At 30.4% G+C, this 115,343-nt stretch carries 87 protein-coding genes (1 of these 87 running past the window's edge); 74 read left to right on the top strand and 13 right to left on the bottom strand.

Annotated elements, in window-relative coordinates; all coding sequences use genetic code 11:
• The 21 genes from ACX6CF_RS04895 to ACX6CF_RS04795 all read left to right on the top strand — a co-directional run.
• On the top strand, window positions 1-527 hold the 3' portion of the coding sequence (locus ACX6CF_RS04895; protein WP_458784183.1) for an ABC transporter ATP-binding protein. Its footprint begins 268 nt before the window's first position; the window shows 527 of its 795 coding nt (coding positions 269-795); its start codon lies off the left edge, out of view; its stop codon occupies window positions 525-527.
• Window positions 521-1,324, top strand: a complete 804-nt coding sequence (locus tag ACX6CF_RS04890) for an ABC transporter ATP-binding protein (RefSeq protein WP_458784182.1) — start codon at window positions 521-523, stop codon at window positions 1,322-1,324. Before ACX6CF_RS04895 ends, ACX6CF_RS04890 begins: the two co-directional genes overlap by 7 nt.
• Before the next feature lie 68 nt (window positions 1,325-1,392).
• Window positions 1,393-2,355, top strand: a complete 963-nt coding sequence (locus ACX6CF_RS04885; RefSeq protein WP_458784181.1) for a helix-turn-helix domain-containing protein — start codon at window positions 1,393-1,395, stop codon at window positions 2,353-2,355.
• Window positions 2,356-2,594: 239 nt separating this feature from the next.
• The gene (locus tag ACX6CF_RS04880) at window positions 2,595-4,205 is read left to right on the top strand and encodes an ABC transporter substrate-binding protein (protein ID WP_458784180.1); all 1,611 of its coding nucleotides are present in this window, start codon (window positions 2,595-2,597) and stop codon (window positions 4,203-4,205) included.
• Window positions 4,206-4,271: 66 nt separating this feature from the next.
• Window positions 4,272-6,020: an ABC transporter ATP-binding protein gene (locus tag ACX6CF_RS04875; RefSeq protein ID WP_458784179.1), complete on the top strand. Its 1,749-nt coding sequence runs from the start codon at window positions 4,272-4,274 to the stop codon at window positions 6,018-6,020.
• A gap of 2 nt (window positions 6,021-6,022) precedes the next feature.
• Window positions 6,023-7,768, top strand: a complete 1,746-nt coding sequence (locus ACX6CF_RS04870) for an ABC transporter ATP-binding protein (RefSeq protein WP_458784178.1) — start codon at window positions 6,023-6,025, stop codon at window positions 7,766-7,768.
• Window positions 7,769-8,032: 264 nt separating this feature from the next.
• On the top strand, window positions 8,033-9,403 hold the full coding sequence (locus tag ACX6CF_RS04865; RefSeq protein ID WP_458784177.1) for an MATE family efflux transporter: 1,371 nt from the start codon (window positions 8,033-8,035) through the stop codon (window positions 9,401-9,403).
• A 47-nt stretch (window positions 9,404-9,450) separates the two neighbouring features.
• Window positions 9,451-10,467 carry a methyltransferase gene (locus ACX6CF_RS04860; RefSeq protein WP_458784176.1) on the top strand — a complete coding sequence of 339 codons (1,017 nt, stop codon included), beginning with the start codon at window positions 9,451-9,453 and terminating at the stop codon, window positions 10,465-10,467.
• A gap of 38 nt (window positions 10,468-10,505) precedes the next feature.
• The gene (gene nikA / locus ACX6CF_RS04855; RefSeq protein WP_458784175.1) at window positions 10,506-12,173 is read left to right on the top strand and encodes a nickel ABC transporter substrate-binding protein; all 1,668 of its coding nucleotides are present in this window, start codon (window positions 10,506-10,508) and stop codon (window positions 12,171-12,173) included.
• Window positions 12,174-12,454: 281 nt separating this feature from the next.
• A complete protein-coding gene (locus ACX6CF_RS04850; RefSeq protein ID WP_458784174.1) occupies window positions 12,455-13,435 on the top strand; it encodes a helix-turn-helix domain-containing protein in 981 nt (326 codons plus the stop codon).
• A gap of 169 nt (window positions 13,436-13,604) precedes the next feature.
• On the top strand, window positions 13,605-14,618 hold the full coding sequence (locus ACX6CF_RS04845) for a methyltransferase (protein ID WP_458784173.1): 1,014 nt from the start codon (window positions 13,605-13,607) through the stop codon (window positions 14,616-14,618).
• A 427-nt stretch (window positions 14,619-15,045) separates the two neighbouring features.
• Window positions 15,046-15,993, top strand: a complete 948-nt coding sequence (locus tag ACX6CF_RS04840; RefSeq protein ID WP_458784172.1) for an ABC transporter permease — start codon at window positions 15,046-15,048, stop codon at window positions 15,991-15,993.
• Window positions 15,994-16,009: 16 nt separating this feature from the next.
• Window positions 16,010-16,909 carry a carbohydrate ABC transporter permease gene (locus tag ACX6CF_RS04835; protein WP_458784171.1) on the top strand — a complete coding sequence of 300 codons (900 nt, stop codon included), beginning with the start codon at window positions 16,010-16,012 and terminating at the stop codon, window positions 16,907-16,909.
• A 76-nt stretch (window positions 16,910-16,985) separates the two neighbouring features.
• Window positions 16,986-18,608: a type 2 periplasmic-binding domain-containing protein gene (locus ACX6CF_RS04830; protein WP_458784170.1), complete on the top strand. Its 1,623-nt coding sequence runs from the start codon at window positions 16,986-16,988 to the stop codon at window positions 18,606-18,608.
• 73 nt (window positions 18,609-18,681) lie between these two features.
• A complete protein-coding gene (locus tag ACX6CF_RS04825) occupies window positions 18,682-20,064 on the top strand; it encodes an alpha-L-fucosidase (RefSeq protein WP_458784169.1) in 1,383 nt (460 codons plus the stop codon).
• Window positions 20,065-20,080: 16 nt separating this feature from the next.
• Window positions 20,081-21,130: a glycoside hydrolase family 18 protein gene (locus ACX6CF_RS04820; RefSeq protein WP_458784168.1), complete on the top strand. Its 1,050-nt coding sequence runs from the start codon at window positions 20,081-20,083 to the stop codon at window positions 21,128-21,130.
• Window positions 21,130-22,416, top strand: a complete 1,287-nt coding sequence (locus ACX6CF_RS04815) for an alpha-L-fucosidase (protein WP_458784167.1) — start codon at window positions 21,130-21,132, stop codon at window positions 22,414-22,416. The genes ACX6CF_RS04820 and ACX6CF_RS04815 overlap by 1 nt, the downstream gene beginning before the upstream one ends.
• Before the next feature lie 8 nt (window positions 22,417-22,424).
• Window positions 22,425-25,907, top strand: coding sequence for a transglutaminase domain-containing protein (locus ACX6CF_RS04810; protein WP_458784166.1), 3,483 nt, complete (start codon window positions 22,425-22,427; stop codon window positions 25,905-25,907).
• 101 nt (window positions 25,908-26,008) lie between these two features.
• The gene (locus tag ACX6CF_RS04805) at window positions 26,009-27,013 is read left to right on the top strand and encodes a LacI family DNA-binding transcriptional regulator (RefSeq protein ID WP_458784165.1); all 1,005 of its coding nucleotides are present in this window, start codon (window positions 26,009-26,011) and stop codon (window positions 27,011-27,013) included.
• 21 nt (window positions 27,014-27,034) lie between these two features.
• Window positions 27,035-28,021 (top strand): glycoside hydrolase family 130 protein, encoded by a 987-nt coding sequence (locus tag ACX6CF_RS04800; RefSeq protein ID WP_458784164.1) that lies wholly within the window; start codon window positions 27,035-27,037, stop codon window positions 28,019-28,021.
• A gap of 700 nt (window positions 28,022-28,721) precedes the next feature.
• Window positions 28,722-29,288: a hypothetical protein gene (locus ACX6CF_RS04795; protein WP_458784163.1), complete on the top strand. Its 567-nt coding sequence runs from the start codon at window positions 28,722-28,724 to the stop codon at window positions 29,286-29,288.
• A gap of 174 nt (window positions 29,289-29,462) precedes the next feature.
• Here the strand turns inward: ACX6CF_RS04795 and ACX6CF_RS04790 are convergent, their stop codons facing one another.
• Entirely contained in the window at window positions 29,463-30,086 is a 624-nt protein-coding gene (locus tag ACX6CF_RS04790; RefSeq protein ID WP_458784162.1) for a hypothetical protein, read from the bottom strand.
• A 400-nt stretch (window positions 30,087-30,486) separates the two neighbouring features.
• On the opposite strand from ACX6CF_RS04790, the gene ACX6CF_RS04785 reads away from it, so the two are divergent.
• From ACX6CF_RS04785 to ACX6CF_RS04750, 8 genes are all read left to right on the top strand, one after another.
• Window positions 30,487-31,284 carry a MerR family transcriptional regulator gene (locus ACX6CF_RS04785; protein ID WP_458784161.1) on the top strand — a complete coding sequence of 266 codons (798 nt, stop codon included), beginning with the start codon at window positions 30,487-30,489 and terminating at the stop codon, window positions 31,282-31,284.
• Between the two features lie 116 nt (window positions 31,285-31,400).
• Complete coding sequence (locus tag ACX6CF_RS04780) at window positions 31,401-33,398, top strand: oxidoreductase (protein ID WP_458784160.1); 1,998 nt, start codon at window positions 31,401-31,403, stop codon at window positions 33,396-33,398.
• Between the two features lie 284 nt (window positions 33,399-33,682).
• Window positions 33,683-34,162 (top strand): helix-turn-helix domain-containing protein, encoded by a 480-nt coding sequence (locus ACX6CF_RS04775; RefSeq protein ID WP_458784159.1) that lies wholly within the window; start codon window positions 33,683-33,685, stop codon window positions 34,160-34,162.
• Window positions 34,163-34,178: 16 nt separating this feature from the next.
• Window positions 34,179-35,021 carry an alpha/beta fold hydrolase gene (locus tag ACX6CF_RS04770; protein ID WP_458784158.1) on the top strand — a complete coding sequence of 281 codons (843 nt, stop codon included), beginning with the start codon at window positions 34,179-34,181 and terminating at the stop codon, window positions 35,019-35,021.
• Between the two features lie 515 nt (window positions 35,022-35,536).
• A complete protein-coding gene (locus ACX6CF_RS04765; RefSeq protein ID WP_458784207.1) occupies window positions 35,537-36,577 on the top strand; it encodes a S8 family serine peptidase in 1,041 nt (346 codons plus the stop codon).
• Window positions 36,501-38,297, top strand: coding sequence for a prenyltransferase/squalene oxidase repeat-containing protein (locus tag ACX6CF_RS04760; protein ID WP_458784157.1), 1,797 nt, complete (start codon window positions 36,501-36,503; stop codon window positions 38,295-38,297). The genes ACX6CF_RS04765 and ACX6CF_RS04760 overlap by 77 nt, the downstream gene beginning before the upstream one ends.
• 33 nt (window positions 38,298-38,330) lie before the next feature.
• Window positions 38,331-39,059, top strand: coding sequence for a hypothetical protein (locus ACX6CF_RS04755; protein WP_458784156.1), 729 nt, complete (start codon window positions 38,331-38,333; stop codon window positions 39,057-39,059).
• Window positions 39,060-39,180: 121 nt separating this feature from the next.
• Window positions 39,181-39,705, top strand: a complete 525-nt coding sequence (locus ACX6CF_RS04750; RefSeq protein WP_458784155.1) for a hypothetical protein — start codon at window positions 39,181-39,183, stop codon at window positions 39,703-39,705.
• Window positions 39,706-40,679: 974 nt separating this feature from the next.
• On the opposite strand, the gene ACX6CF_RS04745 is transcribed toward ACX6CF_RS04750, so the two are convergent.
• Window positions 40,680-40,850, bottom strand: coding sequence for a transposase (locus ACX6CF_RS04745; RefSeq protein ID WP_458784154.1), 171 nt, complete (start codon window positions 40,848-40,850; stop codon window positions 40,680-40,682).
• Window positions 40,851-41,997: 1,147 nt separating this feature from the next.
• On the opposite strand from ACX6CF_RS04745, the gene ACX6CF_RS04740 reads away from it, so the two are divergent.
• A complete protein-coding gene (locus tag ACX6CF_RS04740; protein ID WP_458784153.1) occupies window positions 41,998-42,456 on the top strand; it encodes a hypothetical protein in 459 nt (152 codons plus the stop codon).
• 64 nt (window positions 42,457-42,520) lie between these two features.
• Here the strand turns inward: ACX6CF_RS04740 and ACX6CF_RS04735 are convergent, their stop codons facing one another.
• Together ACX6CF_RS04735 and ACX6CF_RS04730 are read right to left on the bottom strand one after the other, a co-directional pair.
• The gene (locus tag ACX6CF_RS04735) at window positions 42,521-43,240 is read right to left on the bottom strand and encodes a hypothetical protein (RefSeq protein ID WP_458784152.1); all 720 of its coding nucleotides are present in this window, start codon (window positions 43,238-43,240) and stop codon (window positions 42,521-42,523) included.
• Between the two features lie 449 nt (window positions 43,241-43,689).
• Window positions 43,690-45,105, bottom strand: a complete 1,416-nt coding sequence (locus ACX6CF_RS04730; RefSeq protein ID WP_458784151.1) for an S-layer homology domain-containing protein — start codon at window positions 45,103-45,105, stop codon at window positions 43,690-43,692.
• Between the two features lie 402 nt (window positions 45,106-45,507).
• Here ACX6CF_RS04730 and ACX6CF_RS04725 point away from each other — a divergent pair, with 402 nt between their 5' ends.
• The 15 genes from ACX6CF_RS04725 to ACX6CF_RS04655 all read left to right on the top strand — a co-directional run bounded on the left by ACX6CF_RS04725 (window position 45,508) and on the right by ACX6CF_RS04655 (window position 64,012).
• Window positions 45,508-46,458: an ABC transporter permease gene (locus ACX6CF_RS04725; protein ID WP_458784150.1), complete on the top strand. Its 951-nt coding sequence runs from the start codon at window positions 45,508-45,510 to the stop codon at window positions 46,456-46,458.
• A gap of 13 nt (window positions 46,459-46,471) precedes the next feature.
• Window positions 46,472-47,368, top strand: a complete 897-nt coding sequence (locus ACX6CF_RS04720) for a carbohydrate ABC transporter permease (RefSeq protein WP_458784149.1) — start codon at window positions 46,472-46,474, stop codon at window positions 47,366-47,368.
• Between the two features lie 73 nt (window positions 47,369-47,441).
• Window positions 47,442-49,277 carry a type 2 periplasmic-binding domain-containing protein gene (locus tag ACX6CF_RS04715; protein WP_458784148.1) on the top strand — a complete coding sequence of 612 codons (1,836 nt, stop codon included), beginning with the start codon at window positions 47,442-47,444 and terminating at the stop codon, window positions 49,275-49,277.
• A 143-nt stretch (window positions 49,278-49,420) separates the two neighbouring features.
• The gene (locus ACX6CF_RS04710) at window positions 49,421-51,037 is read left to right on the top strand and encodes a response regulator transcription factor (RefSeq protein WP_458784147.1); all 1,617 of its coding nucleotides are present in this window, start codon (window positions 49,421-49,423) and stop codon (window positions 51,035-51,037) included.
• Between the two features lie 15 nt (window positions 51,038-51,052).
• A complete protein-coding gene (locus tag ACX6CF_RS04705; RefSeq protein WP_458784146.1) occupies window positions 51,053-52,801 on the top strand; it encodes a sensor histidine kinase in 1,749 nt (582 codons plus the stop codon).
• Between the two features lie 158 nt (window positions 52,802-52,959).
• Complete coding sequence (locus ACX6CF_RS04700) at window positions 52,960-54,027, top strand: helix-turn-helix domain-containing protein (protein ID WP_458784145.1); 1,068 nt, start codon at window positions 52,960-52,962, stop codon at window positions 54,025-54,027.
• Window positions 54,005-55,267: an FAD-dependent oxidoreductase gene (locus ACX6CF_RS04695; RefSeq protein WP_458784144.1), complete on the top strand. Its 1,263-nt coding sequence runs from the start codon at window positions 54,005-54,007 to the stop codon at window positions 55,265-55,267. The genes ACX6CF_RS04700 and ACX6CF_RS04695 overlap by 23 nt, the downstream gene beginning before the upstream one ends.
• A gap of 400 nt (window positions 55,268-55,667) precedes the next feature.
• Window positions 55,668-56,336, top strand: a complete 669-nt coding sequence (gene hypB, locus ACX6CF_RS04690) for a hydrogenase nickel incorporation protein HypB (protein ID WP_458784143.1) — start codon at window positions 55,668-55,670, stop codon at window positions 56,334-56,336.
• Window positions 56,337-56,370: 34 nt separating this feature from the next.
• The gene (locus tag ACX6CF_RS04685; protein ID WP_458784142.1) at window positions 56,371-59,049 is read left to right on the top strand and encodes an FAD-dependent oxidoreductase; all 2,679 of its coding nucleotides are present in this window, start codon (window positions 56,371-56,373) and stop codon (window positions 59,047-59,049) included.
• An 80-nt stretch (window positions 59,050-59,129) separates the two neighbouring features.
• Entirely contained in the window at window positions 59,130-59,471 is a 342-nt protein-coding gene (locus tag ACX6CF_RS04680; RefSeq protein WP_458784141.1) for a hydrogenase maturation nickel metallochaperone HypA/HybF, read from the top strand.
• Window positions 59,472-59,520: 49 nt separating this feature from the next.
• Complete coding sequence (locus tag ACX6CF_RS04675; protein ID WP_458784140.1) at window positions 59,521-60,111, top strand: class I SAM-dependent methyltransferase; 591 nt, start codon at window positions 59,521-59,523, stop codon at window positions 60,109-60,111.
• Window positions 60,112-60,292: 181 nt separating this feature from the next.
• Window positions 60,293-60,742 carry a pyridoxamine 5'-phosphate oxidase family protein gene (locus ACX6CF_RS04670; RefSeq protein WP_458784139.1) on the top strand — a complete coding sequence of 150 codons (450 nt, stop codon included), beginning with the start codon at window positions 60,293-60,295 and terminating at the stop codon, window positions 60,740-60,742.
• Between the two features lie 77 nt (window positions 60,743-60,819).
• Window positions 60,820-61,359, top strand: a complete 540-nt coding sequence (locus ACX6CF_RS04665) for a TetR/AcrR family transcriptional regulator (protein ID WP_458784138.1) — start codon at window positions 60,820-60,822, stop codon at window positions 61,357-61,359.
• A 197-nt stretch (window positions 61,360-61,556) separates the two neighbouring features.
• Entirely contained in the window at window positions 61,557-62,933 is a 1,377-nt protein-coding gene (locus ACX6CF_RS04660; RefSeq protein WP_458784137.1) for a sulfatase-like hydrolase/transferase, read from the top strand.
• Window positions 62,934-63,196: 263 nt separating this feature from the next.
• A complete protein-coding gene (locus ACX6CF_RS04655) occupies window positions 63,197-64,012 on the top strand; it encodes a MerR family transcriptional regulator (protein ID WP_458784136.1) in 816 nt (271 codons plus the stop codon).
• Window positions 64,013-64,102: 90 nt separating this feature from the next.
• Here ACX6CF_RS04655 and ACX6CF_RS04650 read toward each other — a convergent pair whose 3' ends face one another.
• On the bottom strand, window positions 64,103-66,100 hold the full coding sequence (locus tag ACX6CF_RS04650; RefSeq protein WP_458784135.1) for a methyl-accepting chemotaxis protein: 1,998 nt from the start codon (window positions 66,098-66,100) through the stop codon (window positions 64,103-64,105).
• 341 nt (window positions 66,101-66,441) lie between these two features.
• Here ACX6CF_RS04650 and ACX6CF_RS04645 point away from each other — a divergent pair, with 341 nt between their 5' ends.
• The gene (locus ACX6CF_RS04645) at window positions 66,442-67,161 is read left to right on the top strand and encodes a DUF554 domain-containing protein (protein ID WP_458784134.1); all 720 of its coding nucleotides are present in this window, start codon (window positions 66,442-66,444) and stop codon (window positions 67,159-67,161) included.
• A 162-nt stretch (window positions 67,162-67,323) separates the two neighbouring features.
• Entirely contained in the window at window positions 67,324-69,105 is a 1,782-nt protein-coding gene (locus ACX6CF_RS04640; protein WP_458784133.1) for an S-layer homology domain-containing protein, read from the top strand.
• Between the two features lie 76 nt (window positions 69,106-69,181).
• On the opposite strand, the gene ACX6CF_RS04635 is transcribed toward ACX6CF_RS04640, so the two are convergent.
• Both ACX6CF_RS04635 and ACX6CF_RS04630 read right to left on the bottom strand, forming a co-directional pair.
• Complete coding sequence (locus ACX6CF_RS04635) at window positions 69,182-72,625, bottom strand: GLUG motif-containing protein (RefSeq protein WP_458784132.1); 3,444 nt, start codon at window positions 72,623-72,625, stop codon at window positions 69,182-69,184.
• Window positions 72,622-75,072, bottom strand: coding sequence for an efflux RND transporter permease subunit (locus tag ACX6CF_RS04630; protein WP_458784131.1), 2,451 nt, complete (start codon window positions 75,070-75,072; stop codon window positions 72,622-72,624). The genes ACX6CF_RS04635 and ACX6CF_RS04630 overlap by 4 nt, the downstream gene beginning before the upstream one ends.
• Before the next feature lie 230 nt (window positions 75,073-75,302).
• On the opposite strand from ACX6CF_RS04630, the gene ACX6CF_RS04625 reads away from it, so the two are divergent.
• The gene (locus tag ACX6CF_RS04625; protein ID WP_458784130.1) at window positions 75,303-76,196 is read left to right on the top strand and encodes a radical SAM protein; all 894 of its coding nucleotides are present in this window, start codon (window positions 75,303-75,305) and stop codon (window positions 76,194-76,196) included.
• 84 nt (window positions 76,197-76,280) lie between these two features.
• Here ACX6CF_RS04625 and ACX6CF_RS04620 read toward each other — a convergent pair whose 3' ends face one another.
• From ACX6CF_RS04620 to ACX6CF_RS04610, 3 genes are all read right to left on the bottom strand, one after another.
• Complete coding sequence (locus ACX6CF_RS04620; RefSeq protein ID WP_458784129.1) at window positions 76,281-78,032, bottom strand: ABC transporter ATP-binding protein; 1,752 nt, start codon at window positions 78,030-78,032, stop codon at window positions 76,281-76,283.
• Window positions 78,025-79,812 (bottom strand): ABC transporter ATP-binding protein, encoded by a 1,788-nt coding sequence (locus ACX6CF_RS04615; protein ID WP_458784128.1) that lies wholly within the window; start codon window positions 79,810-79,812, stop codon window positions 78,025-78,027. Before ACX6CF_RS04615 ends, ACX6CF_RS04620 begins: the two co-directional genes overlap by 8 nt.
• A gap of 133 nt (window positions 79,813-79,945) precedes the next feature.
• Complete coding sequence (locus ACX6CF_RS04610; RefSeq protein ID WP_458784127.1) at window positions 79,946-81,133, bottom strand: helix-turn-helix domain-containing protein; 1,188 nt, start codon at window positions 81,131-81,133, stop codon at window positions 79,946-79,948.
• A gap of 171 nt (window positions 81,134-81,304) precedes the next feature.
• Between ACX6CF_RS04610 and ACX6CF_RS04605 the strand changes: the two genes are divergently transcribed.
• From ACX6CF_RS04605 to ACX6CF_RS04550, 12 genes are all read left to right on the top strand, one after another.
• The gene (locus ACX6CF_RS04605; RefSeq protein ID WP_458784126.1) at window positions 81,305-82,291 is read left to right on the top strand and encodes a helix-turn-helix transcriptional regulator; all 987 of its coding nucleotides are present in this window, start codon (window positions 81,305-81,307) and stop codon (window positions 82,289-82,291) included.
• 106 nt (window positions 82,292-82,397) lie between these two features.
• Entirely contained in the window at window positions 82,398-84,161 is a 1,764-nt protein-coding gene (locus tag ACX6CF_RS04600) for an ABC transporter ATP-binding protein (RefSeq protein ID WP_458784125.1), read from the top strand.
• A complete protein-coding gene (locus tag ACX6CF_RS04595) occupies window positions 84,161-85,900 on the top strand; it encodes an ABC transporter ATP-binding protein (RefSeq protein WP_458784124.1) in 1,740 nt (579 codons plus the stop codon). The genes ACX6CF_RS04600 and ACX6CF_RS04595 overlap by 1 nt, the downstream gene beginning before the upstream one ends.
• Window positions 85,900-86,829, top strand: a complete 930-nt coding sequence (locus ACX6CF_RS04590; protein WP_458784123.1) for an ABC transporter permease — start codon at window positions 85,900-85,902, stop codon at window positions 86,827-86,829. Before ACX6CF_RS04595 ends, ACX6CF_RS04590 begins: the two co-directional genes overlap by 1 nt.
• The gene (locus ACX6CF_RS04585) at window positions 86,822-87,598 is read left to right on the top strand and encodes an ABC transporter permease (RefSeq protein ID WP_458784122.1); all 777 of its coding nucleotides are present in this window, start codon (window positions 86,822-86,824) and stop codon (window positions 87,596-87,598) included. The genes ACX6CF_RS04590 and ACX6CF_RS04585 overlap by 8 nt, the downstream gene beginning before the upstream one ends.
• A gap of 10 nt (window positions 87,599-87,608) precedes the next feature.
• Complete coding sequence (locus ACX6CF_RS04580; RefSeq protein ID WP_458784121.1) at window positions 87,609-88,391, top strand: ATP-binding cassette domain-containing protein; 783 nt, start codon at window positions 87,609-87,611, stop codon at window positions 88,389-88,391.
• A complete protein-coding gene (locus ACX6CF_RS04575; RefSeq protein ID WP_458784120.1) occupies window positions 88,373-89,077 on the top strand; it encodes an ATP-binding cassette domain-containing protein in 705 nt (234 codons plus the stop codon). The genes ACX6CF_RS04580 and ACX6CF_RS04575 overlap by 19 nt, the downstream gene beginning before the upstream one ends.
• 3 nt (window positions 89,078-89,080) lie before the next feature.
• The gene (gene nikA / locus ACX6CF_RS04570) at window positions 89,081-90,718 is read left to right on the top strand and encodes a nickel ABC transporter substrate-binding protein (RefSeq protein ID WP_458784119.1); all 1,638 of its coding nucleotides are present in this window, start codon (window positions 89,081-89,083) and stop codon (window positions 90,716-90,718) included.
• Window positions 90,719-90,861: 143 nt separating this feature from the next.
• Complete coding sequence (locus tag ACX6CF_RS04565; protein ID WP_458784118.1) at window positions 90,862-91,710, top strand: GNAT family N-acetyltransferase; 849 nt, start codon at window positions 90,862-90,864, stop codon at window positions 91,708-91,710.
• Window positions 91,711-91,964: 254 nt separating this feature from the next.
• Window positions 91,965-92,663 (top strand): GGDEF domain-containing protein, encoded by a 699-nt coding sequence (locus tag ACX6CF_RS04560; protein WP_458784206.1) that lies wholly within the window; start codon window positions 91,965-91,967, stop codon window positions 92,661-92,663.
• 188 nt (window positions 92,664-92,851) lie between these two features.
• Window positions 92,852-93,709 (top strand): DMT family transporter, encoded by an 858-nt coding sequence (locus tag ACX6CF_RS04555; RefSeq protein ID WP_458784117.1) that lies wholly within the window; start codon window positions 92,852-92,854, stop codon window positions 93,707-93,709.
• A 119-nt stretch (window positions 93,710-93,828) separates the two neighbouring features.
• On the top strand, window positions 93,829-94,770 hold the full coding sequence (locus ACX6CF_RS04550; RefSeq protein ID WP_458784116.1) for a flavodoxin domain-containing protein: 942 nt from the start codon (window positions 93,829-93,831) through the stop codon (window positions 94,768-94,770).
• A gap of 16 nt (window positions 94,771-94,786) precedes the next feature.
• Here the strand turns inward: ACX6CF_RS04550 and ACX6CF_RS04545 are convergent, their stop codons facing one another.
• Window positions 94,787-96,271 carry a phytoene desaturase family protein gene (locus tag ACX6CF_RS04545; RefSeq protein WP_458784115.1) on the bottom strand — a complete coding sequence of 495 codons (1,485 nt, stop codon included), beginning with the start codon at window positions 96,269-96,271 and terminating at the stop codon, window positions 94,787-94,789.
• Between the two features lie 191 nt (window positions 96,272-96,462).
• Between ACX6CF_RS04545 and ACX6CF_RS04540 the strand changes: the two genes are divergently transcribed.
• The 6 genes from ACX6CF_RS04540 (at window position 96,463) to ACX6CF_RS04515 (ending at window position 103,907) form a co-directional block, all read left to right on the top strand.
• A complete protein-coding gene (locus ACX6CF_RS04540) occupies window positions 96,463-97,341 on the top strand; it encodes an AraC family transcriptional regulator (protein ID WP_458784114.1) in 879 nt (292 codons plus the stop codon).
• Window positions 97,331-97,804: a GyrI-like domain-containing protein gene (locus tag ACX6CF_RS04535; protein WP_458784113.1), complete on the top strand. Its 474-nt coding sequence runs from the start codon at window positions 97,331-97,333 to the stop codon at window positions 97,802-97,804. Before ACX6CF_RS04540 ends, ACX6CF_RS04535 begins: the two co-directional genes overlap by 11 nt.
• Window positions 97,791-98,753: an ABC transporter ATP-binding protein gene (locus tag ACX6CF_RS04530; protein ID WP_458784112.1), complete on the top strand. Its 963-nt coding sequence runs from the start codon at window positions 97,791-97,793 to the stop codon at window positions 98,751-98,753. Before ACX6CF_RS04535 ends, ACX6CF_RS04530 begins: the two co-directional genes overlap by 14 nt.
• Window positions 98,747-99,493, top strand: coding sequence for an ABC transporter permease (locus ACX6CF_RS04525; RefSeq protein WP_458784111.1), 747 nt, complete (start codon window positions 98,747-98,749; stop codon window positions 99,491-99,493). Before ACX6CF_RS04530 ends, ACX6CF_RS04525 begins: the two co-directional genes overlap by 7 nt.
• A gap of 114 nt (window positions 99,494-99,607) precedes the next feature.
• The gene (locus tag ACX6CF_RS04520; protein WP_458784110.1) at window positions 99,608-100,537 is read left to right on the top strand and encodes an AraC family transcriptional regulator; all 930 of its coding nucleotides are present in this window, start codon (window positions 99,608-99,610) and stop codon (window positions 100,535-100,537) included.
• Between the two features lie 13 nt (window positions 100,538-100,550).
• Entirely contained in the window at window positions 100,551-103,907 is a 3,357-nt protein-coding gene (locus ACX6CF_RS04515; protein WP_458784109.1) for a TrmO family methyltransferase domain-containing protein, read from the top strand.
• Between the two features lie 108 nt (window positions 103,908-104,015).
• Here ACX6CF_RS04515 and ACX6CF_RS04510 read toward each other — a convergent pair whose 3' ends face one another.
• Window positions 104,016-104,393: a metal-dependent transcriptional regulator gene (locus ACX6CF_RS04510; RefSeq protein WP_458784108.1), complete on the bottom strand. Its 378-nt coding sequence runs from the start codon at window positions 104,391-104,393 to the stop codon at window positions 104,016-104,018.
• A 420-nt stretch (window positions 104,394-104,813) separates the two neighbouring features.
• Here ACX6CF_RS04510 and ACX6CF_RS04505 point away from each other — a divergent pair, with 420 nt between their 5' ends.
• From ACX6CF_RS04505 to ACX6CF_RS04485, 5 genes are all read left to right on the top strand, one after another.
• Complete coding sequence (locus ACX6CF_RS04505) at window positions 104,814-105,977, top strand: iron-containing alcohol dehydrogenase (protein ID WP_458784107.1); 1,164 nt, start codon at window positions 104,814-104,816, stop codon at window positions 105,975-105,977.
• 127 nt (window positions 105,978-106,104) lie between these two features.
• Entirely contained in the window at window positions 106,105-106,761 is a 657-nt protein-coding gene (locus ACX6CF_RS04500; protein WP_458784106.1) for a phage head-tail adapter protein, read from the top strand.
• Between the two features lie 89 nt (window positions 106,762-106,850).
• On the top strand, window positions 106,851-107,429 hold the full coding sequence (locus ACX6CF_RS04495) for a TetR/AcrR family transcriptional regulator (RefSeq protein WP_458784105.1): 579 nt from the start codon (window positions 106,851-106,853) through the stop codon (window positions 107,427-107,429).
• Window positions 107,430-107,471: 42 nt separating this feature from the next.
• A complete protein-coding gene (locus ACX6CF_RS04490; RefSeq protein ID WP_458784104.1) occupies window positions 107,472-108,194 on the top strand; it encodes a putative ABC transporter permease in 723 nt (240 codons plus the stop codon).
• Window positions 108,145-108,618, top strand: coding sequence for an HD domain-containing protein (locus tag ACX6CF_RS04485; RefSeq protein ID WP_458784103.1), 474 nt, complete (start codon window positions 108,145-108,147; stop codon window positions 108,616-108,618). The genes ACX6CF_RS04490 and ACX6CF_RS04485 overlap by 50 nt, the downstream gene beginning before the upstream one ends.
• Before the next feature lie 110 nt (window positions 108,619-108,728).
• On the opposite strand, the gene ACX6CF_RS04480 is transcribed toward ACX6CF_RS04485, so the two are convergent.
• Entirely contained in the window at window positions 108,729-109,805 is a 1,077-nt protein-coding gene (locus ACX6CF_RS04480) for a glycosyltransferase (protein WP_458784102.1), read from the bottom strand.
• Window positions 109,806-110,018: 213 nt separating this feature from the next.
• Here ACX6CF_RS04480 and ACX6CF_RS04475 point away from each other — a divergent pair, with 213 nt between their 5' ends.
• The 3 genes from ACX6CF_RS04475 to ACX6CF_RS04465 all read left to right on the top strand — a co-directional run.
• Window positions 110,019-113,153, top strand: a complete 3,135-nt coding sequence (locus tag ACX6CF_RS04475; RefSeq protein ID WP_458784101.1) for a hypothetical protein — start codon at window positions 110,019-110,021, stop codon at window positions 113,151-113,153.
• Window positions 113,154-113,234: 81 nt separating this feature from the next.
• Window positions 113,235-114,311, top strand: a complete 1,077-nt coding sequence (locus ACX6CF_RS04470; RefSeq protein WP_458784100.1) for a clostripain-related cysteine peptidase — start codon at window positions 113,235-113,237, stop codon at window positions 114,309-114,311.
• Window positions 114,312-114,386: 75 nt separating this feature from the next.
• On the top strand, window positions 114,387-115,343 hold a 957-nt coding region (locus ACX6CF_RS04465), incomplete at its 3' end, for a hypothetical protein (RefSeq protein WP_458784099.1).

Genomic DNA, 115,343 nt, shown 5'->3' with positions numbered 1-115,343 from the left:
TTTCCATGATTATGCAAAATCCTATGACTGCATTTAATCCTGTGATTAAGATAGGAAATCAGATAATTGAAACTTTGAGATCGCATTTAACAATCACTAAGAAAGAAGCATATGAGATGGGAATCAAAGAACTAAAAAAGATGAATCTAAAAAGAGTTGAGGAAATCATGAATAGCTATCCATATACTTTAAGCGGAGGAATGTTACAAAGAATAATGATTGCAATATCTTTGATGCTGAAACCTTCTGTAATTATTGCGGATGAAGCAACGACAGCAATAGATGTAAAAACACAATCTATTATATTATCAGAATTTGAGAAAATGAGGGATAATAATATTGGATTGATTATAGTATCTCATGATTTTGGAGTAATAGCGCAGATTGCAGATGAAGTCGTCGTGATGAAAGATGGAGAGATCATTGAAAGCGGAATAGTGTGTGATATATTCGATAATCCAAGAAGAGAGTATACTAAGGAACTGTTATCAGCAAGATTTTTAAGAGAAGAGGTGGAATTGTGCTAAGAATAACGGAGTTGTACAGAGATTATTACGCAAAAGACAAAAGTGGAAAGAAGATGAAAGTAGAAGCTGTAAAAGATGTATCTATAACCTTTAAAGAGAATAGTAGTTATTGTTTGGTGGGAGAAAGTGGTTCGGGAAAGAGTACTTTAGCAAAACTTATTATGGGAATAGAAAAGCCAACTTGCGGGGAAATATTCTATAAAAATAAATGTATAACTAATATGAGTAGAAGACAGTTAAGAACAATTAGAAATGAAATACAGATAGTATTCCAAGATAGCTACAGTGCACTTGATCCTAGAATGAATATATACGATAATATTGCAGAACCTATAAGAAATTTTGAAAAACTTAGCGGTAAAGAAGAGAGAGAAAAAATAGAGATACTTATTAATGAAGTTGAACTTAATGTTGATTCTTTAAAGAAGTTACCGAGTCAGCTTAGTGGAGGACAGCAAAAGAGAGTTTGCATAGCAAGGGCAATTGCGGCTAAGCCAAAATTTATAGTATTTGATGAATCTGTAAGTGGGTTAGATGTAACAGTACGGAAAAAAATATTAGATTTAATTAAAAAGTTGAGAAAAGATACAAAAAGTACATACATCTTTATAACACATGATATAGATGTAGCTTTTTATATGTCTGAAAATATTGCAGTAATGAAAGACGGAGAAATTGTTGAATATGCAAAAAAAATAAAATCATTAAGTGATTTTAAACATGATTATTCAAAGATGTTGATTGATTCATTGCCTCCACGTTATCCAAAACAGCGAGATTATCGAGAGGCTATATAGGAACTTGACTTGCTATGCCAATGGGATGATATAATAGAATATGAGTTTTGTTAAGGGATGAAATAAATATGAATGATATAAGAAAAGAATTTACTATAAAAAATCTTGTAGAAGTAAAGGAAGAAAGTAAGAATAAAACTATATATAATATTTTTTCCAAATATGGAAGCGGAAAAATTAAAATGTATGAAATAATAAAGGGTTTATATTTAATATATAGCAATGCAAAATATATTAAAAAGATAGAAAACATGACACATGAAGATTTTTTGAGTCCAGTTATTAACATCAATTATATTTTAGAAGGATCTTTTAGCATATATCCCAAAAATGGTAGAAGAGTTATTGCAAATAGAGGATGCAGCATGTATTACGCAGGAATAGATGAAAGTTTTGACGGGGAGTGCAGTAAAGATAAAGAATGCCAAAGTATAACAATTTTTTGTTATATTGATGAAATACAAGAATCTATGGAAAAAATATTAGGGATTTCAAAAGAGAATTTAAAAGAATATTACAATAAAATTTCCAAAAGAAAAGAGATTTTGGTAATAAAAACTGATGCACTTATCACGAGTCATGTAAACGAAATACATAGACTTATAACAACTGACAACATAGAATTAATTAAATTACGAACGATAGAACTTTTACTAGAAGAAATGAATTATTATGATTCTTTTTTAATAAGAAAGAAAAAATACTATGCCAGAAATTTGATTGAAAAAATTGAAAGGATAAAAATTTTGATAGATGAAGAATATAATCAAGATTTTACAATTAAATATTTATCTGAAAGAGAAAATATAAGTATCACATCTTTAAAAACATGTTTTAAAGAGATATATGGAAGTTCAATTTATGCTTATAAAAAACAATGTAGGATGGAAAAATCGAAGCAGTTGCTTTTAAAAACAGATTTGAGGGTTTATCAAATTGCGCATCAAGTTGGGTATCTAGGTACTGAGAAGTATACACAGGCATTCAAGAAAACATATGGGCTAACTCCTACTGATTATAGAAAAAAATAAAACTCTAATAAGAATATATTATATCTTCTGTGCACATAGTTCAGAAGATATAATATATTTTTTTGCTTTCTTATAGGAAGTAGGAAGTACTTTTAAGCATATGAAATAGAAGGCATAGCCTTTTTTCTTGATTGTCTTTTTGGGCAGAATTTAGGCTTTTTGGCGATGGTTTTTATAAAATCATAATGATAAACTCTTATAAGTTAGGCGACGTTAATAATGAAAGGAGAATATAAAAAATGATAAAAAAATTATCTGTATTATTGTTAGTTGTAGGGATAATGTTACCTTCCATAGTTGGCTGTACAACTACAGATGTTTCAACTGAAACATCAAAAGAAATTGAGGAAATAATCATGTGTGAAAATTCTGACTTCACTACTGGGTTTTCAGCTGCTTCATTTCATGAAAGTAAAGGATTTTTTCATTATCTTACAAATATATACGAAACTTTAGTTAATTATGAAAATGGAGAGATTATTCCTGGACTTGCTGAGACTTGGAAAATTGAGGGTAATGAAATTACATTCAATTTAAGAAAAAATGTGGAATTTTCTGATGGTACAGTTTTTGATGCAGAAGTTGTAAAAAAGAATTTTGAAATGATTCCAATCATATTAGGTTATGGTGCAGCAACTTTTCCTTCATTAAATAAATTAGAGAATATAGAAGTGATTGATGAATATACTGTGAAATTAACAATGGAGCAAATTTATGTGGGAACGTTACAAGAATTCACAACAGTTCATACACATGGAATAATGTCACCAAAGGCATTAACAGATGAGGGTTTGTCTGAAGAAGTGAATTCAAAAACTTTTGGAACAGGACCATATATATTAGATAGCTTTGTTAAAGGACAAAAATATACATTTATTCGCAATGATGATTATTGGGGGGAAGAACCCGCTGTGAAACAATTCACAGTAAAAATAATACCTAGTATGGAAGCAAGAATAATGGCACTTAGAGCTGGAGAAATAGATATTATTGTAGGTGCGGATAAGATTACTTATGATTCTTTTATTACTCTTAAAGAGGATAGTAAATTTAGTGCAAAAGTATCTGATGGAGATGTTTGTGGTAGAACCTTAATACTCAATACTACAAAAAAACCTTTTGATGATAAAAATGTAAGGCTTGCCTTAGCTTATACAATTAATAATCAAATAGTATGTGATAATATATTCTACGGAATTGAAAGCAAAGCAAAAACTCATCTGAGTTCTCAATTACCATATTGTGATGTTGATTTTAAACCATATACGTATAATATTGAAAAAGCAAAACGATTATTGGATGAAGCAGGTTATATTGATTCAGATGGGGATGGGATAAGAGAAAAGAATGGACAGAAGTTAGAAGCTGAATTATTATACAAAGTTGGGTTAAGTATCAATGAAGATTTATCACTAGCTATTGCTGGACAATTAAAAGAAGTTGGTTTTGCTATCAATCCAAATGGTCTAGATGTAATGGCTTGGTATACCAAAGGTTGTGAAGGTGAGGCGTCGATGCTTGTATATGAGACAATGGGAATGCCCTTTGATCCATTTATAGGCATACAAACTATGTCTGAACTTACACCGAATCCAGATAATGCATACCTTGCAGGTTTGTTGCAATATCCTACAATTAACTCAAAGCTAATAGAGTTGACAACTACAGTGGATGAAAGCTATGCACAAGAAATATTTGATTATGTACTGAAGACTGTACATGAGGAAGCAGTATATGTACCTATTTCATATATGAAAGAGCTGGTAGTATTTAATAGTGATATTATAAAAGATTATAAATTCAAGGGACAAGATAGACAGATTAATGTAACAGGTATTATACCAAATTAAAGTTTCAATAAAATGGGAAGTAGTTATATATTAACTACTTTTTTATCTTAAAAGAAGGAGAAGAATATGAGAGAAATAAAACAAGTTTTTTCTTATGCAAAGGAATATAAAAACAAAGTATATTTATCAATTATAACTGCAACAATTAGCGTTTTAGTTGGTGTTATGCCTTATTATTTTGTTCATAAAATAATTATGAGTTTATTAGATGATATTCCCCCAACAATTAATTATATCTTATTAATGTCAGCATTTGTTTTGCTTTGTTTAGTTATGAAAGCATTGTTGTTTTATATGGCTACATCTGCTGCTCATGAGGCAGCTTATGATACTCTAATGGGTATGCAGCACAAACTTGCAGATAAGATCATAAAAATACCAATGGGCGAAATTAATAAAAAGAGTTCGGGAGAATTTAAAAATATACTTGTTGATTTAATAGCAGACATGGAAACGATCCTAGCTCATATCATACCTGAAGGAATATCAAATGTGGTAGGAGTGTTAGTTGTCATTTTATATGTGTTTATACTTGATTGGAGAATGGGTTTGTTGATTTTGGCAGTAATACCTATTGCAATGATTCCATTTTCACGTATGATGAATGGTGGCAACGAAAAGATGGCGAATTATTTAAAAGCATCAGGAGAAATGAACAGAAATATTGTTGAGTATATTAATGGTATGGAAGTCATAAAGATATTTAATCAAACAACATCGTCATTTAAAAAGTATACTAGGTCTGTTGAAAACTACAAACAATTTACACTTGCATGGATGAGAAAAATATGGGCACCTACTGCTGCATTTCATGTGATACTGCTTTGCACAGTTGTTTTTATTTTACCAATAGGAGCTTTATTTTATATTCAAGATACACTTTCACTAAGTACATATATTTTATGTTTACTACTTTCAATTGGTCTTGGTAACCCTCTTTGCATGATTGTAGAGCATGGTTCGAAAATGAGATTGGTAACAGAAAAAAGCAAGTTGATTGAAGGTGTCTTTAAAATAGAAGAACTTAAAGTTAACAATAAAAATTTGAAGCCACAAAACTACAATATTGCTTTTAATAATGTTACTTTTGCATATGAAAAAAAAGATGTCCTACAAGACGTTTCATTTAAAGCAGCAGAAAACACGGTTACAGCTCTTGTTGGAGCATCTGGTTCAGGAAAATCGACTATAGCAAAACTAATAGTAAGATTTTGGGATATTAAATGTGGAGAAATAAAGATTGGAGATATTAATATACAAGACATATCCTATGAAAACTTAATGGATACTATCAGTTATGTATCTCAAGACATATATCTTTTTAACACTTCTATTATGGAAAATATACGTATGGGCAGACTTGAAGCAACTGACGATGAGGTCATAGAAACAGCAAAGATCGCTCAGTGTCATGAGTTTATCATGAAAACTGAAAATGGCTATAATACAAATATTGGAGATAGAGGAGATAAACTGTCAGGTGGACAAAAACAGAGATTGTCTATAGCAAGAGCGATACTAAAACATGCTCCTATAATAGTTCTTGACGAAGCAACTGCTTTTACAGATCCGGAAAACGAAGACAAGATACAAGAAGCATTAAATGGTTTAATTAGAGGAAAAACTCTTATTGTAATAGCCCATAGACTATCTACGATTATAGATGCTGATAATATAATCTTAATTGATGATGGCAAAATCTCAGCACAAGGCACGCATAACAATCTGCTTGAAGAATCAGGTATCTATAAGTCTATGTGGGAAGCTCATACCCAATCAACGAAGTGGGACATTACAATAAAGGAGAGAAATTAATTATGTTTGGAATTATTAAAAGGGTTTTAAGCATTGCTGAAGAATTTGCAATTGATTTAAAGTTAGCTTTTGTTTTTGGCTTTTTTGAGGGCGTCTTTGGGAGTATTCCTATTTTGGCAATATTGTATATATTAAACAAAATGATTGATGAATCTATTTCAATGATAAATATAGGGGTAAGTATTGGTATTGTTTTGATTGGAATGATTGGTAGATATATTTTTAAACGACTTATTTATTCTCATCAAAATAATGTTTCTTATAAAATATTTGCAAGAGAAAGATTAAGAATAGGTGAAAGACTAAAAAGATTTCCTATGGGCTATTTCAATGAAGGTAATTCAGGAAACGTATCAGCAGTAATAACATCAGATTTAACCTTTATTGAGATGATGTCAATGAGTGCTTTGGAAAAAGTCGTTAATGGGTATGTAAGCGTTATTATTGGTTGTATTTTACTTTTATTCATAGATTATCGAATTGCTTTGATTTCTATTGGAGTTATTATATTAGCATTATTGATATTGAATAAAATTCAAAAGGTAGGTAAAAAGCAATCCTATATCAGACAAAACACACAATCTGAATTAGTAGCTGTTATTCTAGCATACATACAAGGAATATCAGTAATAAAAGCATTTAATTTGACAGGAAATAAATCGAAAGCTACTAAAAGTGCATTTAAGAATTCTAGAGATAATAATATTGAATACGAGAAAAAATTTTTACCTCCTAACGTAGTGTATGAAATTATATTTTATATTGGAATTACCTTAACTATATTTTGTGCATCATATTTTTATTTAAAAGGAAGTTTATCATTGGCAATTGCATTGATGATGATAATATATGTTTTTCAATTTTATATACCATTAAAGTTATTAGGTGGAATAACAGGGCAAATTAGGGTTATGGAAGCCGGTCTTGATAGATATGATGCTTTAAAAAATACAGAAATAATTGATAAAGACGGTAAAGATATTAAACTTGATAGATTTGATATAGAGTTCAAAAATGTAACTTTTGCATATGAGGAAAAAGAAATTTTAAAGGATATAAGTTTTAAGATTCCTGAAAATAGTATGACAGCACTTGTTGGGTCGTCAGGCTGTGGTAAAACCACAATTGCGAACCTTATTGCGAGATTTTGGGATGTACAAAAAGGAGAAGTATTAGTCGGTGGAGTTAATGTTAAAGAAATGAATTGTGATGGTCTTCTGAAAAATATGAGTATGGTATTTCAAAAGGTATACTTATTTAATGATACAATTTACAATAATGTGAAATTTGGAAAAGCAGATGCAACAAAAGAAGAAATAATAGCGGCTTGTAAGAAGGCACGGTGCCATGAGTTTGTTATGGAACTTGAAAATGATTATGACACAATGGTTGGAGAAGGAGGATGTACCTTATCAGGTGGTGAAAAGCAGAGAATTTCTATTGCTAGAGCTATCTTAAAAGATGCACCAATAATATTACTTGATGAAGCAACTGCAAGTGTTGATCCTGATAATGAAAAGTATATACAAATGGCAATTAATGAACTTGTAAAAGATAAAACTCTTGTTGTTATTGCCCATAGATTGGCTACTATACGTAGCGCTGATCAAATACTTGTAATTGATGAAGGCAAACTTCTTCAAAAAGGAACTCATGATGATCTTATAGAAGAAAAAGGTCAATATAATGATTTTTGGGAAAGACGAATGAATGCAAGAAGTTGGAAAATCAATACGGTTCTAGATTAATAAAATTGTATAATTAAATATATAAATTTGAAGATGAAATCAAAAAAACATACAACAAGTTCTATGAAAATATAGAGCTTGTTTTTTTCTTATAGAAAAGTATTACTTTTATAACGGACAAATCCGCTTTGCGGAACGAGGCATAGCCTCTTTTGTTTTTTCTGATTGGATAAAGTTTTTTCTTTTTGGGATTGAAGAGAGTCTTATCAAAGTTTAGTATAGGGATAAGTATTTTATGTTTTCAGCACACTGAAAGGAATGTATATGAAAATGAATAATCAGAGAGAAAAATTGTTAACATCGGATATGAAAAGTTTGTTTTATAAGTTATCAATTCCGGGAATGATTGGAATGATTGTTGTAGGACTGTATAATTTAGTCGATGCTATTTTTGTAGGACAATTAGTTGGCAAGGCAGGAGTTGGTGCGATAGCATTAGTGTATTCTGTTGTGTTGGTTAATCAATCCATTTTGACACTTATCGGAAGTGGAACCATGTCGGTGTTATCAATATCGATGGGACAAAAGAATGAAAAAACAATTGATAAATTATTAGGAAATTTAATTATAAGTATATTAATTGGTTCTGGACTTCTTACAATAGTTGTTTTTTTTAATATTGATAGCATAGTGAGCTTCATAGGTGGACAGAATGAGGTTCATAAATATGCAGTAAAATATCTAAGAATACTATCACTGGGATTTATTCCAGCGGCTATGGGTCCAGCAATGAACTTTTTAGTTAGAGCAGAAGGAAAAATGAAAACTGCCATGGTAATTGTCGGAGGGGCAGGAATATTAAACATAATATTAGATCCAATATTTATAAGTGTTTTAAAAATGGGTATAGAAGGTGCGGCTATAGCAACAGTAATATCACAAGTATGCTGTATGATAGCACAATTAATTTACTTTGGAAAAGGTAAAAGCGTAATTAAATTAAACAAAATGAAATTAAAATTATCAAAAGATATTATGCCACAGGTGATGAAAATAGGAGTTTCACAAATGATGATGTTGCTTGTGGGTATGCTTCAACAGATAGCATTATATAGAACACTTCAGGCTAATGGAGGAAACAATCAAGTTGCTCTCATGGGAGCAAGCTATAAAGTATTTCAATTTTCATATATTGCTATATGGGGATTAGGACAGGGAATGCAATCTGTTATAGGTGTAAACTATGGAGCAAAAAATTATGGAAGAATAAAAGAAGCTTTTAAAATATTTACACGTAAAGGACTTGTGTTTTCAAGTGTTTTCTGGCTTATCTTTATGATATTTCCAAATCAAATCCTTAGTTGTTTTATTAAGGATGTTAATTTAGTACAATCAAATGTTAATTTATTTAGAATAATGAATTCTATATTCTTTGGCTACATATACTTTCCAACAGTCATTAATTTATTTGTTGGATTGGGAAAAGCAAAAGAAGTAAGTACATTAGTGATATTTAGACAGGTAATATTCTTTTTGCCATTAGTATATATATTACCTAAACTATTAGGAACAACAGGTATTTGGATTTCGTTACCACTTTCAAATGTTTTTGCATTACTATTAGGACTATATTATAAATCTAAAATATTTAATGGCGAACTATCTGTAGTAGCAAGTAATAATTGTAAGAATTAAAGTGAATATATAAATATTCAATAGTATATTATGAAAGGACGATTAATATGAAAAAATTTCCACAAGTAGATGTTAGCTCAAAAAAACTTCATGATATGATTTTAACACCTATTTATTCAAAAATATTATTAGCAGGGATTGAACTAAATCTTTTTTCACACCTCATTGAACCTATTAATTCTGAGACTATTGCAGAAATGCTTGATTTACATAGGGATAATACTAAACATTTATTAGATAGTTTAGTTTCTGTTGATCTACTAGAAAAGAAAGATGGTATGTATAGAAATACTGATATTACTAATACTTTTTTAGTTAAAGGTAGTGAATTATATTTGGGAAAATTCTTTAGAGACTGTAGTGAAATATGCAGATATGAGGAATTAGATATAGTAAGACTTGTGAAAGAAGGTCCTGAAAAGTCTTCACAAAAGGATACAAACTCAGGCGTACAGCAGGGAGATTATTCTTCCATGATGGTTAATTATCAACGTGCAGGTAGTGCTCAGCAAACGGCAACATATGTTTCGAAGCTTCCTGAATTTAAGAATTTTAATAAGATGCTAGATTTAGGAGGGGGACCAGGTCTTTTGGCAATGGCTATTATTAATGAACATCCAGATATGAAGGGTATAATATTTGATACACCTTCAACAATAAAGGTTGCTTCCGAGCTTATTAAAGAATATGAACTTGAAGATAGAATTGAAGTCTTAGGTGGCGATTATATGAAAGATTCTATTGGTAAAGACTATGATTTTATTTTAGCATCAGGGACATTGAATTTTGCAAAGAATTCATTAGATTCAATTATTATAAAAGTCTATAATGCTCTGAGTCCAGGAGGCGTATTTATGTGCATCTCAGATGGATTAACGGATGAATCGACTAAACCTGAAGAAATTGCTTTAAGGCAGCTGCCAACTAGACTTATGGGATGTAATATGAGTTTTGAACAAGGAGTTATAAGTGATTCGATGCTTCGTAGTGGTTTTAAATCTGTGTTTAAACAAACCATTCAAAAAGATATTGGAACAATGGATGTGGATATCGCAAGAAAATAGAATTTGTGAAATATTTTAAAACGAAAGGAGAAACCTAAATGATAAAAAAAATAGTTTCGATTTTTATTGCTGTATTAATGATTGCGTTACTAGCTGTGGGCTGCAAAACTAACGGGGACACTCTAAAAACTCAGGTGAATGTAAATGACACGGCAGGGACAACTAGCCAGCAAAGTAAAAATGATGATTTGAAAAAGGAAATAAAAGAAATAGTAATGTGTGAAAGTTCTGATTTCAGTGGCGGATTCTCGACCTTTTTAACAACTAAGGGAGTGGGGTTCATGTATTATTTTGGTAATTTTTATGAAACGTTGATTAACTATGATAATGGAAAGATTGAACCTGGTCTTGCAGAGTCATGGGAAGTTAATAATAATGAAATTACATTTTATCTAAGAGAGGGAGTAAAATTCTCGGATGGGTCAGACTTTAATGCGGAGGTTGTAAAGGTTACTTTTGAAATGATCCCAAAAGTACTCGGAGAACAGTATGCTAATAATTTTGGAGTACTATCTAAATTAGAAGAAGTGGAAGTAATTGATAATTACACGGTGAAACTCAAGCTATCAGAACCTTATTATGCTGCATTACAAGAATTGACAATGGTTAGACCAATGGCTATGATATCCCTTAATGCTTTTACAGAAGAAGGTTTGTCTGATGAAACATATTCTAAAACATTTGGAACGGGTCCATACATGTTAGAAAGTTTTGTAGAAGGACAAGAGTATACATTTGTCAGAAATGATAATTATTGGGGTGAGCAACCAGCGGTTGAACAATTCGTTGTAAAAGTGATACCTGATATGGAGTCAAGAATAATGGCACTTAGATCAGGAGAAATAGATATTGTTGTAGGTTCTAATAAAATTACTTATGATGCGTTTTCAGAATTTAAGAATGGTGACAAATTCACTGCAAAAGTATCTGAAAGCATAGTTAAAACTAGAGATGTATTACTCAATACTACAAAAGAGCCTTTTGATAATAAAAAAGTAAGGCTTGCTGTTCAATATGCTGTTGACAAGCAGTCAATATGTGACAATGTACTTTATGGGATTGAAGAGAAAGCAGATTATTTTTTGAATTTTAGATTACCCTATTGTGAAGTAAATATTGAGCCATATGTTTATAACAAGAGGGAAGCCGAAGAATTGTTAGAAGCTGCTGGATGGTTGAAAGTAGAAGGAAGTGACATTAGAAAAAAGGACGGACAAAATTTAGAGGCTGAGATATTATTTAGAACTGGAAAGGGTGTTGAAGAAGATATAGCCTTAACTCTTGCCGCACAACTAAGAGAAGTTGGATTTGATATTAAAGCTACTGGATTAGAACTATTGAATTGGTGTGGGAAAGCAGCTCAAGGTAAGTTTGTAATGAGCATAAGTGAAACATATGGGATACCATATGATCCATATACAATTATGAGGTATATGAGTGGTTGTAGTCCTGATAATGCGGCTCAGCAAGGATTATCTAATAAAACAGAAATAGACTTACAGATAAGTAAATTATCAAATATAATTGATGAAGTTAAAATTCAGGAAATATATGACTACATTTTGATAACATTACATGAGGAAGGAGTAACTGTTCCCATTTCATATATGAAGGAACTTGTAATATACAACAACGAAAAAATCAAAGAATATAAGTTTAATGGGCAACCTACAAATATCCATGTATCGGGTATTGTACCTAATTAAATGATTTTGACACTATAACCATAGTTAATAGAATTACTATGATTTATATTATCAGCGTTATACATAGCTTTAAAAAATGACTGAAAACTTTCGGAGGAAAGTTTTCAGTCATTTTTTAGTGTGTATAATTATTGATAAATAATTTATAATCTATTTTTAAATTATTTTCTAGTATTACTTGAAAATAATTATCATTATCAATATAATATATATATATGGATAATGATAATATAAATGATATTAGTATTTTAATAATACATTAATGATAGAAGGTGAAAATTATGCGTAAGCTTGAGGAAAAAAAATTAGTAGTAGGTAAAATCATTAATTCGCCTCAGAAATATGGTGATAAAATGGTAGCTACTGTATCACCAAAGTATGGTGAAGGATCTTTTATTAGCTATAAAGTTATGAATGGAGTAGATATAACATATAATGATTTCAAAACATATAAATCTTTTGGAGAAGAGATGAACGTAGATTATAAGAAAAATGTTATAATAATGAACTACTGCGTAGAAGGAAAATTCAAGTATGAATTCACAGATAACAGATCTGCTTATATACGTAATGGAGATTTATCTTTTTGGGGATGTGAAAATACAGTTAAATCTGCAGATTTCAGCCTGAAAAGATATAAAGGCATAACGATTGTATTTACCCTAGATGAGTTTGAAGTTTCACTGGTACAAATGTTAGGTACATCTCAAATAAATATACATATGTTTGCTAGTAAAATATTTGATACAAAAACTTGTCTTGTAGGTACGCCAAATCATGAAATAGCAAATGTTCTAGGCAAACTATATTCTTTACCAAAGCAATATACTATAGATTACCTTAAAGTTAAAATCATAGAACTACTAATATTGATGTCTATAAATAATAATAACTTTAGATATGAAGAAAAAAATTATTTAACTAAAAGATTTATTGGAAAAATAGAAAAAATAAAAAATGTAATTGAAGAACGATATGATGAACATATTACTATAGAAGTGTTTGCAAAAATGACAAATACTAATACAACGTATCTAAAAGAAGGATTTAAATACGTTTATGGAGATACAATTAATTCATACAGAAAAAAATATAGAATGCACATAGCAGAGGAATTACTTAAAAATACGGATTATAAAATAATTGATATAGCTACAGAGATAGGGTATTCTAGCCCTAGTAAATTTACAAATACTTTTAAAGAAGCTTTTAACATGACACCTACAGTATATAGAAAAATATACAACAAGTTCAGAGAATAATTACAGAACGTATTATTTAATTTCTGATTGGGTAAGGGCTTTTCTTTTTGGGATTGAAGATAATTTTATTAAAGTTTAATATAGTGATAAGTTATTGTGAAATGATATAACTTGGAGAAAAAACAAGTGTTCAATTGCGATAAAATATATTATATAAGGAGTAATAATGATGCAATATTATAATTATGAGAAAAAAAATTGTAAAAAAATATTTGATATTACTGTAGGACCCTTAAAGGAAAAACTTCTTATGGCAGCAATACAACTAAAAATATTTGATTATTTGATTCAACCTAAAACTGTTCATGAAATAACTGATATTCTTGGGTCTAATAGGATTAATACGGAGCTCTTTCTTAATGCATTGGTCTCACTAGATTTAATTGAAAAGAGCGATGGAGTGTATAGTAATACTGCAATAAGTAAAGAAATATTTTTAAATGGGAATGAATATTATTTAGGCGAACATTTTCTATCAACACGTCACTGGTATAACATTGATTTACAAGAGCTTACAACATTAATCATAAATGGTCCTTCAAAAACGATGGATATCAGTTCAGAAAAAGTTTGGGGAAAGCAGGCAAAACTTTCAGCTAATTATCAGAAATTTGAAGCTGTTCAACAAGCTTCTAAACTTGTTTCTTCACTACCTGAATATCCAAGTTTCAAAAAAATGTTAGATCTTGGAGCTGGATCTGGAATAGTGGGAATTAATATAATAGAAAATCATCCAACTATGAAAGGGGTTCTTTTCGATAAACCTATTGTGGCTAATGTAGCTAATGAGTTTGTTTCTAAATATCACTTGGAAGAACGGATAGAGGTTCGTAGTGGTGATTATATAGAAGATGACATTGGTAGTGGATATGATTTGGTATGGGCTAGACTCACTTTCAATTTTCACCAACAACAATTAGAAACAATCATTCGTAAAGTATATGATTCATTGAATACAGATGGAGTATTCATTTATTATGGTGATGGAATAAAGAATGAAATGACTTATCCACAGGAATCAGTTATGCATATGCTGATAGGGAGTTTAAAATCTGCTTATCCCCTTAATCTAGCTGAAGGAAAGGTGGCAGAAGTTATGTTGAATTGCGGCTTTAGATCTGTTAGAAGCAAAACTATTATGACTAATTCTGGAGAGATGGATATAGACATTGCAAGAAAATAATATAAAAAGGTAAAAAGCAAAATTTCTTAAGATAAAGAGATTTTGCTTTTTTAGTTTACAAATATTTAATTTGTTCTAGTCACAATAAATAAAAAATTTAGAACTTGATGGTAATTTTTATATATCTAAAAACAGAAGTAAAATATATACTTGATAAATTAATTAAAATTAATTTTAGTTAGCTAATTTAATATTGGCATAATAAAAGTACTTCGCCAAATAATTTATAAATAATACACTAAAACATAAAAAAATACGCCCAAATATAGTGGAATTAACATAAAATAAAATGATAAATTTGAAAATGTTATTGACAAAACTACCTAATAATGGTAAATTAATAAACATAAGTTAACGAATGTTAAGTAACATTATTTGCGTGTTTGCTAACATGAGAAGTATTATAAAAAGGATTGGGTGAAAATTTATGAGTATAAGGGTTATGAAACGATCAAGAGAAAAAAAGAAAAACAAGAATTTTTTGAAACAGTTCAAGAAAGATTATCCATTATGGCTATTTGTTCTTCCGGGGATTATTATTACCTTTATTTTTAGTTATGTACCTTTATATGGGGTACAAATCGCATTTCGGAATTTCAATCCTAAGTTAGGTTTCTTTGGAAGTCCTTGGGTAGGATTACAGCACTTTCAAAGATTTTTTGATTCACCTTATTTTTTTACCACAATCAAGAATACGTTTTCACTTAGTCTGTATTCATTAATAGCAGGATTTCCTATACCAATTCTCTTAGCGTTGATATTAAATTCTTTTCGACATAAAAAATATCGAAAAGTAATTCAAACAGTAACCTATGCACCAAATTTTATTTCCACAGTAGTTATGTGTGGTATGCTGTTGCTTTTCTTATCTCCCAGTGTAGGTATCATCAATAATGTTATCGAATTCTTTGGTCGAGATAGTATCAACTTTATGGCGGAAAAAGATTACTGGAGGCATATTTACGTTTGGTCAGGTGTTTGGCAAGGTATGGGTTGGAGTTCTGTTATTTATTTTGCGGCATTGTCGTCAGTAAGTCCAGAGTTACATGAGGCAGCAATTGTTGATGGGGCAAGTAAGTTTCAGATTGTCAAGTACATTGACTTTCCAAGTATCATTCCAACAGCAACTATTTTATTGATTCTTAGTTGTGGAAGTATTTTATCTGTAGGATTTGAAAAAGTTTTCTTATTACAGAATGACTTGAACTTAAGTGTATCTCAGGTAATCTCTACATATGTGTATAAGGTAGGTCTTATTGATAATAATATCTCCTATTCTTCAGCAATTGGTTTGTTCAATTCAGTAATTAATGCAGTTCTATTGATTGTAGTAAATAAAATATCCAAAAAATTATCTGGAATTAGTTTGTGGTAAGGGGAGATAAAAATTGATGAGAAAAAAACGTTCAAAACAAGACAAAATATATGACGGAATCATCTTTGTAATACTTACAATCATCTTTGCTATTGTAGCTTATCCGTTGTACTTTATAATTATTTCATCTATTAGTAATCCGGAAGCGGTTTCTAGTGGCAAAGTATTTCTAATTCCTGTAGGTTTCACATTGAATGGATATGTTGAAGTTTTTAAAAATTCCCAGGTTGTTACAGGATTTATAAATTCTTTATTCTATACATTTTGTGGTGTCCTATTGAATCTAGCTCTAACATTACCAACTGCTTATGCTTTGTCAAGAAATAGATTCGGTGGGAAAAAATTTGTCACACTATTTTATGTCATTACCATGTTTGTTAGTGGGGGGATGATTCCTACATATTTAGTTGTGAAAAATCTGCACATATTGGATTCTATGTTTGCATTGATTTTACCAGGAGCATTGGGTGTTTATAACATGATTGTGGCAAGAACATTCTTCAAGATGAATATTTCGGAAGAATTATATGATGCTGCCGCTATTGATGGATGTGGAGAAACAAAATTCTTTTTCAAAATAGCTTTACCGTTGTCCAAAGCGATTATTGCAATAATGGTGCTTTATTATGGGGTAGGACATTGGAACTCATATTTTTCAGCACTGTTATATATGAAGACAGAATCAAGATTCCCATTGCAACTTGTGTTGCGATCAATCTTAGTTCAGAATCAAAGCCATTTGTCCCAAACAGTAACCACTGTAGCTCAACAAGAAGCATTAGAACAAAGACGACAGTTAATGGAATTGATGAAGTATTCTTTGATTATAGTGTCTAGTTTACCAGTATTGATTTTATATCCATTAGTACAAAAACACTTTGTCAAAGGGGTAATGATTGGTTCTATAAAAGGGTAGCTAAGAGTATGAACTTAGGTCTTTTGAAATTCTTAAGACTTGGTTATATATGTTAATTAAAAGGAGGATGTTTTTAATGAAAAGAAGAAATGTAATTTCACTTATGATTGTTTTAATGATGAGTCTTACAATCGTTTTATCGGGTTGTGGTAACAAAGAAGGTAAAAGCTCAACAGGGAAAACACAAGAAATTAGTACAACAGTAGATGAAGATGGAAAAATTAACGGAATAATGTACAAAGAGGGATTACCGATTGTGGAACCAGAAGAAGAGTTTTCCTTTTCAATATTTACAGATGGAAACAAAACAACAGAAGAGTTCTATTTAATGCCTGTATTAGAAGAGCAAACAGGAATTAATGTAGATGTACAACTATTTCCTTATGAGGTAGCAAAAGAGAAATACAGTTTATCACTTAATTCAGGGGATTATGCAGATTGTATTGGTGGATGGATCATGTCTGCTACTGATATTTTAAACTTTGGTGTTGGAATGGGAACATTTATTCCTCTCGAAGATTATTTTGAAAAATTTGCACCAAATATCTCAGCAGTACTTGAACTTGAAGGTGTTAGAGAAATAATGACGGCACCAGATGGTCATATTTATTCTGTACCATATGTATTAGCAGCACCAAAGGTAGATTTTAACCCATATATTAACACACGTTGGTTAGATAATCTAGGACTTGAAGTACCAACTACAACAGAAGAATTAAGAGAAGTTTTACGTGCTTTCAAAGAACAAGATGCCAATGGTAATGGCAATAAGAATGATGAGATACCATTCTCTTTCGACCCTGTAAATAAAAAACTTGGTTATTATGCAGGATGGTTTGGAATGCCTGTCAATGATTATGGATTTACTATGGTTGATGGGAAATTAACATTTGGTGCCAACAGTGAAGCATACCAAAACATGATTAAGTACATGAGAGATTTATATAGTGAAGACTTATTGGATCCAGAAATGTTCACTATTGATCAAGCTCAATGGAAAGCAAAAGGAAGTACTGATATTTATGGTGTAGCTATGATGTATGGAAGTGGTGACATCATGCCTTTCGAAGCTGGAGAGATGCCAGATTGGGTGCCACTACCTGTATTAAGTAGTGAGTTTACTGACAAACCACTTTGGTTCCGTGATAGTTATGGAACAACAGTACTAAAAAATCAAGTGGTCGTTACTGATAATGCAAAAAATCCAGAAGTCATTGTAAGATGGTGGGATAATATGTTTGAACTAGAGAATTCTATTCAGACTAACGGAGGTCCTTTGAATAAAGTAGTATTTAAAGATGGGGATGAATATTACACTGATAACAGCAAATTGACAGAAGAAGAAAAAGATACATATAGTTGGGTAAACCTATATCCACAATCTTTACCAAGATACATACCAACTGATTTTGAATTTGTAGAAAAAAATCCTATCTTCAAAGAAAAAGATAATGTGGATAAGTTATATGAAGCTTCTTTAGTTTCACACACTATTCCACCTTATTGGGCAACTGCAGAAGAGAGTTCAAGATTATCTGACCTTCAGACTGCTATTTCTGATTATATAAAAGAAAAGACAGCTCAATGGATTGCTGGTCAAGCAGATATAGATTCAGATTGGGATAGCTATTTAAAACAATTAGAAAAATTACATCTTAGTGAGTACATTGAAATGCGTGAAAATGCAATTAGTCAATAAAATATATTTTTGAAAGATGGCTATGGCGTAAGTCATAACCATCTTTATTAGAATTTATAGTTTGGAGGATAATATGTCAGAATTAGATCAATTAGAAGAAATAGAAGATATGGTTGAAGAAGGCGTTCATAATTATAGTACTGAAGAGCATTATGTAGTTCCAACTGACCCAAAAGTACTTGCTAAACTTGAATGGTTTCAAGATCAGAAATTAGCCTTAATGATGCATTGGGGAGTTTATTCTCAGATAGGGATTGTAGAATCTTGGGCACTTAGCGATGCTGATGCAGAATGGTCAAGGAATTGTGTTGATTGGGAAGTAACAGGAGAAGAGTTCAAGAAGCAATATTTTGATATGAATAAAACCTTCAATCCTATTCGTTTTCAACCTGAAAAATGGGCTGAAATAGCTAAAGAAGCAGGAATGAGATATTTTATATTTACAACAAAACATCACGATGGATTTTGTATGTGGGATACCAGTTATTCTGATTATAAAATAACCAATGAAGATTGCCCTTTCCATACCCATAGATATGCTGATGTTTGTGCTCACCTTTTTGAAGCTTTTCGTAAAAAGGGAATTGGTATAGCTACTTATTTCTCAAAAGCGGATTGGCATATAGATAGTTATTGGAATACCAAGTTCGAAAAAGGAAGCTATCAGAATAGAGGTCCATCTTACAATCCATCTGATTATCCAGAAGAATGGGAAAGATTTGTACAGTTTACCCAAAATCAAATCATGGAACTAGGTACAAAATATGGAAAAATTGATATTATGTGGTTTGATGCTGGTTGGGTTTGTGAGCAAAATAATCAAGATATTCGCTTGGGTGAAGTAATTGAAAAAATCAGGAAGTTCCAACCGGGTATGTTATGTGCTGATAGAACTATAGGTGGAGCTTATGAAAATTATGTGACACCAGAACAATGCGTACCAGATCAGCCACTAAGTATTCCATGGGAAAGTTGTATCACTCTAGGTAACTCATTCGCATATTCTTTTGAAGATCATTATAAGGATCCAAGAGAAGTGGTGAATCTACTCATTGATATAGTTGTAAAAGGTGGAAACTTAGCAATCAATGTAGCACCCCAACCAGATGGACGTTTACCACAAGAAGCTATTTGTTCGTTAAAGGGACTAGGAAAGTGGTTAGAGATTTATGGAGATGCTATTTATGGTACGAGAGTATGTAAACCTTATAAAAAAGATGGTATAGCCTTCACTAAAAAAGATGATACAGTATATGCTATTCAAGGATTCAATAATAAAACAGATATTGTTACAACAGAAGTTTTAATTCCTTATGAGGGAGAAGTAAAGGAAATCAAATGCCTTCAAACGGATGAAGTACTTACATATGATAAAAAGGATAATGGATATATGGTACATGTACCAGAATTCCATGGAGATGAAGCACCATTTGCCAGAGTTTTTAGTTTAATATAGAAAAAAGGAGCCCCTTATGACTCACCTACATTTAATTGGTTACGTATCAATAAAAGACTTAGTAATATTCAAAGAAGAAGATATAAAAAAATCTGAAATAATTAATTTAGCATTTGCAAAAATTTCTGAAGGGAAAGTTGTTTCAGAAGTATTGGATTATCTTCCATATATAGAAAAAGCAAGAGCTATAAATCCTAATATTCGCTTTGTACTATCCATTGGAGGATGGAGCGCAGGAGGATTTTCAATAGCATCAAAAACAGTGGAAAGTAGAAAAAAAATGATTGAATCAGCTATTGATATAATAGAGGAAGCTTCCCTTGATGGAATTGACATTGATTGGGAATATCCATGTATCAGTATTGCTGGAATTGATGCAGCGAAAGAAGATAAAGAAAATTTTACACATTTAATAAAAGAGTTTCGTATGTATTTGGATAAAAGAGGTATGCAGAAAGCCTTATTAACCATTGCCGCCGCAGGTGATGATTACTTTATTAGGTGCACTGAGATGGATAAGATTCATCCTTACCTTGATTATGTTCAATTGATGACTTATGACCTTCGTGGAGGATTCACAGTTGTTACAGGGCATCATACGAATTTGTATAGTTACGAAGAAGATTTATCAAGAGCAAGTGCAGATAAAGCTGTAAAAAAATATATGAAAGCAGGTGTACCAGCAAATAAGTTGGTTCTCGGGGCTGCTTTCTATTCGAGAATGTGGGAAGGGGTTCCTGATGTTCAACATGGCTTCATACAAATGGCTAAGACGACAGGAGGATATGGACCTAGTTTTCATGAATTGTTAGCAAAATATATTAATAAAAATGGATTTATTAGATATTGGGATGCAGAAGCAAAAGCTCCATACTTATTTAATGGAGATTGTTTTATTAGCTATGAAGACCAAGAATCCCTATTTCATAAGATAGATTACAGTCAACAACAAGGACTTTATGGATTGATGTATTGGGAATACGGAACAGATTGTAGTGGAACATTATTAAGTTATATTGCTGGAAAAAGAGAAAAGGTATTATTAGAAAATGGAGGAGAAAGCTAATGGAAAAATGGTTTGAAGAAGCCAAATTAGGAATTTTTATTCATTATGGAATTTATGCGGTAGACGGTATTGCCGAATCCTGGTCATTTTATCATAACCGTGTTCCATATGATAAATATATGAAACAATTGGATGGATTCACTGCTTCAAAATTTGATGCAGATCATTGGGCAGACATTATTGAAAAATCAGGAGCAAAATATGCGGTATTAACAACCAAACATCATGATGGTGTAGCGCTTTTTGATACTAAGTATAGTGACCTGAATGTAATTAAGAAGACTCCAGCCAAAAGAGATATCATTAAAGAATATGCAGAAGCCATTAACAAGAGAGGAATTAGATGTGGTATGTATTATTCTCTAATTGATTGGTCTCATCCCGATTATGCCAGTGTCTTTGAACATGGAGAAGTGCCAAAGGATCTATCAGACATTAATGGATATTCTTATCCAGCAGATGGAAAACAGGATTTTGAAGCATGGGAACGATTTTTAGAATTTAATAATAATCAGTTAAAAGAAGTTCTAAGTAACTATGGTAAGGTAGATCTATTATGGTTTGATGGAGACTGGGAACGTAGTGCCAAGATGTGGAATCTACCTAAGTTTAAAGACTACCTAAAATCATTTAATGATAAGTTGATAATCAATTCCAGATTACAAGGACATGGTGATTATAAGACGCCAGAACAAGGACTACCTATTACAAGACCTGAAGGTCCTTGGGAATTTTGTACAACAATTAATCAGTCATGGGGCTATGTTCCACATGATGACCATTATAAATCTCTGAACCAATTAATTCGTATGTTCTGTGATTGTGTCAGTATGGGTGGAAATATGTTATTGGATATTGGTCCAAAAGAAGATGGAACAATTGTACCAAAAGAAGAAGAACTACTTATAGGAATGGGTAATTGGATTCGTGAACATAAGGAAGCCATATATGGAACAAAAGAAGGTATAATGACTCGTTATTATCTAGGAGGCTCTACAATGTCTCAAGATGAAGAGACTCTTTATCTATTTGTATATGATAATCCAAAAGAAGCCGTATGTTTAAAAGGGTTATGTAATAAGGTGAAAAAAGTTACTGTATTGCACTCAGGAAAAGAATTGGATCATGAAATTCATGGTGGTGTGCCATGGTTCAATATACCGGGAACCTTATGGCTTCATTTAACACCAGAAGATTGCCATGAAAATGTAACTGTCTTAAAAGTAGAAGTTGAAGGAAAAATAGAAATGTATGGTGGCAGTGGTGCCGTCGTAACACATAACTAGGAGGAAAAATGAATTCATTAAGAGTACCTATACCTAAGATTGATTTCAATCCGCCAGTATATTATTGTAAACGAGCAACAAAACCTTTTGTTCTTGATGGCAATTTACATAAAGAATTTTGGGAGGAGGCTCCATTTACTAGTCTTTTTGTAGATATTGAAGGAGATAGTAAACCCAAACCTTACATGGATACCCAAGTCAAAATGTTATGGGATGATGAGAATTTCTATTTTGGTGGAATTCTCTATGGAGAAGAAATATGGGCCACTTTAACAGAAAGAGACTGTGTTATTTTTCAAGATAATGATTTTGAAATATTTATAGATCCAGATTCAGATACCCATGGATATTTTGAATTTGAAATGAATGCTCTAAATACAGTATGGGATCTGTTTTTAACAAAACCTTATCGTGATACAGGAGGAAGACCCCTCAATGGATGGGATATCAAAGGTCTTCAGTCCGCAGTTAAGATTAAAGGAAAAATAAATGAAATCAATCCGGATAATAAATATTGGATGGTGGAAGTAGTAATCCCATTTGATGCTTTGAAAGAAATGGCACCAAAATCACAAAAGCCAGAAGTTGGCGATTATTACAGAGTTAATTTCTCTAGAGTCCAGTGGCATGTAGATATTGTTGACGGAAAATATGTTAAGAAAGATTCTAATGAAGAAAATTGGGTTTGGTCACCAACTGGTTTAGTAAATATCCATTATCCAGAACTATGGGGATTTGTCTTTTTTACTGAAAATGGAGAAAGCTATGATATCCCTGAAGTGGAGCACCTAAAATGGGAATTAAGAAAATATTATTACTATGAACACAGGTATTATGATAGATACGGTAACTTTACTAAAGATATTTCTGCCTTAGATATGGAGATGAAAAGTTCTATTTGTCCAAGGATTGAAATTTCCAGTAGAAGCTTTGAAATTTCTTGTTTAACGAAGGATGGATGTGAGCAAGTGGTAATTTCTCAAGATGGAAAAACAAGTGTATTGGGACAAGAAGAATATGAAAGAAAACTAAGAAAAGTTCCTTATTCATTAATGCAGGAGATGAATGAATCAGAACAAGAGTGTATGAAGTTTCTGTATGAGTTCATGCCTTTATCCGATATTGCTGATTATGATCCAGATTTATTTTTGAAATTTGTTCGTCATAGCTTATGGGTAAAAGAAAATATGCATTGGGATAAAACAATTGATAATAATGATTTTCTGAATTATGTATTACAATTTCGGGTGAATAATGAACACTTGGAATTTTATAGTTCGGTGCTCTATGAAGAATTGGCACCTAGGATTCAAGGAATGACCATGGAAGAAGCAGCTATCGAAGTTAATTATTGGTGCTTTGAAAAAGCCACTTATCAGGCAACTAATTCAAGAACTGGTTCTCCCTTCACAGTGATTAAAAATGCTTTTGGCAGATGTGGAGAAGAATCGACTTTTGTAGTGGCAGCACTTAGAAGCGTAGGTATTCCTGCTAGACAATGTTATACTCCAAGATGGAGTCACTGTGATGATAATCATGCTTGGGTGGAAGTTTTTACAGAAAAAGGATGGCAGTTCTTAGGAGCTTGTGAGCCAGAGATTGGGTTGAATCGTGGCTGGTTTCGTTTACCTGCATCCAAAGCAATGCTTATCCATAGTCGTGTGCTATCCAATCGTTGTTCTGAGGAAGTCATTACAAAACAAACGAGTAGAATGACGGAAATTAATGTGTTGAATCGTTATGCAAAGACTAAGAAAATAATGATTTCCATTAAGGATGAAAATAATTGTCCAGTACAAGGTGCAGTAGTTCGATTTGAGGTAGTCAATTATTGTGAATTTTATCCTATTGCTCAATTAGAAACTGATTCTAAGGGTAATGTGTCTTTTGTTACTGGTCTTGGAGATTTGATGATTTATGCATATAAAGGAAATTCTTTTGTATATGATAAATTGGATGTTACCAATGAAGACCATATGGTATTAACATTAAAAAAAGAAATGGACATGGTTACAGGTGTCGAAGAATGGACATTGATTCCACCAAAAGGTGGCGTGGAAGAAGAACAATCCTTGACAAAGGAAGAGAATTCAGAGCAAAAAAGGAGAAATGAAAAGGCAATAGAACAGAGAAAAGCCTTTGAAGAAACATTTTTCAATGAAACTTCTAGTAAAGAAAGGGCAAAGAAATTTTCGTGTCTTAATGAAGAAATTTCAGATTGTTTAATAAAAGCTCGTGGTAACTATAAAGAGATACTAACCTTTTTAGATGAAAATTCTAAAGAAAAGCTTTATTGGAAAGTGAAATTGTTAAGTGCTTTGCCACAAAAAGATTTGACTGATACATTGGCTGTGGACTTAGAAGAACATTTTATCTATTCCATGAAGTATCAAGAAAATTTAGAAGAAGATATTTTTATAGATCATGTCATGAATCCACGGATTTGGATTGAAAAAATAAGAACGTACAGAAAAGAGATTATTTCATTTTTTACAGAGGAAGAACAAAAATGTTTTAAAGAGGAACCATTAAAATTAAAACAGTGGATGGAATCTAATCTTCATGTAATACAGGATAGGGAATACTCCAATTTGAATACCTCTCCAGAAGGAATTTTGAAGGTAAGAGGTGGAAATAAGATATCTCATAAGATTTTCTTTGTTGCAGTATTACGAACTTTAGGTATTCCAGCAAAAATTGAGAAAACAGATGGAAAATTAGCTTATTATAAAAATAGTCAGTGGCAATATATTTACGAAGAAGAAGTGGATTCAAAAGAATATGGAAAACTTCATTTAACACGTGAAGAAAATAGTAATTTAGAATATCATAAGAATTATACAGTTTCACGTTATGTAAATGGATACTACAAAACATTGGATTTGGAAGAGATTGATTGGGAGAATGATCGAGTAGATTATACTTTAGAAGAAGGATACTACCGAGTAGTAACAGCTAATCGACAACATGATGAATCTAATAGAATACGAGTTTCCTATTGTCAGATTGAAAAGGACAAATCAACAACTGTACCATTAATTCTTGATAAAGGAACTAATGAAAAGAAACAAGTAGCTATTGAAGATTATTCTTTGATCTCTATGAACAAGGAACAATGTAATCTGTACGAATTTATAGACACAAAAAGAATTGTATGCTGGATTCAACCGGGAGCAGAGCCTACTGAGCATTTACTTAACGAAATCATTGAATTGAAAGAAGTATATGGACAGTTATCCAAAGAGGTTATCCTATTAATTCAACAAGAAGAAGAATTCAACGACCCCACTTTAATGAAAGCTTGTAAAGAAGTATCATCACTAAAAGTTTTAATTGAATCAAGTTTTAGTCTGGATAATATTTATGAAGGGTTCAATATGAAAGACTGTCGATTACCTTTAGCCATAATTACAGAAGATAAGCAAGGAATTTTTGGATGGTGTGGTTATCAGGTTGGTATTGGGCAGTTACTTATAGAAAGCATTAACTAATAGATTTGTTAGCTAATTAATAACTTAACTTATTGCCATGAGTTTCCCAAAATGTTATAATGTCTAAGGATAAGGAAAATGTAAAAAAGGGGAGTCTAACAATGAAGAAAATCAAAAAGGTTACTATGCAAGATATAGCGGATGCATTAGGAGTTAGTAAAGTAACAATTTCTAAAGCATTAAACGATAAAGATGGTGTTGGACCTGAATTAAAAGAACAAATTCTACAAAAAGCAGAAGAATTTGGCTATCGTTTATCGAAAACTTCAAAAGATAGAGTTAGAAATATAGCTATATTTTTGGACCATAAATATTTTGGCGAAGGCACTAAAGCATATTTTTATGTGAAAATCTATCAAATGATTGCAAAGCACTTAAGTGAAATTGGTTATATTGGAGTGCTCACAACAGTAAATCCAATGAACCATGGAAAGGAATTGGAACAAATCATTAATAATCAAAACATTGATGGTTTAATCATTCTTGGTAATCTAGAAGAAGAATTTTTGTCAAAAGTTCGAAATATGAGATTACCAAAAGTGTTCGTCGATTATTATGATGAACTTTCCAATACAGATTGTGTTCTTTCTGAGAATATCTATAGTACTTATGAGATTACAAAGCATTTACTGAATTATGCACATCATTACATTGGTTTTGTTGGTTCTGTTTCTGTAACTCAGAGTATATCAGATAGATATCTAGGATATAAGAGAGCTTTGATGGAAAGAAAAATCCCTATTAGACAAGAGTGGATTATTGATGATAGAGATGAACATAATGAAGCAATAGAATTCAAATTGCCTGAAGAAATGCCAACAGCTTTTGTATGTAACTGTGATGAAACAGCACATCGTTTTATTAAAAGTCTGAAAAAACAAGGCTATAGAGTTCCCGAGGACATTTCTATTGTAAGTTTTGATAACGATATATATGCTGATATTTGTGAACCAAAATTAACGACTGTCGCTGTAGATATTGAAGGCATAGCAAAGACTACAGTAAAAATAATTAAACGAAAAGTAGAAAGATCCCCTTATTATACAAAAGGAGTATCCATGGTGAATGGCAAAATCATTTATAGAGATTCAGTGGCAAAAAATTAAGTAGGATTTGGAGGAGTAAAATTGGCAAAAATTATTGGAAATACATTAAAAAATATACCGTGGCAAGAAAGAACTGATGAAGATTCTATGCCAATATGGAGATATTCAAAAAATCCTATTATAAATAGAGATGCAATACCTAGTTCAAATAGTATTTTTAACAGTGCAGTTATTCCATTTGAAGATGGTTTCGCAGGTGTATTCAGATGTGATTCAAAATCTGTAAGCATGGATATCTATGCTGGATTCAGCATAGACGGAATTCATTGGAATATCAATCACACTCCTATTGAGTTTCAAGGAGATAACGAAGAAATACTCCATAAAGAATATCGTTATGACCCAAGGGTATGTTTTATAGAAGATCGTTACTATATTACATGGTGCAATGGTTATCATGGTCCCACAATTGGGATGGGTTATACCTTTGATTTCAAGACTTTCCACCAGATGGAAAACTCATTTTTACCATATAATCGAAATGGAGTTTTGTTTCCACGTAAAATAGGTGAACATTATGCAATGCTTAGTAGACCAAGTGATACAGGACATACACCTTTCGGTGATATCTTCTACAGTCAAAGTAAAGATATGGAATATTGGGGTCATCATCGTCATGTCATGAGTACGTCTAAAGGTAAATCAGCTTGGCAAAGTACGAAAATCGGTCCAGGTCCAGTACCAATTGAAACAGACGAAGGATGGTTACTAATATACCATGGCGTTTTAACTACATGTAATGGTTACGTATATAGGATGGGATGCGCACTTCTTGATTTAGACGAACCATGGAAAGTAAAAATGCGATCATCTGATTACATATTAGCACCTTACGAATTATATGAATGTGTAGGAGACGTACCAAACGTAGTTTTCCCATGTGCTACATTAACCGATTCAGACACAGGAAGAATTGCCATATATTATGGTTGTGCAGACACAGTTACTAGTCTAGCTTTTACGACTGTCGATGAACTAATGAAATACATGAAGGAAAATCCATTATAGATTATATTATATATAAATGAAAAAAAGGGCTGAATTAGCAATGTTATTAAGTTAAGAAAAGTATAAGAGTTTTGTTCTGGAAATAGAACAAGACTCTTTTTTTATGCAACAATTAAAAAAACACTTGACGAATTATCATTACTGAACTATGAAAGTAGCCTAGATATCCTAGGGGTATTTAGCCATCGCTATTCTTTTTTATTACATATTCGATTAATGGGTTTGTACTTATTTTTAATTTCATCATTATCTTAGTAGATGCTGCAATTATAAGTTGCATAATTTCAACAAATAAACTTACACAAAACCTATGAACATAGTTTTTTTAGCTAAATCTTGATAACTTTCCTGATCCCGTAATATCCAAGACATCATCTTGTGGTTTGGAAAACTCTAAAGGGAAAATCCCAATCAGATGAACTAGCCAATACAGGAATAGACACATTCCTCATATTTATTAAATATTATTCTTTAAATAATTATAATGTAGTAACATTTTACTAATTTTAAGAAATAGTATTTTATTTTTTATATTATTACATTATAATTAGAATTATTAATATTTAATTATTTACATAATTAATATAATGATATATAATTAATTAGAGTACTCTAAACAATTTAATATTAATTTCTAGATGAAATAGAGATGTTTAATTATTTGCTATTGAACTAGATACGTTAAAAAAGGTGGATTTTAATGAAAAAGAATTTATCAATATTATTAGGCATTTTATTGATTATATCAATTTCGATAAATACATATTATTTTTTGAAAAGTAATACTACAGTATCCGAACAGAACCAAAAGTATTTTGATAAATACAAAGATAGTATTATTTATGATTTCCAATATAATGACTATAAAGAAGTGACAAAAAGTTATAGCCACTTACTTTCTCTTCCAGTAAACAAACCAGATGAATATTTTATAAATAGACAAAAATTATTTATATATAATGATGATACTTCTAATATAATTATTACTGTAAGTTTAACTGTAAGTGAATGTAATAAAGTTAATAACAATGAATGGGTTCATAGTTATAATATATCACCAAAAATAGTTAATAAATTCTCAAAGCAAAACGATATTTTAATTTCTCAAGTAGCTAATGTTGCCGTAGCAAGTCAATCATTCAATTTAAATGGATGTAATGTAACGGTTATGGCAATATCTGATAGTTCAGGAGTCGAAAATAAAGTAGCACAAGAGTTAATAAATTTTAACAATAACTTGATATCATTTTTAAACCAATTAAAGTAAGAAGATGTTTATTTGAAAAAATTATTTGCACTCAGTTTAATTTGTGTGCAAAAATATTAATCTAATAAGAAAGAGCAACTGAAAGTGTTATTAGTTTCAGTCGCTCTAATTCTTTTTCATTATCAATGCCTTAACTTAATGACATTGGCTGAAAAGCTCTTTTTGTTATCTATTTTATAACGATTTCATATAACATTCTTCACCCTCTAAGGAATCTAATTCAAATCCCATCTTCAATAGATATTTGATATGCTGCTCATTTGAAGAAAAACTTACAAATTTGTAGTAGCCTTTATCAGTAAAATATTCTTTATTCTTGTCAAAAACATATTTTGCTATCTTAAAATCCCTGTATTCAGGAACCACAAAATCTAGGTTTATTTTAAGTGTATCATCATTGAGTTTTGTTGACATAAATATACCTGCTGGAACCATGTTTCTTAGAATGTAGAATGCTACATCTGAATCTTCGATACTGAATTCGGATTCTGAGAATTTATCAATTTCATCTTTATAAAAATCAAGGAAATAGTCATAATAAAGTGAACGTTTTTTTATAGGTAGTATTTTAAAATATTCCTTATAATTATATATCTTGAATAGGAAATAAATATTAATGATGCAAATACCCAGATTCATTAATCCTACAGGTAAAGCACCTATTAAAAAACCATATAATGAAAATAAAATAGAACCTAATAGACTTATCCATCTCAATTTTATTATGGAACTCATAAGTAAAGATATTAATACAATAAGTGAAGCTAAATAACCTAGCCATTCAAGCCAATTTTCCATGATGTGACTCCTCTCTAGTATAAGTGTTGTGATGTTAGGTTATTTCGTTTTCTTCTTGAATTATTATTGCCATTTTCATAAAATATTATTTTTGTGAGTAATTCATATACAAAGACTGTTGAAAAAATTTATATGACACAGAGTAAAGTGTTTGATGATTTGTTTTATTATAACAGATGAACCAAATTAATAAAAAGGACATTTTGGGTTGTTTTAATAAAAAAATATCGGTAGGAGTTCTCATTGATAGATAAATATTTAACAATCTTATGAATGCGTTGTTAAATACCTTTTTTATTTTACTAATACAAGTTATAATATTTTATAAAGGAAAATTACAATCCTAATACTAATATATATGTAAATACCTAAAGTTACTTTAGGTAGGAAGGGGCAGATTATGAGGTATAGTATCACAGATTTAGCAGAAATTCTTGGATGTACCACTAGCGCCATCCATTATTATGAAAAGGAAAACCTGATAAAGGTAGAAAAAGAAAAAAATGGTCATCGTTATTATAATGTAGTAGATGTATTCAGAATGCTGTCTTATGCCAAGTATCGTTCTATGGAAATCCCTATGAAAACTATTATTACACAGTTTGGTGGAGATGAAAATAATTATAAAATAATAGAAGAAAGAGAAACAAGATATCAATTGGAAGCAATTAAAAAGGCTAAGTATTATATGAATCTAGCAGATGCCATCGAAGATCATCTTGTCAGTATAAGAAGAATTGAACAACTCTTGAATAAATATGAGTTCGCTCAATCGCCAGAAGTTACTGTTATGTGTGATGATGAGTGTGGGTGGTTGTCGAAGAAACGTAGCTCACAGAAAATAATCCATGAATGGGTAAAAGCCATGCCAGTGGTTCAGTTAGGCGTAATTGATGAAAGAATGGGTATGAGCAATTTTGGATATTTGGTAAGGACTAAGAAACTAGAAGAATTAGAATTACCAAAGGGATTATATACAAAACAATTAAAAGGCACATCTTGTCTACATACAATAGTAGTAGCTGATGAAGATTTTACTATAAAACCTCAAAAAGTATTTGAAAAGGCATTTGATTATGCAAAGAGCAAAGGTCTTGAAATCGGAGAAACAGCTTGGGGTAAGATACTATTAGTAGAAGTGGAAAAGGAAGCAAAACTCCATCCATATATAGAATTATGGATTTCGATAAAAATATAACAATATCCTCTTGCAAGTAAAGTTCCTTTATGTTCTATACTGAAATTAACATCAAAATTAGATGTAAATAATTGATAGAAAAATACATTTAATGTAATTTCAGGAGGGTGAAAGATATGAAGGAAAAGTATAAGGTGCTTTATGACCCAATTAAAATTGGAGAATTGGAAATTAAGAACAGATATGTCCTTGCTCCAATGGGACCAGGTGGAATGTGTAACGCAGATGGTAGTTTTAATGAAAGAGGAATAGAGTTCTATGTGGAACGTGCAAAAGGTGGAACTGGATTAATTATGACCGGTGTAACAATGGTAGAAAATAACATTGAGAAATGTGCATTACCATCTATGCCATGTCCTACAATCAATCCACTGAATTTTATTACAACAGGTAATGAAATGACAGAAAGAGTTCATGCTTATGGTTCAAAAATCTTTTTACAATTATCAGCAGGATTTGGACGAGTTAGTATTCCGTCTATAGTAGGAAAAGTAGCCGTAGCTCCATCGCCAATACCACATAGATTTTTACCAGGAGTTACTTGCCGTGAATTGACTAACCAGGAAGTGAAAGATTATGTCAAGGCATTTGGTGAATCAGCAGCTATTGCAAAAAAAGCTGGATTTGATGGTGTTGAAATACACGCAGTACATGAAGGATATCTATTAGACCAATTTGCCATATCTTTCTTCAACCATCGTACAGATGAATACGGTGGATCATTGGAAAATCGTTTAAGATTTGCTTGTGAAGTAGTACAAGAAATCAAGAAACGTTGTGGAGAAGATTTTCCAGTATCTCTTAGATACAGTATAAAGAGCTTCATCAAGGATTGGTGCAAAGGCGGATTACCAGAGGAAGAATTCGAGGAAAAAGGAAGAGATATTGAAGAAGGAATGGAAGCGGCGAAATTACTTGTTGCAGCAGGATATGATGCATTAAACGGAGATGTAGGATCTTATGATTCATGGTATTGGAGTCACCCACCAATGTATCAAAAGAAAGGATTATACCTTCCATATAATGAGATACTTAAAAATGCTGTAGATGTACCTATTATAACAGCAGGTAGAATGGATGACCCTGAATTAGCTAGCGAAGCCATAATATCAGGACAAACAGATATGATTGCGTTAGCAAGACCACTTCTTGCAGATGCTGATATACCTAATAAGATATTTGAAGATAAATGTGAAACCATCAGACCATGTTTATCTTGTCAAGAAGGATGTATGGGAAGATTACAGACCTTTGCAACAGTTTCTTGCGCAGTAAATCCTGCATGTGGACGTGAAAAGGATTATGGGTTAGAAAAAGCAGAAAACATCAAAAAAGTTCTTATCGTAGGTGGTGGTGTTGCAGGAATGGAAGCTGCAAGAGTAGCGGCTATTAGAGGACACAAGGTGACATTGCTTGAGAAAAACGGTTATCTTGGTGGAAACATAGTTCCAGGAGGAGTTCCAGATTTTAAAGAAGACGATCATGCACTTATTAAGTGGTATGAAGTTGCCCTAAAAGATTTGGGAGTAGATATTAGATTTAATGTAAATGCTTCAAAAGAGACTATAAAAGATTTTTCCGCTGATGAAGTACTAATAGCAACAGGTTCTAACCCAAGAGAATTAGCTATCAAAGGTGCTGACAATGTTTACGTTGCTGAAGACGTGCTAATGGGAAAAGAAGCTGTTGGAGAAAAAGTTGCAGTTATTGGTGGAGGTCTTGTTGGTTGTGAAACAGCCCTTTGGTTAAAACAACAAAACAAAGAAGTCACTATCATAGAAATGCAAGATGATATTCTTAAGATAGGTGGACCTCTATGCCATGCTAATCACGATATGCTTCATGAGCTAATCAAATACAATAAGATTGATGTTAAGACAAATACTTATATAAGCGAAAAATCAGAACAAGGTTTTGTGCTAAATGCAGATGGACAAAAATCAATTATTGATGTTGATAGTATCATTGTTGCTATTGGATATTCTTCACAAAAAGATTTATTCAATGATATTAGATTTGATATTCCTAATGTAAGATTAATTGGAGATGCTAACAAAGTACAAAATATTATGTATGCTATTTGGAATGCATATGAAGTAGCTAAGAATATCTAAAATGTTTTATGTAGAGAGTGTGTAGAAGATTAATTATTAATATAGTACACATATATGAAGTGAGATAAAAAAAGATAAGCCTCCATTGTGATATATTTCAATGTATATCATACTGGAGGTTTATTGTATATCAGGACTATTTGATTATAAGCTATTAGTTTTTATTTATGAATTTGATGTTCAGAAAGGTATATATAATTACATAAAGGGATATAAAGTTCTGAAAAGGGTTGAAAAAACATTTCGAGTATGATATCATAAAGAAAAAGAAAGGCGATGATACAATGGAAAATAAGTTTTACACAGTAGATCAGGTTGCTGATATGTTGAAGATTCACCCTAAAACAGTCCGAAAGTATGTAAGAGAGGGGAAATTAAGAGGTACAAAGGTTGGAAAGCAATGGAGGGTTACAGGACATGATTTGAGTCTGTTTATGGAAGGTGAAGAGAATATTGTTCCTGAAAACTTCCATGAAGTAACACATGATTACTCTGTTTCAAGTGATAAATCAAGTAATGGTAATGACAAGATTTCTGTTTCTACAGTAATTGATATTGTAGTTAAGAATAAAGATGAAGTAGATAGAATTTCAAATACTCTAGTAGCGGTTATGAATTCAAAAGACCCTGAGTATGGAAACTCAACAATCAATATTCAATATATTGAAAAATCCCATAAATTGAGAGTTATGTTATGGGGAACAATCTATTTTACTGAAACGTTACTAAGCTGTGTATCTGTACTAATAGAGAATAATGATTAAGAGAGAGGGAGATGAAATGAAAACTAAATCAATTTTTAAATCTGATAAAGGAAAAGCTTTGATAATTGATCATTATGATAATCTAATAAAAAAATGGCCAGTGGACAAAGAAATCATTAATGTGAATACAAGCTATGGTAATACATTTATTATTGCAAGTGGAGATATAGCAAGTAAGCCTGTTATTTTACTTCATGGTTCTTCAACTAATTCTGTCATGTGGATGGGAGATGTTGAAAAACTTAGTGAAACCTACAGAGTGTATGCGATAGATATAATTGGAGAATCTGGAAAAAGCGATGAGAATAGACCAGATATGAATGGTGACCATTATGGAAAGTGGTTAGATGAGGTCATAGATGATTTAAATATTGAGAAAGCAATAATTATTGGAAATTCACTTGGAGGCTGGATGGCATTAAAATATGCTACTTATAAGCCTGAAAAAGTTGAAAAGCTTGTTTTGTTAGCTACATCAGGTATCACTAACGCTAAGATATCTTTTATGTTCAAGGTTATGCCATTAATGCTTTTAGGTGAAAAAGGAATCGATAGAATAAATCAAATTGTGTATGGTAATGAAGTCATACCTGAAGAAGCTTTAGAGTTTGGTAAGCTAATAATGAAGTATTATAGACCACGTATGGGATCTTTGCCAGTATTTACAGATCAAGAATTAAGTAAATTAACAATGCCTACGCTATATATGGGAGGAGAAAATGATGCATTATTGCCTACTAAGAAAATAGCAGATAGAATTAGTAAACTTATTCCAAAAGGTAAGATTAAGGTTTTAAAGAATACGGGACATGTGTTGATTAATGTGGTTGAGGAGGTAGTAATTTTTTTGAATGGATAGTTATTGAAGAAGATATTGATGAGATTTTACAAGAGAGCGAAATAGGGAAAAAATCTTTATAACACTAGTATTTATGATTGAGTGTTAATAAAGATTTTTTTGTAGATAATACTAGGTAACTCATATATATTAAGATCACACATTAACTCATAGTTAAAATGTTAATATAATTATGTAATATTTTTATGTTTTTTTATTTTATTACTAGACATAATTGATAATTTTGAAAATACTTAGTTTTTCAGTCTGATTTTACATTCTTTATAAAATTTACTTTGAATATTTTTAAATATCGATATACAATTTTATATAGTAACAAAGATATTTGTTCGATTTTATTATTATTAGTAATACGTTATATTGATAACAAGTATTTTGATGTATATTAAAATAGTCTTATATTATTTAATGATTTATTATAAAAACACAAAAATATTAAATATAAGTTAATTATTGACAAAATATTTAGTTTGGTATATTATGTTAATGATTTTAAAATAAATTAAAAGGATGAGATTATTATATTTTTTAAAAGATTTATATTTGTTATAAAATTATTTTTAATATTTATTGCAATAATCATTTTAACAAATAGATATACAATTAATAATTGCATTAATTTACCGATTAAAGGGTTTTCTTTAGAAGAATATCTTGAAAATTTTGGATTAAAAGATATTAGGGATAGAGGATATCTTGGTGAAGATGTAACTATAGCAGTAATTGATACTGGAATATATGTACATAGTGATTTGAAATATAATATTAAATATTTTGTAGATTTTGTAAATGGAAGAAAAAAACCATATGATGATAATGGACATGGTACTAAAGTTTGTGGAATAATTGCAGGAACGGGATATCAGAACAATGGAAAATTTAAAGGCATTGCTCCAAAATCAAATTTAGTAGTTTTAAAAGCTTTAGATGAAGATGGTTTAGCTAACATAATTGATATACAAAATAGTATAAGATGGATTATTGATAATAAAAAAAAATATGATATTAAAATAATATGTTTATCATTGGGATTTGAAGATTTTAATGAACATTATTCAGTCAATCCTTTATATGATATTATTGTAGAAGCGAAACAAAACGGACTATTAATTGTGACGTCTGCAGGAAATAATAATGATATTATGTATCCTGGTATAATACCTGATGTTCTAACAGTTGGTAGTATTGATTACAATAAAAGATTAGATACTTATAAAATAGCTACATTTTCAAGTCCATTGGTAGATTTTGATGAATATAGTAAGCCTGATATATATACTTTAGGAACAAATTTAATAACAACAAATTATAATAATAATTATTCAACTGTTTCCGGAACTTCATTTTCAGCTGCAATAGTTGCAGGACAAGCTGCTTTATTTTTTAATAAATATAATGAATTAAATAATGAAGAAATCAAGAATAAAATTATTGAATTATCAAAAGAAAAAATTTTATATTTTTCAAAGGAGAAAAGAAATGACAGTGAAAATTGGATGTTGCATAAATCTAAAAATCATATCTATTATTTTAATAATCAGTATAATTTTAATTAATTATATTGATTTATCAACAAAAGAAGAACAATTTATTTCTAATCTTAAATTAGAAGATGGAGATTTGTATAATTTACAAAATATTATTAATAAAACCCGTAATGAAGATGAAGGATATGGTTTTCTAATAGAAGAATTAAGTATGTCGAATAATTATTATACAACTTATTTTGTAAGTGAAACAATAAAAATATTAAATGAGCATAAATATATAAATAACTACATTAATGAATTACCATTATTTAACTCAAATATGGAATTAGATAATTTACCTAATATTTATTATTGTGTTAATGTTAATTATAATAATATTAGTAACAATAAAACTGTAGTTAAAAATATTAGTAAATATATACTATCTTTACAAACTAAAGTTGGAACTTTTGCTTTTGAAGAAATTGAGAAAAAAAGCAATGAAATATGTGAATTATATTTATCAACTTATATGGCAACATCCATAATTTGTCGATTAGAGTTACAGTATAAATTTGATACAACACAAAAATGGTTAAATGATCAATTTGAATTATTAATAGAAAAAAATACCTGTAGTGAAGCTGATATAGGTAATATATTATTATTGATAAAAATTAGTAAGCTTATAGATTATGATTATTATAATTATATTAACAAAATATATAATTTGTTTTGTATATTTGAAAATAATATTATTAATAAACTAGAAAAAACAAATGATATACCATTATATATTATAGATATATATATTGACTTGAAAGGTATTTTATTTGAAAATAATTTAAATACTAAATTAAATAACGATATTATATTACAGTATATACTTTCTACACAAAATTCAAATGGTGGTTTTGGAATGATTCCTAATACAGATACACATATATTACCAACATTTTTAGCAATAAAAGCTTTATCATATTATGATTATAAAATTCCAAATTTAGATAAATTACTAAATTTGTTTAATAGGTTCAAACTGCAGAACAATTTTTACTTACCAATCTCAAAAATAGATAGTGATATAGTTAATACATATTATGCAAATGAAATATGTAAAATGTTAGATTTTAAGCAAAATGATATTAATAACTATTTAATTAATTATAAACAAACATTTTTATCATTAGAACTAAATGAAAAATTTTATTATTATAAGTTAGTTCTTGAATATAAAATATATGATTCTATTGATAATGTAAACTTAAAAAAAGATATTAAAAAAATAGTTGATAATTTATCTGATAATAATATAATGTTATTATATAATTATTTAAAATTATTGAAACAATATAATTTGAATAATACAATATTAGATGAAATTCAAACAAAACAAATTATAGACTATATTTTAGAAAAAGAATGTAAAAAAGAAAAGAATACAGAATTGTGTATATTTTTGAATTGCATACATACATCAATTATGTCATTTGTTGAATATACTGATACTAACTATTATAAAGAAAGAATGAATCTTCTAATAAATTCAACTGAATCAATAATTAATAATGATAATACAAAAAATTTATTTTATTTATATATTATTATTTCTACTTATGATGAATTTGAACTAATAATAGATAAAGAATTATTAGATTATATTAATATACAACTACATAATTGCTATAGAGGTAATGGTTTATTTAATAATTGTGATACTGAACAAACATCTTTTGTTAGTACATATCATGCAATATGGATAGTTAAAAATATCTCTAAATTAACTTTAAGTTCACTAAATAATTAATATATAGTTAAAAAAAATAGGAGGAAATAAAAAATGAAAAAGATTATAGTTTTAATGATGTGTGGAGTACTATTTTTATCATCAACTGTGTGTTATGCAAAAGAAAGTGATGTATCTAAAGTAAAATCTATAAAAAATATAAGACTAGATCAAAAAACTAGAAAAACATCTAAATTAGTAACTATTGATAGTAATGGAAAAGAGGTATATGGATTTAAAGATATTAATAAAAAAGACATAAAGATAGCTCATAATTATATTATTAATTTAACTAAGAAAGCAAAAGCTCAGGATACTAGTGTTCATGCCCCTGATTTAAATGTAGAGTATTATGGAAATGATACTGGATATGATTTAAATAGTAATGATGCTATGGCTTATACTTGGGGAAAGATACTAGTAACAACTTCTGGAATGACTTGTAATTATAAAACATGGGGAGGTACAAGTGGATATTGGACTAGTGACGATTTCCAAAAAATGAAACTACATCAAAAAGTTACGGTTAATAAATTTGGTTTTGGAGTTACAATTAGTTGGCCACCTTCTTTAAAGATAGACCATTCTTCTACGTCAAAAGGTTGGACTTCTGAGCTAATGACAATTAATCCAGCAGCTACTTCTCATGAAGAATTTAATATAACTTCAACTTTAGGAGTTAGTGGAGTTACTAGTGTAATTTATCAAGATAGTGCAGACATTTATTTGAATGGTTCAGGATATATCTATACTCCTGATACATATCTTAAATTTCATTCATAAATGTTATAATAAAAATACTAGACATTATATTATTTAGTGAAAATTCAACAGAATTAAAAAAATATTAATTCTGTTGAAGTCTATTTATCATTATAAAAAAAATTAAAGAGGAGATAGATTAATGAGCAAAAAAGTAAAAATTGTATTATTTTTTGTTGCAATAATAATAATATTTTATTATTATAACTCAAATAAAAATAGAGTAATATATTATGCACCAAATAGTGATCAAGTTAAGCAATTTATTGAAAGAAAAAAAATTTTACCTTTGGATATAGAAAACACAAAGGAATATTCGATAATATTGTTTGAAAATAATAGTTTACAAGGATATTATTTATTGTATACTGATTTAAATGATAGGCTATATGAAAAATACGTAAGTGGTATATATAATGATACCAATAAAAATAAAATATCTATTAGCGGTATGGAATCAGGGTATGCGTTTATTACAATCATTATAACTGATGAAAAGATATATAATAAAGCATCTAAAGTTGTAGTTCAATTAAATAATCAAAAAAATATTGAAGAAAAAATTGAGTCAAAAGGGATAATAATTATGATGGGTGAAGATAACCAGTGGAATGTTATCAATATATATGACCAAGATGGCAACTTATTATATACTCAAAAACGTTAATTTAGTATTGGTTATATTATATAAAAAAATCCGAATAATTGTAAACTAAGTTTAATATATTAGTAATACAGTTTGTTTATTGTTTGCCAATACCACACTTTAAATCACCTATAACAAATATAGTAATAGTTAAGAAATTATTCTAATAATATTATACTTTGGCTTATTTCTATAATACTATTATTGTTACATAATTAACAATTATGTTAGAACCATTAATTCGTATTCTAAACATTATAACTATCGGATACTATAGGTGATATGAAATTTTTATCATATTTTAATAATTCCCACAATCTTATTATCTAACTCAAAGCTCTAGTTTTCTTGTATATTTTCACTAATCACTAGTATAAAATGAAAGGTATTAATAAGCTTACCATTTAAGCTAGCAACAATAGAACGATAATATAAGTCAATAATTGAACAAATGTAACGTTTGCGTCCATCAGCTAGAAATATATATGTAAAATCTGTACACCATTTTTCATTTGGTTTTGTTGCAGTAAAATTTTGTTTTAATATATTAGTATATAGTTTATGTTTTTTACCATGAATATAACTAGGTAGCTTTTTTCTTTCGATAGAATAAAAGCAAGATCTTGATTCATATATTTATGTACCGTTGGATAACTAAGAATAATCTATTCTTTCACCAGCATTCTCTTTATCTGACGATATCCGAAAATATCATTATTGTCTTTGTAAATCAGCTTAATTTTATCATAAACTGCTGATTTTTTTGCATTATAATTTTCTTTGCGTTTTTTCAAAAAGTCATAATAAGTATTAGGATAAATATTAATCTTTTTTAATAACCACCTAACACCGGATTAAAGATTATTTTCTTGAATGAATAGATACTCCTCTAATCTATTTTCTTAGCAAAGAATGTCGCTACTTTTTTTAAGAATTTATTTTCCTTTTCAAGTTCCTCCAATTGTTTGAGTAATTTCTTGTTTACCAGCATATAATCATATACCTTCGGGAGTTGATTGGCATTCTTCACTATATGCTTTACACCAAGTTTTAATAGCTGTTTTTGATATACCGTATTCTTCAGAAATACTTTTTACGGTACGACCATCTTCTAACCGTAATCTCACTATATGTTTTTTTAATCCTTCATAATATTTTTTACACATATTTATGCCCCATTTCTTATAATTAATGTTATATCAAAAAACCATTCATGTTACAATTATATTTTATTACATCAAAGGTATAACCTCTGTAATGATATGAAAATGCCAAATAGATTATATACCAGTCAGTGGCGTGTTGTTTTTCAATGGTTTTATCCCAATTAGATACTACTACTAATACAGTAACATCTGTTATACTAGATTCAATTAAATTACCACAGAAACAACATTAATATATGCTTTTTTCATTTGTATTATCTCCATCCATAATTTTTTGCAAGTCTTTCAAATGTTTTTTGGCTTATATTTTTAATGCTGTTAATACAACGTTTTCGCTCTCAATTATTACATTAAATTTACTATTCCCACTACTCTTTATAAATACACCTGCTCCATCCCCTTGATTCATTATTTTATCTAGAGTTAACTTTAATACTTTACTAATAAAATTATTTGATGCATTATAAACTGTACTGTATTAACATTGTAATTTTTATACTTCGGTTATTATTATTGCTTCAACTATTGGTTGTCTTTGTGAATCTGCAAGGTCATTAGGAATCATGTCAATCATAGGTGTAATATTATTTATAAATTCAGATTCCCATTCTCTAGGGGTATAAGTATACGGTCTGCCTTCTGCACTATCTATAATTTTTTTAGTTAAATCATAGAATTCGTCTTCTCTAAGACGTTTATTACCTGAACCTTTTTCACTACAATAAGTTCTAGGGTTTATTAAGTTTTAGGATTATTCTATAGGCGTATAAATTCAGTATATCGCCTCTGAAACTATTCTCTATTATCAAGCTTTAATACACAGGGAAATTTCAAAATTACTCATCCCCTAAACTATAGTTTGATTAATAACAGTTAATAAATAGCGTAATAACAATATCGATGAATTTATATGCATACTTGTAAAACGTTGATAAAATTTATTGTACATAATGACCTCGCATTAAATTTAGTAACATAAATTTAACATTAACAATAAAATAAACTAAAATAAATGTCATATCTAGATAATAAAATTGTATTTATTTTATTTTTTCGATTTTTTTGTAACCTTTTTGTGTTTTTAGCCCTTATATAATTGAGAGGGTTTTTAATACAAATATAAATTAAAGAAAAGGAAGATTAAAAAATGAGAAAAATTAAATTATTATTATTAACAGTTTTATTGACATCAGTACTATCTATGGGAGTTAATGCTCAAGAAAATCAAATCAAAGTGAAAGATATTAGGGTAGGGCATACATTTCTTAGATCTATGGCCAAACCAAAAGATGATCCATTAGCTTATATTTCAGATTTTATAACTGACTCAGAGTCTTGTTTAAGTATTAGTAGTTCAACTTCTTCTACTATGACCTGTGATAGCTTGAAATTAGAAATTAATGTTCAAGAGAAAAAAGATGGCTCATGGGATACTGTAAAAACGTTTACATATACAGAATATAATACGTGTATGATTAGTAAAATACCTTGTTATCATGAAATAAATGTAGGTTCAGAATATAGACTTAAAACATACCATTATGCAACTGTCGATGGAACTAATTATTTGGATGTAAATACAACAGCTTCCATTACTGTTAAATAAATATAATATATTCAATAAGCTTAGTATTATAAATTTATTAAATAAATACTAAGCTTATTGAATATTAGTAATGTAATGACATAGTTATGTCTAATACTTCTTGTTTACTATTTCCTTGTACTTCAAATTCAATATCACCTATAACAAATAAACTAATGGTCAAAGCGTCATTTTGAATGATATTATACTCTATATCATTATTATTAAAAGTTTCAATGTCAAATAAATCTTGATTATATTTAACTAAACCAGTGGAATCTCTATCAGTAATATATTTTTGGTTTATTTGTATAATTCTATTATCATTACTGCACATATAAATAATTATATTAGTACCAGAATCATTCTTATTTATATTCTGAACACTGAAATTATGTGGTATTATCGGCGATATAAAATTTCTATCACCATTGTCATTAATTTCTACTATCTCATTATCTAACTCATAATCTCTATTTTCTTCAGAATTCTTATATTCTCTAGTATAAAATTCAATTGTGTTATCATTTATATTATAAAATAATCTTTTAAATAAACTAGCATTACTAGACAAATCTAATGAAATTAGCATAATTAATAGTAGACTTGCCGTGACAACAGATTTATATCTTCTCCCAACTATATAGTTTCTTTTTAACTGGTTTTGATGTATTTCTTTAATGGTATCGTTCCATATCTTGTCCTTTATTTCTTCATCAATATATGTACTATCATTACTATTTTTTAGATATATACTCAATTTTTTATTTATTTCTTGATTGGTTTTCTTTTTGTGGTTTTTCATAAGTAAAATCCCTTCTGAAATTTTATAGCAGTTCTCTATTTATTTAGCTAAGAAATATTTATTGAATAATTAAAACATTAACTTGCTATATATTATTATAGGTTATAATAAATTTTAAGATATTTTAATAATAATTATTGTTTCAATAATTATATTATAACAATTATTATAATAATTAACAAGAGAAGCTTGTAATAGTATTTAAATAATTGTACAAATATTAAATTTAAGCTATTAATGATTTAAAAAAACATATTTGGAGATAGATAGAGAATCGTCATTAAAATTCATAAAAGAATCTAATTCCTAAGAAATAGAGATAATTGTTTATTAGAAAGCGGCATATATAACTTTTTAATGGGAATATATGCCGTTTCTATAAAAGATAGTAATGAATCTTTAAGGGTTTTATGTTTTGTTTTATACTATAAAAACCTCATACAATCTTATTATAAATTAGTATAAAAATTATAAATAGCTGTATACGCTTCTTCATAAGTAAATTTGCTCTTTGGTGAAAATACTTTATCTCCACCTATAGCTATAATTTCTTTTGAAGATACGTAATTGATACTTTCTTTAGCCCAGTTACTGATTTTATTACTATCAGCATATTCATAAACAATATAATCTGAATCTTTTCCTAATACAGATGCAGTTTTATATAGTATCGTCGCAACTTGTTCTTTTGTAAGAAGTCCTTCTGGGTCAAATCGCCAATCGCTTACACCATTTATTATACCTAATGAATGTAGGTCATAGATTGATTCATTACTTGTATCACAAAAAGGATTGTTAGTATCAACTTTATATACTCCACCTTGACCAAAACTATCAAGATAGTACCAGTCTTTTTTCAAACCTTTACTTTCAACAAATTCTTCTAGAGTCATCTTGGTTTCCTTTTCTATCAGATTAATAATAAGTTCACAAAAATCTAAACGTGTTATGTTTGAAGTATATAAACCTTCAAATGTGTCTCCCTCAGGAATTAATCCTGATTCAGCAGCATTATTACATGTAACTTTAGCAAAATCGCTTGGGGTTTGGGGTATTGCTCTTCCCCATAGATTATCTAGACTTGTTACACTTTTTGCCTTGGATACTAATACATTATTTAATAAATCAATTTTTTGTTTTAACGGAAGGTCGCCTTCTTCCATAAGCATGGTTCTTAATCGTACAGGTGAATTACCAGCTATGACTTCAAATAGAGTAGCAAAGTCTTCAGAATAATTTTTTGTACTATAATCCCTTACAAAATATTTGTAATGAGAATCAGTCCATTCTTCACAACCTTCATTCTTATAACTTAATCCAGCGTTGATACTAGTCCATTCTTTTTTGAGTTTATTATAACCATAGATATCACTTATGTATTTATGAACGTAATGTCCCATTTCATGAGCAATTGTCCATTCTGCAAAGCTATTACCAATAGGGTTTGGATAGTAATTCAGATAAATATGTTTGCCGCTATCAGAAAAACTTCCACCAAGACTTGTTTGTTTATATATAAATCTTATGTTAGTCTTGATTCCTTTTGACTTATAATAAGAAGTCATTTCTTTAATCAATCCGTCTGGAAATCTAGAATAAATTCTATCCATCATTTGAAGTAATGAATCTTTTGGCCAAAAGCCTTCTTCTACTGATATAGTAACACCATATTTCTTCTCAAGTTGTGGTATATCCATTTTAGGATAAACCATCTTAAATGTTTCTTTAGAATCCTTGGATGTATTGCTAGAAGCAGTTCCCTCATAACTGAGTGATGCAAAATTATTCCAACTAGCAAATGCCTGATTAGGGATAAGAAGAATGATGCCTATAAGCAGACAGGAAATAATTAGTTTGTTTTTCATAATGCTACCTCCGATATTTATTAAGTGTAATATATAGTACATTAAATCAATAGTTTTTTTATCTATGTAATCAGTTATTGAAATTAGTTCTAAAAATTACATATTTCGATATATTATTTAATTTAACATAAATATATTTTATAAGTGTTTAATAGTAATGTCAATTAAAGTTTGAAAAACTAGATGTTTATATAACTGAGAGATTTTTTTGTCTTATCCATACTATCAATTTATGTTATACACAGTCAGTGAGATATTTATATTTTTAATCATTTTGTGTTATTGTATATTAATTAGAAAAAAAGTATACTCATAATAGATTTAAAAAAGCCGCTAAATGGCTTTAATACTAGCTATATATATAGTACAGAATAATACAATGAAAGAAGAAGGTGAATAAATATGAATATAACAAAAGACAAAAATGTTACTGATAGTGGAATTAGTAGCATTCTATTTAATATTAAGAAATACAAATATTTCTATATTCTTATATTACCAGCAATTCTATATACCCTTATATTTAACTATTTGCCATTAGGTGGAGTCATAATGGCTTTTCAAGATTTTGATATCATTAAAGGATTTAGTGGTAGTGAATGGGTAGGGCTTGAGAATTTTATAAAGATATTTACAATGCCAAACTTTATATTAGCAATAAAGAATACTTTCATATATAGTGGTACAATATTGTTCCTAGGATTTCCGTTACCAATAATATTAGCTTTGTTATTCAACGAATTAAGGAATTTACGATTTAAAAAAGTTGTACAGACTATTAGTTACATGCCTTATTTCCTTTCATGGGCATCAGTAGTAGCCTTATTCTATGGTTTCTTTGCAATCAATGGTTCCTTCAATGATATGAGAGTCTGGTTATTTGGAGGAGGTATTGAGAGAATTAATATTTTTATGGATGCAGGTAATTTTCTTAAAATAATATTCTTTTCTCATATCTGGAAAAATGTAGGGTGGAATTCAGTAATATTCTTAGCTTCAATAGCTGCTATCAGTCCTTCGCTATATGAAGCAGCAATAGTAGATGGATGTGGCAGATTCAAGCAGATATGGTACATAACTCTACCTAGTCTATTGCCAACAGCAATTATCATCTTGATCTTAAATACAGGAAGTCTTATAGTTTCCAACTTCGAACAAGTGTATGGGTTGCAGAATCTATTTATACAAGAACAGACAGAGGTTATCAACACTCTAGTATATAGGCAAGGTCTTAATATTGGTAATTATTCATTAGCTACAGCTTTTGGACTTACACAAGGGATAGTATCCTTTCTAATCGTATTTGTAGTAAATAAAATAGCAAAAAAACTTTCTGGTATTTCAATATGGTAAAGGAGAACGTAATATGATAAAGGTTAAAAAGAAGATTAATGGAAGTTCAGTATTTGATATTTTTAATATCGTAATTATGATTTTACTTTGTATTGTTACAGTTTATCCTTTTCTCAACCAACTTGCTCTATCACTGAACACTGGTAGTAATGCGAGCTTTGGAGGAATCACTATATTTCCAAGAGAATTCACAATGGATAATTTTAAGACACTAATCACTAACCCTAGTATTAAAGATGCTATCATAGTTTCTGTTACAAGAGTAATAGCTGGTACAGCTATTGGGTTAATAGTAACAACAAGTGCGGCTTACACTATGACATGTAAGAAGTTACCAGGCAAAAATTTCATTATATGGTTCCTATTATTACCTATGTTCATAAATGCAGGTATAATTCCTAACTTCATACTTTTTAGGAAACTTCATTTGATTAATAATTTCTTGGTCTATATAATACCTGGTTCATTTGTATTTTATAACATGATAATTATACGTACTTTCATGCAGGGTATACCAAAGAGTCTAGAGGAATCTGCATATCTGGATGGTGCTAATGAGATACAAATTCTGTTCAAGGTTATTTTACCTTTATGTAAACCAGTTATGGCTACTATATGCTTATGGGTAGCAGTAGGTCATTGGAATGATTGGATGAGCAATCTATTGTATATAACTAAAAACCATCTTAACACATTACAATATATCCTACTGAAAGTGGTAAAGGAAAGTGAAATGACACAGAGTATCTCAGAGACTGCGGCACTTACAGGCAAAGCTGTTTCAAAACCAACACCAGAAACTGTACGAGCTGCAACAATAGTATTAACAACTTTACCAATCATAATGTTATATCCTTTCTTGCAAAAGTATTTTGTAAAAGGTGTTACTATAGGTGCAATCAAGGAATAAAAAGTATAATATGAGGTTGTAAATAATACAGCTGATTAATTATAATAAATATAAATAAAAGGAGGAAGTACATATGTTTTTGAAAAAGACTAGAATATTGGGGACATTAATTGTATTAACACTTATTGTTAGTTTATTAGGTGGATGTGGCAAGAAAGAATCTGTAGATAGTTCTAATGTAGGAAAAGATGGAAAAGTAGCCACGAAAAGATTGCATTTAACAATGTGGTCAGCACAAGATACAGATTATATAGCATCAGAAGTACCTAAAAAAAATATAGTCAAGAGTTGGTTAACAAAAGAAACAAATGTTGATTTAGATAATATTTTCGGTAATGGAGGAGGTTCACTTGATAGTAAGTTGACACAACTTCTAGCAGCTGATAATTTACCACATATGTTAAGAACAAATGCACTGACACATCTTGCAAAATTGAATGAGGCAGAAAAATTATGGACGTTGACACCAGAAATGATGCAAGAATATGCACCTAACGTGTGGGAAAAGATACCTGATTATATGTGGGAACAAGCAACAGTAAATGGTAAGATAATGGGAATACCATTTAATCTAGGAGTTCAAAAAGGTATTAATGATAATATATCAGAAAAATTGTATGATGCAGCTAGTTTGCCTAATAGTGATGCTATGTTTGCAGCTCACACTTCTGTATGGGTTAGAGATGATATTCTTAAAAAGATATATCCAGAAGCTAAGACTTATGACGAATTAGTAGAATTATTAAATGAGAAGAACGAACCAATCGGTGAAGAAATCATGGATGTACCAATTAAGACTACTGAAGATTACGTAGACTTTTTCTATAAGATTAAAGAGCTTGAACTAAAAGAAGGAGATAAACCAGTTTATGCCTTTGGTTACAATGGTGGAGACAACTGGATGGCGTTATCATTTTTTGGTGCTGACTTAATGGGATATAGAGGTCATTTCTATACAGGTTCATGGGATCCAATCAACGAAAGAGTAAGAATGAACTTATTAGAACCTATATTCAAGGAATCAGCTCTTGTTCAAAACCGTTTAATAAGAGACAGAGTTTTTGAGCCAGAATCATTAGTTCATACACAAGCACAATTTGTTGAAAAAGTAAAAAATGGTTTATATGCATGTGCGATTTTAAGTTATGTAGGACAACCTGACATCATTAACAAAGAGTTAAAGGATGCAGGTAAGGACTTCCAATATCGTCCTCTATATACGCAAATCCCTAACAAAAAAGAATATCCAGACTATAACGAACGACCAACATGGTATGATATGGTAGGTTTATTGAAGACTATCAAAGAAGAAGATTTACCACAAGTATTAAATTGGATAGATGTTCAATTTACAGACGAGTTCGAAGATGTATATTATTGGGGAACAAAAGAAGAGGGATTATATACAGAAGAAAATGGTAAGAGAAAATTCAATGACGAAAAATTCAATAAGTATTTCGTGGATATGGATACAAGCAAAAGTAATCTAAGTGAATTTGAAGGTTTGGCTAATGATCAATGTACAGTATATACAAGATTCATGTTACAAAGTGAATATTATCCAGTAGTATACAATGACAACATAAAATATTTACCAACAAATATGTCAGGATTCAAGTTCAAGATGTCAAGTCCTCATGTTAAAGATTTAAAATATTTCCCACCAGCTCATCCATGGTCACCAGAATTTTCTGAGATACCAGAACTTCAAGAATTCTGGAATGCAAGACAACAGTGGGAAGATCCTTTTAAATTAGTTTTTGTTGCTAAATCAGATGAAGAATTCAACGAAAAATGGCAAAAAGCTACTGATACATTAAAATCTATAACTGATATAGATAAAATGCTTGACCAGATGACAGAAATAGCTAAGAAAGAAGCAGATAAGCTGAAAGAATTAAATAAGTAAGTTAATTTAAAAAAATTATGGGTTAAAGAGAGTAGAGTATAAAAAATGATGATTTCTAGGGATAGGGTCATCATTTTTTGGGTTGAAAATTATAGGGAATCATGTCGCTTTATGATAAAATATAATAAAGGGGGATTGTTTTTATGTATAATGTGTTGATAGTAGATGATAATCTATTAGATATAAAAGGTATGATAAATAATATTGAATGGGAAACTCTGGGGCTTAGAGTTTGTGGGACTGCTTTAGATGGTTTAGAGGGTTACAAGAAATCTATAGAATTAAAGCCCAATATAGTTATAACAGATATTTCAATGCCTAGATTGAACGGTATTGAAATGACTAGAAAAATAAAGGAAGAATTACCAGAAACCAAGTTCATTTTCATTAGCTGTTTTGATGAATTTGAATTTACCAAGAGTGCCATGGAATTGAATATTAATAGATATGTCCTAAAACCTATAGATGTAGATGAGTTGCAAGACGCTCTTATATATATGATTGGTATTTATCAAATGGAACTTGCTAAAAAGCTTGAAAAACAAGAATTAGAGAAAAAAATAAATGAAAGTTTACCTTTGATGATTGAAAACTTTTATTATGATTTAATATATGGAAAGATAAGAAATGATGATGATATCATTAACAGAATGAACTATCTAAATATCTATAGATCATTTAAATGCTACAATGTATTTTATATAGAAATTGATAACTACGAACTTAATTATTCTAATATTTCGGTAGAAGAAAGATATAAACTCATAGAAAGAGTCAAGTTCTGTGTAGAAGAAACGGTACTAAAAGAAAAACAAGGATTTGTCATAAAAAACGATTATAGAAGTGTAATTGTTGTTCTATACTTTGATGAAATAAAAGATGAAAAAGCTACACTTGATGAAAGTATAATATATGCCATCAATTGTAGGGAGTATATCAATAAAGTAGCGGATATGAATATAACGATTGGATTATCAGGAATATCCAATGAATTAAGCCACATTAACAATTTATTGAAAAACGCTCAATATGCTGTTGAATCAAAATTCTATAGTAGAGGAAATGCCATCATCATGGCTAATGAAGTCATGGAAAGAACTAATGAATGCGAATACGATCTAATTGAGATAAAAAATGAATTATCCCATATATTTGAGGAGATGGATAGAGATAAAGTAAACGGGTTTCTCCAAAAATACTATGGACAAGTAGAGAATCTCTCCACCAATCATTTAAAATCGTTGTCTTATTCTATCATCAACATAATTCAAGTATTATTATTAGAAAGAAATCTGAGCTTTAGTGATTTTGTGGATGATGAGTTCATTGTGTGGAAAAAACTATCAAGATTCGAAACTATTGTGGATATAAGACAATGGATCAACAATATCATATTAGGTATCATTGAGTTGATAAAAGAAAGAGAAACAAACAGGTATAGTAAGATTGTAGAAGATATCATAGAGATTATAGAGACGGAATATAGAGAGATTGATAATATAAGAGACATTTTGGATTCACTCTATATCAGCAGTAGTTATGCTAACCAAATATTCAAACAGCAAAAAGGAATAACCATTTTTGAATATCTAATCCAAACTAAGATAGAAATGGCTAAGAAAAGGTTACAAGATCCCTATTGTAGAATTTGTGATATTTCTAATGAATTAGGATATAAGAGCAATGCTTATTTCACATCGGTATTCAAAAGACATACTGGAATAACTCCTAAAGAATATAGAAAAAGATACAGCGTATAAAGGGGTAGATTACTTATGAAGATAAAAAATTTTTTCAACCAGCTGACATTGAAAAGCAAAATAAGGATTAACTTGATTATATTTACTATGATTCCAATAATAATCATAACCATATATATTAACTGGATAATCAAGAAAAATTATATGGAAGAGCAGTTCAATATAATAAATGAGAATCTACAAAAGTGTACATCCCTTATTGATATGGAACTTAAGACATACATAGATAAAGGTACGTATATCATATCTAATACTTATCTTAATAATAATATAGATAATAATTTTGAAGACCGTATAGAAGAAGCAATATTGTTCAATAATCATTTGAAGATGTTGTTTGAAGGAATAAATCCGGAATCTTATTTAAGTAATCCATTTTCAATATATACAGATAATGGATCTGCGCTTTTTAATCCATACATAAATGATATTCAAGCCATCAAGGACGATGTAGAATTGGGTAAACTAAAGTATATGAAGTTGAACAATGTTATATGGACAATAGAACAAGAGATAAACGGAGTAGAAAAAGTCTCCATCAATTATTATAGAAGACTTAATATGAATCACAAAACAGAAGATATCTTAAGGTGTCATATCCCATTAGAGAAGATACAATACTTTTTGGACGAGATTGGAATGCCTAATAATGGTGTAATCACTTATTTTGATGATAAAGAAGAACTTATTTATTATAAAGAATCTACATCTTCAAAACCCATTGATATAGAAAATATTAAGAATAGAGATGAAAAAAAATACTATACATTCAATAGAAGACTACAGAATGGGCATATGGTAACTGTATTTGTACCCATCAGTTTCTTGAAAAAAAATAATGTGAATGTTTTTTTGATTATAGTGAGTATATTGTTGTTATTTTTTATTTTTATGACATATGTATCTAATTTTACTTCGAGAAAAATAACCAGTGGATTGGATCAATTCATTAGAGTGATTCAAAATAACAAAGAAGCCCTTCTTATAGAAGAGATTCAAGATAATAAGGAAGATGAAATATCTTTTATCAAAATGCGATTCATAGAAGCTATTGAAGAAATAAACAGTCTATATAAGAAGACTATGGATTATAACAATCAATTAAGTAAAGTAGAGATGGAATTATTACAAGCTAGAATAAATCCTCATCTATTATACAATTCACTATCAGTCATTAAATGGTCTGCACTAGAAAAAGAAGATTATAAATCAGTTAAGATCATTGACACAATGACAAGTTATTATAGGCTTGCCTTGAACAAAGGAAATAATATCATGTTTGTACGTGACGAAATCAAAATGATTGAACAATATGTAAGGATAAATGAATTTTCAAGGTCATCCAAGTTTACCTTAGATACTAATATAGATGATGATATCCTAGAATTTTTCGTTATAAAACATTTGTTACAGCCAATTGTCGAGAATGCAATTTTACATGCATTTGATATGTATAGTTCAGATGAAAAGGTAATAACTATCAATGGATATGAAAAAGACGATTTCATCATATTTGATGTCATTGATAATGGAGAAGGAATGGACGAACATAAGATTCATGAAATCCTATCATTTAATTATGTATCTAATTATGGAGGATACGGAATAAAAAATCTAATAAAAAGAATAGACCTCTATTATGGAGCAGGAAGTAGATTGGATATAAAAAGTGAAACAGGTAAAGGAACAGAAGTTAAGGTCAGCATCAAGAAAATCAATAGAGAAGAACTAAGAAGAAAAATGAAAGGTATAGATATTAAATAGTAGTATACCATCAATATATATAATAGAACATATTTGCAGAAAGATAGATTATATAGAAAAAAAGATTATGATAATAAATTGATTTTATTAGGTATTTAGAATAGAATGTATATATAACCAAACTCTTATTCATCAATCATGAAAAGTGGGGGATTTTTATGAAAGCGGAAGTTTTTAATTCATACAACAAATATATGATTTTAAAACATGCTTTGAAAGAAAACAATGTTTCCCAGACATGTAATCTGTTTGGAATTTCAAGAACTACATATTACAATTGGAAAAGGGCTTATCTTAAGCAAGGAATGGTCGGACTAGAAATCAAAGAACACAAAAAGCCCAAAATGCCTAATAAAGTTAACAAAACAATTGAAAATGAAATTTTATCATATGTACAAAGATTTCCTGAAGATGGGCCCAACAGAATCTATTATGAGTTAAAAGCTGAGGGTTTTGATATTGGGGTATCGGGGATTTATAATGTCTTGAAGAGAAACAATCTATCAAAAAAAGTTCAAAGAGTAGGATATTCTAAGAACAAAGTACATCATTATAAGGGAAATAGAAGTAATAGAAAATTAATGAGATGTTTTGAGAACCAAAAAAACTCCTATGTAGGTAATTTGGTTATTCAAAGAATTGATTTCATAGGAACATTTGAAGGTATTGGCAAAATATATCAATATACACTTTATGATACTTATTCAAAATGGGGTTCTGTAAAGATATATAATAAAAAACAAGATATAGATATTTGGGATTATTTTGAACTGAAACTGGGTTACTTGATGAATACTTTAAATCTAAACATTGATAATTTATTAACAGAAAAGACAAGAGAGTTTATACCCTATTTCGTTAAAAACAATAAATATAAGAAAATCATAGAAGATTTTAATATTAATCATAAGTTCATTTCACATGAAAATAATTTTTTATTCAGTGATATGGATGAATTCAATAAGCTTTTAGTAAAAGAGTTTTATAGTAAAATTGATAAAGGTAATATAGACTCTTTCAATAAGGTAGAATCAGCTCTTCATATATTTTTGAGATATTATAATTTCGCTAGAAAGATATCAGATGGCTGCAATGCAGGAAAAGTACCGGCTAAAGTTATCCTTGAAAGAGTAGCTCACAATAATGTTGATTTGGATACGTTACCACTTTGGATTCTAACTTTGATTAATTCTCTAAAGCGGGGTGATCAAAATAAAGAAAACTGATAGTAAGGTGGCTATTATAGGCGGTGGCATTTCAGGGCTTGTAATAGCACAAGGTCTACAAGAAAAGGGATATGAAAAGGTTACTGTTTTTGAGAAGGATAATAGGGTAGGTGGTAAATTACATACCATATGGTACAAAGGTAGATCTTATGAACTTGGTGCTCTTTTTGGTTTACCTTCTCAAAATAGTCTTAAGGCATTAATGAAAGCTAATAATATCAAAAGTGATGGACCCAAGTTATCACGTGTCAATTATGATGCAAGTGGAAATAGAATCATGCAGATACCAAAAGAAGATTTGGATGATTTTGTTGAAGAATTAGATAGATTTCCTTATATTTTGAAGGAATATAAATCTCTTAAAAGAGTTAATATAAAAGGCGTAGAAGACTCACTTATATTTCCTTTTTCAAAATGGTGTGATATGAATGATTTTAGGGTTTTGAAGACAGTTTATATCAATTATTTTACAAGCTATGGGTTAGGTGATATTAACGTTATACCAGCACTTTATGTCCTTAGAATATTGGACTATGAGACGTTAATGTCTTTTATGGAACTTCCTGAATTCTGTACATGGGAGAAAGGAGTTTCAACTTTCATTAATTCATTGAAGCATAAAATAAAAGATATCAGGTTGACACAGAATGTTAAAGAAATCACTAAGTCTGATAATGGAAAGATATGTGTTCATACTGATTTTGAACAATTAGAATATGATAGAGTTGTTATTACAGCTCCACTCAATCAATTTTCTAAGCTCTGTAATACTGATTATGGAACGAATCATTACCTTGGTTCCATAAAGTACCAAAAGTTTAATGTTTATGCATTTATAGTTGAAAAGATTCCAAAAAAATGTGGTTTTGTACTAGAAAATCTATCTATAGAGAATAAAGGGCATGTAATCATATGGAATTCTAGATGGGATTCAAGTGATGGTGAAGAACTGGTAAGTGTTTATGCTTATGATAATCCTAAAAGGTCTAAAGAAGAATCTTTAAAGATTATTAAAAATGATTTGTTGAAATTAGGATTTCTGAGTCCAAGACTTTATCAATTTAAGAGCTGGCAGCAGTGTCCATATGTAGATACTAGTACTCTACAAAAAGGATTCTATGATAAAATAGAAGAAATGCAAGGCAAAAATAACATATATATAGCTGGAGAGATTATGAGTACAGTATCAATGGATAACTGTATTCGGTACTCAAACTATATGCTCAAAAGATATTTTTAGGAGTTGCTTACATGATTTTAATCATTTAAGCAACTTTTTTGCTTTCAAGTATAGTTTACACTTAAAGAGATATTATCCTCTCTAATCAGCATTAGGTATAGGATTGAAGGTGCTTTTGATATGTAAACTAAACTTGAAATAGAAAGCCTAGAAACATTGATTTTACAAGGTTTTTGTTTTTTTGACAATACTAGTATTTTAAAATATACTGAGAGTGATAAAATAATAACAATCTTTTAAAAATTAATTTTTAAAAGTTAATTAAATAATTTCTATTATTTAAGCATATGAGGATAAATCACCTTAATATGTGTCAAAAAAAAATTCCAGCCTGAAGAAATTAATGAGACATAATAATTCCTAATTAAAACAAATTTATAAGAAATGGAGATGTATAAAAATGGATACATACAAAGTTCTGGAAATCAAGCAAAGTGTGTTTGAAGACAATAATCATCAAGCTGATTTGCTTAGAGAACAGCTAAAAAAAGAAAAGACTTTTTTATTAAACCTAATGTCATCACCAGGTTCAGGTAAGACAACAACTCTTACAAAAACAATTAATCAGTTGAAAGATGAAATGAAGATAGGGGTAATGGAAGCCGATATTGATTCAGATGTTGATGCTAACACAATCTCTCAGACAGGAGCAAAAGTAATTCAACTCCATACAGGAGGTATGTGCCATCTTGATGCTGACATGACCAAACAAGGATTAATTGGTCTAGGAACAGAAGAAATTGATTTGGCTATTCTAGAAAATGTAGGAAATCTAGTCTGTCCAGCTGAATTTGATACAGGTTCATCAAAAAATGCAATGATTCTAAGTGTACCAGAGGGAGATGACAAACCTCTAAAATATCCTTTGATGTTTAAGATAGCTGATGTTTTATTAATCAACAAAATAGATGTAATACAATATTTTGATTTTGACCTTGAAGCTGTAAAAGAACGTGCTAAAAAATTGAATCCAAATATCAAAATCATTCCAATTTCCGCTAGGACAGGGGAAGGTATTAATGAATGGGCTGATTGGATACGTACTGAAGTGAAAAAATGGAATCAATAGGTATCATATAAACTAAAATTTGGAGGGAATAGGCATGGTTAACGAAAAGGTATTGGATCTTGCTAATAAGATAAGCAGGACAAAACGAGGTTCCAAGATGGAAATAAAACCTGAATATCCAGAATATAAGATTTTGGAACCTGTTGTAACAGAAGAAATGGCAGAAGTAGCACTTTGTCTTGAACTAAGAAAACCACAAAGTGCAGAAGAAATTGCTCCCAAATGTGGTAAGTCAGTAGAAAAAACTGCAAAACTATTATGGGAACTGGCAGTTGCAGGTGTTTCTTTTGTCAATGAGATTGATGGTGTTGATAAATATTGGCATGAAATCTGGGTTCCAGGTCATATGGAGATGATGGTCAACAACAGGGAAAATGTTAAGAAATACCCACAAATCGCCATAGCTTTTGATGATTACGGAAAAAGAAAAGGACCAATGGGTGTGGGTGTTTTTTCACCAGGAACAGGTCCTATGCGTGTAATTCCTATTGAAAGTGCAATTGATGGGGAGACTAGAAAAGCATCTTATGAGGAAGTATCCAAATATCTTAATGAGAACACTATTTTTTCAGTTTCAGATTGTGCTTGTCGTACAACGAGAGAGGTTATGGGAGAAGGTTGCGGTCACTTGAAAGAAGATATGTGTATTCAGATGGGTCATGCTGCTGAATACTATATCCGTACTGGAAGAGGTCGTAAAATTACTCGTGAAGAAGCATATGAAATCATTAAAAAAGCAGAGGAAAATGGATTAGTACATAGTATACCTAATCTAGATGGTTCTGGAAAAACACATGCTATCTGTAACTGTTGTGGTTGTTCATGTTTTTCTATGAGAATAGCAGAAATGTTTGTAAATCCTGATATGGTACGTTCCAATTATGTCTCACATATTGATCCAGATAGGTGCGTTGGTTGTGGTGAATGTGTAGAAGTATGTCCTGTCAATGCATTGAAGTTAGGTCAGAAAATATGTGCAAAGACTCCAATAATAGAAGAGAAGAGAAAAGATTTTCCACATAATTCTGAGTGGGGACCAGATAAATGGAATCCAGATTATCGTATTAATAGGAAAAATGTTGTTGATACAGGTACTAGCCCTTGTAAAACAGAATGTCCAGCTCATATTTCCGTTCAAGGTTATATCAAGTTAGCATCTCAAGGAAGATACAAAGAAGCATTAGAACTCATTAAGCATGAAAATCCATTTCCAGCTGTATGTGGTCGTGTCTGTCCAAGGAAATGTGAATCTGCTTGTACAAGAGGAGATATTGATGATCCAGTTGCTATAGATGAGATTAAAAAATTCATTGCGGAACAAGATTTGACACAAGAAAATAGATATGTACCAAAATTACATCATGAGTATGGAAATAAAATTGCCATTATAGGTGCTGGACCTTCAGGTCTTTCATGCGCTTACTATCTAGCGCTAGATGGTTATAAAGTAACTGTATTCGAAAAACAAAAAGTACTCGGTGGTATGTTAACAATGGGTATACCAGCTTTTAGACTTGAAAAAGAGGTAATTAATGCAGAAATAGATATTCTAAGAGAATTAGGAGTCCAGTTCAAGACAGGTGTCGAGGTTGGAAAAGATATAAGTATCAAAGAACTTAGAACTCAGGGATATGAAGCATTCTATCTAGCTATTGGTGCACAGGCAGGTAGAAGTCTTGGATTAGAAGATGAAAATTCAGAAGGAATTATTACAGGTATTGATTTCTTACGTGACGTAAATTTGAATAATGATATGAAACTTGATGGAAATGTAGTTGTCATCGGTGGCGGTAATGTAGCTATTGATGTTGCAAGAACAGCTACAAGAGTTGGTGCTTCAGAAGTCGAGATGTTCTGCCTTGAAAATCAAGAAGAAATGCCAGCTCTACCAGAAGAAATTGAAGAAGCAGTATCAGAAGACATAGTTATCAACAATTCTTGGGGACCAAAACGAATACTACAGGAAAATGGACGTGTTGTAGGTATTGAATTCAAGAAATGTCTTTCAGTCTTTGATGAGAATAGAAGGTTTAATCCTACTTATGATGAAAATGAAACTAAAACAGTTAAGACAAATCATATTCTGATTTCAGTAGGTCAGAGTATGGAGTGGGGCAAGTTACTAGATAGCAGTAAAATAGAATTGAATAGAAATAAGACAATAAAAGCAGATTCATTTACTTTGCAAACAGGAGAGCCTGATATATTTGCTGGTGGAGATGCAATGACAGGACCTAGGTTCGCTATTGACGCTATTGCTTTAGGTAAACAAGCAGCTATATCAATTCACCGTTTTGTTCAGCCAGGACAGAGTTTAGTTCTTGGTCGTGATAGAAGAGATTTTCATGCACTAGATAAAGAGAATCTAGCTCTTGATGGATATGATCGTATGCCTAGACAAAGACCACTTCATGTAGATGGCAAGGAATCTAAAAAAACTTTTAAAGATTTACGTAATACATTTACAGAAGAGCAGATTAAGAAAGAAACAGAACGTTGTCTTGGTTGTGGAGCTACAACTGTAGATGAATTCATGTGTCTTGGTTGTGGGGGATGTACAACTAAGTGTAAATTCGATGCCATTTCACTTGTAAGGAAATATGATGCTGAAAGTGTGGATTTAGATAAACTTAAACCAGTAGTTGTCAAAAATATGATTAAACGTAAAGGGAAAATTGCAGTCAAAAAGGTAACAAAAGTCTTTAAAGCTTAATCGAAACATGTTGATTTTAACCTTTTGTAAGGTATATACATTGACGATTCATAAGTATAACATAAGGTCAGGTGAACAGAGTGCATGAATTAGGAGTTGTAATTGAAGTTGTCAAGACAGTAAAAAATATTGCTGAAGAAAATCAATTGACAAAAATAGATAAATTAGTCTTGCAGATTGGAGAATTATCTTCAATGATTCCAAGATATATCAAGGAATGTTATCCTGCCGCTGTTGACGGTACGTTATTAGAGGATACAAAATTGGAAATAGAGATTATACCAGGAAATGCTCTTTGCAAAAACTGTAATAAGGTTTTTAATCTCATGGAGAACAAGGGTAAATGCCCTCACTGTGGGATAAAAGACTGGGAGTTGTTAAGTGGAAAAGAGTTCATGATAAAAGAAATCGTTGCTTGTTAGAATGAGACTTTGAGAATGTAGATCAAATAAAAATGTTTGGAGAGTTTTTATGAAATTGAGAGAAGATTTTTTTAATAGAGTAGCAGACTCGTGGGATGAAATGTGTAACCATGATATGAAAAAAGTAGAGTATATTCTGGACTTGGTTGATATACAAGCCGGAAGTAAGATTCTGGACGTAGGTACAGGAACTGGGATTCTCATTCCAAGCTTGTATAAAAGAGTTACCAGTTCAGGTAAAATCAAAGCTATCGATATGGCAGAAAATATGATAGAAGTAGCTAAGAAAAAAAATAATTACGATAATGTAATTTTTGAATGTAATGATATACTTAAAAATAGTGGTGATGAAACCTGTTATGATTACATTATCTGTTATTCTATGTTTCCTCATTTTCAATGTAAAGAAGAAGCAGTAGAAAAGCTCACTCAAAAATTAAAAAAAGGTGGAAAGCTCACCATCTGTCATTCTCAAAGTAGAGAAGCTATCAACAATCTTCATAAAAGAGTTGATGATACTGTAAAAGAAGATAATTTGCCTAAAATGGAAATATTGACAGAATATCTTTTGGAATCAGGATTGAAAGTTGTGAAAGAAGTAGATAATGAAGATATGTTTGTAGTCATAGGAAGTAGATAGTATAGAGAGTATAATAAAAAATAATGAATAAAGAATAATTGTAATAGCCGCAAAAATGTATGTTAGATTTTTGTGGCTATTATTACTAAAAAGTATTTTGTAAGTATCATTGACAAAAATCAATATATATTTTACAATATAGACGACCGGTCATATACTATAAATTCATCAGGAGGGTATCATGAAAAATAAAATTAAAAATATACTTGAGAATCATGAACTATTAAGATTAGCTACTATAGATAAAGCAGGATTTCCGAATGTTAGATCAGTAGATTTTGCAATCAATCCAGAAAACGAAGCTAATATCTATTTTACAACTTTCAACAAAACTAGAAAAGTTGAAGAATTAGAAAAGAATAATAAGGTATATATTGTTGTTGATAAGGCAGCTTCTAGTATTGAGGAGTTAGCACAGATAAAATATATTAGAGCTACAGGAAAAGCTTTTTTAGTAGAAAATCAAAAAGAAGCCAAACAAGCTATGGGATTTTTACTAGGTAAGTATCCATTCTTAAAGGATTTACCTGGAGATCCATCTATGATGAGTATCTACAGAATTGAACTTGACAAAGTAGAATTAACTGATAACAGTCTTGGTTTTGGTCATGTAGATATACATCAATATTAGGGAATGATATTAATTAATTATTGAATTATGTAATTTTCTCGGTTATAATAACACCAAATGAAAGTTATGGTGATTATATGAATAAAAAAGAAGCAATCGTTCTTACAGCAGCTCGTCTAATCCATGAGCATGGTTATCACCATGTTGGTATAAAAAGTATACTGGATGAATTAAATATTCCAAAGGGCTCTTTTTATTATTACTTCAAGAGCAAAGAAGATTTAGGTATTGCCATAATTGAGCTCTATATAAGAGATACATCTGATTGTCTTGATCACTGCGAAAAGAACTTAAAAGGACTAAAGAAGTTCTTTAATATTTTCTTTAATCGTTTAATTGAATTAAGTTTAAGAAGAGGATGTCCTGTAGGTAATCTAATATTAGAATTAGCAGATGAGAATGAATTATTCAGAGTAAAGCTTATGGAATGGTATAGTGTCGTAAAAACTTGGAGTATAGAAGTATTAACTAATGAAAACATTGATGATCCAGAGGATAAAGCAAAAGCACTATTTGCAGCTTTTGAAGGTACGATGCTTGTATCAAAGCTTGAAAAGGATAAAACTCATTTTGAAATATTTAATAACTATACTTTTAATGGAATAATTAATAGTTAGATGGTACGTTATCACCTAATAATGCAGCTTTTTCGGGGTTTCTGATGATGACAATGGATAAAGATATGAAATAATAATCAATATAATCATATATTAATATAAATAATTACATTATTATCTTTTTAATTGTATATATAAGGAGTAATATTTTCTGTAGAGATAATTTTTATGAATATATATTTTTTGGAGGGATAATTATGGAGAGACAACCCAATGTGCTTATTATATTAACAGATCAACAGAGTAGGTGGACATTAAGTTGCTATGGAGGAAATGAAATACACACACCTAATATTGATTCCATAGGAGAAGAAGGGGCAATATTGACCAATTTTTTTACACCTAGTGCAGTATGTACACCTTCTAGAGGTTGTTTCATTACTGGAAGATATCCTCACCAAAATGGGGCTTATACTAATGATGTCCCCTTGAATGAAGATGAAATCACCTTAGCTCATATATTACGAAATGAAAATTATAAAACTGGTTATATAGGTAAATGGCATTTGAATGGAAGAGAATATCCAGGTTGGATGACAGCAGATACCTCTATGGGATTTGATGACTGTGAACATATGTTTAACTGCGGTCATTATAAAAATGTTGTTGAACAAACTCATGGTAAGCCAATATTCAATTTTGATATTGGCAGTGGAAGATACATGACTGATTGGATAACAGATAAATCACTGGATTTTATTGAAAGGAATAAAGATGATAAGTTTCTTCTAATGGTCAGCATACCAGATCCACATACTCCCTATAATGTTAGAGAACCATATGATAAAATGTTTGACCCTAAGGATGTAACTATCCCTGATACCTTTAACGAAGAAAAACTACCAGATTGGGCAGAAGATGATGAATGGGGTAGAGAACAATTATTTTCAATAAATATAAAGGACAGAGAAGAAAAATTCAAACATTATAAATCTCAATATCTAGGAGAAGTTAAGTGTATTGATGATAATGTGGGAAGAATACTTGAATATCTGAAAGTGAAAAACATATTAGATGACACAATCGTAATATTTACAACAGATCATGGAGACTATATGGGAGAACATGGGTTGTTATATAAAAATAATCTATATGAATCAGTATACAGAATTCCTTTCCTAATCAGATGGCCTGAAAAAATAATAAAAGAAACAAAAGTAAAAGAATATATTACTGTAGTTGATTTTCAACAAACTATTCTAGGTTTGATGGATATACCCCCAAGTGGTAGAGAACAAGGCAGAAATGCCAGCGAACTAATAAAAGGTAACAAAATTCCATGGGAAAATAAAGTATATATCCATCCTAATGAAGTCCCAAGAGCTGGAATAATAACAGAAGAATACGAATTAGCATACGTAGGCAGAGGATTCAATAAAGAACCTAATCACCAATATAAAGAACATATCCTATTCGACCGAATAAATGATAAACAGCAAACAAATAATTTATATGGCAAAAAAGAGTATGAATCCATTGTCTCAGAATTAACAAATAAAATAATCAACCACCATAAAAAACTAGGAACAAATACAGACGTGCTACCCAAAATATTAAGAAATGAATCTCTATAATGTTTATTTATAGTAAAATATTAAGTAGCCCTAAATATGTTATAAAGAAGAAAAAGTGTTTTGTGATTACATTGAAGGGTATTCGTAGCAAGATAGTATATGTATATGTGAAGTAGTGAGGCAGGATGCCGAACCCAGCTTTTTGCTCAGGACGAGCAAGTAGCTGGCGAAACATATACATATACTATCTTGCAAAAGCCACGTCATAACAAAATACTTGTTCTGACATACTTGTACAATAATATAATTAAAACGGTGATATTATGGATACAAAATTTTCAATTGGAGAAATGTCAAAATTACATAACATATCAATAAAAACCTTACGCTACTACGATGAGATAGGTCTATTCAGACCAATTGAAGTTAATGAAGATAGTGGATACAGGTACTATTCCCATGAGCAATTTGAACAGTTGAATACAATAAAATATTTGAAATTTCTAGGAGTACCTTTAAAAGATATTAAGGATTACTTGGAAATCAGAGATATTGACTATTACTTAGAAATGCTACACAAAGAAAAAGCTATCGTCACTGAAAAGATAAAAATTCTAGAAAAGATTACTAAAAGACTGGATAATCAAATAAAGGAAATCAATGAGGTAAAAAAAGTTGATGATATAGGTGTTGTCCATATTAAGGATATTCCAGAACGAAAGATCATTAGTCTAAAAGAAGAAATCAATTCTAATTTTGAACTAGAACTATCATTGAGTAAGTTGGAAAACTTAACCAAGAAAAGATTACCTATTGTAATTGGACGAGTAGGGGTTACTCTTAGTAAGGATAATGTTCATAAACATAATTATGGAAACTATAATTCGGTTTTCATTCTTCTTGAAGAAGATGTAGAGAGTAACATGATAACAACTCTAAAACCAGGTAAATATGCAAGTATCCATTATAGAGGTTGTGACCATAAAGACTCACCAAAATACTATAGAAGGATACAAGAATATCTCAAAAGCAATGAATATGAAATATGTGGAGACAGCATTGAACGAGTAATCATCAATGAATACAAATCAAACAATAAAGACGATTTCCTTACTGAGATTCAAGTTCCTGTAGTATAGTAGATAATGTAATTAAAAATAAAGGTGGCTGAATTTGTAAGAACTAAAAATAAAATTACCACCTTTATTATTGAGATTTAAAAAATACTTTTATATAGTAAACTTACCTATAACGTTCTGTAGATCACTTGCCATATTAGCTAATGATTCACTAGCAGTGGCTATTTCTTCAATAGCTGATGATTGTTCCTCTGTGGAGGCTGATGCTTGTTGAGTACCTGCTGCATTTTCCTCAGCAATAGCAGCTAAATTTTGAACAATGTCCAAAAGTTCACCTTTTTTTACATCTAGATCTTTACTCATTTCTTTTAGCTCATTTGTAGTTTCGCCATTTAATCTAACCGAATCAGAAATTTCACTATACTTATTTTTTGTGAATTTTATGTATTCAACCTGATCTTTTATAATATCAACAACTTGATTTATTATCTTTACTGATATTTCAGAGTTGATTTGTAATTCCTTTACGGCATCATCAATAACTTTGGTTGAACTAGCAGATTGTTCTGCAAGGGTTCGTATCTCATCGGCTACTACAGCAAATCCTTTACCTGCTTCGCCTGCTCTTGCGGCTTCAATTGCAGCATTTAAAGCAAGCAAATTAGTTTGTTCTGCTATCAATGAAATAACTTGACTAGCTTTACTGATGTGGTCTACACTTTCATTGGTTTTGATTATTCCATCATAGACTTCTTTAGCTCCTTTACCACTATCATCCGCTTTTACAGTTAAAGTATGTATGGTTTCCAAACCTTCTTTGGTTAAGTCAATAACTTGTTTTGAAATTCTGTATGAACTATCAATGGTTTTAACATTCTGTTCTATCAGGTCATTCAATTCTGATATTTTATTGGTGCCATCTTCTGTTTCTTGTGCCTGTGATGAGGCACCATTGGCAATTTCTTCAATCGTATTAGCCATTTCTTGTGAAGCTAAAGCGGCTTGTTGAGAAGTTGCAGTTAATTCCTCTGATGATGATGTTACCTGTTGGGATGTATCTATTATATTATGTATTAGAAGCTTTAAATTTTTATTAATATTTTCAAAAGATTTACTAAGCAATCCTATTTCATCTTTTCTATTTAAAAAGCGTTTTGGAAGATCTTGCGTCAAATTACCTTTGGCTATCAATTCTGCATGCCTAGAAGCCATTATTATTGGTGTAGCTATCATATGTCCAATTCTTAATATTAATAGAAATACAATGATAAGAATAATTATAGAAATAATTAATAAGGTCGTTTTCAAAGAAGATAAGCGAGATAACATTTCAGATTCTAATGCAGTAACTGAAATACTCCAGTCCGTGTTATTGATAGGGGCATATCCTGTTATTTTATGGTTACCAAAATAATAATATTCACCACTACCCACTTCTTTGTTCATCATTTTCTTTGTGATTTTTGATAATTGAAGATGGTTTTTATTTTCAATGGATTCTTGATATAAATTTGTTCTGTTAGTAACCAATTCAATATCTTTATGTCCTACAATAATACCTTCAGAATTTACTACAAAAGAATATCCAGATTCTCCTGGAGTAATATCACTTACTAACTCACTTAGACTACTTCCATCACGAATAGCTACTAAGATACCTATGATTTCATTATTATATTTTATTGGAGTAGAATAAGCCATAACTAAAGAATGAGAATCTACATTACTAATCAAAATATCTGATACACAAGATTCGCCTTCTAGAGATTTTTTTATATATTCTTTATCCGATAAATCAATATTATCTCCAGTAGTAGAAGGACCGTTTCCCGTTTTATCTACAATATACATTCTAAGATGACCACTTCTTGAAACTTCCTCTTTCAGGACAGTTAATTTATCTTCAATCGAGTGATTGGGATTAGAAATAATATCATTATTTGCAACAGTTCCAAGATTGACAATTTGTCCATTAATCCTACTTTCAATGATTTTAGCGGATTGGACTGCAATTACTTCTAAGTCTTCTTTTTTTTCATCAATCAAAGAGTTTGACGATAAGATATAGGAAATTATTCCAAGAGATCCTATTGCAATAATAAAAATGATACAAAATACTAGAATAAGTTTTGATTTTATGCTTTTCATTGCTATACCTCCAACTATATTATGTATTTCGAGTATAACAAAATCTACATAATTCGTCAACAAAATACCAGTTTATTCGCCAAAATTATACAATAATATCTATTCTTAATAAAGTTTATATTTATAATATTATAAAATATAAAAATAAGAGTACCTTATTTTGTATAAATGTTATAGTGAGCACTAGTATGTATAATCAATATAATATATATCACCAAAATACTATAGAATATAACATGATTCACTTATTGTAATCTAAGTTAGGGTAACTTTGTGTTGACTCTCCCCTTACTGGATGCCTTTAAATAAGTAGTATATTGATTTTATAATAGGAGGTAATTATGCTAGGGACAATAGTAAATGCAAGTGCAATTATTATAGGAAGTACTGTTGGTGCCATATTCAAAAAAGGCATCAAAGAAAAGAAGAAAGCAATATTACTGCAAGCAATTGGGCTTGTAGCCATTTCATTGGGAATTACATGGATAGTAACTAATCTTAGCAAGAGTAATGAACCACTTTTATTTATCGCCAGCATGGTGTTAGGTGGACTAATAGGTGAAACTATTGACATTGAAGAGAAGGTTAACAGATTAGGAAAGAAATTGAGTGGTAACAATGATATAAAACTCATTGAAGGATTAACCACTGCCGTACTTCTTTTTTGTATAGGTACCTTATCTATATTAGGACCTATAGAAAGTGCATTGAAAGGAGATAACACTCTGCTTTTTACTAATGCAATGTTAGATGGAATTACATCCATGATCTTGGCAACAACCTTTGGCATTGGTATCATGTTATCAGGAGTGATATTATTTATTTGGCAAGGAACTATATTTCTATTGGCTCAGTTCATCGGACCATATGCTACTCCAGAAATACTTAGTCAAATATCTATTATTGGTGGGATACTTATCTTTAGTACAGGCATTAATATTCTAGAAATCAAGAAGATAAAAACTATAAATCTCATACCTGCTCTTTTTATACCGGTTATTTATAATATACCAGTTATAAATAAATTTTTAGCAGGATTATTCAGTTGCTTTTTACATTAGTTTTTTATTGAAGTAGTTTTGATATTTACAACTTTCTATAATTATGATAAAATAAAAATGACTACAAATGTAATGCATTATGAATATTTTATAAAAAAATAAATTGAAATCAAAGTATTTAGTTAGTTGTATAAGAATTTAAAAACTACAAGGAGGAATAAAATGTTCAAAACAAATTTTAAGACAATAATACTCATGGTGGTAGTAATGGCATTAAGTACAACAAGTTTTGCAGGGGGATGGGATGTATCGTCCGCAAGTTCGTGGGCACAGCCTGAGATTGAAGAAGCTTATTACTATGACCTTATGCCTTATAAACTCATGTCAAGTAATTTGAAAAATAAAATTACACGTGCAGAATTTGCTTCACTAGTTGTTAAAATGTATGAAACAATAACAGGTGAAATGGTTGAACAGGCATCAATGGATACTTTTACAGATACAGATGATGTGGACGTATTGAAAGCTAATACCCTTGAGATAATGTTAGGTTCAAACCAACAGGCTAAACCTGATGATCTAGTTACGAGACAGCAGATGGCTGTTATGTATTATAGGACTCTTAGCAAAGTATATGACTTCTTTGGGGAAGAAATAGATAGTATAGATGGAGTATTAACAATAAATGATAAAGAATTAATTGCTGACTGGGCTACAAAAGCTGTAGATTATATTAATGAAAATGATATTATGAAAGGTAGTGATGGTAACTTTAATCCAGCAGATAATGCACCTATTGAACAAGCAGTCATCGTTGTCAAAAGAATATATGTAGATGAAAAAGATTTGGCAGAAGGTACTAGAAATATTGATTTGTCCAAGGGCTATACATATAAATTAGATGCATATGGAGAAAATTTTACAGTTACATATAATGCTAATAAAAAGACAAAAGACATAAAAGCAGGCGATGATTCAACTCTAGGTATCTATGCAAATGATTCTACTAATTCAAAGATTTATTATAAGGTAGTCAACAAAAATGTAAATGATGCAACAGGTACTGATTCATACAGTTATGATGTTGCAACTAATGAATCAAAATGTTTAGATGATTATTTCGGATATGAAGTATCAAATATTGCACTTATAAATAGCGGAACTTACAAAGGCAATATTTTAGTATATCCATATGAAGATACTGTGAATGTATATACAGATAAACTTGAATTAGTATGTACTCTTGAAGGAATGGTTACTGCTGAAAATGCAAATACAATGATTGATAATAAATTAAATCCACCTACAGCATATATGGAATTTGAGAATAGACTTCTTTATGGTAGTAATAAAGGAGATGCAACTTCCACTAGTTATTTTAATTTATATGGAAGTAATGAGTCTAAAATCATACAACAACAAGTGTTAGGATTAAATGCTTGTTCTACTATGAAAGATATAGAAACCGGTAATGGTCCAGTGTTATTAGCATGTGATGCTAAAGGCGATAATTACAAACTTGATATTTCTATGAATAGTCTCGATTGTAGATTCAAGGTAAAGACAACAAAAACATATGATGATGCTGCAAATTCCGGGATAGTACTTGGAGTATATAATCCAGAACCTGGGAATGATCAATATAATGGTTACTATATAGGTATAGCACCAAAGAAAAAAGCAGTATATGTCGGAAGAGCCAATCATAATTGGAATGGGTTACTTTCTGCCAATATCCCAGAGTATATAGACCCTTATGATTGTAGTATGCATGTCATTGTAAAGACTAGTTACATGTTTGGAAGTTCGAGTTATAGCTTGACTGTCACATTGGAAGGTGAAATGGAAGATGCAGTTGTTATTGATAATAAATTTTTAGGTAGTACATCAGGTTCTCATACTTCTTATGGAGCAAAATACATACCAACTTTTTCAGGAGCATTCGGTATCAGGTCATATAAGAGTGATGTGGAGATTTCTTCTTTTGAAATAACTAAGCGGTAGATGGAAATGTATAGGAAGAATAATTGATAAAAAACCAATCTAGCGATTAAAAAGCTGGATTGGTTTTTTATTGGTGTTATTTTTTTATTTTTTTCCTCTTTTTTCTCTTTTTTCTCTTTATTATTAATACTACTATAATTAATAGAGAGCCTAAAGCAACATAGAGTGCTTTATTGACATTCTTTTCTACGAAGGCTATATGGAAGCTAGTTAAGTTAGATTCAAATAACAGATAACTACCATCTGCTGTAGATTTTGCCTTTTTCCATTTGTTACCTTCTTTTTGATATAAGATAACTTTTTTCTTTGTTTCGGGTTTTTTTACTCTGTATGTATAAGGTATAATAGGTTCTTTGCTTAATTGTACTGACCATTCTTCTATTGTTTTATGATTATCAATCATTTTTTGGGGAGAAGTGACTTTTTCTATCTCTAGGGTTTCGTCAGGGTCGAATGTACCTTCGACCAGCAACTTAGGATGAGGATCATCAAGGTCTGACGATAAAACCTGTATCATTGGTGTATAGATTGCTTCAAGTCTCTTGGAGAAGGTCAATTCATTATAATCATATGATGGCCAGCTGCTGTAATATCCTGCTTTTTCAGGGATTTCGGGTAATTTGTTCCTATCAAGAGAAGCTCCATACTCAAATGGTATTTCTTCAACCATATCACCATCAACAACAAATGTTAATTTGAATGATTTAAATGTTTCGGGTAGCTCTTCATTCAAAATAAATTCATCATAAGATTGAGGAATGGCTTTCCCACCATAACTGATACTGTCTACACCTTCTACATTACCTTCTACAAAATAATTGTTTGACATATTTCCACTGATATCGCCTGCTATTGCCCCTGTGAATTCATTGGATTTATCAACTTTTACTAATGAAAGACAATTATATATATCCGTAGCATATCCAGCTATTCCACCTACGTAATCTTTACCGCTAAGTTCACTTAGAGAATAACATTTTCTGATTACGCTATTTGATGAACCTACTATTCCTCCTGTGTAATTACCATCCAGATTTTCTATATAACCATAATTTTCACTTTTAATTAGTAAACCTAAATCCATTCTGCCTATTATACCACCAGCATAATTTTTCTTAGCTTGGATATTACCTTTATTAATAGAGGACAGTAATAGTGCTTTTGTCTGGTATTTGAAATTAAATGACTTATTACCTTTGTTGATGATATCGTCTTCTGGGTCAAAATCATATTCAATAGCCATCGAACCAGCGATACCACCTATGTTAAGGTCTCCAAAGACATCACCATCATTATAGCAATCTTTTATTATTCCTTTTTCCATAGTTGTTATGTCTTCAAGATTTTGATCAGAAACATCTTCAAATAAATCTTTATCATCAAAAGAAAGGGAGTTCAAACCTTCCCTTATAATATCAACCATCACTTCAAACTGATTATTGATGGTTCTGATATTTTTGTGTAAAGAATCAGATGAACCTTTCACTTCCTCATTAAGTAAAGATAACTCTTTAGATATATCATCTATTTCATCAAACAAGGAATCATTTATCTCAGTTACGTAATCTTCTAACTTTGGTATTTGTAATTTCTCATAATCATTAATCTCTTCAATTATTGATTTTATATCAGTTATTGCATTAGTACATTCTTCAGAGCAATTAGTGAAATATTCCATACCCTTTGAAATGTTTTTCATAGCTTCAGTGCTAGCTTCTGTTGCAAGATCCAAGTCCTCTAAGACATATTCCACATCAATTAAAGCATCATTCATGTTAGTAGATAGATGTTTCAGATCGTTCATAGCAAATTCTATATGTGCAAATGCTTGTCTAATAAGGGCTTGGTCATCAGTAAATTCTTTATAAAATACATCAAGAGCATCCATTATCTTGGTATTGGCACTGGTAAGGCTATCTTTCATGGTCTTAAGATTATCTTGTATATCTTGACTTATTTTATCCCAATCTGTAGTTAATGGATTATCTATTTTCTTCAATGCATCTGTTATTTTTTCTAGAGCTTCTATACCAGCTTTTGATGCGTTATCAAGGTCTTTTAAGCCACTCTTCAGCTTTTCGATAGCTTTCTTCATTTCATCTGAATTCTCAGCAGCTTTTTGAATGATTTTAGTTGCTGCTGAGATATTGTTCAAAGCTGCATTAGCGCTATTATATGCCAAATGTAGGTCGTCAACAGCATCATCCACATCTTTTAAGCCGTTATTTATATCTTTTGATGATTTTGCAAGTTGATCAAATCCTTTTCTGAATTCATCGAAACCTTTTGTTAATTCTTCAGATGCATTTATGAATGAATCCAGTACTGGTTCTAATTGGTCCATAGTATGTCGTATTCTATCTATACCAGTATTAGCTATGGCTGTGGAATCATCGATATAATTAGTTGTATGGTTAGTAAGTTCGTGTATTTTATTAGAAGCAGAGGAAGTAAGGGTATTAAGGTTATCCAGTCTGCTTGAAATAGTTTTGGAAGATGCATCACTGTCATTGACTGCTTGATTAACGAGTTTATTAAGAGTACCTAACTCATTATCAATCTGTTCTAATGTATCTTCTGAAAATAATAGATGGATAGAGGGTTCTGCTTGACCTATGACACCGCCTATATCTTTACGTCCTTTAACCACGCTATAGTTTTTACAACCAGATACATAACCGGATTGTCTACCAACTATGCCACCAATATTATAACCAACATGATGGTAACCAATAGCACCACGATTTTCACTGGATTCTATGATACCTTGATTATATCCGACAATACCTCCGGTATCAGTTAAAGCATCAATATTTTCAGTTGAATTCAATTGTTCTATATTAATGTCTTTAATATTATAAGATGCCATATCTTTTTTTTGAACTATACCATCATTTGTTGTATTTACATTACTGTGATTGATACATTCTGATATGTAACCTACATTTTGCCCTACGATTCCGCCTATATAATGTTCACCAACAATTAAACCAGTTGATGTGCAATTGGAAATCTTACCGGTTTTATCATTATATCCAGCTATGCCGCCAATACTTGTTGAACCTTTTACATTTCCATTAAAAGAGCAATTTATTATTTGTCCTTTGTTGGTGCCTACGATTCCACCTATTTCTTTTTTTGTGCCGCTAGGTTTTATATTACCTTTGACCTTTAGGTTTTTGATGATACCATTTTCTTGAACATACCTGAATAAACCTTGGTCAGAACCAGATTTATGAGTATTCAAGCCACTTATTGTATAGTTGTTTCCGTCAAAAATACCAGAGAAACTTGGAATTGGTTCATAGGCAATAGTGGAAAGGTTGATATCACCTGTTAGTGTAACAATAATATTCTCAGAGAAGGTATCCAAACGACAATTCTTTGAAAGTTTTTGTAAGTCTTCAGCAGTATATATATATATGACATCAGAAGTTGTTTCTGCTGTAGCAACACGAGTTATAGATAACAACATGAGTATTGATAGTGCAACAGACAGACATTTTTTTAGCTTTTTCAATTGACAACCTCCTCTTCTATTTCAATTTCTGGATTATCAGTTGATATGCTTCCCATCTCAACCATACCTTTTACTTCACCTTTAATGGTTCCTTTTATCTCAGCATCTACATATCCAGAAATATATCCTTGTAATCTACCATTCATTTTTAGATTTCCTCTATGAAGTGTTATTAAACCTCGCCTTTTTAATACAAAAGCAGTTTTTTCTATTATTTTATCACCAAATAATAATGTTTGAGGTAGTACACCCATTACTAGGATAAGAGATATTATGGTACCTCTTCCTAAGCATGTTCCAATGGATGATATAGCATAATCGGATGTTATTTTACCAATTAATATACCCGCTGATGCTAGAATGGTACCCGATGTAATAATAGTAGGAAAAGCTTGGTTCAGAGATTCTACCATAGCTTTATTTATTGGCATGGTTTTCTTTAACTCCATGTAACGGCTGGTTATTACTATGGCATAATCTATCGTGGCACCCATTTGAATTGAGGTAACAACTAAGTAGCTCATGAAGAATATATTTGTGTCTTGAATAACTGGAAATGAGAAATTAATCCAGATACTACCTTGTATAGTTAAAACCAATAATACGGGAACACCTGCTGATTTAAACGTGAACAGCAAAATGATCATTACAAATAAACCAGATAATATACTGATGATAAGATTATCTTTTGCAAAAAACGCTCCTAAATCATTATCACTAGTAGTAGCTCCAGCAAAATGAACTTCTTCATAATATTTATTAGCCATGGTATGGAATTCATCTAGCCAACCAAAAGCTTCTTCGCCTTCTTCGGGCATATTTAGATTCAGGAGTAATCTTGAATATTTATCACTCTCTAATTGAGCTTTTCCTTCACATAATTTTTCATATAAATCATTCATTTTAGTTTCTAATTCTTCGTCTAAGGTATAATATCCTTCTTCTTTTTGGTTATATAAAAAGATGAAAATATCGATTAATGGAACACCGTATTCATTTAAACCATTAACTAATTTACTATATGTACCTTGTTCGATTGCATAAGCTTGATAAAGTAATTTTGATATTTCAATGTCTATGTCGATTAATTCAGCAAATTGTCTTGGATTAAGTTTATCGGTAACATAGTATCTGTCATCTACCTTGGTGTTTGCAAGTCCAATTGCAGAATCTGTTACTGCTAATTTTTCATAATCATTTAATAGCTTACCTTCTAACTCATAATTTCCAGATGGTACAATAACCGCTAATAGATTATTACTTCCAAATGTCTCTTCTATCTTTTTCTTAGCAATCTGTGTATCATTTTGTTTTACAGTAGTTAAAGTACTGTAACCGTAAACATAATGAGTCTGGTTAGATAGGTATAACGCACCTAATACGATAACGAGAAATAGAGGAGGAATAACATATCTTGACTTGATTACAAATTTCCCCCAATTAGTTATTGATGGTACAAAGCTTTTATGTACAGTTTTATCCATTGAGTTACTGAATACCATTAATAGTCCTGGCATCAATGTGAAAACAATCAATAAGCTGAATAATAAAGCTTTTATCAAAACCAGACCCATATCAAAACCTAGATTGAACTGCATGAACATCAAGGCCATCAATCCAGATATTGTTGTTAAACTACTAGAAGAAATTTCTGGAATTGCTTTACTGAGTGCTTTAATCGCAGCTTCTCTTGCAGGCAGATGTTCTCTTTCTTCAGTGAACCTATGACATAGTATAATGGCATAATCAATGGCTAACGCTAATTGCAGAACTACAGCAATAGAGTTAGATATGAATGAAATTTCACCGTATAGAAAATGTGTCCCCATATTCAGGATAGCAGCAACACCAAAAGTAAGTACTAAAACGGGTATTTCCATATAAGTTTTTGAAGTAAACAGTAAAACACCTAGAATGATAAAGATAGCAACAACTAGTACCAATTTTATTTCTGATTCCAATGAAGCTACTGAATCCTCTGTGATGCTACTGGATACATAGTAATCGTAGTTATCTAAATAAGTAAGAACTTCTTTCATGGCATTTTGGGTTATTTCATCTGCATCTTCACCTTCAAATGAGATTGAAAAAAGCGCTGATGCCAATTTATAATGATCTATACTTTCGTCAAATTCAATATGAGATACACCTTCTACTATTTCTAAATCCTCTTTGACCTTTAATGCGCTGTCATATGTGATATTTGAGACCATAACTTTTGCTGTACCATATGTAATGAATTCCTTTTCCATGATGGTAAGACCTTGCCTTGTCTGAGTTGTTTCAGGTAAATATGTAGTAATATCGTCATTGACAGATACCCATGATTTTGAGAAAAAACAAAATATAACCAATATTGTATATAGTAGAAAAAAGGCGTTTCTTTTATCTACGATTTGAGTTGAGATTTTTTCTATAAACGATACTTTGTTGTCTTTTTCAGCCATAGGCTACCCTCCTTAATGTATTTAAATGTATAAAAGAAAGTATAAAACAATTACCAAGAATATACAATAGTCATTTTAACAAGAGATATATAGTATATAGCTTAGTTTTTTATGTATATAGCATAGTATAGTCTATATAAGAATTTAGATATATTTAGATTATAGAAAATTTTACTTTCATATTTGCTTTTAAAATCTTATAATATAATTATAGAAAGTAAGGTGTGAAAATGGCTAATTATTATGAAATTACTTGTTCTGTGGCTTGTAATAGTTTAAAAGGGAAGCATCATCCTTATGGGTGGGATCTAAATATATATCGAGGTTGTGAGCATGGTTGTAAATATTGTTATGCCATATATTCACACCAATATCTAGAAGCTAAGGAATTTTTCAGGGATATATATGTAAAAACCAATATTGTTGAACGATTGGAGAGACAGCTTTCTAGTTCATCGTGGAAAAGAGAAGTTGTCAATATAGGTGGTGTAACTGATAGCTATCAGCAGGCAGAAGAACAGTATAAATTAATGCCTGATATTTTAAAACTTTTGATAAAGTATAAAACTCCATGTATTATCTCTACGAAATCAGATTTAATTTTAAGGGATTTTGATTTAATTGCAGAGCTATCAAATATTACCTATGTCAATGTTGCTTCAACTATTACTTGTATGGATGAGCATCTACGGAAAAAGATAGAACCTAATAGTGTAGAATCCACTAAAAGGTTTGCTATGTTGAAAGAATTCTCGAAAACAAATGCTTCGACTGGATTACACTTCATGCCTATCATTCCATATATTACAGATAACAGGGATAATGTAGAGTCCTTATACTATAATGCTGCTAAGTGTGATGTAGATTACGTTTTACCTGGAGTACTTTATTTGAGAGGAAAGACTAGATCAGTTTTTTTTGATTTCATGTTTCGAGAATTTCCCCAGTTATTTGAGCAATTCAAAAATTTGTACAAGACTGGTGGTGCAGACAAGAATTATAAAAATAAGCTTTATATTATGGTAAATGAATTAAAAGATAAGTATAACCTTTCAAGCAGTTACACTAAGCCTTACAAAGAGAAGTTGAACCAATCTAAATATGAACAGTTATCTCTGTTCTAATTGCTGTCGGATAAAACATTTTTGGATGTATTTTCCTTGATATTAACGTTAATAATGTATTATCCGACAGTTTCTTAGATATAATTAATTCGTTCCCAGACTCCAATTAGAGCTTTTTGCTTGAAGTTCTACCATATGACGATATAAACCGCCTTGTTCCATGAGTTCTTGGGGAGAACCTTGTTGTGCGACTGTACCATTTTCCAATACAACAATTTTATCAGCACTAGCAATCGTACGCATTCTGTGAGCAATTACCAGAACGGTTTTTCCTTTTACCAGCTCTGAGATAGCCTCTTGTATCTGAGTTTCATTGTCAACGTCGAGAGATGCTGTAGCTTCGTCCAATAGTATCACAGGAGCATCTTTTAATAGAGCACGAGCGATAGATAAACGTTGACGTTCACCACCAGAAAGGGTTGAGCCATTTTCTCCGACTATTGTATGATATCCATCTGGCAATGCTTTTATAAAACTATGGCACTGTGCAGCTTTAGCAGCTTCAATAACTTCTTTATCTGTGGCATTTTTTCGTCCGATACGTATATTTTCCATAATTGTATTATGGAATAAGACTACGTCTTGAAAAACCATAGAATAATTTTTAAGTAGTGTCTCAGGTTCAACTGTTTTGACGTCTATGCCACCTAAGGTAATGTTTCCTGAGTTAACATCCCAGAATCTAGCTGCTAATTTGGCAGCAGTACTTTTTCCACCACCTGAAGGGCCTACTAAAGCAGTTACTTCCCCTTGTCTAGCAGTGAAAGTTGTATTCCTTAGTACCTTTTTACCAGTATTGTATGCGAAAGTTACATTATTGAATGCTATATCGTATCCATTTGGTTTACAGATCTCTGAACCAGTTTGTATAGGTTGATTTTCCATTTCCAACATACGTTTTATCTGTAATCTAACATTAAATATCTCTACTATATTAGGTAAAGTACCTGATAAAGGATCATAAATACGAGAAGCACCGATCAAGAAAATCAGATAAAGCATAAAATCAATCTGACCTTTTACTAATAGATTGCTACCAACTAATATTACAGAAGCAAATCCTAATCTTAAAAACATCTGGGAAGAAGTAATTAAAGAGGCTGTGATCAATTCTATTTTAATATGTACTTTTTCTTCATCATCAAGCATTTTGTCAAGATTTGATAAATAATTCTTTTCATGATTGCAGGCTTTTATTTCTTTAACGGTTTCTATACATTCTTGTATAGCATCTGTACAGGCACGTTTTGCACCCAAGTGTTTAAGTCCTGCTTTGTCTTGTATATGTTTAGAACCAAAAAGCATTATTAGAGATACAGGTACAACCCATAGAAGAGCTATTCCTAAACGCCAGTCAGTTATAAGTAATGCTATTGAAACAATGATTGTTGATATTCCTGCACCTATGAGTTGTGGTAGAGCATGACTAAATACATGTTCCATACTTGCACAGTCACCCATAATGGTACTTGTCAAATCTGATAGATCTCTTTGCCCAAAGAAAGATAAAGGCAGTTTTCTCAGTTTTTCAGCTAAAGTTACTCTACGTACTGAGCTTTCTGAGTACGTTGATACATATACACTAGTGTATTGATAGAAATGAACAACAAATATTACACAAGCAGTAATTATACATAATATAATATATTTAATTAGATTAGGCGAATTATACTCAGCTCCAAATAATGGTTTTACAAGTTCATCTAATAACATTACAAAAAGTCCTACTGGTAGCATTAGAGCTAAATTTTCTAGAGCAGATAATAAAATACCTTTCAACAAATCTTTTGAACCTTGGTCACTTATAGCAAATTTATCTTGTAGATATCTAAGCATGATTAGCCTCCTTTCCAACTTTCCATGTAATAGAGGTTTGATAATTTTTCCACATATGAGCATATAAATTATTTTTGCTGATTAGTTCATTATGGGTACCTTTTTCTTTGACCTTTCCTTTATCTATAACTAATATACAATCTGCATTTTTCACTGTAGATAGTCTATGGGCTATCATTAAGACTGTTTTGCCTTTTGTTAATTTTTCAAAAGCAATTTGAATTTTATATTCATTTTCTGGATCAGCAAAAGCGGTTGCTTCGTCAAGCACTACTATTTTGGCATCTTTTAATATGGCACGTGCTAAAGCAATTCTCTGCATCTCTCCACCTGATAAATAAACTCCTTTTTCACCAATAACAGTATCTAGACCATTAGGCATCTTAGCAATGATATCATTGCACTGAGCTGCATTTATAGCATGTAATACTTCTTCTTTTGAAGCATCTGGTTTAGATATTTTAATATTATCCAAGATACTTGACTTAAATAAATGGGTGTCTTGAAAAACAAAGGCAACTTGGGACATAAGTTGTTTTGTAGAAATATTTCTTACATCTATACTGTCAATTTTTATTGATCCGGATTCAACATCAAAAAAACGGGGTACCAGTGCAGCAATTGTACTTTTGCCGCCTCCTGAAGGACCTACAAGTGCTACAGTAGTTCCTTGTGCTAAATTAAAGCTGATATTATGTAATGCTTTTTTATCACTATTGGGATATGAAAAGCTAACACTATCAAAATCTATGTTAGAATTAATAGGTACTTGCGGATTTTTAGTTTCAACAAGTGGTTGTTGTTCTAAGATTGAATCAATACGTTTTACAGCTTCTTTTGTAATCATTATATTGTCACCAGCATACATTATTTTACTTATCATAGTAGTGCAGATTGGTGTGAATATAATATAGAATATTAAGTCAAGAAGAAACATATCATAATTATTGGCACCTGCGATAAGCAGAATTCCAATGGGGATCAGTAATAGGAATGAACCATTTATTGATACAGTAAATCCAGCCATAGGAATACGACAGTTGATTGCATATGTAGTTGCAAATTCCTTATAACTCATTATAGAGGTATGAAAGTTTTTAAAAGAATAAATGGTTTGACCAAAGGTCTTGACAACTGGTATACCACGAATGTATTCAACAGCTTCACCATTCATGTTTTCCAGTGCTTCCATATATTTTGACATGAATTCTGCATTTTTACCGCTCATAAGATGTTTGACAAACAAAAATCCTACTAATATTGGTATAAGACATAGGATTCCTAATTTCCAATTGAAAGTGAACAATAACACAAGTATCGCTATAGGCATGAGAAGAGCACCAGATAGATCTGGAAGCTGATGTGCTAGAAAAGTCTCAGTTAACCCAGCGTTATCATCAATGATTTTGCGTAGTCCTCCACTAGTTTTTTGACTGAAATATCCTAGAGGTAATTTCATTAAATGTGATAAAGCTTTTCTTTTCATATTCTTAGCTGTTCTAAAAGCGGATATATGGGAAAGCATCATGGAAATGAAGTATATCAATATACTTATTAGTGCAGAATATACTGCTAACCATCCATAAAAAGATAGTCCTTGAGCATTTTGGACATCAGGTATATTGGTAAAGAGTTCTTTTACGACTAACCATATACATATGAATGGAACTAAGGAAAGTATTACACTTATTCCAGATAATAAACATGATAAAATTGTTAATATCTTATATTTCCCAGTATATTCAAGTAGATGGGCTAGTCCCTTTTTTTTCTTACTCATAAATTTTCTCCTTTCTGTTTATGTTGATTTTTTGTATAAAAAAAACACCTTATGGTGTTTTTATAACGGTTTTTTGGTTAACCTCAAATCACCGTTTATAATAATAGCATAGATTTATTTTATACTGTTATTCCTATAAGTCGTATTCTCTACCTTGAAGACAAAAAGTTTTTCTATACTCGGAGGGGGATAATCCTATAGTTTTTTGAAAAGCAACGGAAAACTTGGTAGGACTCTCATAGCCGACTTTTTCTGAGATGATTGCAATACTTTCATTAGTTTCTCGAATCATTGCTGCTGATGCTTGTAATCTATATTCTCTCATATATGTATTTATAGGTGTGCCATATATACCTTTGAAACAATTTTTCATTGAAGTCAGTGGTATATGAAACTTATTGGATAACTCTGAAAGGGTGAATCTCCTATCTAGTCTATGTATCAGATAATCTCTGATTACTTTAATAGTATCAACCTGAGCTTTATAGAAATATTGGTATTGTTTTTTTCTATTGTCTATATCTGTGATGCTGAGGAACATAAGTAGTTCTATGACTTTTATTTTAATATAGCCTTCTCTTAGTTTCTCGGGTACATTATATAGTTCGGAAAAAATATGCTGAATCGAGTCAGTAGAGCGCATTATGAAGCAATCATCATAGGCACACATTTTATCTTGGATGCCAGATAAATCAATCTTGATATTTCCAAGGGTTGTTGATATTTTCTTGATTGTTTCTGTAGCTGTGGGAATGTCAATAACTACTGAAATGCCATGATAATGAGATAGGGGGAAATAAGCTGAATCTGTCTGGTTACTTAACATATTAATGCTTAGGTCACCATCACCTAGATAGGCATAACCACCTGACTTGAAGGTACATTCAAACCTTCCGACTCTGCAATGGTTTATTTCAAGAATGTTATTATGAGGAATGATAATATCATGATTATCATTTAACATATGATAATCATTATAATATACCTCAATGCCATCAAATGTTTGGTAACGAGTCACAACACCATTACCAGAATCATTCTCCAAATGATATACAGTGCAATTATCATTTTTGGTCAAGATTCTTACGTTTTCTCCATATATACTTTTGAATATTCGTCCAGACGTATATTTGCTAGGAGGATTATCATTTTTGGTAACTAATCTCTTATCAGCAGGTTTCTTAGTATCTATAGGAATAGCCCAAGCACGACCGAACTTAACAGCATTAGGTACTCGATTATCCATGCATAATTTTTGTATGCGTCTTTCGGATATATTCCATTTTTCTGCAGCTTGTTTTATTGATATATAATTATCCATTTTTATACCTCCGCTATAGGTCATTATATACGCTTATAAGAATGATATCAATATTAATAATAAATATTGGAGTAAATTGATAATGATAATCATAATTGTTGTTGATAATATACTAATATATTGATATAATTAGTATATTATAAGATTCTGAGATGATTGGCAGGGGTAATTATGACAGTACATATAGAATCAAGACAGGAATATATTAATTTTTATAAGAGCATTTCGGCTGTTAAAAAAAATGGAGATGAATTTATTCTAAGTATACTTCCACATTACGGAGCAGGAAAAATCAATATTATAAATATATCAAATTATCTTAGCATTATGATACTAGATATAAAATTGAAAGAAGATGTAGATATCACATATAAATTACCTAATCAACATTTTGAAATATCTTGTTGTTTAGGCGGTATAGCCCAAATATCAAGTATTAATCATAAGACAATTAATATTGAAAAAGATAGTGTTATATTGTTAAACTCTAGTAATGACAGTGAAATCAGTGGTAACATGAAGTTATTTAAGAATAAGAAGTTTGTTAATATGGCTTTTTCTTTTGATAGAGAGACATATAGTGAATACCATAAGGTAATAAGTAAGGAATTATGGGGAGAAGTACTGACTTCTGATAAAGTCAAAAAAAAACATACTATCTTAGCAGAGAGGTTACCTCATATTAAAATTCTGTTTTTAAGTATATATAATATAGATATAGAGAACGGTAGTCTTAAGAAACTATACATAGAAAGCAAGATATTAGAGATAATAACTCAAGTAGCATATGCTAGTTGTGATGAGCAAAATAAAATTAAGGTGAATGCTTATGAAAAAGAGCAGATTCAGAGAATACCCGATATAATGATGAAGAATCCAGCCAATCCACCTATGATTGATTCACTTGCAGAGGCAACTAACATAAATGTCAATAGGTTAAAAAAAGGATTTAAATATCTATATGGTGACACAATATATAGTTATTTCAAAAAATTAAAATTACACAGGGCAGCTATATTAATTCAAACAACTGATAAAAGTATGTTGGATATAGCTCAAGATGTAGGATATTCAAGTCAAAGCCAGTTTGGAGCATCATTTAAAAAATATTATGGAGTAACACCTCTTGAATTTTCCAAACAAAAATATTTGTTATGACGTATCTTTTTGGGATAAAATTGAATCGGATTCGGAGATACAAAAAAATCTTCCTTTAGTATAATGTTAGGAGTGGCTAACAAATTAAATGCTAAAGGAGTTTTTTATGTCAAAATATATAATAAAAGGTACGAAAGTATTATTAGAGCTGTTAGATAAAAAAAGTAAAAACAATATGATTAAGTCTATATTAGCTGATTTATTGTCAGTTGGATGTAGTATAATGCCTATGTTTGGTTTGTATAATATCATAAATATCATCCTTCGTAAAAGTGATTCAAAAGGCATGTTCATGTGGGCAGGTATCATTTTTATATCTATTATACTTAAAATAATATTTCATGGTAAAGCTATAAGAATATCTCATATAGTTGCTTATAACACACTATATAACATAAGGAAAGATCTAATTTATAAATTTTCCAGATTGAATCAAGGATATATGGACAGTAATTCTTCAGGGAAATTAAAAAGTATTATTTTTGATGATATTGAATCATTAGAACAATTCTATGGACATCATATTCCAGAAATATTATCTAGTATTGGAATTCCACTAGTTATGGAAATAATTTTATTAATATTGGATTTGAGAATTGCTCTAGTCATGCTTATACCTGTAATCATATTTTTGATATGCTTACATAGAACTAATGTGTTACAATCCAAAAATTTTGAAAGTATGTTTATGACTCAACAGAATCTTAATGCATCCATGGTTGAATATATAAATGCTATGAAAGAGATAAAAATATTCGGAGGCAATAAAAAAGTTTTTTGGAGATTTCAACAATCAGCTGACAGTTACAAAGAGTTTATGGTGAAGTGGTTTAAAGACAGTAGATATCTAATGACTACTAGTGATATTATTTTATCTTCTGGTATTGTATTTGTATTCCCAGTTGCGGGTTATCTATATATTAATGGAAATATTGATATTAGTAAGTTCTTATTATATCTATTTGTTTCTCTATGTTTTTATTCACCATTAGCAAAAATACCACAATTTACAGATGTGTTAAGCATAAATGCTCATATAGCAGAACGTTTACAGATGTTATTGAATATGCAGGAACTTAAGAATCATGAATGCCAAGAATCGTATGTATATAATGGCGATATAATTTTTGATGATGTTTCTTTTGGATATGATGAGAAGAAGGTTATCAAGAATCTTTCGTTTACAATAAAGAAAAATCAGGTTGTAGGTTTAGTTGGACCATCAGGTGGAGGAAAAAGTACAATAACAAAATTAATATCAAGATTCTGGGATGTTAATGAAGGGAAAATTTATATTGATGGTGTTGATATAAAAGAAATATCTACAGAGAATCTAGCGAAATCTATAGCTTATGTAACTCAAAACGTAAGTACTTTTCATATGTCTGTTAGAGATAATATAAAGATGGGTAAACCTGATGCAACAGAAGAAGAAATCATATGTGCTGCAAAAAATGCTATGTGTCATGATTTTATATTAAAACTTCCAAAAGGATATGAAACTCTTTTAGGTGAAGATGGAATTAATCTATCAGGAGGACAGAAACAAAGAATAGCAATAGCAAGAGCATTATTAAAGAATGCTCCTATTCTGTTATTGGATGAAGCAACTGCTTATATGGATCCAGATAATGAAGAACAATTGCAAAAGGTATTGACTAGATTAATGAAAAACAAAACGGTAATAATGATTGCTCATAGACTTTCTACAGTTATTGATGCGGATAAAATATTAGTTCTTGACAAAGGAGTAATTAAGGAAGAAGGAAACCATAATGATTTAATAGGAGTAGGTAAGATATATAAAAAAATGTGGGATTGCTTTAAATATGGTAGTTCATGGACTCTAAGAAGTAAGGAGGCTGAATAATGTTTAGATTAATAAAAAGAATATTAGCTCTAAGTGGTAAAAAAAGGAAAGATCTATATATAGCAAATTTCTTTCAATTAATACAAGCAACTTGTGAAGGAATAGTCTATATAATCATTTATTTGGCTATAACTCATTTGGTTTCTGGCACATTCGATAAAACAATACTATTACAGTATTTTCTAAGTTTGTTAATAGCTATATCTCTAAGATATATATTTTATTATCAAGTAAATAGACTGCAAGCTTCAGCAGGATACGAAATAATGAGGGATATCAGAATTGATGAAACCAAGAAATTGAATAATCTGCCACTAGGTGTTTTTCAAAGTAGAGGTATAGGGAAGTTAACATCAACTTTTACAACAGATATGACATTTATTGAAATGCACTGTATCTATGCAATATCAAGATATGTAGCAGGTATGAGCATTATTATTATGACTACAATAATTATGTTGATAGTTGATTGGAGATTAACTTTATTAGCTGTTTCTGGTTTTGTACCAGGATTTTTAGTATACAGGAATTCTAAGAAAAAGCTATTGATTAATGGACAGATACGTCATGAATCACAACAAAAATGTATATCAGCATTAATTGAATATCTAAATGGATTAGAAACTATACGTTCATATCATATGACAGATAGAATATTCAGTAATATATTTGATAAATTGAATAAGTATAAAGATGCATCAAGCCGTTATGAAATTCAAGCTATCAAACCAATGGCATTGTATCAAATATTAATTAGAATAGGAATGGGTATGATTTTTATTGGAGGGCTGGCATTATATGTAAATAACATTGTCAGTTTAGAAGTTTTTATATTCTTTGCTGTAATCAGTACTTTATACTATCAGCCAATTGAATCAATTTTTCATGACTATGGCACTCTAAATATTATGGGTGTTGCTCTTGACCATCTAGATGAATTAAAAAAGGAAAAGCCTCTAGACAATCATGGAAGTAAGAACATTAGAAAATCTAATATAGAAGGAAATAGGATCAATTTCTGTTATCCTAAAAGTGAAAAAAATGCTATAGATGAAATCAATTTTAGAATGGAACCTAAAACATTGAATGCTATAGTAGGACATTCGGGTAGTGGTAAAACTACTATGTTATATCTGATTTCCAGATTTTTTGATATTGATAGTGGAGAGATAATGATTGATAAGCATAATGTGAAAGATATAGAGTATGGTAATCTTCTTAAGAATATTAGCGTTGTATTCCAAGATTCATATTTATTGGAAGATACTATATTCAATAATATAAAAATGGGAAGTGAAGATGCCACCCGTGAGGAAGTTATAGAAGCTGCTAAAGCTGCATGTTGTCATGATTTTATAATTGAATTGGAAAAGGGTTATGATACTGTAGTAGGAGAAGGGGGTAATACCCTTTCAGGAGGGGAGAAGCAAAGAATAACTATAGCCAGAGCTATCTTAAAAGATGTCCCAATAGTTTTACTGGATGAAGCGATGGCCAGTATAGATCCAGAAAACTCATGGCAGATTAAAAAAGCGATAGATGCATTGACTAGAGATAAGACAGTAATTCTTATAGCACATACACTGGATTATATAAAATATGCAGACCAGATTATTGTTATGGAGAATGGAAGGATTGAAGAACATGGCAAACACGATTATCTCATAGAACGTAATGGGATATATAAGAAAATGTGGGATATACAGCAGACTACAAAAGAATGGAAGGCTATCAATTAATGAGTAGGACAGCAATATTAAAAAAACTGTTTATTTCTATACTAACATTGATATTAGTTACTTTCATGTCCTTTTTGCTAGTTCAGATATCACCTATAGACCCTGTAGAAAGTTATATTAGATTACATGGTTCCAATCCAACGGCTGAAGCTGTCAGGGTAATCAGTAAATCACTTGGATTGGATAAACCATTGATAATACAGTATCTATTATGGATAAAAAATGCACTAACATTAAATTTTGGTAGTTCATTAGTAACAGGTAATCTGGTTGCTCATGAATTTTCAGGTGCTATACCAAAAACTCTAACAATGGTGTCAGAAAGTATATTGATTCAGATTATAAGTATATTTTTAATTGGAACTCTAATGCAGCTAATCAATAATAAAATAATAAAAAGACTAATAGAGATTATTAATATTGCATGTTTATCAATACCTTTATTTTTAATTGGAACAATAGCCATTGATATATTTGCTATGAAATTAGATATAATAAATGTATTGAATTCAGGTAGGCTATGGCCTGCGTTATGTTTGGCTGTACCCTATACTGCTCTGTATAGTAATATGTTAAGTACGAATCTGGATAATCAGATGAAATCAGAATGGGCTGTTTATGCAAGATGTAGAGGTATATCAGATAAGAGAATCTTATTTTGCCATGCAATGGGACATTCCATAATTGAATTACTACCAAGCTTTGCACAGAATGTTGGAATACTCTTCGCTTGTTCTGGAATCATTGAAGCTGTTTTTTCATATAGAGGTGTTGGTAATCTAATAATAGAAGCAGTTATCCATAGGGACATACCTATGATTCATGCCAGTGTACTATTTCTAGCAATTATAATATTGTTAGCTAATTTTATTTCAGATATTTGTAAAATAATTATTGGACGTAGAGGTAGAGGAAGAGATTATGAATAATAAGACAAAAACAAAGATTATATTAGTTATTATTGTGTTTGTATTACTTGCAATGAGTAATAATTTTACTCCTCATAATCCTGTAAAACAAAATTTATCTATACGTTTGCAACCATCTTCCAAGGAATATCCTTTTGGTACAGATACACTAGGTAGATGCGTTTTATCAAGGGTTTTGGCTGGAGGGAAATTAACGATTGGTATTGTAATTCTGTCTAGTACAATGGTTCTTATTTTAGGAACTGTGTTTGGACTTATAAATGGACTATATAGCGGAAAGTTGGAAATAGTTTTTGAAAGTATAATAAATATGTTTACAGCACTGCCACCTATAATATACATCTTAGTTTTTGTTGGTATATGGGGTGGAGGAGCATTTACTATGATATTATCGCTAACTCTATCTAATTGGGCAAGAGTAGCTAAATTAGTAAAAGCAAAGGTTGATATTGAGAAAAATAAAGCTTATGTATTTTGTGCTATAACTAGTGGTGCTTCAAGGAACAGATTGATATTTGTACATATCCTGCCTAATTGTATAAGAGAGATATTAGTATTCATGAGCCTAATATGTGCAGATATGATTATCTTAATCGCTAGTTTTTCTTTTATAGGGATAGGATTAGGGTCTGATACGGTAAATTGGGGACAAATGATTGCTGAGGGACGCAGTAAAGTAAGAATCAGACCAGACATAATATTATATCCTGCTATAACAATATTTTTATCAACATTTTTATTTAACTATATTGGAAAAGAGACAGATTAGGGGAATTAGGATGTTAAGTATTAGAGAGCTATCAGTAATTACCAAAAAGGATGAAGCATTAATCAAGGATGTCAGCTTTGATTTGCATAGGAAAGAATTGATATTTCTGAGAGGCAAGAGCGGATGTGGAAAATCAACTATCTTAAAAGCAATAATGGGAAGCTTAGATGATAATTTGAAGGTTTATTCAACCAAATTTCAAGTTGATGATATAGATGTTAATAAATTGAACAATAGAAGAAAAAGGCGTTTATATGGAAAAAACATAGGATTAATTCCTCAAAACCCAATGAATGTCTTTGATCCAAGAAAAAGTATCAGAAGTCAGATATTAGAAAGTTATAAGGTAAGTCTGGATATCAATAAAAAACAATCTTTAATTTTAGCAAAAGACATGTTATCAAGTGTTAATTTAAAAGAAGTAAACATAATATTAGATTCATTGCCTCATGAGCTGTCAGGTGGAATGTTACAAAGAGTAATAATTGCCATTTTACTTGGAATAAAGCCTGATTATATATTAGCAGATGAACCTGTCTCTGCATTAGATGAAGATAATAAAAATGAAATCATCAAATTGTTATTATCTTTAAAAACACAGTCAGGGCTATTGATAACAACACATAATACTAAGTTTCTAAGTTGTAATAATGACAAAACATTGATAATGAAAAACGGAAAAATAATTAAAGAAGAGAAAAGAAATAACTTAAAACCAGTATATAGTGATATTAATTCAATTGATGATAATTATTGTAATGAGGGAGATTTCAAATGGACTGTCTACAAGTGAAAAATGTAATAAAGAGATATTTGCAATTAGATGGTAAAGGAAAGGAAGTCTTAAGAGGAATTGATTTTACTGTAAAAAATCAAGAGACAGTTAGTCTTCTAGGAGAAAGTGGTTGTGGTAAAAGTACCCTTGCAAGAATTATATTAGGAATTGAAAAATTAGACAAAGGTAGTATTGTCATTAATGATACCTCAATAGAAACCTTTAGCTATAATAGGTATAGAAAAATCAGGAATAGTATTCAAGGTGTATTTCAAGATTCTACTGGTTCACTAAATCCAAAGCTTACTGTGTTAAAAAACATGGAGGAGGGATTAAAGAATATAAGAAAGATAAAAAAACATGATAGAAAAAGACAAATATTAGATTTAATGCAACAATTAGATCTACCATTGGAGATATTAAAAACACCAGTTAAAGGACTAAGTGGTGGTGAGCAGAGAAGAGTATCTCTAATTAGAGCTTTATTAGTAAGACCAGATATTTTAATACTAGATGAGATAACCAGTGGATTAGATGTTGAGTCCAAGGAAAAGGTTATATCATTATTGAGTACATATAAGAAACAGTATAATTGTGCCTATCTGTTGATAACTCATGATAAATCCTTAGCTTATAAGATATCAGATAGGATTTTATATATAGAAGAAGGAATTATTACAAAACAAGGTGAAAGGAAAAAATGAAGAATGAGAAAAAATATAATAATGCTAGTGGTAATGCTGATTATGGGGATCATGTTAACAGGATGTGGGAAAGATGATAAGAAGGAAAAAGTTATTAGTGAATTAGGTCAAGATAAAAATGAACAAGTCAGTAAAGTAGAAGATGACAAGGAGAAAGTATTGAATATGGGTTTTGGTGGTAATCTAGAAAATTATACTCCAGTTACAGCATTTGGATTGAACTTTACTCCTGTTAATCTAGTTTTCGAGACTTTGGTAAAATATGATAATGGAAAAATTATTCCTTACCTTGCAAAATCATGGAAATGGAATGAAGAAAATAATGAAATAACTTTTTATCTAAGAGATGATGTAGTATTCCATGATGGAGAGAAGTTTAATGCTGAGGCTGTTAAATTAAACTTTGAATGGCAGAAACAAAATATGTTATTTACATATCTAAAAGGATTACATCTAATAAAAGAAATAGAAGTTGTTGACGACTATGAAGTAAAGTTAAAATATGATGCCCCTTATTATGCAGTTTTGCAAGATTTGTCATCAGCTAATCCAGTGGGAATAGTATCTCCGAAAACTCTTGACATGAATAATTTTGAAGTCATTAATGGATCAGTTGGAACTGGACCTTATAAATATAGTGTTTACGATAATAATATTGGTACCACATTAATGGTAAATGATGATTATTGGGGGGAATCTCCTAAATATGATAAAGTAGTCATTAAATATATACCGGACTCTAATTCTAGAATAATGGCATTAGAATCTGGAGAGATTGACATGATATTTGGGTCTGATTGGATTAGTTATGACGATTATACACAAGAGGTACAGGTAGATAATATAGATGGAAAGATTGCCAAGCAGACAACTAAAACTAGAAATATTCTTCTTAATGCAGGTTCAGATATTTTATCTGATTTAAAAGTTAGAGAAGCAATAGTATATGCTGTTGACAAAGAAGATATTGTCAATAATCTTATGTATGGATATGAAGAGATTGCCCCTAGTATTCTAGATGATGACTTACCTCATTGTGATATTAAATATGATGTTAATAGAAAGTATGATGTAGAGAAAGCAAAAAAATTATTAGAAGAAGCAGGATGGAAAATCTCAAATGATGGTATTAGAGAAAAAGATGGTAAAAGACTCTCTATCAAATTTATATACCAAATGGAGCGTAGTCTTAATAGTGAAATAGCTGAAATTATCAAAGCACAATTAAATAGAATTGGTATCGAAGTAGAAACAGAAGGACTAGAATTAATGACATGGTTCCAAAAAGGTGGGATGGGAGAATTTGATATGTCAATTGTAAGTACTTATGCTACCCCTAATGATCCACAGAATTTCATCAGTCCAATGATAACACCTCAGACACCTGGAGACTGTTTATCTATAAGCTCATTGAGGGATTATAATAAATTTAAAAAATTAGTTGAAACATCATTAATAACAGCAGATGGTGAAGAAATTGATAAATTGTATGTAGATATACTTAACTATTTGAATAATAATGCTATATATTTACCTATATCATATCAAAAGGAAATGGTATTATACAGAAAAGATAAGATTAAGGATTTTAAATTTGGAGGGTGTCCTATTAATCTAGATCCAACTTTGATTAAACAATAAACATAATATAATAAATTTAATATTTTATACTATACATTATTGATATATAATAAGAATATATTATAATCTAATAACAAATTTGTAGGATACTTAAGAGAGTGTATAATTAATTGAACCAAATACTTTTGAAGGGATGATAATGTATGTATAAAATTAAAAAATGTTCTAGGGTATCAGATTCAATTGTATTCAAAGCTTTTACAGATGGATTTGCAGACTATATGATACATGTTGAGATGGACAAAAAATATTTTATTAATAGATTCTTCGGTCCAGAAGGAAATGATAGAGAACTTTCATTTATAGCATTCAAAGAAGATATACCAGTAGGTATAATTCTGGGAGGAGTTAAAGAAGGGGAAAATGTCAAGACGTTAAGATGTGGTGGTATGTCACTTATTCCTTCTGAAAGAGGTAATGGACTTGCTAAGACTTTAATGGAATATCATGAGAAGAAAGCTAAAGAAATTGGATGTAGGCAGTTATTTCTTGAAGTAATAAAAGGTAATGACAGAGCTATAAACTTTTATAAAAAGATGGGCTATGAAAAAGTATATAATTTAACTTATAGAAAATGGGAAATTAAAGATAAGAGCAACATAGGTATAAGCCCTTATGACAATAAAGTGGAAGATATGACTTTTGAGGGTATTAAATCTTTAAGAGAAATTGAATATTCACATTTACCATGGCAAAGTGATTTTCCTTATTTCAAAAATATAGAGTGTAACTATTATGGTATTAAGGAAAAGGGAAACATTGTTGCAGGAATTGTAGCAACCAATAAACGTTTAATTTACTTATGGGTACATCCAATGTATCGTATGAAAGGATATGGAAAGTCATTATTGAACAAAGTTATTACAGAATTGGAACCAGAAGAGCTTAATGTCTCATATACTAACAATTCACAGGTACATACTTTTTGTAATCATTTGAATATGAAGATGGAATCAATAAGTCAATTAGAGATGTATAAGTGGTTAGCTTAATAATAAATATAGCTATTTTGTCAGCCCTAGAACTCCACAATGAGTTCTAGGGCTTATATTTTATAGTATGAATTTGTTCTGAAATTATTATAAATTGAGTTTTTGTCCATATTAACTACATCGTTATTGTTTAACTATTAAATTATGCTAAAATAATATATAATATAAGTAAGATATGTTAGACAGCATATAATATACCAACAGATGAGGTGACCATTATGTTCGAAAAACTCGTAAGGAAGCATTCAGTGCAGATGGTAATATTTTTTATATGGTTTATTAGTGTACTCATATCTGGGTTATTGACTTTATTTATAATGAGAATTACGTTAGATGAAAATTATATGATTGCTTTAATAATAGCTTGTTCAGCTGCAACTGTTGCTTCACTATCAACTTCCATTCCCACAACTCTAGTGTACAAAAAGATAATAAAGATGAAAGATGAAATAATTAAATTATCTAAAATAGACGGATTGACTAAGTTGTTGAATAGAACCTCATTCATGGAATTATATGAGCAATTAGTTAAGGTATCCATTGAAAAGCAAGATAGCTTAGCAGTAATTATATTCGACTTAGACCATTTTAAACGTATTAACGATTCTTATGGTCATGCTGGTGGAGATAAAGTCCTTGAGAGAGTAGGTACAATAATTAAACAGTTATTACCAAAGCAAGAACTGATTGGTAGGTTTGGGGGAGAAGAATTCATAGTTGTTTTGCATGAAGTAACAAAAGATGAAGCTGGAGTTATTGGTGAGAGAATTAGACGAGAATTAAATAGCAGTATAATATATAATGAAAAAGAAATTAATTTCACTGTTAGCGTGGGAATCGTCCATACAAGTCATTGTAATCTGGATACTGATAGTCTAATAAAAATTGCTGACGATAATTTATATATTGCCAAAAGAAGTGGGAGAAATAATACTAGTATTGAACATGTGTAAAATCATGAAGAAATATACATATATTAATATAATAGGATATAATTAGTGTATTAATAATTTGTTCAAAGTACCATTCTGATATTAACTTTATAGAATGGTACTTTTTCTATTTTTATATGATAACTTTGAACCTTGTTAATAGGTAATAGATAGAGTATAATGTATCTCAGAAATGTAGGAGGACAATTATGGATAATAAACCTAAAGCAGTACTATTTATGCTGATTTCTGCGATTGCGTTTGCTCTTATGCAGACAATGGTGAAATTGGCTGGAGATATACCAACATTTGAAAAAGTTTTATTTAGAAACTTGGTAAGTTTATTTGTTGCACTAAGCGTTATTTATCGTACAAAAACACCTATGTTTGGGAAAAAGGAGAACCAAAAATATCTGTTAGGAAGATCTCTTCTAGGATTGGGAGGAGTAGTTTTTTATTTCTACGCCATCAACAATCTTATTATGGCTGATGCGGCGATGCTTAACAAGTTATCACCTTTTTTTGTAACTATTTTTGCTTGCATATTCCTAAAAGAGAAATTGAACAAGATTCAAATACCTTCATTGATTATAGTATTTATTGGGGCAATGTTAATCATTAAGCCTGAGTTCAGCTTTGAAGTGTTGCCGGCAGGAGCAGGATTGCTTTCGGCGATATGTGCAGGAGCGGCATATACAATAGTGAGATCATTAAAAAATAAGGAAAACCCATCTACTATTGTGTTTTACTTTTCTTTCGTTTCAGTTATCGTGATGATTCCATTGACCATAATGAATTTTCAGATGCCTACGGGTATGCAGTGGGTGTACTTAATAGGAACAGGTGTTTTTGCAGCTATGGGTCAATATGGATTGACTTTTGCATATAAATATGCACCAGCTTCTGAAGTATCTATATATAACTATACCACTATCATTTTTGCTGCAATAATGGGCTTTCTTGTATGGGGAGAATTGCCAGATTGGCTTAGTTTATTGGGAAGTATATTAATTATTGTCACAGCTGTAGTTGCATTTATATACCAGAATAAACGAATTGAGGAATAAAATCATAGGACATCAAAGTTTCTAATACTTCATATAATGAACTAGTGCATGCTATTGAATTTGCTATAACTTAGGTAAATAAATAAAATATCATTAATGTTTTTTAGGGAGGAGTTATTATGGATACGATTATCGTTTATGAAAGTAAGTACGGGTCTACTAAAGAAATTGCTAAGGACTTGGCTATGGTATTAGGTCCTGCAACATATTGTACAACAGATGAGTGGAAAGATGAATATAAAAATAGTGATTATATTATTATAGGTACACCTATCTATGGGGAAAAGGTTAATCCTAAGATATATGATTTTGTGTATATGAACAGGGAATGGCTTAGTAACAAGAAAGTATTTTTGTTTTGCGTTAGTTTAAGGAATGAAGGTGCAGAGATATATTTAACACCTTTGAAAGATATATTAAAAGGAAGTGTTGTTTCTACAAAGGCTATAGGTGGTAGACTTCTACTTAATCAGTTGGATAATGAAGATTATACCATGATGAAAAATTTCAGTAACGCATACGGAATGCCATTTCAGGACGTTGACTCATTTGATATAAAACAAATTACAGAGTACGGGTTATATATTAGAAAACAAAGAGATTATTTGATTAGAATGCCAATAGAAGAATTGAAAATCTATATAGAGGAATTTTTAGGAAAACATAATACATGTGCGCTTGCTACAGGATATGATAACGAAGTAAGAGCTACACCAGTAGAGTATACATACAATAAAGGTCATATGTATATTTTAAGTGAAGGCGGGTTCAAATTTGCTAATATATTGTTGAATGATTATGTTTCTATTACAGTCTATGATTCATTTCAAGGAATGAACACTTTAGCTGGTTTGCAAATGACAGGAAAAGCAGAAATCATTGAAGACGAATGTGAAGAATATCTTGCTTATCTCAGGGAAAGAGGAATAAGACAAGAAAAGCTGCCTTCTCCATTACATCTTATCAGTATAAAAATTGAACATGTGGAAATATTGAGCTCTGAGTTGAAGAAAAGGGGTTATGGGGTAAAACAGTATTATAATTTTTTGAAAGAGACCTAGATTTAATCTAAGTCTCTTATTTTTTCAATATCTCTTCCACCACAAGCTTACTAGACAATAACACAATAGAAATTCCTGTACCAGGGTGAACGGAGTTTCCTACAAAATATAAATTATCTACAGTAGGAGATTTTATATGAGGTCTAAAATAGTTAGTCTGTAAAAGAGTAGGGCTAAGTCCAAAAGAAGTTCCACCATAAGAATTAAATCTTGTTAACATATCATTAGGAGTTGTTATACTTTCATAAATGATATTTTCTTGTATATCTGATAAACCTTCTATAGTAGAAAGTTGAGCAAAAACTCTATTTTTCATTATGTTGATTGTCTTGTTATTCCAAGTAATATCATTGAATAATAGATTAGGTACACGAACTGTTATATTCACACATTCTGTATCTTCTTTTGCCATAGTATCATCTACTTTGCTTGGACAATATATATATAATGAAGGATTCTCAGGAAGGTTTTTAAAGAACGCTGATTGGATATTTTTTTCGAAATCATCACCAATATAAATATTATGGACTGATAGCTTAGGATATTTTTTCTTAAGACCTAGATGCATTATAAATGTAGAGCAGGAATATTTCATTTTAGATATTTTTTTATCAGTATATTTACCTTTAGCTTCATTATCTTTAATTAATTCTGTAATTGCATACGGAAAATCTTCATTACACACTACTATATCAGCTTTATCAATTCCAGATTTACTTTTAATCCCTGTTGCAGAACCATTCTCTATAACTATTTCTTCGACAGGAGTATCAGTTATTATTTTTCCACCAAATTCATAAATCATTTTTTCTAATGCTTCTATATATGAATACATACCACCCTCAAGATGTGTAAGACCATATAGCTGACTTATGGTAGGAACTAAATTGTAGATATTAGGACCATCAAAAGGAGATATACCAACATATAGAGATTGAAAAGCAATTAGATTCCGTAGATTGTTACTATCTATATAAGAAGATATATGACTGTAAGCATTACTGAATGTATTGATTTTCAGCATTTTCTGCAATGAGACAAAGTTAAAAAAGTCAACAGGTCTTCTAAAAGAATTATTAAGAAAATATTTATTGGCGATTAGATATTTTTCATATACTTTAGATAAAAATTTATAGTAGCCTATTGAGTCTTTTTTTGATAAAGCTTCCAAGCTTTCAGTGAGTTTACCAATATCCCTGAAAAGGTCAAAATGAGTCCGATCGGAATAGAATGCTCTATAGATAGGGTCTAAATCTATAAAATTAATATAATCTTTATAGTCCTTACCAACATATCTAAAAACATCCTTATATATTTCAGGTGTCATCAATATAGAAGCGGTGAGATCGAATCTAAAACTATTTGTCTCAATAAGATTAACTCTGCCGCCTATCCTATTGTTTTTTTCATAAATGGTCACTTTGTATCCTTTACTTAATAATTTCACAGCTGTAGCTAAGCCACCAACACCAGCACCAACTATTATTACGGATTTATTCAATTTAATTGCTCCTTCAAAAGGTAATAACTTAGTTTTTGATTTTTTAATATAAATTATACTTATTGAGAAGATAAAAAAATAATGGGTATAAATATCAAAATATCCATTAAATTAAAGTTTACAAAACAGGACACTAAAAGAGAAGATATAAAATTTTAATTGTGCTAAACTTTTACTCAGGAGGTGAAGAAATGGAATGGTTAACGAAACTAAGTAAAGCAATAAATTATATAGAAGAGAATTTGACAGGAAATATCTCATATGATGAAGCTGCTAAGATTGCTTGTTGTTCAACATACTACTTTCAACGTATGTTTTCCTACGTAGCAGATATACCACTATCAAGCTATATACGGCGCAGAAGAATGACAAAAGCCGCTTTTGAACTACAGACAAGTGACAAAAAAGTTATGGATATTGCATTAAAATATGGTTATGATTCTCCAACTTCTTTCAATCGTGCTTTTCAGAGAGTTCATGGTGTTTCACCTACTGCTGCTAGAAAAGAGGGGACCATTTTAAACTCTTATCCACCTATTAGGTTTAGTATTAAGGTTACTGGAGGTGAAAGTATGAGGTATAGAATTGAGAAAAAAAATCCTATAAGGATAGTTGGGATTAGAGTTCCACTGAAAGAAGACGTAGAACAGAATTTTAAGATAGTACCAAAGTTTTGGGGTGAAACATTAGATAGCAATATATTCACTGAAATATGTAAGCTGCCTAATAAAGAACCAAAGGGTGTATTGGGTATTACTGAATATAAAAATCCAGAAGAGATTTATTACTATATTGGTGCATCAACAGATAAAGAAGTTCCAGAAAACATGTCTGTATTGGAAATACCAGAAGCTACATGGGCGATTTTTGAATGCGATGGTCCATTACCAGAATCAATTCAAACCATATTTAGACGTTTTTTAACAGAGTGGTTACCATTCTCTAGTTATGAATATGCAAAATTACCAGATATAGAAGTCTATCCTATAAGGGGTGATAAAGCAAAAGGTATACATTCAGAAGTATGGATAGGAGTTAAGAAGGTCAAGGAGGAAGACAATGAAATATGATATAGAAATCAAAGATGTTGAACCAATCAGAGTGGCATCAATGGGTTATAAAGGAAATATTACACAAGCTTCTAGACAGTTCCCCAATGTATTCAAATCCATTAGAGGAAAATTAAACGGGGCACCATTTTTTGCTTATTATGATGTAGATGAAAAAACTGGTATAGGTGAATTGGAATTATGTGTTCCTACTAGTGAGACCCCTAATAGTCAAGGGATAACAATAAAAGAATTACCAAGGGTAAAAGCATTATGTCTTACACATATTGGAGGGTATGATGGATTACCAAAGGCTTATGAGGCAATGATAAATTATTTAGAAGAAAATAATCTGAAGGTACAAGCGCCTTGGAGAGAAGTATATATAAAAGGACCTGGATTAATACTCAAAGGTAATCCAGATAAGTATATTACTGAGATAATATTTCCTATTGAAGAGGGGGAAAATAATGCTGGCAATTGAGACTGACAAACTGGTTAAACAATATAAAAATGGGGTTAAAGCTCTTGATGGTCTGAATCTACAAGTGAATAAAGGAGAGATATTTTCTCTTCTAGGACCTAATGGAGCAGGAAAATCTTCTCTAATCAATATCTTAACAACTTTTTATAAACCCACATCCGGTAAAGTTACCATCTTAGGTAAGGATTTATGTAAAGACCCTTCGTGGATTCGTACTCAGATTGCTTGTGTGGCACAACATATTTCCATTGACGAACATCTATCCCTTATGGAAAATATGATGTTTCAGAGCAGGATGTATAAAGTGGATAAACAAGTAGCAAGAGAAAGAATTAATTCATTGATTAATAGTTTCGGTCTTGTAAGTTATCTAAAATATCCTACATCTTCATATTCGGGAGGGATAAAACGTAGATTGGATATTGCTATGAATATGGTGTCACTTCCTAAAATACTATTTCTGGATGAACCAACTGTAGGTATGGATGCCATGTCACGAAAATCAATGTGGGAGATGTTATTAAAGATACGTGATGAATATAAAACTACCATTTTCCTTACAACACATTATCTAGAAGAAGCAGACTGGTTAAGTAATAATATTTGTATTATGAAACAAGGTAGAGAATTAGCACATGGAACATCTTCAAGCCTAAGAGGAATTATCAAGCAGAATATGATTCATATAGTATTCATGGACAAGAAGGAAGTTGTAAAATATAAAAATATGCTTGATAGTACTGGTTTAATCAAGTTCAGTAAGACAAGAGATAATTCTATTTTTGTTGGGGTAGAAGATAGTAGAGTAGGGTTTAAAGCCATTAACAAATGGCTGATGGATAATAATGTGAATTTCAGTGCTATTGAGATTGTGGAACCAACATTAGAAGATGTATTCTTAGCATTAACAGACTCGGACAATAATAGAGGGGAGGTACTTATATGTTGAATTTTTTATGGCGTAACATGAAATGGCGTTTTCAGAATCCTATTTCAATATTGATACCAGTATTACAACCTTTTATATGGCTAGTTCTATATAGTGCTGTAGCAGGACAGACAATGAAAAGTATAGATAACACTAATTATACTGCTTTTATTTTACCGGGACTTATTGTGTTAGTTGCCTTCGTATCATCTTGCAGTGGAGGAATAATCAATTTCATCAATAAGTCTAATGGGAGTTTCTATAGAATACTTATAGCTCCTGTAAGTCGAATATCAATAGTATTAGGTCAAATGATGGAATCAGTATTACTATCTTTTTTAGAAATTGCTATTTTATGTATTACAGGACTTTTTTTCTCGGTTAAGATAGCATCTGGAATTTTTGGGGTTTTATTAATAATTCTATTGATATTTTTGACAGCGTTCTTTATGTCTGGGTTATGTTATTCCATAAGTCTTATGCTTCCTAATGAAGTTATCTATGAAACCATAATGAATGCTATAGTACTTCCTGTTTTCTTTTTGAGTTCTGCATTATTTCCAGTGGATAATTTGTCTGGTGGACTGAAAGTAGCAATCAATCTCAATCCTTTTACACATATAATTAACGCTATACGAAGTCTTATATTTGGAGAATCAATAATGTTAGGAGACATTTTACCTGTTATATTACTATTTATTGTTTTGTGTTTTTTAAGTTTTGCTCTTGCCTTTAGAAGACTTAAGAAGATAACATTGTAGTATAATTCAAAAATAGAAGCACTTGAAATTCGGTGCTTTTACTTTTATTAAATTTTGTAGACTTATAAATTAAAAATATGTTAACCTAATAATTATAATAGATGAAGAGGTGGTATGATGAAAATTATATTCAATGAATCAAGGCAAATATACATATCCATGATTAATAAGGTTCAAGATTATATAGAAAAGCATTTGGATGAAGAATTAACGGTAGAATTGCTTGCAGGTATTGCTTCATTTTCTAGTTTCCATTTTCAGAGAATCTATAGACAGATAACTGGAGAGAGCCTATACAGCTATATAAAAAGACTACGTTTAGAAAAAGCTACATTTCTATTAGCGACCAATAATAACAAAACGATTCAAGATATAGCCCTATCACTAGGTTACTCTAACCAATCATCCTTTGCTAAAGCATTTAAAAACAAATTTGGAATGAATGCAAGCAAGTTTAGAAATCTCAGTGAAAACGATAGGATGCTAATTATTGAGAATATAAATAGTGCTCATGATAGCACGAATGGAAAAGTATATGATAAAGAAATTGACTATACTACACCTATGGAATTATCTGTTCAGATGATGAAGCCAACAAAAGTAGTTTATATAAGGCATACAGGATCATATAAGGGTGACAGTAATCTTTTTGAACAATTATTTACAAAATTATATTCATATACTAGTTCATTGGATATTATAAAAAAGGATTCAAAATGGTTTGTTGCCTATCATGATTTTGGTGACTTAACAATGGAAGAACAACTTAGACTAAGTGTATGTATGTCAATAGATACAGATATTAGAACCAATGGCGAATTTGGCAGTATGATTCTAGAAGGTGGGAAATATGCGGTAGGAAGGTTTGCATTAAAACCAGAGGGATATCAACTTGCTTGGAATTATATGCTATCAAAATGGCTTCCAGAAAGCGGTTATGTACCAGATGACCGTGTGTTTTTTGAATATTATCCACCAGAAGACAATATCAACCATAAAGAGGAAAAGATTGTTGAAATATTTATCCCTATAATTCCTCTTTAGAAATGGAGGTTCTATGGAAAAATTACAATTTCAGCCAATAGGAGATTTTGAATTAATAGGAAAAGCAAGTAATGAGCTTAATAACACAGCTATGATTACATTAAGAAAAGGATTTGAAAAAGCAATCACAGGGTTGAGTAATTTTAGTCATTGCATAATTTATACTAAGTTAGTAGATAAAATTATGTGTTACGGCACAAAAATAGAGGATATCAATGTAAGTAAAGGGCAAATATCAATTGATGAAATTAATGTTAAAGGTGATATCGTAGATATAAAACCGTATTTTCCATGTGAAGAAAATATACAAGATACGATTATTAACAAATCGGCTACTATTACTTTTGAGGGAAATGTGATTGGTAAGTACGTATATATCAATAAAAAAAGTATAATCAGGATAGAAGAGTCACAGCATCTTACAAATACTGGAATACAGTCATTTTTAGAATTAATAGAGAAAGGTGATTATCTTAGAATACTTTGGTGGTTTCATAGATATGATAAAAAAGATTATCGTAAAATCAGGTTGTGTAATCCACCTTATGAAAATGCACCTAGATGTGGAGTTTTTGCAACTAGATCACCTGTAAGACCTAATCCACTGGCATCCACAGTTATAAAGGTCAAATCTGTGGATAAAGTCAATCATTTAATTGAAGTCTGTGGATTTGATGGTTTTGAAGACACGAATATATTACAGATTATGCCGTATAATGCTGTCACTGTTTTTGATGATGTAAAAGTTCCGGATTGGGTAGCTCACTGGACTGGTTACAAGATGTTTTCGGATTTTGATAAAATGATAAATATTCCTAACAGAGATTTTAACAGACATATAGATAAGAAACAACCAATATTTATACAAGAGTTAGAACCAGAAAACAACTTAGAATTAGAGAATATAAATTCTAATGAGATTATTGTTGAAAATGCTTCTATCCATAATCTAAAAGATATTTCTGTGAAAATACCAAAGGATAAAATTACAGTAATAACAGGAATTAGCGGAAGTGGTAAGTCAAGTCTTGCTTTTGATACCATATATAATGAGAGTAAAAGGCAGTTCATGGACTTGATTGCCTCCAATACACACATAGATAATGATTACAATGATTCAAAAGTGAAAAGAATAACTGGATTACAGCCTGCCATAGCCATAGAGCAGAGAAATCTAGGGATGAATCCAAGGTCAACAGTAGGCTCTGTGTCTAGAATTGGAGATTATCTAAGACTACTATATGCTACCATAGGTGAGAGAGTATGCCCTCATTGTAATGAAACTGTTCCTAACAATAACGTGTGCAGTAAATGTGGTAGTATTTTTTTCTCACTGACGCCTTCTGTATTCAGTTATAATAATCCAGATTATATGTGCCCTGTTTGTAAAGGATTAGGGGAAAAAATGAAAATAGATACTAATCTTATCATTGATAATCCTGAGAAGTCAATCTTAGATGGAGCTTCGCTTTGGTGGGGAAATCTAAGAAAGTTCAGAGAAAATCCAAATGCTAATTGGATGAAAGGTGAAGTTCTTGCACTAGCTGATGATATGAAGGAAGATTTGGAAGTTCCTTTCAAGAATCTATCGGATGATTTCAAAAAACAACTATTTTATGGTACCGATGGAAGAGAAGTTAGCCTTGACTATATGAATTCTAATGGTAGAAAAGGTACTATAACAAGACCTGTTGAAGGAGTAGTAAATATTATGTATCGCCTTATGAAAAATAATAATAAGGATAAACCTCTAAATCACCTTGAACGATTTATCGTTAAGAAAAAATGTGACCGTTGTAATGGGGAACGCTTAATAGATGAAGCACGTTTAGTCAAAATAGGTAATACACGCTATCCAGAAGCTGTTTCCTTGAGCATAGACAATCTCAGGGACTGGTGTCATACAACATATGATTCTCTAAGTGATAGAGAAAAAGAAATGTCAAAAAGTATTTTTATTAAGATATTGTATAGATTAAAGAAAATACAACAAGTAGGATTAAGTTATCTAAGTCTTGATAGGAGTATTCCTACTTTATCAGGTGGAGAGGCTCAGAGATTGAAGATAGCTACACAATTTGGTTCTTCTTTTACTAACGTTCTCTATATAATGGATGAGCCATCTAAAGGACTTCATCCCAGAGACTATAGATTTCTAATAAAAACAATAAGTGATCTGAAAAAGTTGAATAATACTATAATTATGGTAGAACATAAAAATGCATTTAAAGAAATAGCAGATTATTTGATAGAGATAGGTCAGGGAGCAGGAAAATATGGGGGAGAATTAATAAGGGCAGAGGAGGTTGTGAAAGAAAATAATGTACCAGAATATGATAAAGAGACTGATATAGATATAATCCAAGTACAGGATTATGATTATCTTGAAAAATTAGATTTGAAGCCTATTGGTAATTCCATAAGTAAAGATAAATTGTTAGAGTTAAAAGGTATAACTACTAATAACTTAAAAAATATTGACATCACTATACCATTATCAAAATTGACTTGTATTGTTGGTGTTAGTGGTTCAGGTAAGAGTAGTCTCATATCAGAAACTTTATACCCAGCAATATTAAAAGCAACTGGTAAAAAAATGGAATCCATTGGGAGATGCAAAGAAATTATAGGAGTAGATAGTCTAAAAGAAGTTTATTATGTTAGCCAAAAGCCTATAGGAAAAACTCCTAGGTCGAATCCGGGAACATATACAGGTGTATTTGATTTAATAAGGGATTTCTACTCCAGATTGGAAGCAGCAAAAGAAGGTAAATTGACAAAAGAACATTTTAGTTTTAATAGTAAAAAGGGTCAATGCCCTGAATGTAAAGGAGCTGGACAGATAGCAGTTCCTATGCATTTTATGCCAGATATCTACACAGTATGTTCTAAATGTAAGGGAAGAAGATATCTTGAAAAAGTATTGGAAGTAAAATATAAGGGGTATTCTATAGCTGATTTACTTGAGTTAGAGATAAAAGAGGTAAAAGAAATATTTAGAGAGCAGGAAAAAATATATACTATACTTGATATGTTAGATAAAGTAGGTGTTGCCTATATAAAATTAGGTCAGAGTGCAACAACTCTTTCAGGAGGAGAGGCACAGCGAATAAAACTTGCAAAAGAGCTATGTTCAGGTAAAACAAAAGATGTATTATATATTCTTGATGAACCTACAACAGGACTTCATGATAAGGATGTACAAAAACTTATAAATATTTTGGGAGAACTGACGAATAATGGGGCGACTGTTATAGTTATTGAGCATAACCCTATGTTAATTAAAAGAGGGGATTATGTTATTGAGATGGGACCAGAAGGTGGAGATTTGGGAGGATATGTAATTGGAGAAGGATGGTTAGGGCATTAAATGAAATTTAATTGACTTCTTATTAAGGAAACATCTGAAGTTTTAGTTATTATGGGATAAAAATTGTAAAAATTTGGTAAAAAAATGACTGAAAAACAAAATTTGTTTTCAGTCATTTTTTAAGTAATAATTTAACATAGCTGATACGGATTCATCACTGATAACATGCTCGATGGCACAAGCATCTCCGTCAGCAATTACAGGATCAATATCTAAGATTTCTATTAAGAAACGACTGATTACATGATGTTTATGAGATGTCTGTTCAGCTATAATCTTACCTTTTTCTGTTAGTACGATTTCTTTGTATTTTTCATTAATAAGTAAACCTTTTTTAGTTAATGTAGTCATGGCACTATTGGTGCTGGCTTTTGTGACACCAAGACGTTTTGCTATATCAGATACTCTTGCACTTCCATTACCTTCTTGTGATAGTTCATATATTGCTTCTAGATAATTCTCCATAGTGAAAGTTAATTTTTTCATTTAATCTACTCCTTTGTGTTCTTATATCATTATATCAAATAAATACTATTATTAAAATATTTTATTTAATACTATTTTTTCGACATTATCAATGAATCTTATAGCAAAAACAACTGTATCAATACATTATTTACCATGTAAATATATAATATCAGTAATTATATAACAATACTTACATATAAAAATGTTATTTTAGACGATAAATAAGTATAATGTATTATATTAAATGACATTAATTTGTTTAAAAATAATAATAAATACAAAAATATTGAAATATAAAATTGTATAACGTATAATTAACTTAGTTTATACTATATAAAAAATAATAAGTAGTATTATTAGATAATACTGCTGTTTTTCTAGATTTGGTCCAACATAAATGGCTAAAATGTCCATTAATAAATATGATAGGAGTTTTATATGAAGAATTTTGTTTTTAACACACATACGAAAGTCTATTTTGGTAAGGAAAAGATTGCAGACTTATCAAAAGAAGTGACGAATTATGGTACTAACGTTTTATTGGTATATGGTCAAGGTGCAATTAAAAAGAATGGAATCTACTCTGAGGTGATAGAGGTTTTGAATAAATGTAATGTGGTTGAGTTTGGTGGCATTACACCTAATCCAAGGATAAAAATGGTAAGAGAGGGTATAAGAATTGCACGAGACAATAAGATTGATGTAGTTCTGGCTGTTGGAGGTGCAAGTGTGATTGATTGTGCTAAAATTATAGCAGCAGGATATTATTACGAAGATGACCCATGGGATCTAGTTATATGTCCAGGAGAAATCAAGATAGTACTTCCCATAATTACTGTTTTGACATCTTTTGGTACAGGTTCTGAGATGAATGGCAGTGCAGTAATCAATAATGAAGAAGAAGAGGAGAAAATAGGTACGTATTCTCCTTTGCTGCAACCTGAATTATCAATTCTTGACCCCGTATATACATATTCTCTGTCAGCAGACCTTACAGCAGTAGGAATAGTAGATACTATGTCCCATGCAATGGAAAGCTATTTTTCGAAGGATAAAGATACATTTGTTCAGGATAGGATTGCAGAGGGAATCATTAAAACATGTATCAAATATGGTCCAATTGCAATAAAGGAAAGTGATAACTATGAAGCCAGAGCCAATCTTATGTGGGCAGGGGCTCTTGGATTAAATGGACTTATTGGTGCAGGAAAGACTTCAGCATGGTCCTGTCATCCAATGGAACATGAGTTGAGTGCATTCTATGATATTACTCATGGAGCAGGAATGGCTGTATTGATAACTAATTGGATGCGTTACATATTAAATGATAAAACAGTAGATAAATTTGTGGAATACGCTGAGAACGTATGGTACGTATTTAACGAGGATGATAAGTATAAAAAAGCTGAAAAAGCTATTGAGATGACTAGAAATTTCTTTGATGAATGTAATATGCCAGGGACACTTGGTGAATTAGGAATTGATGATGAAAAATTTGAGTCTATGGCAGTAAATGCGGTGAGCAATGGGTTATTGACATTTGCTTATGTTCCGCTGAAGAAAGAAGATGTTGTTAATATATATAAGATGTGTTTAGAATGAGATAGAATATATACTTTAATATATTAATAATAAAGATAACAGGGAAGGTTAAATTCAGAAGATTATGGTGTAATCTAGATACATAGAATGTCTAAAGTATATTTAAGAAAGACGGAGATGATAAATAATGAAAGAGAAAGCTGAACTATCGTTACTTTTTAAAGAGTTCCAAGGTGCAATTAAGAAAAAAGACGAATTTGAAATAGGTATAAAACATCTGTTAGAATTTAGAAAGGAATTATGGGAAATATATCAATTCATTTTTGATAATGTCAATGATGAAGAATATTCTTTGATGCCTTTGGCAAAAGATAAGACAATAGCTTACTATCTATATCATTTGACTAGGATTGAAGATATTTCTTCAAATACATTGATATTGGATCAAGAACAGATCTTTTATAAAAACGATTACCAAAATAGGATACAATCCCCTATATCCACAACAGGTAATGAAATACCTAGAGAGCATTTGGTGGAATTTTCAAAACAATTGAACATAGATGAATTGAAAAATTATATAGCAGATGTTTTCCAAAACACTAGTAAGTTAATTGAAAATATGACACTCAAAGAAAGCAGAACAAAGGTTAGTGAGGAAAGAAGGGAAAAGCTGATAGGTTTGAATTCCGTATCTACCGATGAAAAGGCTTTTTGGCTTGTGGATTATTGGTGTAAGAAAAATTATAGGGGCTTGCTACTCATGCCTTTTTCAAGACATCAATTCTTGCATTTGAATGGATGCTTGAGAATATACAGGAAAAGAAGAAAGATTAAAAAATAGTAGTCATTTTTTAATTTGACACATCTAAGATATTAGGATATCATAATTAGTATAGGACGGTCGTCCGAATTATTTGGAGAGGATTGTATATGATGAGTAGTAAAACTAATCAGTCAGAATTAATTCTAGATGCGGCTTATAAATGTGTTTCAGAAAAAGGTTATGCCAATATATCATTGAGAGACATAGCAAAAGAGGCTAATGTTGCACTTAGTCAATTACATTATTATTTTGGAAGCAAAAAGAAATTATTGCAAGAGATAATCAAACGAATGATTGGTAAATATACAACGGAACTTGAAAAACAGATAAAAAAAAGTCAATCAGACAAAAAGGAAATATCAAATGTTTTTAACTTGATTAAAGAAGCATTAGAAAGAAATCCTGAACTTTTTAAGATATTATTCGATTTATCAAGTTTAGCTCTTAGGTCTGATTCATTCAAACTTATGTTATCTGACCTATTTGATCATTTGTCAGGAGTTATAAAAGAATGTATTGACGAAAGCAGTTCAATAGTAGATGAATTCAAGGACTTTTCTTCCAGTACTTTATCAAGATTGATATTAGGAAGTGTTTTAGGTGTAGCATTTGAATATATTCTCGATTCTAATAAAAATGAAGATATACTCGACTCATTAAACGCTTTATCTGTGATTTTTAAATAAACACATAGCTTAATTATAAAGACATAAGAAGGAGTTGAGATAATGGTTGAACTAAGTAGATTGATGATTTACTTTAGTATATATTCTTTTTTAGGCTGGGTATGGGAAACATCTTTTGTATCAATATGTACTGGGAAATTTGTTAATAGAGGATTTCTAAAAGGCTTCTTCATTCCTATATATGGATTAGGGGCATTATCTGTAATTATGGTACAAAGGATTATAGGAAATACTCCGAACAGTTATATATTCAATTTATTCATAGTTGTAATTGTATCCACATTGGTTGTTACAACACTTGAATTTTTAACTGGTTTCACAATGGAAAAAATATTCAATAAAAAATGGTGGGATTATAGTGATAAACGTTTTAATCTAAAAGGATATATTTGTTTGAAATTCACATTAGGTTGGGGAGTATTCATTTTTATATTTTTATTACTTTTGCATCCTAATATTTCATACTATATAGCTAGCTTCAATGAGGGTGTAATAGTAAGTATGGCAATCATATTTACAGTATATCTTATAGCAGATGTGATATTATCAACTAAAGAAGTCATATCACTTAGGGAAGCTATCAGAAAATATGCTGAAGTTCCATTTGAAAAATATCGTATGAGTGTTATAAAATACAGAAGAATTTTTAATGCTTTCCCATATTTATTAAAATTAAATGCAGGATCACTAAAATTTGACGTAAGGAGTATTCTTAATGAAAGTGTTGAAAAGTTTAAGACACAAATCGTTAGTAGATTTAGGTAATGTCAGGGAATATAGAGAGTGTGTTTCAGAGTTGTTGAGGCATCCAAATGTAAAATCCATGGAAACATTTATCCAACACTCAGATGTTACTACATTGGACCATTGTTTAAATGTTTCCTATAAGAGTTTTATTATATGCAAACGTCTACATCTAGATTGTCGTGCTGGGGCTAGAGGTGGATTATTACATGATTTTTACCTATATGATTGGCATGAAACAAAACCAAAAGAAGGTAAACATGGTTTTGTTCATCCAAGGATTGCTCTTGATAATGCAAACAAACACTTTAGTTTAAATAAACGTGAACAGGATATCATTGCTAAGCATATGTTTCCTCTTACGTTGAAAGTACCAAGATATGCAGAATCTTGGGTAGTTACATTAGTTGATAAATGGATTGCTATGAAAGAAATAATAATGTAATTACTAATACAATGAAAAACCATTAAAATGGTTTCAACAATTTTTCTTCACAGAAGAATAAACATAAATAATCTATGTAATTTAAAGATACAATTGGTGAATTAAGGTAATTATTTTTCTGAAATAATCTGGTTAAAAAATTTTTTGTTATTAAGTAATATTTTATTTTTAGGTTTATACTTAAGTGCCATATCATTATTTAGAATTGCTTGTTTTAAATTTCCAAGTTTATAGTTACAGATACTTAATTCTGTATAAGGTATGAAATCCCAGAAATCATGTAGAATAAACCCCCATCTCTTTTCTGGTTTAACTAATCTAGTGGCTAAATCAAAATAAAAAATGGCTTTATTATACTGATTATATTTTTTATAATAGTAGCCTATATAACAGCATATTTCTGCTCTAGGTAAATCATATTCTAAGCTCCTTATTAATGTTTTCAAACATTTTTTAGGTTTGTTTTTTGCTGTATATATTTTAGATAAATCTATGCAGGAATCTATATAGTTGGAAAGATATTCTCCTTCTGTATCCAGAAATTTTTCGTAATAAATAATAGCTTTATCGTATTTACCATGAAAATAGAGTTCTCTAGCATAATAAAACCAATTTCTAGGTGATAATTCTTTACCATTATCAAATTGTTTTTCTAATATTTTAAGATTTCTATCAGATTTAGCATGTTCTTTTTTGTGAGTTATGCACACTTCTGAAGTATAAGTTTTAGCTCCTCTAAAATCTATATATTCATGAACAGGACTATACCATTTATAATTTCTTGTTCTTTTCAATAATCGTTCTCTATAGAAGGAAATTGTTGGTTCACCGTTTTGTACCATAAGATTGTATTTCATCATAACTACGTCAATGGTTGGGCTCAACATCTTTTTTATCTCTTTTAATCTAGCCATATCTTCTTTTAAAATAATATCATCTGCATCTAGCCAAAGGATATATTCTTTAGTAGCTAGAGAGAAAGAGTAATTTCTTGCTTTTGAAAAATCATCAACCCATTGAAAGTCATATATTTTATCTGTATATTTAAGAGCAATTTCTTTAGTATTATCCTTTGAACCAGTATCCACAATGATAATTTCATCTACAATCTTATATATGCTTTCTAAGCATCTATCAAGAACTAGAGATTCATCTCTCACAATCATACATAAACTAATTGTTATCATAGTAACCTCACTTAATCCTATTTTTACATTAAATAGTATATGATATAAACATTTGATTTGTGTATGAACAAGGTGTAGCTAATTTAGTGTAATCACATAGAATATAGTAGGTAATTCTATGTGATTATTTAATACGTCTTGATTGATTGGGTTAAAAATAATTATTGAGCTACTTAAGATGAATTATACAAAATTTAAAAAGGAATGATTGAAATGGCATTTGATCCAAATTTATTTATTGTAGATGTTGCACCTGATCCTGCTAATATAGTAATAGGTAGAGAAGGAATAGTGACAATTACTGCATCAAATAATAATCCAAGTGATTGGGGGTATAATTACACTCTACAAATGACAATACCAGATGGTGTATCTTTCGTAAATTCGGATATTCCAGTAACTTCTCAAGTAATAAATATTGATAATACTATAACTCTTACCTGGTTAAATATTAAAGATTTGGCACCAAATGAAACAGATTATGAATTTGCAATTGTGTTAATGGCTGATGAAAACTATAGAGAAACAGGTTTGCCTGTTCCGTTTAACACAGTGTTAACACCAGTTGCTATAGAAGCAACAGTAGATACAAAGCCTAGAGGTGATGGGGAACCAGGTAATATACAATATGCTAAAAGTGATTCTACCAGTGTAAAATCTTCACAATACGCAGTAACAAAAATTGCACCTAATAAAATACCTAAGGGGGCTGGAATACCTTCAGGGGATAGTCCTCAATGGCCATTTGAATACGAATTTGTAATCGAAAATAACACTAGAATAGTATCTTCAGTAAGTATACTAGATGTTTTAGATAATGGGATTCGTTTTATAGGACCTATTACCGCTGTAGGACCTGATTCTGTTCAATTGATACCACCGAATCCAATAGTCATCAATCCTACTCCTGGGGGACAAGATAATGTGACAATTGAATGGACTAATGTTGATTTAAGTGTTAATTCAATAAATATTGTAAAATTTGATGTAGCTATATGGAATAATTATACTGTTGGAGGCATTGAAAATTCAGGTGATAGAATTCCACACCAAACCCCTATGAACAATATGGTAACATTAACTGGAACTTCAGGACCTGTTTCAAGTGAAGTTTCTACATTAGCAATGGATATAACAATTAATAAGAGTCAAAGTCCTATTGAATTACTTATAGGATCAATTATTGATTATACTATTGTTTATCGGGTTAACCAATATGATAATGTTGATGATGTATTAGTTACAGATATAATTAGTGATGGTCAGACATTTCAGTCAGCGACACCAACACCTACGTCTGTTTCACCAAAAGATCCTATAACTGGCGAGACTACTGTTACTTGGGATTTTGGAACACTTGTAATTTCTACATCTGGTACAATAACATTTTCTACTGTTGTTGATACCAATTATTTTGCGACATCAGAGCATGTTTTGGCAGGAGATACGCTAACCAATATGGTAGATATAAATGGGGAGAATGCAAATTTTGGTACTCAAACGCCGGATAGTTCAGATAGTTTTGGAGTAATTCAACTGCCTTCAATAGATAAGCAATTATTAGATTACTATTATAAAGATGGAACTTTGAAATCTTCTACTATAAATGCAATGGCTCCGGGTGATTTTGTTGAATTTCAGATAACATATAATGCACCATTAAATCCCCCACAGGCAGATGTAATAATTGATGATTTTTTTCCATTAGTTATAGATGCATCGACAATAACATCTATTGTCTATAACCCTTTTGACCCTATTTCAGGACCATTACCTACTGGAATTGAAGGAGTAGAGTGGTTATTAGATAATAGTATCCCAGGAATGACCATATGGACTGTTGTATTTAGGGTACAGATGAAGAATACTGATTTCATAGGATCTGAAAACAATCTGGCTAAGCTGAAATTAATGAATTCAGATAATATGATATTTAGTGATCGTGACCAAGTATTAGTAAACTTTGGAGAGCCTAATATAAACTTAGATAAAAGTGTTGTCGGACCTTCCCCTAATGCTATATTACCAGGTCAAATATATACTTATACAATTATTGTTAGTAATCCTCAAAATATAGATGGAACAATTGTAGATGCCTTCGATGTAAGCCTTTCAGATATTATTCCAGACTTACTAACTTATGTTCCATTAAGTTTATCAGCGATTGCATCAGGAGGTACACCTAGTTTTAATGTACCTGTATTTACATCTCCAGATCAAATAAATATGGAAATATTACAATTAAAACCTGATGATGAAATAACTCTAACTTATCAAGTAACTGTAGACGCAGGGATTGGTCCAGGTATTAGTTTAACAAATGATGCTGAAACTACTTCTCCATATTCACAACCATTTGACCCTGTCGGTACTAATTATCAGTATCCTAATTTAGAGCGTTCAGATAGTGAAACATTAGTAAGTGCTGATTCAGCAGTTGAAAAAACTGTTGATAATAATGTAACAGTGATAGGTGATACAGTTAATTATACGATAACTTGGACTGTTCCAGAGGGATTACAAGCTTACGATGTTAGGATTGTAGATATATTACCAAATGGTCAATCATATGATAACGATCCTTCACCTGTACCTCCAGAATCAGTTGTAGGTCAAACTATTAGGTGGCCAACAATACCTGTTGTAGATGCTACTGCTGGAGCTGTAACGTTAATATATTCTTTCAGAGCATCAATTGACAGTTCAGCTTCTGTAGCTCCTGACTATACAGAAGTTCAGCGTAATAGAGGTAGAGTAATCTGGAATTCAACACCTACAGGATTCCCAATGAGAGAAACTGATTTTCAAAATGTTAGAGTTGAAAATCCACATGTCAGTATTGAAAAAGGAGAGCGAAATATTTCTAGGGGGGAAACTAATTTTGTAACATCAACTAATGCAGTTGGTGGAGAAATAGTTGAGTTTAGAATAAGTATAGTTAATGATGGATCAGCAGATGCGTATAATATAGAAATTACGGATACTACGGGTGGTCTAAGTACTGGCTTAATATTTATTCCATCAAGTATAGTTGCACCAGCAGGAACAACAGCCACATATCAGCTATTAACTAACCAAGTTCTCTGGAATATTCCTTACCTACCAGAAGGTGATTCCTTAGAATTGCTATTTAGAGTACGTATCGCAAAAGGACTGATACCAGGAAGTATTATAAACAATGATGGAATAGTAGATTCATATTCAAATATTAATATGATGTTTATGTACCCAACTGAGAGATCAAATCAAGTAGAAATTATTATAGAACCAGGTATTAGAGGAGATTCATTAGAGGAATTGTTGTGCTTGGATGATATTAAGATACAAAAATATAAAAATATTGATTGATAGATATGTTTTAGCTGTTATATAAAAATCATTAATTCAATGAAATAAATAATTAATGCTCAAGGGAAAGGAACAATATTGTTGGATAATAAATATAGATCTGAATATAAAGAATGGACAGTACTAATATATGCTGCTGGTAATAATAATTTACAGGAATTAATATATAATCAATTTGAATCAATTTTAACTACTACAAAAATGGAGAATGTTAATGTTATTGTTCAAATTTCTAAAGATTATTCCCAAAAGGGTATAAATTGTACTGGATGTAAACGATATGTTATAGATAACGATAGAGCTATTTTATTAAATGACTTGGGAAAAATTAACATGGCTCAACCAGAAGAATTAAAAAAATTTATTGTTTGGGGTAGCAATAGATTTCCATCTAGACATATTGCGGTAATTATGTCAGGTCATAGTGCTGGATTTGTAGGATTAATGAAGGATTGTTCAGAATCAGGGACTTCTTTTATGGGCATTGAGGGATTCTCAAAAGCATTATATTTATCAAGAAAAAGTATAAAAAGATATATTGATATATTAGTTATGGATACTTGTTTTATGGATGCTGTTGAAATATGGCATGATATTATAATAAATAGTAGGAATGCTGTGAAGTATGTAATCCTTCCACAGGATAATGCTCCCCAAAAAGGATTACTTTATAATGAAATAATTAATTCATTGAATGCCACTAAAGCTGGATTTATATCTTACAATGTTATGAAAAAAATTATAAATAGCAAAATCAAAAAAAATAATATATTTTGTGTATTTCTTGCAAATGAATATTTTAGTAAATTAAAGGAAATTATAAATCTTTATTCACAACTGTTGTTAATAAAAGACAAAAAAATAAATAATGATAATCAAGAATTTGATTTTATTCCATTATCAGATTTATTAAGTAAGGAAAGCTTAATGGATTCAGATATAAATAAATGCTATACAGTGATTAAATATATTTTAGACAAAATTATATTAGAACCTAATTCTAAAACCATTGAGGGAGAAAGAAGAGGGTTAAAGATATATTTCCCACATAACTATGATGTTTATTCTAAGTTTAAGGATATGTATAATTCAATGAAATTTAGTTATAACAATAGGTGGATACAAGTAATAGATGATAAATATATAAGTAATTTGTAATACACAGGATGTGTCAACTATTAAATACACTAGAAGAATTAAATTGTTTAATAGAGTTAGAAGGAGAGAAATATTGTGAAAGATTTGCGGTATTATAATCCACGTTCTAAATCATTGGATTGTTCGGATAATAGCCACATAATATGTGCTTTTAAGGAAATTTTAAAAGAGATTAATTGTATTCAAGAATTATTGTATTACCCAGAAACTGGTCTTGATGAAATAAAAGAAGAAGTTAGATGGACAAAAAATACTCAATGTAGTTTAAGCGAAATAGAAAGAAAAATAAGCCGAATAGATAGATTGCTAAGGAATCCCTGTTTTGGATTGAAAGAAATTAAAATAGAAGTCGCTAATATTGAAGAAATATCATATAAGATTAATAAAAGATTGAAAAAGGTTTATTGTAAATTGATTAATCCCAAATATGGGTTAAAAGAAATAAAAAAAGAAGTATATTATATTGAAAAATCAATTGATAAAATTATATGCGATTTAGAAGAAATTATGAGCGGAGTTAATACAATAGAGGAAACTGTATTGAATCCGAAATATGGATTGAAAGAAATAAAAAAAGAAGTAAAAGCAATAGAGAAAACAGTATTAAACCCTAAATATGGACTAAAGGAAATTAAGAATGAAGTAAGAACGATAGAAGAGACCGTGTTAAGTCCGACTTATGGATTGGAAGAGATCAAGAGCGAAGTAAAAGTCATAGAAGAAATAGTACAGAGTCCAACCTATGGATTAGAGGAAATCAAAAGTGAAGTAAAGACGATAGAAGAGACCGTATTAAGTCCGACCTATGGATTAGAAGAGATAAAGAGCGAAGTAAAAGTCATAGAAGAAATAGTACAGAGTCCAACCTATGGATTAGAGGAAATCAAAAGTGAAGTAAGGACGATAGAAGAGACCGTATTAAGTCCGACTTATGGATTGGAAGAGATAAAGAGCGAAGTAAAAGTCATAGAAGAAATAATACAGAGTCCAACCTATGGATTAGAGGAAATCAAAAGCGAAGTAAGGACGATA

This window comes from Vallitalea sediminicola, assembly GCF_054408565.1.
This window is presented reverse-complemented; position numbering and strand designations above follow the sequence as displayed.

Bases quoted from the DNA above. Each gene is read 5' to 3' on its own strand.
- ACX6CF_RS04675 (WP_458784140.1), top strand. From the start codon at position 59,521: ATGAAATTGAGAGAAGATTTTTTTAATAGAGTAGCAGACTCGTGGGAT.
- ACX6CF_RS04840 (WP_458784172.1), top strand. From the start codon at position 15,046: ATGAGTATAAGGGTTATGAAACGATCAAGAGAAAAAAAGAAAAACAAG.
- ACX6CF_RS04515 (WP_458784109.1), top strand. From the start codon at position 100,551: ATGGAAAAATTACAATTTCAGCCAATAGGAGATTTTGAATTAATAGGA.
- ACX6CF_RS04495 (WP_458784105.1), top strand. From the start codon at position 106,851: ATGATGAGTAGTAAAACTAATCAGTCAGAATTAATTCTAGATGCGGCT.
- ACX6CF_RS04835 (WP_458784171.1), top strand. From the start codon at position 16,010: ATGAGAAAAAAACGTTCAAAACAAGACAAAATATATGACGGAATCATC.
- nikA (WP_458784175.1), top strand. From the start codon at position 10,506: ATGATAAAAAAAATAGTTTCGATTTTTATTGCTGTATTAATGATTGCG.
- ACX6CF_RS04775 (WP_458784159.1), top strand. From the start codon at position 33,683: ATGGAAAATAAGTTTTACACAGTAGATCAGGTTGCTGATATGTTGAAG.
- nikA (WP_458784119.1), top strand. From the start codon at position 89,081: ATGAGAAAAAATATAATAATGCTAGTGGTAATGCTGATTATGGGGATC.
- ACX6CF_RS04760 (WP_458784157.1), top strand. From the start codon at position 36,501: ATGACAGTGAAAATTGGATGTTGCATAAATCTAAAAATCATATCTATT.
- ACX6CF_RS04885 (WP_458784181.1), top strand. From the start codon at position 1,393: ATGAATGATATAAGAAAAGAATTTACTATAAAAAATCTTGTAGAAGTA.
- ACX6CF_RS04750 (WP_458784155.1), top strand. From the start codon at position 39,181: ATGAGCAAAAAAGTAAAAATTGTATTATTTTTTGTTGCAATAATAATA.
- ACX6CF_RS04585 (WP_458784122.1), top strand. From the start codon at position 86,822: ATGAATAATAAGACAAAAACAAAGATTATATTAGTTATTATTGTGTTT.
- ACX6CF_RS04745 (WP_458784154.1), bottom strand. From the start codon at position 40,850: ATGTGTAAAAAATATTATGAAGGATTAAAAAAACATATAGTGAGATTA.
- ACX6CF_RS04755 (WP_458784156.1), top strand. From the start codon at position 38,331: ATGAAAAAGATTATAGTTTTAATGATGTGTGGAGTACTATTTTTATCA.
- ACX6CF_RS04520 (WP_458784110.1), top strand. From the start codon at position 99,608: ATGATGAAAATTATATTCAATGAATCAAGGCAAATATACATATCCATG.
- ACX6CF_RS04525 (WP_458784111.1), top strand. From the start codon at position 98,747: ATGTTGAATTTTTTATGGCGTAACATGAAATGGCGTTTTCAGAATCCT.
- ACX6CF_RS04615 (WP_458784128.1), bottom strand. From the start codon at position 79,812: ATGAGTAAGAAAAAAAAGGGACTAGCCCATCTACTTGAATATACTGGG.
- ACX6CF_RS04880 (WP_458784180.1), top strand. From the start codon at position 2,595: ATGATAAAAAAATTATCTGTATTATTGTTAGTTGTAGGGATAATGTTA.
- ACX6CF_RS04645 (WP_458784134.1), top strand. From the start codon at position 66,442: ATGCTAGGGACAATAGTAAATGCAAGTGCAATTATTATAGGAAGTACT.
- ACX6CF_RS04665 (WP_458784138.1), top strand. From the start codon at position 60,820: ATGAATAAAAAAGAAGCAATCGTTCTTACAGCAGCTCGTCTAATCCAT.
- ACX6CF_RS04770 (WP_458784158.1), top strand. From the start codon at position 34,179: ATGAAAACTAAATCAATTTTTAAATCTGATAAAGGAAAAGCTTTGATA.
- ACX6CF_RS04590 (WP_458784123.1), top strand. From the start codon at position 85,900: ATGAGTAGGACAGCAATATTAAAAAAACTGTTTATTTCTATACTAACA.
- ACX6CF_RS04535 (WP_458784113.1), top strand. From the start codon at position 97,331: ATGAAATATGATATAGAAATCAAAGATGTTGAACCAATCAGAGTGGCA.
- ACX6CF_RS04795 (WP_458784163.1), top strand. From the start codon at position 28,722: ATGAAAAAGAATTTATCAATATTATTAGGCATTTTATTGATTATATCA.
- ACX6CF_RS04660 (WP_458784137.1), top strand. From the start codon at position 61,557: ATGGAGAGACAACCCAATGTGCTTATTATATTAACAGATCAACAGAGT.
- ACX6CF_RS04810 (WP_458784166.1), top strand. From the start codon at position 22,425: ATGAATTCATTAAGAGTACCTATACCTAAGATTGATTTCAATCCGCCA.
- ACX6CF_RS04480 (WP_458784102.1), bottom strand. From the start codon at position 109,805: ATGATAACAATTAGTTTATGTATGATTGTGAGAGATGAATCTCTAGTT.
- ACX6CF_RS04780 (WP_458784160.1), top strand. From the start codon at position 31,401: ATGAAGGAAAAGTATAAGGTGCTTTATGACCCAATTAAAATTGGAGAA.
- ACX6CF_RS04550 (WP_458784116.1), top strand. From the start codon at position 93,829: ATGGATACGATTATCGTTTATGAAAGTAAGTACGGGTCTACTAAAGAA.
- ACX6CF_RS04875 (WP_458784179.1), top strand. From the start codon at position 4,272: ATGAGAGAAATAAAACAAGTTTTTTCTTATGCAAAGGAATATAAAAAC.
- ACX6CF_RS04685 (WP_458784142.1), top strand. From the start codon at position 56,371: ATGGTTAACGAAAAGGTATTGGATCTTGCTAATAAGATAAGCAGGACA.
- ACX6CF_RS04600 (WP_458784125.1), top strand. From the start codon at position 82,398: ATGTCAAAATATATAATAAAAGGTACGAAAGTATTATTAGAGCTGTTA.
- ACX6CF_RS04705 (WP_458784146.1), top strand. From the start codon at position 51,053: ATGAAGATAAAAAATTTTTTCAACCAGCTGACATTGAAAAGCAAAATA.
- ACX6CF_RS04640 (WP_458784133.1), top strand. From the start codon at position 67,324: ATGTTCAAAACAAATTTTAAGACAATAATACTCATGGTGGTAGTAATG.
- ACX6CF_RS04575 (WP_458784120.1), top strand. From the start codon at position 88,373: ATGGACTGTCTACAAGTGAAAAATGTAATAAAGAGATATTTGCAATTA.
- ACX6CF_RS04555 (WP_458784117.1), top strand. From the start codon at position 92,852: ATGGATAATAAACCTAAAGCAGTACTATTTATGCTGATTTCTGCGATT.
- ACX6CF_RS04720 (WP_458784149.1), top strand. From the start codon at position 46,472: ATGATAAAGGTTAAAAAGAAGATTAATGGAAGTTCAGTATTTGATATT.
- ACX6CF_RS04725 (WP_458784150.1), top strand. From the start codon at position 45,508: ATGAATATAACAAAAGACAAAAATGTTACTGATAGTGGAATTAGTAGC.
- hypB (WP_458784143.1), top strand. From the start codon at position 55,668: ATGGATACATACAAAGTTCTGGAAATCAAGCAAAGTGTGTTTGAAGAC.
- ACX6CF_RS04845 (WP_458784173.1), top strand. From the start codon at position 13,605: ATGCAATATTATAATTATGAGAAAAAAAATTGTAAAAAAATATTTGAT.
- ACX6CF_RS04870 (WP_458784178.1), top strand. From the start codon at position 6,023: ATGTTTGGAATTATTAAAAGGGTTTTAAGCATTGCTGAAGAATTTGCA.
- ACX6CF_RS04815 (WP_458784167.1), top strand. From the start codon at position 21,130: ATGGAAAAATGGTTTGAAGAAGCCAAATTAGGAATTTTTATTCATTAT.
- ACX6CF_RS04610 (WP_458784127.1), bottom strand. From the start codon at position 81,133: ATGGATAATTATATATCAATAAAACAAGCTGCAGAAAAATGGAATATA.
- ACX6CF_RS04540 (WP_458784114.1), top strand. From the start codon at position 96,463: ATGGAATGGTTAACGAAACTAAGTAAAGCAATAAATTATATAGAAGAG.
- ACX6CF_RS04715 (WP_458784148.1), top strand. From the start codon at position 47,442: ATGTTTTTGAAAAAGACTAGAATATTGGGGACATTAATTGTATTAACA.
- ACX6CF_RS04595 (WP_458784124.1), top strand. From the start codon at position 84,161: ATGTTTAGATTAATAAAAAGAATATTAGCTCTAAGTGGTAAAAAAAGG.
- ACX6CF_RS04475 (WP_458784101.1), top strand. From the start codon at position 110,019: ATGGCATTTGATCCAAATTTATTTATTGTAGATGTTGCACCTGATCCT.
- ACX6CF_RS04670 (WP_458784139.1), top strand. From the start codon at position 60,293: ATGAAAAATAAAATTAAAAATATACTTGAGAATCATGAACTATTAAGA.
- ACX6CF_RS04820 (WP_458784168.1), top strand. From the start codon at position 20,081: ATGACTCACCTACATTTAATTGGTTACGTATCAATAAAAGACTTAGTA.
- ACX6CF_RS04805 (WP_458784165.1), top strand. From the start codon at position 26,009: ATGAAGAAAATCAAAAAGGTTACTATGCAAGATATAGCGGATGCATTA.
- ACX6CF_RS04530 (WP_458784112.1), top strand. From the start codon at position 97,791: ATGCTGGCAATTGAGACTGACAAACTGGTTAAACAATATAAAAATGGG.
- ACX6CF_RS04650 (WP_458784135.1), bottom strand. From the start codon at position 66,100: ATGAAAAGCATAAAATCAAAACTTATTCTAGTATTTTGTATCATTTTT.
- ACX6CF_RS04850 (WP_458784174.1), top strand. From the start codon at position 12,455: ATGCGTAAGCTTGAGGAAAAAAAATTAGTAGTAGGTAAAATCATTAAT.
- ACX6CF_RS04790 (WP_458784162.1), bottom strand. From the start codon at position 30,086: ATGGAAAATTGGCTTGAATGGCTAGGTTATTTAGCTTCACTTATTGTA.
- ACX6CF_RS04865 (WP_458784177.1), top strand. From the start codon at position 8,033: ATGAAAATGAATAATCAGAGAGAAAAATTGTTAACATCGGATATGAAA.
- ACX6CF_RS04655 (WP_458784136.1), top strand. From the start codon at position 63,197: ATGGATACAAAATTTTCAATTGGAGAAATGTCAAAATTACATAACATA.
- ACX6CF_RS04510 (WP_458784108.1), bottom strand. From the start codon at position 104,393: ATGAAAAAATTAACTTTCACTATGGAGAATTATCTAGAAGCAATATAT.
- ACX6CF_RS04830 (WP_458784170.1), top strand. From the start codon at position 16,986: ATGAAAAGAAGAAATGTAATTTCACTTATGATTGTTTTAATGATGAGT.
- ACX6CF_RS04565 (WP_458784118.1), top strand. From the start codon at position 90,862: ATGTATAAAATTAAAAAATGTTCTAGGGTATCAGATTCAATTGTATTC.
- ACX6CF_RS04605 (WP_458784126.1), top strand. From the start codon at position 81,305: ATGACAGTACATATAGAATCAAGACAGGAATATATTAATTTTTATAAG.
- ACX6CF_RS04710 (WP_458784147.1), top strand. From the start codon at position 49,421: ATGTATAATGTGTTGATAGTAGATGATAATCTATTAGATATAAAAGGT.
- ACX6CF_RS04490 (WP_458784104.1), top strand. From the start codon at position 107,472: ATGGTTGAACTAAGTAGATTGATGATTTACTTTAGTATATATTCTTTT.
- ACX6CF_RS04785 (WP_458784161.1), top strand. From the start codon at position 30,487: ATGAGGTATAGTATCACAGATTTAGCAGAAATTCTTGGATGTACCACT.
- ACX6CF_RS04500 (WP_458784106.1), top strand. From the start codon at position 106,105: ATGAAAGAGAAAGCTGAACTATCGTTACTTTTTAAAGAGTTCCAAGGT.
- ACX6CF_RS04860 (WP_458784176.1), top strand. From the start codon at position 9,451: ATGAAAAAATTTCCACAAGTAGATGTTAGCTCAAAAAAACTTCATGAT.
- ACX6CF_RS04630 (WP_458784131.1), bottom strand. From the start codon at position 75,072: ATGGCTGAAAAAGACAACAAAGTATCGTTTATAGAAAAAATCTCAACT.
- ACX6CF_RS04505 (WP_458784107.1), top strand. From the start codon at position 104,814: ATGAAGAATTTTGTTTTTAACACACATACGAAAGTCTATTTTGGTAAG.
- ACX6CF_RS04580 (WP_458784121.1), top strand. From the start codon at position 87,609: ATGTTAAGTATTAGAGAGCTATCAGTAATTACCAAAAAGGATGAAGCA.
- ACX6CF_RS04700 (WP_458784145.1), top strand. From the start codon at position 52,960: ATGAAAGCGGAAGTTTTTAATTCATACAACAAATATATGATTTTAAAA.
- ACX6CF_RS04730 (WP_458784151.1), bottom strand. From the start codon at position 45,105: ATGAAAAACAAACTAATTATTTCCTGTCTGCTTATAGGCATCATTCTT.
- ACX6CF_RS04735 (WP_458784152.1), bottom strand. From the start codon at position 43,240: ATGAAAAACCACAAAAAGAAAACCAATCAAGAAATAAATAAAAAATTG.
- ACX6CF_RS04740 (WP_458784153.1), top strand. From the start codon at position 41,998: ATGAGAAAAATTAAATTATTATTATTAACAGTTTTATTGACATCAGTA.
- ACX6CF_RS04485 (WP_458784103.1), top strand. From the start codon at position 108,145: ATGAAAGTGTTGAAAAGTTTAAGACACAAATCGTTAGTAGATTTAGGT.
- ACX6CF_RS04825 (WP_458784169.1), top strand. From the start codon at position 18,682: ATGTCAGAATTAGATCAATTAGAAGAAATAGAAGATATGGTTGAAGAA.
- ACX6CF_RS04560 (WP_458784206.1), top strand. From the start codon at position 91,965: ATGGTAATATTTTTTATATGGTTTATTAGTGTACTCATATCTGGGTTA.
- ACX6CF_RS04625 (WP_458784130.1), top strand. From the start codon at position 75,303: ATGGCTAATTATTATGAAATTACTTGTTCTGTGGCTTGTAATAGTTTA.
- ACX6CF_RS04620 (WP_458784129.1), bottom strand. From the start codon at position 78,032: ATGCTTAGATATCTACAAGATAAATTTGCTATAAGTGACCAAGGTTCA.